General features: G+C 49.9%; 109 protein-coding genes and 10 pseudogenes (2 of these 119 running past the window's edge). 87 read left to right on the forward strand and 32 right to left on the reverse strand.

The annotated features are described in order from the left end of the window. The 11 genes from Q7F15_RS07510 to rnc all read left to right on the forward strand — a co-directional run. Positions 1 to 1010, forward strand: partial view of a SepM family pheromone-processing serine protease gene (locus Q7F15_RS07510; RefSeq protein ID WP_304415329.1) — the 3' portion only. The gene continues 67 nt to the left of window position 1, outside the view; the window shows 1010 of its 1077 coding nt (coding positions 68-1077); the start codon falls outside the window, past its left edge; it ends in the stop codon at positions 1008 to 1010. A gap of 76 nt (positions 1011 to 1086) precedes the next feature. Beyond that, positions 1087 to 1602, forward strand: coding sequence for a YceD family protein (locus Q7F15_RS07515; RefSeq protein WP_304415330.1), 516 nt, complete (start codon positions 1087 to 1089; stop codon positions 1600 to 1602). A gap of 139 nt (positions 1603 to 1741) precedes the next feature. Beyond that, a complete protein-coding gene (rpmF, locus tag Q7F15_RS07520; RefSeq protein WP_171566938.1) occupies positions 1742 to 1912 on the forward strand; it encodes a 50S ribosomal protein L32 in 171 nt (56 codons plus the stop codon). Positions 1913 to 2169: 257 nt separating this feature from the next. Next, a complete protein-coding gene (gene fapR, locus Q7F15_RS07525) occupies positions 2170 to 2754 on the forward strand; it encodes a transcription factor FapR (protein WP_171566939.1) in 585 nt (194 codons plus the stop codon). Between the two features lie 22 nt (positions 2755 to 2776). After that, the gene (gene plsX / locus Q7F15_RS07530) at positions 2777 to 3784 is read left to right on the forward strand and encodes a phosphate acyltransferase PlsX (protein WP_171566940.1); all 1008 of its coding nucleotides are present in this window, start codon (positions 2777 to 2779) and stop codon (positions 3782 to 3784) included. A gap of 5 nt (positions 3785 to 3789) precedes the next feature. Next, positions 3790 to 4794, forward strand: coding sequence for a beta-ketoacyl-ACP synthase III (locus tag Q7F15_RS07535; RefSeq protein WP_171567013.1), 1005 nt, complete (start codon positions 3790 to 3792; stop codon positions 4792 to 4794). Between the two features lie 16 nt (positions 4795 to 4810). Beyond that, positions 4811 to 5761 carry an ACP S-malonyltransferase gene (gene fabD, locus Q7F15_RS07540; RefSeq protein ID WP_304415331.1) on the forward strand — a complete coding sequence of 317 codons (951 nt, stop codon included), beginning with the start codon at positions 4811 to 4813 and terminating at the stop codon, positions 5759 to 5761. Continuing rightward, positions 5755 to 6495, forward strand: coding sequence for a 3-oxoacyl-[acyl-carrier-protein] reductase (fabG, locus tag Q7F15_RS07545; protein WP_171566942.1), 741 nt, complete (start codon positions 5755 to 5757; stop codon positions 6493 to 6495). The genes fabD and fabG overlap by 7 nt, the downstream gene beginning before the upstream one ends. A gap of 88 nt (positions 6496 to 6583) precedes the next feature. Next, positions 6584 to 6817, forward strand: coding sequence for an acyl carrier protein (locus Q7F15_RS07550; RefSeq protein WP_171566943.1), 234 nt, complete (start codon positions 6584 to 6586; stop codon positions 6815 to 6817). A gap of 138 nt (positions 6818 to 6955) precedes the next feature. Further along, positions 6956 to 8191 (forward strand): beta-ketoacyl-ACP synthase II, encoded by a 1236-nt coding sequence (gene fabF / locus Q7F15_RS07555; RefSeq protein WP_171566944.1) that lies wholly within the window; start codon positions 6956 to 6958, stop codon positions 8189 to 8191. A 39-nt stretch (positions 8192 to 8230) separates the two neighbouring features. Then, entirely contained in the window at positions 8231 to 8932 is a 702-nt protein-coding gene (gene rnc / locus Q7F15_RS07560; RefSeq protein WP_171566945.1) for a ribonuclease III, read from the forward strand. Positions 8933 to 8991: 59 nt separating this feature from the next. Here the strand turns inward: rnc and Q7F15_RS07565 are convergent, their stop codons facing one another. Then, a complete protein-coding gene (locus Q7F15_RS07565; protein ID WP_212131909.1) occupies positions 8992 to 10776 on the reverse strand; it encodes a sigma 54-interacting transcriptional regulator in 1785 nt (594 codons plus the stop codon). A 269-nt stretch (positions 10777 to 11045) separates the two neighbouring features. On the opposite strand from Q7F15_RS07565, the gene Q7F15_RS07570 reads away from it, so the two are divergent. From Q7F15_RS07570 to Q7F15_RS07610, 9 genes and pseudogenes are all read left to right on the forward strand, one after another. Beyond that, positions 11046 to 12200 (forward strand): amidohydrolase family protein, encoded by a 1155-nt coding sequence (locus Q7F15_RS07570; RefSeq protein ID WP_304415332.1) that lies wholly within the window; start codon positions 11046 to 11048, stop codon positions 12198 to 12200. 11 nt (positions 12201 to 12211) lie between these two features. Next, a complete protein-coding gene (locus Q7F15_RS07575) occupies positions 12212 to 13540 on the forward strand; it encodes an APC family permease (protein WP_171566948.1) in 1329 nt (442 codons plus the stop codon). Positions 13541 to 13580: 40 nt separating this feature from the next. Beyond that, complete coding sequence (locus Q7F15_RS07580) at positions 13581 to 14930, forward strand: glutamine synthetase family protein (RefSeq protein WP_230077096.1); 1350 nt, start codon at positions 13581 to 13583, stop codon at positions 14928 to 14930. Between the two features lie 501 nt (positions 14931 to 15431). Further along, positions 15432 to 19005: pseudogene (gene smc / locus Q7F15_RS07585) on the forward strand (chromosome segregation protein SMC). A 12-nt stretch (positions 19006 to 19017) separates the two neighbouring features. Then, positions 19018 to 20022 (forward strand): signal recognition particle-docking protein FtsY, encoded by a 1005-nt coding sequence (ftsY, locus tag Q7F15_RS07590; RefSeq protein WP_171566950.1) that lies wholly within the window; start codon positions 19018 to 19020, stop codon positions 20020 to 20022. A 157-nt stretch (positions 20023 to 20179) separates the two neighbouring features. After that, positions 20180 to 21685, forward strand: a complete 1506-nt coding sequence (locus Q7F15_RS07595; protein WP_249178838.1) for a spore germination protein — start codon at positions 20180 to 20182, stop codon at positions 21683 to 21685. Then, positions 21682 to 22332 (forward strand): GerAB/ArcD/ProY family transporter, encoded by a 651-nt coding sequence (locus Q7F15_RS07600; protein ID WP_304415333.1) that lies wholly within the window; start codon positions 21682 to 21684, stop codon positions 22330 to 22332. The genes Q7F15_RS07595 and Q7F15_RS07600 overlap by 4 nt, the downstream gene beginning before the upstream one ends. Then, a complete protein-coding gene (locus Q7F15_RS07605; protein ID WP_304415334.1) occupies positions 22311 to 22814 on the forward strand; it encodes a GerAB/ArcD/ProY family transporter in 504 nt (167 codons plus the stop codon). Before Q7F15_RS07600 ends, Q7F15_RS07605 begins: the two co-directional genes overlap by 22 nt. Beyond that, complete coding sequence (locus Q7F15_RS07610) at positions 22798 to 23883, forward strand: Ger(x)C family spore germination protein (protein ID WP_212131912.1); 1086 nt, start codon at positions 22798 to 22800, stop codon at positions 23881 to 23883. The genes Q7F15_RS07605 and Q7F15_RS07610 overlap by 17 nt, the downstream gene beginning before the upstream one ends. Positions 23884 to 23930: 47 nt before the next feature. Here Q7F15_RS07610 and Q7F15_RS07615 read toward each other — a convergent pair whose 3' ends face one another. The 3 genes and pseudogenes from Q7F15_RS07615 to Q7F15_RS07625 form a co-directional block, all read right to left on the reverse strand. Then, on the reverse strand, positions 23931 to 24917 hold the full coding sequence (locus Q7F15_RS07615) for an ABC transporter permease (RefSeq protein ID WP_171566953.1): 987 nt from the start codon (positions 24915 to 24917) through the stop codon (positions 23931 to 23933). A 3-nt stretch (positions 24918 to 24920) separates the two neighbouring features. After that, positions 24921 to 25853 (reverse strand): annotated as a pseudogene (locus Q7F15_RS07620) (ABC transporter ATP-binding protein); the annotation flags it as partial. Between the two features lie 3 nt (positions 25854 to 25856). Next, positions 25857 to 27011, reverse strand: coding sequence for a COG1470 family protein (locus tag Q7F15_RS07625; protein WP_212131914.1), 1155 nt, complete (start codon positions 27009 to 27011; stop codon positions 25857 to 25859). A 204-nt stretch (positions 27012 to 27215) separates the two neighbouring features. On the opposite strand from Q7F15_RS07625, the gene Q7F15_RS07630 reads away from it, so the two are divergent. The 17 genes and pseudogenes from Q7F15_RS07630 (at position 27216) to Q7F15_RS07710 (ending at position 40311) form a co-directional block, all read left to right on the forward strand. Then, entirely contained in the window at positions 27216 to 27803 is a 588-nt protein-coding gene (locus Q7F15_RS07630) for a sigma-70 family RNA polymerase sigma factor (RefSeq protein WP_304415335.1), read from the forward strand. Next, a complete protein-coding gene (locus Q7F15_RS07635; RefSeq protein ID WP_171566956.1) occupies positions 27796 to 28557 on the forward strand; it encodes an anti-sigma factor in 762 nt (253 codons plus the stop codon). Before Q7F15_RS07630 ends, Q7F15_RS07635 begins: the two co-directional genes overlap by 8 nt. A gap of 119 nt (positions 28558 to 28676) precedes the next feature. Beyond that, the gene (locus Q7F15_RS07640) at positions 28677 to 29015 is read left to right on the forward strand and encodes a putative DNA-binding protein (RefSeq protein ID WP_171566957.1); all 339 of its coding nucleotides are present in this window, start codon (positions 28677 to 28679) and stop codon (positions 29013 to 29015) included. 10 nt (positions 29016 to 29025) lie between these two features. Beyond that, positions 29026 to 30434 (forward strand): annotated as a pseudogene (gene ffh, locus Q7F15_RS07645) (signal recognition particle protein). Positions 30435 to 30550: 116 nt separating this feature from the next. After that, on the forward strand, positions 30551 to 30823 hold the full coding sequence (gene rpsP / locus Q7F15_RS07650; RefSeq protein ID WP_171566959.1) for a 30S ribosomal protein S16: 273 nt from the start codon (positions 30551 to 30553) through the stop codon (positions 30821 to 30823). Between the two features lie 23 nt (positions 30824 to 30846). Then, complete coding sequence (locus Q7F15_RS07655) at positions 30847 to 31074, forward strand: KH domain-containing protein (RefSeq protein WP_171566960.1); 228 nt, start codon at positions 30847 to 30849, stop codon at positions 31072 to 31074. Positions 31075 to 31138: 64 nt separating this feature from the next. Further along, entirely contained in the window at positions 31139 to 31555 is a 417-nt protein-coding gene (locus tag Q7F15_RS07660; RefSeq protein ID WP_230077088.1) for a YlqD family protein, read from the forward strand. A 44-nt stretch (positions 31556 to 31599) separates the two neighbouring features. Beyond that, complete coding sequence (rimM, locus tag Q7F15_RS07665; protein ID WP_171566962.1) at positions 31600 to 32118, forward strand: ribosome maturation factor RimM; 519 nt, start codon at positions 31600 to 31602, stop codon at positions 32116 to 32118. 13 nt (positions 32119 to 32131) lie between these two features. Further along, positions 32132 to 32884 carry a tRNA (guanosine(37)-N1)-methyltransferase TrmD gene (gene trmD / locus Q7F15_RS07670; RefSeq protein ID WP_230077087.1) on the forward strand — a complete coding sequence of 251 codons (753 nt, stop codon included), beginning with the start codon at positions 32132 to 32134 and terminating at the stop codon, positions 32882 to 32884. A gap of 147 nt (positions 32885 to 33031) precedes the next feature. Next, a complete protein-coding gene (rplS, locus tag Q7F15_RS07675) occupies positions 33032 to 33379 on the forward strand; it encodes a 50S ribosomal protein L19 (protein ID WP_029100188.1) in 348 nt (115 codons plus the stop codon). A 129-nt stretch (positions 33380 to 33508) separates the two neighbouring features. After that, entirely contained in the window at positions 33509 to 34066 is a 558-nt protein-coding gene (gene lepB, locus Q7F15_RS07680; protein WP_171566964.1) for a signal peptidase I, read from the forward strand. Between the two features lie 39 nt (positions 34067 to 34105). Further along, a complete protein-coding gene (ylqF, locus tag Q7F15_RS07685; RefSeq protein WP_171566965.1) occupies positions 34106 to 34996 on the forward strand; it encodes a ribosome biogenesis GTPase YlqF in 891 nt (296 codons plus the stop codon). Between the two features lie 91 nt (positions 34997 to 35087). Continuing rightward, entirely contained in the window at positions 35088 to 35864 is a 777-nt protein-coding gene (gene rnhB, locus Q7F15_RS07690; RefSeq protein WP_171566966.1) for a ribonuclease HII, read from the forward strand. A gap of 40 nt (positions 35865 to 35904) precedes the next feature. Further along, the gene (locus Q7F15_RS07695) at positions 35905 to 37869 is read left to right on the forward strand and encodes a TP0910 N-terminal domain-containing protein (RefSeq protein WP_304415336.1); all 1965 of its coding nucleotides are present in this window, start codon (positions 35905 to 35907) and stop codon (positions 37867 to 37869) included. Further along, positions 37866 to 38159, forward strand: a complete 294-nt coding sequence (locus Q7F15_RS07700; RefSeq protein ID WP_171566968.1) for an EscU/YscU/HrcU family type III secretion system export apparatus switch protein — start codon at positions 37866 to 37868, stop codon at positions 38157 to 38159. The genes Q7F15_RS07695 and Q7F15_RS07700 overlap by 4 nt, the downstream gene beginning before the upstream one ends. Further along, positions 38156 to 38515 (forward strand): YraN family protein, encoded by a 360-nt coding sequence (locus Q7F15_RS07705; protein WP_212131920.1) that lies wholly within the window; start codon positions 38156 to 38158, stop codon positions 38513 to 38515. Before Q7F15_RS07700 ends, Q7F15_RS07705 begins: the two co-directional genes overlap by 4 nt. A gap of 254 nt (positions 38516 to 38769) precedes the next feature. Further along, positions 38770 to 40311: a YifB family Mg chelatase-like AAA ATPase gene (locus Q7F15_RS07710; protein ID WP_304415337.1), complete on the forward strand. Its 1542-nt coding sequence runs from the start codon at positions 38770 to 38772 to the stop codon at positions 40309 to 40311. A 507-nt stretch (positions 40312 to 40818) separates the two neighbouring features. On the opposite strand, the gene istB (Q7F15_RS07715) is transcribed toward Q7F15_RS07710, so the two are convergent. From istB (Q7F15_RS07715) to Q7F15_RS07725, 3 genes and pseudogenes are all read right to left on the reverse strand, one after another. Next, positions 40819 to 41556 carry an IS21-like element helper ATPase IstB gene (gene istB, locus Q7F15_RS07715; protein WP_212133733.1) on the reverse strand — a complete coding sequence of 246 codons (738 nt, stop codon included), beginning with the start codon at positions 41554 to 41556 and terminating at the stop codon, positions 40819 to 40821. Further along, positions 41553 to 43049, reverse strand: a complete 1497-nt coding sequence (gene istA / locus Q7F15_RS07720; RefSeq protein WP_212388566.1) for an IS21 family transposase — start codon at positions 43047 to 43049, stop codon at positions 41553 to 41555. The genes istB (Q7F15_RS07715) and istA (Q7F15_RS07720) overlap by 4 nt, the downstream gene beginning before the upstream one ends. A gap of 176 nt (positions 43050 to 43225) precedes the next feature. Next, positions 43226 to 44116: pseudogene (locus tag Q7F15_RS07725) on the reverse strand (aminotransferase-like domain-containing protein); the annotation flags it as partial. Between the two features lie 208 nt (positions 44117 to 44324). Between Q7F15_RS07725 and Q7F15_RS07730 the strand changes: the two are divergent. The 3 genes and pseudogenes from Q7F15_RS07730 to Q7F15_RS20560 all read left to right on the forward strand — a co-directional run. Then, positions 44325 to 44753 (forward strand): annotated as a pseudogene (locus tag Q7F15_RS07730) (EamA family transporter); the annotation flags it as partial. 697 nt (positions 44754 to 45450) lie between these two features. Then, positions 45451 to 46797 (forward strand): DUF3238 domain-containing protein, encoded by a 1347-nt coding sequence (locus Q7F15_RS07735; protein ID WP_029098737.1) that lies wholly within the window; start codon positions 45451 to 45453, stop codon positions 46795 to 46797. 2253 nt (positions 46798 to 49050) lie between these two features. Then, positions 49051 to 49374 carry a hypothetical protein gene (locus tag Q7F15_RS20560; protein WP_368509260.1) on the forward strand — a complete coding sequence of 108 codons (324 nt, stop codon included), beginning with the start codon at positions 49051 to 49053 and terminating at the stop codon, positions 49372 to 49374. Positions 49375 to 49422: 48 nt separating this feature from the next. On the opposite strand, the gene istB (Q7F15_RS07740) is transcribed toward Q7F15_RS20560, so the two are convergent. The 3 genes and pseudogenes from istB (Q7F15_RS07740) to Q7F15_RS07750 all read right to left on the reverse strand — a co-directional run. Continuing rightward, complete coding sequence (gene istB, locus Q7F15_RS07740; protein WP_008409491.1) at positions 49423 to 50190, reverse strand: IS21-like element helper ATPase IstB; 768 nt, start codon at positions 50188 to 50190, stop codon at positions 49423 to 49425. Next, the gene (gene istA / locus Q7F15_RS07745) at positions 50187 to 51410 is read right to left on the reverse strand and encodes an IS21 family transposase (protein ID WP_008409807.1); all 1224 of its coding nucleotides are present in this window, start codon (positions 51408 to 51410) and stop codon (positions 50187 to 50189) included. The genes istB (Q7F15_RS07740) and istA (Q7F15_RS07745) overlap by 4 nt, the downstream gene beginning before the upstream one ends. 184 nt (positions 51411 to 51594) lie before the next feature. Next, positions 51595 to 51758: pseudogene (locus Q7F15_RS07750) on the reverse strand (transposase); the annotation flags it as partial. A gap of 113 nt (positions 51759 to 51871) precedes the next feature. Here Q7F15_RS07750 and istA (Q7F15_RS07755) point away from each other — a divergent pair. The 3 genes from istA (Q7F15_RS07755) to yyaC all read left to right on the forward strand — a co-directional run bounded on the left by istA (Q7F15_RS07755) (position 51872) and on the right by yyaC (position 54933). Further along, on the forward strand, positions 51872 to 53089 hold the full coding sequence (gene istA / locus Q7F15_RS07755) for an IS21 family transposase (protein WP_230077399.1): 1218 nt from the start codon (positions 51872 to 51874) through the stop codon (positions 53087 to 53089). Then, positions 53086 to 53871, forward strand: a complete 786-nt coding sequence (gene istB, locus Q7F15_RS07760; protein WP_029099487.1) for an IS21-like element helper ATPase IstB — start codon at positions 53086 to 53088, stop codon at positions 53869 to 53871. Before istA (Q7F15_RS07755) ends, istB (Q7F15_RS07760) begins: the two co-directional genes overlap by 4 nt. Before the next feature lie 558 nt (positions 53872 to 54429). Next, the gene (yyaC, locus tag Q7F15_RS07765; RefSeq protein ID WP_035298231.1) at positions 54430 to 54933 is read left to right on the forward strand and encodes a spore protease YyaC; all 504 of its coding nucleotides are present in this window, start codon (positions 54430 to 54432) and stop codon (positions 54931 to 54933) included. An 80-nt stretch (positions 54934 to 55013) separates the two neighbouring features. Here yyaC and Q7F15_RS07770 read toward each other — a convergent pair whose 3' ends face one another. Further along, a complete protein-coding gene (locus Q7F15_RS07770; RefSeq protein ID WP_035298233.1) occupies positions 55014 to 56324 on the reverse strand; it encodes a CitMHS family transporter in 1311 nt (436 codons plus the stop codon). 174 nt (positions 56325 to 56498) lie between these two features. Further along, positions 56499 to 57361: pseudogene (locus Q7F15_RS07775) on the reverse strand (LysR family transcriptional regulator). A 136-nt stretch (positions 57362 to 57497) separates the two neighbouring features. Here Q7F15_RS07775 and Q7F15_RS07780 point away from each other — a divergent pair. Together Q7F15_RS07780 and Q7F15_RS07785 are read left to right on the forward strand one after the other, a co-directional pair. Then, positions 57498 to 58625: a 2-methylaconitate cis-trans isomerase PrpF family protein gene (locus Q7F15_RS07780; protein WP_044897897.1), complete on the forward strand. Its 1128-nt coding sequence runs from the start codon at positions 57498 to 57500 to the stop codon at positions 58623 to 58625. Between the two features lie 196 nt (positions 58626 to 58821). Further along, positions 58822 to 59329, forward strand: a pseudogene (locus Q7F15_RS07785) (SOS response-associated peptidase); the annotation flags it as partial. 267 nt (positions 59330 to 59596) lie between these two features. On the opposite strand, the gene Q7F15_RS07790 reads toward Q7F15_RS07785, so the two are convergent. Then, positions 59597 to 60004 (reverse strand): helix-turn-helix domain-containing protein, encoded by a 408-nt coding sequence (locus tag Q7F15_RS07790; RefSeq protein ID WP_083989760.1) that lies wholly within the window; start codon positions 60002 to 60004, stop codon positions 59597 to 59599. Positions 60005 to 60325: 321 nt separating this feature from the next. On the opposite strand from Q7F15_RS07790, the gene Q7F15_RS07795 reads away from it, so the two are divergent. The 6 genes from Q7F15_RS07795 (at position 60326) to Q7F15_RS07820 (ending at position 65519) form a co-directional block, all read left to right on the forward strand. After that, on the forward strand, positions 60326 to 60862 hold the full coding sequence (locus Q7F15_RS07795) for a hypothetical protein (protein ID WP_304415338.1): 537 nt from the start codon (positions 60326 to 60328) through the stop codon (positions 60860 to 60862). Between the two features lie 68 nt (positions 60863 to 60930). After that, positions 60931 to 62046, forward strand: coding sequence for a Mov34/MPN/PAD-1 family protein (locus Q7F15_RS07800; RefSeq protein ID WP_304415339.1), 1116 nt, complete (start codon positions 60931 to 60933; stop codon positions 62044 to 62046). Beyond that, positions 62033 to 62869, forward strand: coding sequence for a ThiF family adenylyltransferase (locus Q7F15_RS07805; RefSeq protein WP_304415340.1), 837 nt, complete (start codon positions 62033 to 62035; stop codon positions 62867 to 62869). Before Q7F15_RS07800 ends, Q7F15_RS07805 begins: the two co-directional genes overlap by 14 nt. Positions 62870 to 63147: 278 nt before the next feature. Next, the gene (locus Q7F15_RS07810) at positions 63148 to 63990 is read left to right on the forward strand and encodes a hypothetical protein (protein WP_304415341.1); all 843 of its coding nucleotides are present in this window, start codon (positions 63148 to 63150) and stop codon (positions 63988 to 63990) included. Positions 63991 to 64198: 208 nt separating this feature from the next. Further along, positions 64199 to 65116 (forward strand): hypothetical protein, encoded by a 918-nt coding sequence (locus Q7F15_RS07815; protein WP_304415342.1) that lies wholly within the window; start codon positions 64199 to 64201, stop codon positions 65114 to 65116. Positions 65117 to 65132: 16 nt separating this feature from the next. Next, complete coding sequence (locus tag Q7F15_RS07820) at positions 65133 to 65519, forward strand: hypothetical protein (protein WP_304415343.1); 387 nt, start codon at positions 65133 to 65135, stop codon at positions 65517 to 65519. Here Q7F15_RS07820 and Q7F15_RS07825 read toward each other — a convergent pair. The 3 genes from Q7F15_RS07825 to Q7F15_RS07835 all read right to left on the reverse strand — a co-directional run bounded on the left by Q7F15_RS07825 (position 65508) and on the right by Q7F15_RS07835 (position 67895). After that, on the reverse strand, positions 65508 to 66971 hold the full coding sequence (locus Q7F15_RS07825) for an IS1182 family transposase (protein WP_304415344.1): 1464 nt from the start codon (positions 66969 to 66971) through the stop codon (positions 65508 to 65510). The two genes, Q7F15_RS07820 and Q7F15_RS07825, sit on opposite strands and share 12 nt — an antisense overlap. 82 nt (positions 66972 to 67053) lie before the next feature. Further along, on the reverse strand, positions 67054 to 67431 hold the full coding sequence (locus Q7F15_RS07830; protein ID WP_304415345.1) for a DUF1878 domain-containing protein: 378 nt from the start codon (positions 67429 to 67431) through the stop codon (positions 67054 to 67056). A gap of 20 nt (positions 67432 to 67451) precedes the next feature. Then, on the reverse strand, positions 67452 to 67895 hold the full coding sequence (locus tag Q7F15_RS07835; RefSeq protein WP_304415346.1) for a YqxI family protein: 444 nt from the start codon (positions 67893 to 67895) through the stop codon (positions 67452 to 67454). Positions 67896 to 68673: 778 nt separating this feature from the next. On the opposite strand from Q7F15_RS07835, the gene Q7F15_RS07840 reads away from it, so the two are divergent. The 4 genes from Q7F15_RS07840 (at position 68674) to Q7F15_RS07855 (ending at position 71688) form a co-directional block, all read left to right on the forward strand. Continuing rightward, positions 68674 to 69516, forward strand: a complete 843-nt coding sequence (locus Q7F15_RS07840) for a hypothetical protein (protein WP_304415347.1) — start codon at positions 68674 to 68676, stop codon at positions 69514 to 69516. Between the two features lie 258 nt (positions 69517 to 69774). Further along, a complete protein-coding gene (locus Q7F15_RS07845; protein ID WP_304415348.1) occupies positions 69775 to 70686 on the forward strand; it encodes a hypothetical protein in 912 nt (303 codons plus the stop codon). Between the two features lie 16 nt (positions 70687 to 70702). Then, on the forward strand, positions 70703 to 71089 hold the full coding sequence (locus Q7F15_RS07850; RefSeq protein WP_304415349.1) for a hypothetical protein: 387 nt from the start codon (positions 70703 to 70705) through the stop codon (positions 71087 to 71089). A 113-nt stretch (positions 71090 to 71202) separates the two neighbouring features. After that, the gene (locus Q7F15_RS07855; RefSeq protein ID WP_304415350.1) at positions 71203 to 71688 is read left to right on the forward strand and encodes a Rok-like winged helix domain-containing protein; all 486 of its coding nucleotides are present in this window, start codon (positions 71203 to 71205) and stop codon (positions 71686 to 71688) included. 227 nt (positions 71689 to 71915) lie between these two features. Here the strand turns inward: Q7F15_RS07855 and Q7F15_RS07860 are convergent, their stop codons facing one another. Next, a complete protein-coding gene (locus tag Q7F15_RS07860; protein WP_304415351.1) occupies positions 71916 to 72335 on the reverse strand; it encodes a hypothetical protein in 420 nt (139 codons plus the stop codon). A 624-nt stretch (positions 72336 to 72959) separates the two neighbouring features. Here Q7F15_RS07860 and Q7F15_RS07865 point away from each other — a divergent pair. The 4 genes from Q7F15_RS07865 to istB (Q7F15_RS07880) all read left to right on the forward strand — a co-directional run bounded on the left by Q7F15_RS07865 (position 72960) and on the right by istB (Q7F15_RS07880) (position 75661). Then, positions 72960 to 73238, forward strand: a complete 279-nt coding sequence (locus Q7F15_RS07865; RefSeq protein WP_304415352.1) for a hypothetical protein — start codon at positions 72960 to 72962, stop codon at positions 73236 to 73238. 71 nt (positions 73239 to 73309) lie between these two features. Then, entirely contained in the window at positions 73310 to 73480 is a 171-nt protein-coding gene (locus tag Q7F15_RS07870) for a hypothetical protein (RefSeq protein WP_304415353.1), read from the forward strand. Between the two features lie 193 nt (positions 73481 to 73673). Continuing rightward, entirely contained in the window at positions 73674 to 74897 is a 1224-nt protein-coding gene (istA, locus tag Q7F15_RS07875; RefSeq protein WP_008409807.1) for an IS21 family transposase, read from the forward strand. Continuing rightward, on the forward strand, positions 74894 to 75661 hold the full coding sequence (gene istB / locus Q7F15_RS07880; protein WP_008409491.1) for an IS21-like element helper ATPase IstB: 768 nt from the start codon (positions 74894 to 74896) through the stop codon (positions 75659 to 75661). The genes istA (Q7F15_RS07875) and istB (Q7F15_RS07880) overlap by 4 nt, the downstream gene beginning before the upstream one ends. A 29-nt stretch (positions 75662 to 75690) precedes the next feature. Here the strand turns inward: istB (Q7F15_RS07880) and Q7F15_RS07885 are convergent, their stop codons facing one another. After that, entirely contained in the window at positions 75691 to 75981 is a 291-nt protein-coding gene (locus tag Q7F15_RS07885; RefSeq protein WP_304415354.1) for a hypothetical protein, read from the reverse strand. 197 nt (positions 75982 to 76178) lie between these two features. Between Q7F15_RS07885 and Q7F15_RS07890 the strand changes: the two genes are divergently transcribed. From Q7F15_RS07890 to Q7F15_RS07910, 6 genes are all read left to right on the forward strand, one after another. After that, positions 76179 to 76841, forward strand: a complete 663-nt coding sequence (locus tag Q7F15_RS07890; protein WP_304415355.1) for a hypothetical protein — start codon at positions 76179 to 76181, stop codon at positions 76839 to 76841. Between the two features lie 142 nt (positions 76842 to 76983). Continuing rightward, the gene (locus tag Q7F15_RS20565) at positions 76984 to 77181 is read left to right on the forward strand and encodes a transposase (RefSeq protein WP_368509261.1); all 198 of its coding nucleotides are present in this window, start codon (positions 76984 to 76986) and stop codon (positions 77179 to 77181) included. A 354-nt stretch (positions 77182 to 77535) separates the two neighbouring features. After that, entirely contained in the window at positions 77536 to 77976 is a 441-nt protein-coding gene (locus Q7F15_RS07895; protein ID WP_497197334.1) for a hypothetical protein, read from the forward strand. A gap of 168 nt (positions 77977 to 78144) precedes the next feature. Next, positions 78145 to 79641 carry an IS21 family transposase gene (gene istA / locus Q7F15_RS07900; RefSeq protein ID WP_212388566.1) on the forward strand — a complete coding sequence of 499 codons (1497 nt, stop codon included), beginning with the start codon at positions 78145 to 78147 and terminating at the stop codon, positions 79639 to 79641. Further along, entirely contained in the window at positions 79638 to 80375 is a 738-nt protein-coding gene (istB, locus tag Q7F15_RS07905; protein WP_212133733.1) for an IS21-like element helper ATPase IstB, read from the forward strand. The genes istA (Q7F15_RS07900) and istB (Q7F15_RS07905) overlap by 4 nt, the downstream gene beginning before the upstream one ends. 226 nt (positions 80376 to 80601) lie before the next feature. Beyond that, a complete protein-coding gene (locus tag Q7F15_RS07910; protein ID WP_304415357.1) occupies positions 80602 to 85833 on the forward strand; it encodes a hypothetical protein in 5232 nt (1743 codons plus the stop codon). A gap of 102 nt (positions 85834 to 85935) precedes the next feature. Here Q7F15_RS07910 and Q7F15_RS07915 read toward each other — a convergent pair whose 3' ends face one another. Beyond that, positions 85936 to 86142: an alpha/beta-type small acid-soluble spore protein gene (locus Q7F15_RS07915; RefSeq protein WP_304415358.1), complete on the reverse strand. Its 207-nt coding sequence runs from the start codon at positions 86140 to 86142 to the stop codon at positions 85936 to 85938. 337 nt (positions 86143 to 86479) lie between these two features. Here Q7F15_RS07915 and Q7F15_RS07920 point away from each other — a divergent pair, with 337 nt between their 5' ends. The 8 genes and pseudogenes from Q7F15_RS07920 (at position 86480) to Q7F15_RS07955 (ending at position 95897) form a co-directional block, all read left to right on the forward strand. Continuing rightward, on the forward strand, positions 86480 to 87004 hold the full coding sequence (locus tag Q7F15_RS07920) for a YqxI family protein (protein ID WP_304415359.1): 525 nt from the start codon (positions 86480 to 86482) through the stop codon (positions 87002 to 87004). Between the two features lie 73 nt (positions 87005 to 87077). Beyond that, positions 87078 to 87554 carry a hypothetical protein gene (locus Q7F15_RS07925; protein ID WP_304415360.1) on the forward strand — a complete coding sequence of 159 codons (477 nt, stop codon included), beginning with the start codon at positions 87078 to 87080 and terminating at the stop codon, positions 87552 to 87554. Positions 87555 to 87599: 45 nt separating this feature from the next. Continuing rightward, complete coding sequence (locus Q7F15_RS07930; RefSeq protein ID WP_304415361.1) at positions 87600 to 87728, forward strand: hypothetical protein; 129 nt, start codon at positions 87600 to 87602, stop codon at positions 87726 to 87728. Between the two features lie 735 nt (positions 87729 to 88463). After that, positions 88464 to 89087 (forward strand): annotated as a pseudogene (locus Q7F15_RS07935) (SOS response-associated peptidase). A 794-nt stretch (positions 89088 to 89881) separates the two neighbouring features. Then, positions 89882 to 92683, forward strand: a complete 2802-nt coding sequence (locus tag Q7F15_RS07940) for a hypothetical protein (protein WP_304415362.1) — start codon at positions 89882 to 89884, stop codon at positions 92681 to 92683. Between the two features lie 69 nt (positions 92684 to 92752). After that, positions 92753 to 93973: an IS256 family transposase gene (locus Q7F15_RS07945; RefSeq protein ID WP_230076618.1), complete on the forward strand. Its 1221-nt coding sequence runs from the start codon at positions 92753 to 92755 to the stop codon at positions 93971 to 93973. Positions 93974 to 94055: 82 nt separating this feature from the next. Then, on the forward strand, positions 94056 to 94553 hold the full coding sequence (locus Q7F15_RS07950; protein ID WP_304415363.1) for a hypothetical protein: 498 nt from the start codon (positions 94056 to 94058) through the stop codon (positions 94551 to 94553). A 51-nt stretch (positions 94554 to 94604) separates the two neighbouring features. Then, entirely contained in the window at positions 94605 to 95897 is a 1293-nt protein-coding gene (locus Q7F15_RS07955; RefSeq protein WP_304415364.1) for a hypothetical protein, read from the forward strand. 143 nt (positions 95898 to 96040) lie between these two features. On the opposite strand, the gene Q7F15_RS07960 is transcribed toward Q7F15_RS07955, so the two are convergent. Then, a complete protein-coding gene (locus tag Q7F15_RS07960) occupies positions 96041 to 96469 on the reverse strand; it encodes a helix-turn-helix domain-containing protein (protein ID WP_304415365.1) in 429 nt (142 codons plus the stop codon). Between Q7F15_RS07960 and Q7F15_RS07965 the strand changes: the two genes are divergently transcribed. Then, a complete protein-coding gene (locus tag Q7F15_RS07965; RefSeq protein ID WP_304415366.1) occupies positions 96418 to 96981 on the forward strand; it encodes a magnesium chelatase subunit ChlI family protein in 564 nt (187 codons plus the stop codon). The two genes, Q7F15_RS07960 and Q7F15_RS07965, sit on opposite strands and share 52 nt — an antisense overlap. A gap of 679 nt (positions 96982 to 97660) precedes the next feature. Beyond that, positions 97661 to 97972, forward strand: coding sequence for a cupin domain-containing protein (locus Q7F15_RS07970; protein WP_230077084.1), 312 nt, complete (start codon positions 97661 to 97663; stop codon positions 97970 to 97972). A gap of 22 nt (positions 97973 to 97994) precedes the next feature. On the opposite strand, the gene Q7F15_RS07975 is transcribed toward Q7F15_RS07970, so the two are convergent. Continuing rightward, positions 97995 to 98375: a DUF488 domain-containing protein gene (locus tag Q7F15_RS07975; protein WP_311837937.1), complete on the reverse strand. Its 381-nt coding sequence runs from the start codon at positions 98373 to 98375 to the stop codon at positions 97995 to 97997. 306 nt (positions 98376 to 98681) lie between these two features. On the opposite strand from Q7F15_RS07975, the gene Q7F15_RS07980 reads away from it, so the two are divergent. Beyond that, entirely contained in the window at positions 98682 to 99776 is a 1095-nt protein-coding gene (locus Q7F15_RS07980; protein WP_230077083.1) for a hypothetical protein, read from the forward strand. Between the two features lie 27 nt (positions 99777 to 99803). On the opposite strand, the gene Q7F15_RS07985 is transcribed toward Q7F15_RS07980, so the two are convergent. Next, positions 99804 to 100475, reverse strand: a complete 672-nt coding sequence (locus Q7F15_RS07985; protein WP_230077082.1) for a Crp/Fnr family transcriptional regulator — start codon at positions 100473 to 100475, stop codon at positions 99804 to 99806. 214 nt (positions 100476 to 100689) lie between these two features. Further along, positions 100690 to 100932, reverse strand: coding sequence for a hypothetical protein (locus Q7F15_RS07990; protein WP_304415367.1), 243 nt, complete (start codon positions 100930 to 100932; stop codon positions 100690 to 100692). Here Q7F15_RS07990 and Q7F15_RS07995 point away from each other — a divergent pair. Next, the gene (locus Q7F15_RS07995) at positions 100922 to 101155 is read left to right on the forward strand and encodes a hypothetical protein (protein ID WP_304415368.1); all 234 of its coding nucleotides are present in this window, start codon (positions 100922 to 100924) and stop codon (positions 101153 to 101155) included. The genes Q7F15_RS07990 and Q7F15_RS07995 overlap by 11 nt on opposite strands. A gap of 185 nt (positions 101156 to 101340) precedes the next feature. On the opposite strand, the gene Q7F15_RS08000 is transcribed toward Q7F15_RS07995, so the two are convergent. Genes Q7F15_RS08000 through Q7F15_RS08025 form a run of 6 tightly spaced genes read right to left on the reverse strand, consistent with a single transcriptional unit; the run spans position 101341 to position 104082 of the window. Further along, on the reverse strand, positions 101341 to 101637 hold the full coding sequence (locus tag Q7F15_RS08000; protein WP_171566975.1) for a metal-sulfur cluster assembly factor: 297 nt from the start codon (positions 101635 to 101637) through the stop codon (positions 101341 to 101343). A 52-nt stretch (positions 101638 to 101689) separates the two neighbouring features. Further along, positions 101690 to 102004, reverse strand: coding sequence for a hypothetical protein (locus Q7F15_RS08005; protein ID WP_304415369.1), 315 nt, complete (start codon positions 102002 to 102004; stop codon positions 101690 to 101692). Further along, on the reverse strand, positions 102001 to 102921 hold the full coding sequence (locus tag Q7F15_RS08010) for a heme-copper oxidase family protein (RefSeq protein ID WP_304415370.1): 921 nt from the start codon (positions 102919 to 102921) through the stop codon (positions 102001 to 102003). The genes Q7F15_RS08005 and Q7F15_RS08010 overlap by 4 nt, the downstream gene beginning before the upstream one ends. Before the next feature lie 13 nt (positions 102922 to 102934). Beyond that, positions 102935 to 103471, reverse strand: a complete 537-nt coding sequence (locus tag Q7F15_RS08015) for a DUF2249 domain-containing protein (protein ID WP_311837934.1) — start codon at positions 103469 to 103471, stop codon at positions 102935 to 102937. 33 nt (positions 103472 to 103504) lie between these two features. Further along, positions 103505 to 103834, reverse strand: coding sequence for a hypothetical protein (locus tag Q7F15_RS08020; protein WP_304415371.1), 330 nt, complete (start codon positions 103832 to 103834; stop codon positions 103505 to 103507). Between the two features lie 14 nt (positions 103835 to 103848). After that, positions 103849 to 104082, reverse strand: coding sequence for a DUF2249 domain-containing protein (locus Q7F15_RS08025; RefSeq protein WP_171567021.1), 234 nt, complete (start codon positions 104080 to 104082; stop codon positions 103849 to 103851). A gap of 82 nt (positions 104083 to 104164) precedes the next feature. Here Q7F15_RS08025 and Q7F15_RS08030 point away from each other — a divergent pair. From Q7F15_RS08030 to Q7F15_RS08060, 7 genes and pseudogenes are all read left to right on the forward strand, one after another. Beyond that, a pseudogene (locus Q7F15_RS08030) lies at positions 104165 to 104284 on the forward strand (GntR family transcriptional regulator); the annotation flags it as partial. Between the two features lie 466 nt (positions 104285 to 104750). After that, positions 104751 to 105533 carry a sulfite exporter TauE/SafE family protein gene (locus Q7F15_RS08035; RefSeq protein ID WP_304415372.1) on the forward strand — a complete coding sequence of 261 codons (783 nt, stop codon included), beginning with the start codon at positions 104751 to 104753 and terminating at the stop codon, positions 105531 to 105533. 114 nt (positions 105534 to 105647) lie between these two features. Further along, complete coding sequence (locus tag Q7F15_RS08040; RefSeq protein ID WP_304415373.1) at positions 105648 to 106226, forward strand: sulfurtransferase TusA family protein; 579 nt, start codon at positions 105648 to 105650, stop codon at positions 106224 to 106226. Positions 106227 to 106363: 137 nt separating this feature from the next. After that, positions 106364 to 107503 (forward strand): MBL fold metallo-hydrolase, encoded by a 1140-nt coding sequence (locus Q7F15_RS08045; protein WP_304415374.1) that lies wholly within the window; start codon positions 106364 to 106366, stop codon positions 107501 to 107503. A gap of 20 nt (positions 107504 to 107523) precedes the next feature. After that, entirely contained in the window at positions 107524 to 107748 is a 225-nt protein-coding gene (locus Q7F15_RS08050) for a sulfurtransferase TusA family protein (protein WP_171566984.1), read from the forward strand. Between the two features lie 106 nt (positions 107749 to 107854). Further along, on the forward strand, positions 107855 to 108334 hold the full coding sequence (locus Q7F15_RS08055) for a DsrE/DsrF/DrsH-like family protein (protein ID WP_171566986.1): 480 nt from the start codon (positions 107855 to 107857) through the stop codon (positions 108332 to 108334). 70 nt (positions 108335 to 108404) lie between these two features. Continuing rightward, positions 108405 to 108665 carry a metal-sensitive transcriptional regulator gene (locus Q7F15_RS08060; protein ID WP_171566988.1) on the forward strand — a complete coding sequence of 87 codons (261 nt, stop codon included), beginning with the start codon at positions 108405 to 108407 and terminating at the stop codon, positions 108663 to 108665. 278 nt (positions 108666 to 108943) lie between these two features. Here Q7F15_RS08060 and Q7F15_RS08065 read toward each other — a convergent pair whose 3' ends face one another. After that, complete coding sequence (locus tag Q7F15_RS08065) at positions 108944 to 110077, reverse strand: aminotransferase (RefSeq protein ID WP_304415375.1); 1134 nt, start codon at positions 110075 to 110077, stop codon at positions 108944 to 108946. 15 nt (positions 110078 to 110092) lie between these two features. Then, positions 110093 to 111151 (reverse strand): ornithine cyclodeaminase family protein, encoded by a 1059-nt coding sequence (locus Q7F15_RS08070; protein ID WP_171566992.1) that lies wholly within the window; start codon positions 111149 to 111151, stop codon positions 110093 to 110095. Between the two features lie 128 nt (positions 111152 to 111279). Between Q7F15_RS08070 and Q7F15_RS08075 the strand changes: the two genes are divergently transcribed. Further along, on the forward strand, positions 111280 to 112161 hold the full coding sequence (locus Q7F15_RS08075) for a LysR family transcriptional regulator (RefSeq protein ID WP_171566993.1): 882 nt from the start codon (positions 111280 to 111282) through the stop codon (positions 112159 to 112161). Between the two features lie 63 nt (positions 112162 to 112224). Here Q7F15_RS08075 and Q7F15_RS08080 read toward each other — a convergent pair whose 3' ends face one another. Beyond that, positions 112225 to 112764 carry a flavodoxin family protein gene (locus tag Q7F15_RS08080; protein WP_304415376.1) on the reverse strand — a complete coding sequence of 180 codons (540 nt, stop codon included), beginning with the start codon at positions 112762 to 112764 and terminating at the stop codon, positions 112225 to 112227. A 138-nt stretch (positions 112765 to 112902) separates the two neighbouring features. Here Q7F15_RS08080 and Q7F15_RS08085 point away from each other — a divergent pair, with 138 nt between their 5' ends. Together Q7F15_RS08085 and Q7F15_RS08090 are read left to right on the forward strand one after the other, a co-directional pair. Continuing rightward, a complete protein-coding gene (locus Q7F15_RS08085; RefSeq protein ID WP_212133302.1) occupies positions 112903 to 113787 on the forward strand; it encodes a LysR family transcriptional regulator in 885 nt (294 codons plus the stop codon). Positions 113788 to 114198: 411 nt separating this feature from the next. After that, a protein-coding gene (locus Q7F15_RS08090) for an acyltransferase family protein (RefSeq protein ID WP_304415377.1) crosses the window boundary here: on the forward strand, positions 114199 to 115343 show its 5' portion. 4 nt of this gene lie beyond the right edge of the window; only the first 1145 of its 1149 coding nucleotides appear in the window; its start codon is at positions 114199 to 114201; the stop codon falls past the right edge of the window.

Consider the following 115343-nt stretch of genomic DNA (forward strand, 5'->3'; position numbering starts at 1 on the left):
TTGTGTTGGCCGTCGTCCTGTTGGGCACGGTGTTTTTCGTGCCGACGCCGTACTATGTGACGCGGCCCGGTTCCGCCATTGAACTGGCCCCGATGATTGACGTCGAGGGTGGGAAAAAGGACGAATCAGGGGCGTTCATGTTGACGACGGTCAGGATGGGGGAAGCCAATCTCGCCTGGTATCTCTACGCCCAGCTGTCTCCCAATGCGGAACTGATGAAAAAGGAACTGGTCGTGGGCAGCGGCGAGAGCAACGAAGATTTTACGAGACGGGAATTGGCCGTGATGGACAATTCCCAGAAAATCGCGGAAGCTGTTGCGTTCCGCCTGGCCGGATACGACGTAAAGATCGAGAACCAGGGCGTGTGGGTGATGGGCACGATCGAGGGCATGCCGGCAAAAAACGTGCTGCAGATCGGTGACGTGATCGTGGCGGTGGACGGCCGACCGACGCGCGAAGCCAAGGATCTGCTCCAATACCTGTCGACCAAAAAGCAGGGCGATCAGGTGGAAGTGACGCTGATCCGTGACGGCAGGGAGGAAAAGCGCACGTTGACCCTGGCACCGCTGCCGGATTCCAAAACGCCCGGACTTGGCATCCGTCCCGACAACAAACAGGAAATCATCGTCCCCAAGCAGGTCAGCATCTCTAGCCAAGGCATTGGCGGTCCGTCGGCGGGGCTGATGATGACGCTGGAGATTTACGACCAGTTAAACCAGGAGATTGACTTGACGCGGGGATACAAGGTTGCCGGGACGGGTACAATCTCGCCGGACGGTTCAGTTGGCCGCATCGGCGGCATCAACCACAAGGTCGTGGCTGCGGACGAGGCGGGCGCTGACATCTTCCTGGCGCCGGACGATGCCGAGGGGCCGGTGTCCAATTACCAGGAGGCGCTGGAGACGGCCAAGCGGATCGGATCCCGGATGCGGGTGGTCCCGGTCAAAACCGTGGACGACGCGCTGGCTTTCCTCAAGGCGCAAAAACCAAAGAGCTCGTATAGCGAATGAGCTGTCAAGGAAAAATGGTTGACAAAGCAAAGGGCAAAGGCTATAATCATCCTTGTTGTGCTTGAGGTGAAAAGGTGTGAACATCAAAGTAAGCGATTTGGACCATCTAAAAGGCGAGCCGCTGCCGTTTCGGCTGACGTTGGACGCTGACGAACTGAAGCGCCGCCATCAGGAGATTCGCGGGCTCACCCCTGTCGAAGTGAGCGGCGAGGCAGCCAAACTGGGCAATCTCTATTACGTGAAAGGCGAGTTGAAGTCAGACGTTGACTTTGTCTGCGCGCGATGCCTGAAGCCTTTTACCCGGCACACGGCCGTGCCTTTTGCGGAAACCTTCGCCCCCGCTGAATCAGCGGAGGATGAAGACCAAGACAGCGACATTTTGCCGCTGGAAGGCGACGAGATCGAGTTGAATCCGCTGCTGCAGGAAGATTTCCTGCTCGCCATCCCTGCTTTTCCCCTCTGCGAGGAGGAATGCAAAGGATTGTGTCCCGAGTGCGGAGTAAACCGGAACGAGCAGGCGTGCGAGTGCAAACATGAGCGGATCGATCCGCGGTTGGCCGGACTGGCTGATTTCTTCAAGGACAGCAAGTAATTGCGTGTGTTTTCAAGATGGGATTGCCGATCCCTCGATCGAGCGTCTCATTTTTGAAGGATGGCGGAAGCGTTCGCGCCTGTACCATCCACCTAATAGAGCTTCTTAGCATGTGCCAATTGAAGGAGGTGTAAGGAAGATGGCAGTACCTTTTCGGAGAACTTCCAAAACCCGTAAAAGAATGCGTCGTACGCACTTCAAATTAGAGATTCCTGGCATGATCAAATGCGATAACTGTGGCGAATACAAGCTTGCGCATCGCGTTTGCCCGAGCTGCGGACACTATAAAGGTGTAAAAGTAGCGAAGTAAGAAAAGGCAGGGTGAGAAATCACCTTGCTTTTTTCATGACGAAGTGTCCAGGAGGGAAGCGCTGCTTTCCATCCGCATGAGAGAGCCGAGCGTCGAATCGCTCATCATGCACATCGGTGGTCGGGGGACATCTGTCCCGATTTAGCCGACTGCGGCGATCTTTGCTTGTCATTCCGCCGCTTCTCCCTTATACTTGATTAGGACCTGGTATTAAAAACTACTCGCAAGTTATGCGATTGAATACGGATGCCGAGGGGGTGTTACCCATCGCCCGCTTGCCAAAAAAAGACCGCCAGACTCGTTTGGTGCAGACGCTTCAGGAAAATCCCTTCGCCACTGACGAGGATCTGGCAGAGTTGTTTCAAGTCAGCATACAAACAATACGGTTGGACCGTTTGGAGCTGGGCATCCCGGAACTGCGGGAGCGAATCAAGTCGGTGGCGGAAAGAAGCCTGGACCCGGTCAAATCACTGGGGATTGACGAAGTGATCGGGGAGATTGTCGACTTGCAGCTCGACGTTCAGGCCATCTCCGTGTTGGAAATCAAAGAAGAACACGTTTTTGCACGGACGCAAATCGCCCGTGGACACTACATATTCGCCCAGGCCAACTCGCTGGCGGTGGCGGTCATCGACGCCGACGTGGCGCTGACCGCTTCTGCCCGCATCCGCTTTATCCGTCCGGTACGGCTGGGGGAAAAGCTGGTGGCTAAGGCCGTTGTGCGCAGCCGAAACGGGGACGAATGCAAAGTGCGGGTGGAGACCAAGGTGCAGGGAGAACTGGTCTTTACCGCTACGTTCCGTGTCGTCGGCATGTCCGATGTCGCAAAGCGAAATGGATGAGAGCATTAAGGAGGAGTCACGGTTGCGAATTGCATTGGATGCGATGGGAGGCGACAACGCGCCGCGCAGCACGGTGCTGGGCGCTTTGCAGGCGGTCAGGGAGAATTCGTCACTTGAGATCGTGCTGGTCGGCGACGAGCAGGCGATCCGGCGCGAACTTCCGGGAGAGCTTCCTGCGGGATTGGAAATCCACCCGGCGTCGGAAGTCATTGAACCTGACGACGAACCAGTACGGGCTGTCCGGCGCAAAAAAGGGGCGTCGCTCGTGGTGGCCGTCGAACTGGCCCGGGAAGGAAAAGTGGACGCTGCCATTTCGGCGGGCAATACGGGAGCGTTGATGACGGCCGGCCTGTTGTACGCCGGACGTATGGAAGGAATCGAGCGGCCGGCGCTGGCGGCATTCATCCCCAATATCAAGGGGAGGGCAACGCTGACGCTTGACGTGGGAGCCAACATGGACGCCAAGCCCCATCATCTCTTCCAGTACGCCGTGATGGGCAGCCTGTACGCGGAAAAAGTGCTCGGCTTCGAACGACCGACGGTCGGTCTCTTGAACGTCGGAACAGAAGAGGGCAAAGGAAACGAACTGACCAAGGCCGTCTTTCCGTTGCTGGCGCGGACCGACCTGCACTTCGTCGGCAACGTGGAGGCGCGCGACGTGATGCAGGGAGCATGCGATGTGTTGGTTTGCGACGGCTTTGTCGGCAATGTGCTGTTGAAAGCGATGGAAGGTACCGCTTCTACCATCTTTTCCTTGCTCAAGCAGGAATTTACTTCCAGCCTGATTAATAAAGTAGGTGCGGCCATGTTGAAACCGAGCCTGGTCCGCTTCAAGCAGCGGATGGATTACGCCGAATACGGTGGCGCTCCGCTGCTGGGACTGCGCCGGCCTGTGATCAAGGCGCACGGATCGTCTGACGAGCGTGCGATCAAAAACGCGATAGCCAGTGCTGTCCGTTTTGTTGCTGAGGATGTGAACGGTTTTATCCAGGACGCACTACAGAAAAACCAATCGGGAGAAAGCGAGTGAAACCAATGAAGGAATTGCGCCCCGTAGGGATTTTGGCGACAGGTTCCTACACGCCGGAGAGAGTGCTGACCAATTTTGATCTGGAAAAAATGGTGGAAACGTCTGATGAGTGGATCGTCACTCGCACCGGGATTCGCGAGCGCCGCATCAGCGCACCGGATCAGGCGTCCTCCGATCTGGCGTACGAAGCAGCCAAAAATGCGCTGGCGAAAGCTGGGATCAGTCCGGAAGAGCTGGACATGATCATCGTAGCCACCGTTACACCCGACATGATGTTCCCGTCGACGGCCTGCATCCTGCAGGAGAAACTGGGCGCTTCCCGCGCAGCCGCGCTGGACGTTTCGGCGGCCTGCACCGGGTTCCTTTACGGGATCGCCACGGGCAGCCAGTTCATTGCCAACGGACTGTACCGCTACGTTCTCGTCGTCGGGGTGGAAACCCTGTCCAAAATCACAAACTACAAGGACCGCAACACCTGCGTTCTGTTTGGCGACGGTGCCGGTGCGGCCCTGCTCGGACCGGTGGGCGAGGGCTTCGGATTCCAGGCGTTTGAGCTGGGCGCTGACGGTTCCGGCGGACCGCTCCTGTGTATGCCTGCGGGCGGGTCGCGGATTCCGGCCTCCAGCGAATCGGTGGAAAAAAACCTGCACTACATCTCGATGACCGGCAGTGAAGTGTTCAAATTCGCCGTCCGCGTCATGAATTCGGCGACGGAAGCGGTGCTGGAGAAGTCGGGGACACCGAAAGAAGCGATCGACCTGCTGGTTCCCCACCAGGCCAACAAACGGATTATCGACGCAGCCATCCAGCGCTTCGGCTTGTCGGAGGACAAAGTGGCGATCAACCTGGACCGCTACGGCAACATGTCGTCCGCGTCCATTCCCGTCGCGCTGGACGAAGCGGTGGCAGAGGGGCGCCTGAAAGAAGGCGACAACGTCGTCCTCGTCGGCTTCGGCGGAGGACTGACATGGGGTGCAGCCCTGTTGAAGTGGTCCACCACACCGGCTTAAAGGAGGAAATCGTGCAATGAGCAAAGTGGCTTTTGTCTTCCCGGGACAGGGGTCCCAGTTCGTCGGAATGGGTCGGTCGCTTGCCGAACAGTCCGCAGCTGCCCGCGAAGTGTTTGAACGTGCAGACGAAGCGCTCGGCTTTTCGCTGTCGTCGCTCTGCTTTGAAGGACCGGAAGAAGAGCTGCGGCTGACGGTCAACACGCAGCCGGCAATCCTGACGACCAGCGTCGCGGTTCTGGCCGCGCTTCGCGAGCAACGACCGGACGTGGTGCCCGATTACGTGGCCGGACACAGCCTGGGCGAGTATTCGGCGCTGGTGGCCGCCGAGTCGATGGAATTCGCCGACGCAGTGAAAGTGGTCCGCGCCCGCGGTCAATTCATGGAGGAGGCTGTGCCAGCCGGTCAGGGAGCGATGGCAGCCGTGCTCGGCATGGACCGGCAGGCCCTGCAGGACGTCTGCGAAACGGTGACTGCATCAGGTCACCCCGTCCAGCCCGCCAATATGAACGGCCCCGGACAGATCGTGATCTCCGGTACGGCGGAGGGTGTGCGGCTGGCCGGTGAGCAGGCGAAAGCGGCCGGCGCCAAACGCGTTCTGCCGCTCAACGTCAGCGGCCCGTTCCACTCCAGTCTGATGCAGCCAGCGGCGGAGCGGCTTAAGGGCGTGCTGGCCAACATTGACGTGAAAGACGCTCGGGTGCCGGTGGTGGCAAACGTATCGGCCCGTCCGGAGACGGCAGCGGCGGCAATTGTCGACAACCTCGTGAAGCAGGTGGCCGCTCCGGTACTGTGGGAGGATTCCGTCCGCTGGATGGCGGAACAGGGCGTTACCACCTTTGTGGAGATCGGCCCGGGCAAAGTGCTGGCTGGCCTGATCAAAAAGATTGCGCCGACGGGGACGACGATCGTTTCCGTTCAGGATATGGAATCGTTACATGAACTGTTGAACGGAGGGGTATTATGCTAGCAGGCAAAACCGCGCTGGTCACCGGCGCTTCCCGCGGAATCGGCCGCGCGATTGCACTGCGGCTGGCGGAAGCGGGAGCCAACGTCGTGGTCAACTACGCCGGCAGTGAGGCGGCGGCTGCGGAAACAGTGGCCAAGGTAAAGGAACTGGGGCGCGAGGCGATCATGATTCGTGCCAACGTGGCCAATGCCGAAGAAGTAAACGAGATGTTCAAAGAGGCGCTGGAGCGCTTCGGTACGATTGACATTCTCGTCAACAACGCTGGCATCACGCGCGACAATCTGCTGATGCGGATGAAAGAGGAAGAGTGGGACGAGGTGATCTCCACCAACCTGAAAGGCGTCTTCAACTGCCTGAAAGCGGCCACCCGTCCCATGATGAAACAGCGTTCCGGCAAGATCATCAATATCACTTCTGTCGTCGGCGTGCTGGGCAATCCCGGCCAAGCCAACTACGTGGCAGCCAAGGCCGGCGTAATCGGATTGACGAAGACGGCCGCGCGTGAGCTGGCATCCCGCGGCATTACCGTAAACGCGGTCGCCCCCGGTTTTATCGACACGGACATGACTGCGAACCTGCCCGAGGACGTCAAGGCGTCCATGCTGGGCCAGATTCCGTTGGGCCGACTCGGCCAGGCGGACGACATCGCCGGGGTGGTTCTGTTCCTCGCCTCGGACGCGGCCAACTACATGACCGGCCAAACCCTGCACGTCGACGGCGGCATGTACATGTAAGGCGCACGCGTACAAGCAGCAAGAGCCTGACTCAACTGGTGTTTTGCAGGCTCATCCACTATAATACGGGGAGAGGGGGTGAAGCAAAATGGCAGACACGTTGGAACGTGTGAAGAAAATCATCGTCGATCGTCTGGGTGTAGAGGAATCCAAGGTAACTTTGGAAGCTTCTTTCAAAGATGACTTGGGTGCCGACTCCCTGGATGTAGTGGAACTCGTAATGGAACTGGAAGACGAGTTCGATATGGAAATCTCTGACGAAGACGCTGAAAAAATCACTACTGTTGGTGAGGTTGTAGCTTACATAGAATCTCACAAGTAGTCTGTTCAGTGGAAGTCCCGTGTCACGCGGGACTTCTCCCTTCACACACCCGGCTCGATTTTGCCGCAGAGCTTTCCAACCGTAACCAGGCGAAGAACAAGGAAGCGGAGAGCTGACTTACACATAGAGGTGATCGTAATGAAACGACGAGTGGTGATTACCGGTGTCGGCGTCATCTCCCCCGTGGGTAATGACGCGAAGACCTTCTGGAACAGCTTGCTGGAAGGAAAATCGGGAATCGGGCGCATCACGGCATTTGACGCCTCCGACTACCCTACGCAGATTGCGGGGGAAGTAAAGGATTTCAATCCCGAGGCGTACCTGGACAAGAGGGAAATCCGACGTACAGACCGATTCGTTCAGTTTGCGTTGGCTGCCACCAAAATGGCGATGGAAGACGCCAAGTTGGAGATTACGGCTGAGAATGCGGAACGCGTGGGTGTATACATCGGATCAGGTATCGGCGGTCTGACTACCTGGGAAGAGCAGCACCTGGTGCTGTTGGAAAAGGGACCGCGCCGTGTCAGCCCGTTTTTTATCCCGATGATGATCGCCAACATGGCATCCGGAGCCGTCTCCATCCAGTACGGAGCAAAAGGGCCGACGTCCAGCGCAATTACCGCGTGCGCGACGGGGACGAACGCAATCGGAGATGCCTTCCGGCTGATCCAGCACGGTCACGCCGACGCGATGATCACCGGCGGTGCGGAAGCGACGATCCGGCCGATGGCGTTTGCCGGTTTCTGTTCCGCCAAAGCGATGTCCACCCGCAACGACGAGCCGGAAAAGGCGAGCCGTCCGTTTGACATCGACCGCGACGGGTTCGTCATGGGCGAAGGAGCGGGCGTGCTCATTCTCGAAGAGCTGGAGCACGCGAAAAAGCGGGGAGCAACCATTTTGGCGGAAGTGATCGGCTACGGCATGAGTGCGGACGCCTACCACATCACCGCCCCGTCACCGGAGGGGCAGGCCCGCTGCATGAGAAACGCGCTGCGTGACGCCGGTATTGAACCGACGGATGTGGATTATATTAATGCACACGGCACCTCTACGGATCAAGGTGACATTTCCGAAACGCAGGCGATCAAGAGCGTGTTTGGCGACCATGCCTACAAGCTGGCGGTCAGCTCGACCAAGTCGATGACCGGTCACATGCTCGGGGCGACCGGAGGTGTGGAAGCGATTGCGTCGGCGTTGGCGCTGCGCGATCAGATTCTCCCGCCGACGATCAACCTGGAGAACCCCGATCCTGAGTGCGACCTCGACTACGTACCCAATCAAGCGCGCAAGGCGGACGTGAAGGTAGCCATGTCCAACTCGTTTGGGTTTGGCGGTCACAATGCCACGATCGTCTTGAAGCGGTTTGAGGCATAAATGGTTCCTGCCGGAAAGAAGCGCAGGAAGTCTTCAAGAATGGTGGTGAGCGTCATGAACTTCTCGGAGCTGCAAGAAACCATCGGTATTCGATTTCGCGACGAGAACGTATTGCGGCAAGCCTTCACCCATTCTTCCTATGTCAATGAGCAGCGCGGCAAGCGCATCCAGGACAACGAGCGGCTGGAGTTTCTCGGCGATGCCGTCCTGGAACTGACCGTTTCGCAATTTCTCTACAAGACCTTCCCCAAAATGAGCGAAGGAGAAATGACGAAACTGCGGGCAGCGATTGTCTGCGAGCCGTCATTGGTCAAATTTGCCGAACTGCTAAACTTTGGCGATCTCGTTCTGCTGGGAAAAGGGGAAGAACTGACAGGCGGCCGGCAGCGGCCCGCGCTACTGGCGGACGTGTTTGAGGCGTTTATTGGCGCGCTTTACCTTGATCAGGGACTGGACGCAGTCTTTCACTTCATGGAAAAGTACGTCTATCCGCGAGTGGACAAGGGCGAGTTTGCCCAGGTCACCGACTTCAAGAGTCAGCTTCAGGAGTTCGTCCAGCAGGATAACCTGGGGGAAATTCAGTACCGCATCGTGGAGGAAAAGGGGCCGGCGCACAACCGGGAGTTTGTGTCCGAAGTGCTCCTGAACAACCGTCCGCTCGGCATGGGCAGCGGGCGATCCAAAAAAGAGGCGGAACAGCAGGCGGCTGCCCGGGCGTTGATCAAACTGGGAGCGAAGTAGATCGCCCGCTGATTCGTGAGAAAACCCGTTCTCCCCATGAGGGAAAACGGGTTTTTTTGTTAGGCTTGCTTTTTGGTCATGCCGTACTTTTTTAGCTTGTAGTTGAGATGTTGGCGGGAAATTCCCAGCCGCTCCCCCGCCTTGGTGATGTTTCCGTTGGTTTCGCGCAGGGCCTGGCGGATCAGCTCCTGCTCCAGCCGAGCGACTTGTTGCTCCAGACTGCCGGAGAGGCGAATCGGCGCGGTAACTGCCTGCGGCGCATCCGGAAAAGCGTCAGGGAGCTGCCGGATGATCATCTCGCGAAACGCGTACGGCAGGTGTTCGAACCGGATCGGGCCGTCGTCGTACATGAGATTGAGGCAGCCCTCGATCACGTGCTCCAACTGGCGGACATTGCCCGGCCAGGCGAACGCCAGCAGGTGGCTGTAAACGTCCGGATCGATGCCGGTCACCTTCACGTCAAGCGCTCTGCCATGCTTGGCCAGAAACGCGTCGATCAGGGCCGGAATGTCCTCCCTTCGCTTGCGCAGCGGCGGGATGTACAGGTTGACCACGCTCAGACGGTAAAACAAATCTTCACGAAGCCGCCCATGCCGGATGGCCTCCAGCGGATCTTCATTGATCGTGGCGATAATCCGCACATCCACGTCCACGACCTTGGCCGATCCCAGCCTTTGACATTTTTTCTCCTGCAAGACGCGCAAAAGCTTTGCCTGCAGATTGGGGCTCATCGCATTCAGTTCGTCCAGCAGCAGCGTGCCGCCGTTGGCCTGCTCAAACAGGCCCGGCCTGTCCACCGCCCCCGTAAAACTGCCCGGAGCGGTCCCAAAGAGCAGACCTTCCAGCAAACCTTCCGGCAGGGCCGCGCAGTTTTGCGCGATAAACGGTGCCGATCGCCGCGGACTTTCGTTGTGAATGCTCTGTGCAAATAACTCCTTTCCCGTGCCCGTCTCGCCGATGATCAGCACGGAGGAAGAAGAGCGTGCCGCCCGTCTCGCCTGTTCTACAATGTGTCCCATCTCGCGGCTGACGTAGACGATGTCCGTGAAACGGAAACGCGTCTGGTTCTGCCTGGGGAGCGGCCGGGGGGAGGCGGGCTTCGTCTCGTCCGCCTTGCGGAGCTGTTGGATGGATTCGGCCAGCTGCTTTTGCTCCGTGATGTCCCGCAAGACCTGAATCGCGCCCCGTTTCTGCTCGCCCACAAACAGGGGAGTGGTGCGGGAGAGCGTGGTCACTGCCCGGCCGTTCGGGGTAAAGTGCGTCTCCCGATGGTGCAGCGTTTTGGACAGTTTCATCGCCACCAATAGCGGGTTGGACTGCTCGTCGAGCGCGGGCCACACGTCAAACATGCGCCTGCCCCTGACTGACGCCGGCTCGCGAAGGTCGATCTCCCCCATCTTCCGGTTGTAAAAGAGGACCCGCCCCTCCGTGTTGACCACACAGACCCCTTCCTCCAGTTCGTCCAGCACGGCGTCGTACAGGAGCTTGACTTCGTTCATGGCTTGCAGCTGGTATTTCAACTGCTGCTGCTGAGTCATGTTCTTAAGGATGATCACATATCGCGTCTGCTCCAGGTCGCGATAGAGCGGGACCACGTTGGCAATCAACTCCTGGGTGCCGATGCAGACGGAGATGCCGGTCGTTTCCTTGTCCGCCTTGAGATACCGGCCAAATGACCTGTCACCCAGCAATTCGCAGAGGGAGACACCGGCGAAATCCCCGGGGCCGAGCGAAAACAAGCGCATGGCCGAACGGTTGAGGTCCAGCACGCTGCCTTCCTCATCGACGATCACCATGCACTCAAAGCAGGCGTTCCACACGTCGTTGAGCGCAATCACAGTCATGGTGAAAAAAGCCCCCTCTGGCGCAAAATGTTTGTCGTTTTGCCGGAAACGCCGTTTCAAAACAGCAGCATTCCTGACTTCACTATAGCTTCACTATAGGATCGTTTATCCAAATATTCAATAGATTCAAAAATATTTTGCGCAAAATTTTTTTCGGCGCTCTTTTTTTGTCGCTTTACTCCCTTGCAAAAACGCCTAAATGCCGAAGGAGCAGCTGGCATGCAGATTGCTTCCCGTAACGTGTGACAGCCCCTGAAAGGAGGATCATGATGACACTGGATCTGCGTCCCATCAAGGCGGTGGACGTCCACTGCCACCCGTATCTGCAGCAGGCATCCCCGCTGTCGCCTGCAGAATTTGTTCGCAAGCTGTCCTTATCCGTTGTTCCCGGCATGTTCCAAACCGTGGAACGCGGCCACCCCAAGCAGCCCGTTCCCGGAACCAACATGTACACGCAGATCACCATTCAGCGCTTGGCAGCGTATTACGGCTGTGATCCGGTGCTGGAAGAGGTGGTGGCCTGTCGCAATCGGCTGGCGAGCGATCCGCGGGAGTATACCCGGGCCTTGTTCCGTGACGCCAACATCGCCGGACTGCTGCTGGATTTCGGCTATCCGCAGCCGCGCCTGTCCGAGGAGGCATACGCCGACATGACGGGCGTGCCGTATTGGGAAGTGTACCGCATCGAGCCGGTCATGGTCAGGCTGCGGGAGGAGTGCAGGGAGTTTGGTTCGTTTGCCGAGCGGTATCGGGCCGATCTGCGCGAGGCGTTGAAAGGGGAGCGCATTCTCGGTTTGAAAACGATCATCGCCTACCGCAGCGGTCTGGAGATCGGCCCGATGGACGAGCGGGCGGCAGCGGAGGAGTACGCGGCATTCTGCTCTGATCCGCGGGCGACCGTAAAGGCGTTGCGCGATTACTGTCTGCACGTCGCCCTGGAAGAATGTACGGCCGCCGACAAGGCGATGCATATCCATACCGGCGTGGGCGACGGCGAGGTCGTGCTGACCAAGGCGAACCCCGCCAGGCTTATGAATCTTCTGCGCGACAAGAAGTACATCGACACAAAGGTGCACCTTGTCCACGGCGGTTATCCGTGGGTGGAGGAGGCAGCCTTTATCGCCAGTGTACTGCCCCGTGTCTATCTGGACATTTCCCTGCAGAATCCGTTTATCGGCCACGGGGTGGAGCGGATTCTCTCGCACGTCTTTGAATTTGCGCCGTTTTCCAAGGTGATGTACGGTTCAGACGCGTTTACCCTGCCGGAGATGAATTGGCTGGGCGTGCACTTGTTCAAGGAGTGCTTCACGCGCGTGCTGGAAGGGTGGATTGCGCGTGACTACATGGATGCCGAAGTGGCCCTGCACATTGCCGAAGGGGTGCTGTACCGCAATTTTACCGAGGTGTACGAGATTGCCTGGTGAGGTGGGCTAGCATGATTGAGCAATTCGGTTACAAGCAGGAGTTGAAAAGAGCGCTCAGCTTTTGGGATCTGCTCGTGTACGGCTTGATCTTCATGGTGCCGATTGCGCCATTCGGCGTGTACGGCTACGTTGCCGATGCCTCGAAAGGGATGGTGGCGCTGGCATACCTGATCGGCATGGCCGGGATGATTTTTACGGCGTTGAGCTATGCGCGCATGTCTGAGGCGTTTCCCGTCGCTGGTTCGGTCTACGCGTACGCGCAGCGCGGCATCCACGAAACCGTGGGCTTCTTTTCCGGCTGGGCAATCCTGCTGGACTACATCCTCATCCCTTCCCTCTGTTACGTGGTGAGCGCCAACGCGCTGACTTCCCTGGTTCCGACGATTCCCGCCTGGGTCTGGATCGTGCTGTTTCTCGCCGTCAACACGGTCATCAACGTGCGCGGCGTGGAGTTCACGGCGAGAGCCAACAAGATCATGCTGATCATCCTGTTCGCCGTGCTGGTGTTGTTTTTAATCGCCGGCGTCACTGCGCTGCTGGGGAGCGGCGGTTTTACCGTCAAGCCGATCTATGACGCGGAACATTTTGACCTGAATCTGGTGATGAGTGCAGTCTCCATCGCAGTTCTCTCCTTTCTCGGGTTTGACGCGATATCCACGCTCTCCGAAGAGGTCAAAGGGGGCAGCAAGGCGGTCGGGCGGGCAAGCGTGACAGCACTCTTCACCGTCGGTTTTCTGTTTATCGCGCAGACCTGGGTGGCGAGCGATCTGGGGCGAGGCATGCAGTTTGACAGTCTCGATACGGCTTTCTACGAAATCGCCGGTGCCGCCGGAGGAGTGTGGCTGAAGACGGTGTCCATCCTCGCCACTGTTTTGTCGTGGGGCATCTCTGCGGCGCTGGTGGCGCAGGCGGCCATATCCCGCATTCTGTTTTCGATGGGGCGCGACCGCAAACTTCCCGCTGTTTTGGCCAAGGTCCATCCCCGGTACCAAACGCCCTACGTGAGCACCGTGCTCGTCGCGGTGGTGTCGCTGATCGTCAGTCTCGGCTTTCAAGACCACATGCCGCTGCTCACCAATCTGGTCAACTTCGGGGCGCTCACCAGTTTTGTGGTGCTCCATCTGTCCGTCATTGTCCATTTCACCATTCGCCAAAAATCCCGGCAGGTTGTCGCTCATTTGCTCTGTCCACTGATCGGTATGAGCGTAATCGCCTACGTGCTGACCTCCATGGATCCGCTGGCGATCAAGGCGGGAATCGCCTGGCTGGCGCTGGGGGCAGTGTACCTCTTCATCCGCAGCCGCGTGTTCAAGGACAAGTCAACGACGCTGGAATTGTAAGCCGTTTCGCATGCAGCACCTTACAGGAAAGGAGAGACGCATGATGTACACAGCAGACGATGTCATGAAGATTGTAAAGGAACAGGAGATTGAATTCATTCGCGTGGAGTTTCTGGACTACGCCGGGTTGATCCGAGGCAGAACGATTCGCCCGGACAATTTGCGGGATGCGATGGAGAGAGGCATCAACTTCAGCACGGCCATCATGAGTTTCGACAGCTTCGACGAGTACATTCCCAACCCGATGTACGGGGCCGGGGACGGTGATTTCTTCGCCGTTCCGGATCCAGCTACCTTTGTCATCCTGCCCTACCGCAGAAAAACCGCCCGCATGCTTTGCGACCTGGTGGACGAAAACGGCGACCCCTGGCCGGGCTGTCCCCGCCATGCGCTGAAGCGGCTGCTGAAGGAAGTGGAGTCGGTCATGGGCGGCAGGATGTACATGGCTTACGAGCAGGAGGCCTACCTGTTACGAGAGGAAAACGGCCGGCTCGTCCCCGCCGACGACAGCCACTGTTTTTCTCCTGACGGCGTCGATATCCAGGAGGATTTCGTGCAATCGTTCGTCCATGCGCTGGAGGCGATGGGCGTGAGGACTGAACAGATTTCCAGCGAATACGGACCGGGTCAACTGGAAGTCAACCTGCGCTACACGCATGCTTTACAGGCGACGGATGACCAGGTGACGTTCAAGCAGGTGTTCAAGCAGATCGCGCGCGACAAGGGACTGATCGGCACACTGATGCCCAAGCCGTTCGAGCACCTGGCCGGCAGTGGCCTGCACGTGCACATCAGCCTGTACAACGACGCGGGAGAGAACCTGTTCGCCGACAACACTGACCCGCGCGGACTGGATTTGTCGGAAAAGGCGTACCATTTTATCGGCGGCCTGCTCAAACACGGCCGCTCCCTGATCGCCATCGGAGCGCCGAGCATCAATTCGTACAAGCGGATGCGGCCGGGCACGTGGGCGCCGGCCCACATCTGCTACGGCGCAGGCAATCGCTCCGTCCTGGTGCGCATCCCGGAGAAGCGGCGTACTCGCCGGTTTGAATTCCGCGGGGGAGATGGCACCTGCAATCCATACCTGCTGTCAGCCTGTCTCGTGGCCGCCGGTCTCGACGGCATTCACAACCGCATTCATCCCGGCGAGCCGGCGAGCGATGACGTCAGCTGGCTCACTGAGGCGCAGATGCAGGAACGGGGGATTGCCCGCCTGCCGCGGACGCTGGAAGAGGCGGTGGACAGCCTGAGCCAGGACACCATATTGGCCCAGGCGATCGGCCGCGAGATCTGGGAAGAGTATATCAAGATAAAGCGTACGGAATGGGAGAAATACACCCGGCACGTAAGCGACTGGGAACGCCGGCTGTTTGCGCAGCGGTTTTGACCACAAAGGCATACAGGTGAACGAAACAGGGCTCTTCTTCGGCGGGATGCCGGAGAGGAGCTTCTTTGTTCTCGACAAACGGCCGTTCTGTGATAAACTATTACAGTTGCAGGCAAGCCTTAAAAACGCTGCCTGCTTCGCGATCGTCTTTTGGCCATTGACATGCTTCTGTTCCGCAGGCGGGACAAGCGGTGCCAGGGAAGACGGACGACAAGAACCATGCGCTAGGCGAAGACTGTTTTTTTCCGTCCGCCAAAAAACGGGCAGCATCGGGTTTGTCTATGTGCCTGGTGGGGAAAGGTCTTCGTTCGGCTGTTATTCTATGGTACACTAATCTCACATTGGGTTTTATGCAGATGACTTGCTCCTGTTTCCCAGCAGGGGCTTTCTTTCAGGGCCCCCGCCCGGCGGCGACACGGGCCCGCTCGGCAGGCGACAGCGCCGGACGCAGCGGGTGTGTGATCGCATGCGCCGGACGGGTTTTTAAGGAGGACCATCAGTATGTATTTGAAACGCCTGGAACTGGTTGGGTTCAAATCGTTTGCCGACCGGACCGAGTTGGAATTCGTGCCCGGAGTAACGGCTGTCGTCGGGCCGAACGGAAGCGGCAAGAGCAACGTCTCCGACTCGATCCGCTGGGTGCTTGGCGAACAGAGCGCCAAATCGCTGCGCGGGGCAAAGATGGAAGACATTATCTTTGCCGGAAGCGATACGCGCAAGCCGCTCAACTTCGCAGAAGTGACGTTGACGCTGGACAATACCGACCGTTCTCTCGACGTCGAATATACGGAAGTCTCTGTCACCCGCCGGGTCTACCGTTCCGGTGAGAGTGAATACTACATAAACAACCGGGCCTGCCGGCTCAAGGACATCATGGAGCTGTTTATGGACACGGGTCTCGGCAAAGAGGCCTACTCCATCATCGGACAGGGAAAAATCGAGGAGATCTTAAGCACCAAGGCAGAGGATCGCCGCGGCATTTTTGAGGAAGCGGCCGGCATCGTCAAGTACAAGACCCGCAAGCGGGAAGCGGAGAAGAAGCTGGACGAGACGGAACAAAACCTCGTGCGGATTCACGACATCGTCAGCGAAATCAACGAACAGATCGGTCCGCTGAAGGAACAGGCGGACACTGCGCGCAAATACAACGAACTGCGCCAGACGCTGATGGAACACGAGGTGGCGCTCTACGTCCAGCAGATCGAGGCGGCGCACGCCAAATGGGAGGAAGCAAGCCGCCGCGTGCAGGAGCTTCAAGAGCAGTTGGCCTTACAGACGACCCAGGCCTCGAAGCGGGAAGCCGACCTGGAGCAGGCCCGCTTTCACGTCAGCCAAATCGACCAATCCATCGAGGAATTGCAGCAAGTGCTGCTGTCCGTGAGCGAAGAGACGGAGAAAGTGGAAGGTCAGCGGGAAGTGCTCAAGGAACGGCTGCGCAATCTGGCCGCCAACCGGCAGCAGACGATGGAACAGATGCACCGCATCACGGAAAAGCGGCATGCCGTCGAGGCCGAGCTGGCGGAAGGAGAGCAGCTGGTCGAGGAAACCAAGCAGCGCATGGATGATGCCCAGGCGTCGCTGAAGGAGGCGGAAGATCAGTTTGCCGCCATGCTCCAGTCGCTCAGCGACGACGTCGAGCGATTGAAAGGAGACTACTTTGAAAAACTGAATGAGATGGCCAATCTGCGCAACGAAATCCGCCACCAGCAGCAGTTGAGCCAGACCAGCCAGGCCCGGGCGGAGCGGCTGGAGCTGGAAAAAGAGCGGCTCAATCAGGAAGAGGCGGCCCGCCAGACCAAGCTGGCCGAGCTGAACGTACAGCTTCAGGAGATTGACCTGTCGATTCAAGAGACACTGACGCGTTACAAGGAAACGATCGAGCAGATCCGCGAGGGACAAGCCCGTCTGGAGGCGTCCCGCCGGGAACTGCGTCAGTGGGAGCAGAAGCGGGAAGCGGCCAAATCGCGGCGCGACCTGCTGCGGGAGATGCAGGCGGAATTTGCCGGTTTCCAGCAAGGGGTCAAGGAAATCCTCAAGGCTCGCGAGCGCGGCTTCGCAGGGATTCACGGAGCCGTCGCCGAACTGGTCACGGTGCCGGAAGAGTACGAGACTGCCGTAGAGGTGGCGTTGGGCGGCGCCCTGCAGAACGTGGTCGTCGAGGACGAAGCGGCCGGCCGGGCGGCCATCGCCTACCTGAAACAGCACAATGCAGGACGGGCTACCTTCCTGCCGCTTGACGTGATTCGGCCGCGCAGCCTGCAGGCGGACGAAAAACGGCTGTTGAGCAGAACAGGACGGCGTGGTCGGCATCGCCAGCGAATTGGTCTCGTTTCAGGAGACGTACCGTCCCATTGTCGAATCCCTGTTGGGCAATGTGATTGTTACAGAAACATTGGAGCAGGCCAACCGCGTGGCGCGGGCGCTGAACTACCGCTGCCGCGTCGTCACGCTGGAAGGGGACATCGTCAACGCCGGCGGTTCCATGACCGGGGGCGCGCTGAAAAAGAATACGACCAATCTGCTGGGCCGCAGCCGTCAGGCGGAAGAGCTGGAGGCGCAGATGGCCGAGATCGAAGAGGCCATTGCCGGGCATACTACGCGTATGGAACAACTGGCCGAAGAACTCAAGCGGATCGAGCAGGAGCAGGAGCGGCTTCGCACACAGGGTGAATCGCTGCGGCTGAAGGAACAGGAAGTAAAGGGGCTGCTGCAGCAAACGGAAGCGGAAGGCCGCTCGCTGGCGGAACGGGCCATGCTCGTCGACCAGGACGTGGCCAGCTACCGCCGCGAGATGGAGGAAGCGGGACGGAAACTGGCAGAACTGGAGGCGGCCTTGGCCGTCATGGAAAAAGAAGAAAAGCAGCTGTCCGAACAGATTACCGCAGCCGAAGCAAAGCGGCAGGAACAGCTCGAATCCAAGGAAGAGATGAATCAGAAGATCACCAGCCTGAAGGTGCTGAACGCTCAGGTGAAGCAGGAACACCAGTCCCGCGTGGAGCACTTGGAGCGGCTCGCGGAACAGCGCGCGTCGCTTCTGCGGGAGTGGGAGGAATTGAACCAAACGCTGGCTTCGCTGGACGAGCTGGAGCGGACCAACGAGTCCTCCAGCGGCGAACTGGAGCAAAAGATCACCGAACTGCGGCAGGACAAGGAGCGCGTCGCAGGGCTGATCCAGGAGCGGCGCAGCGAGAGAGCCACCCTCTACCATCAGCAGGAGCAGGTGGAGCAAGAGGTCAGGGAAATCCGCAAGCAGGTGAAGGCGCTCGAGGAAGGACTGCATCAGGAAGAGGTGAAGGCCAACCGCTTCGAAGTGGAACTGGATCATCTCCTGAACAAACTCTCCGAAGAATACGAAATCAGCTACGACCTGGCCAGACAAAAGTACCCGCCCCGCGGCGACATGGCGGAGGAGCACCAGATTGTCAACCGCCTGAAAAAAGAGATTGCCGCGCTGGGGACGGTCAACCTGGGCGCCATCGAAGAGTACGAGCGGCTCAGTGAGCGCCATCAGTTCCTGAGCGCGCAGGAGGCCGATCTGAACGAGGCCAAGACGATGCTCTATCAAGTGATCGAAGAGATGGACACCGAGATGTCCCGCCGTTTCAAAGAGACGTTTGACGCCATCCGGGAACAGTTCCGTGATGTGTTTGTACAGCTGTTCGGCGGAGGCCGCGCCGACCTGATGCTGTCCAATCCGGACAATCTGCTGGAGACAGGGATTGACATTGTCGCACAGCCGCCCGGCAAAAAGCTGCAAAACCTGGCGCTTCTGTCCGGCGGTGAACGGGCGCTGACCGCGATGGCTCTCCTGTTTGCCATTCTTCGGGTCAAGCCGGTGCCGTTTTGCGTGCTGGACGAGGTGGAGGCGGCGCTGGACGAAGCCAACGTCAACCGGTTTGCCGAGTACATGCACCAGTTCAGCAGCCAGACGCAGTTCATCTGCGTCACCCACCGCAAGGGGACGATGGAGAGCGCCGATGTGCTGTACGGGGTGACGATGCAGGAAGGCGGCGTGTCCAAAATCGTCTCGGTCAAGCTGGAAGATACCAAAACATTTATCGAATCCGCTTCGTAAAGGGAGATGACCATGAGTTTTTTCAAACGCCTGCGTGACGCCATCGTGCAAAAGTCGGAGGCAGTTACGCAAAAATTTACCGAAGGCCTGGCCAAAACCAGGGACCTGCTGGTGGAAAAGGTGGAAGACCTGGTTCGCCGGTACAAGAAAATCGACGACGATTTCTTTGACGAGCTGGAAGAGATCCTGATCACGGCCGATGTCGGCGTCAACACCGTGATGGAGCTGATTGACGAACTGCGCGACGAGGTGCGCAAGCAAAAAATCGAGAACGCCATGGATCTGCAGCCGATTCTGTCGGAAAAGCTGGTCGCCCTGCTGAAAAACGACCAGGGCCAGGATGCCGGCCTGAACGTGCAGGACGGGCGGCTGAACGTCATCCTGTTCGTCGGCGTCAACGGCGTGGGCAAGACGACCACGATCGGCAAGATGGCGCACATGTTCAAACAGCAGGGGAAAAAGGTGCTGCTGGCGGCAGGGGACACGTTCCGGGCGGCTGCGATCGAACAACTTGAGGTGTGGGGCGAACGCGTCGGCGTGGATGTGATCAAGCACCAGCAGGGAGCAGACCCCGCAGCGGTCATCTACGACGCCGTACAGGCGGCCAAATCGCGCGGCGTGGACGTGCTTTTGTGCGATACCGCGGGACGCCTGCAAAACAAGGTGAACCTGATGGAAGAGCTGAGCAAGGTGCACCGCGTCGTGCAGCGGGAACTGCCGGGCGCTCCGCATGAAGTGCTGCTCGTGCTGGACGCGACGACGGGGCAAAACGCGCTCTCCCAGGCCAAGACGTTCGGCCAGGCGGCCGGTGTGACGGGCATTGTGTTGACCAAGCTGGACGGGACGGCCAAAGGCGGGATTGTCATCGCCATCCGCAACGAGCTGAACATCCCCGTCAAATACGTCGGCCTCGGGGAAAAGGTGGACGACCTGCAGCCGTTTGACCCTGAGCAGTTTGTGCACGCGCTGTTTGCCGGGTTGATCGCGCAGGAGACTGCGGCGGAAGAGCAGCAGTAACAAGGTGCAGATAGGGACAGGAAACCTGTATTGCTTTCACGGCGATACAGGTTTTTTTCGTATGGGATGAACCGGAAGTGCCCCCATCCGTTTGTATGCCTGTCACCCTCGTAGGAAATACTCCCTATTTAGGGTGCACGAAAAGGCGGTGTGTCACATGAACATTCTTCGAAGGCTGTTCCCTGCCATGTTTTCGGCGTTTCATGCCAAAGACGAACCTGCACACGGGGACGAACAGCCCCCGACCGATTCGTCCCTGACGGTTGAAGAGCTGCAGAAACGGTTCTGTCACGTTCATGATGCCTGTGTGAAAGATTTGCAGGTAAATGCCCAGACAGTCACGCTGTTTTATATTCGCTCCCTGATCGATGCGGACCAGTTGCGAGAGGGGATTCTGCTCCCGTTGGTACACGGGGATTACAACTGCGCTAGCCGCGCCATCATTTCCGATCAGGTCAAGCCGGTTCCCAATCTGGAAAAGGCGATTGAACAAGCCCTGCAGGGCGCCGTTATCGTGTTTGGCGAAGGACGGGTATTTGCCGTGCATATTCCCAGCACCATCAGCCGTTCCATTGAAAGCTCGGAGCAGGAAGCCATCGTCTACGGACCAAAGGACAGCCTGAGCGAGCAGTTGGATCACAATCTGACCATGATCCGCAGGCGTTTGCCCGTGCCGGAACTGAAGTACTGTTTGTTTACCCTGGGAACGTTGAGCAAAACAAACGTCGCGCTGCTATACATCGAGGGAATTGCCAATCCGGAAAACATCCGGCTCGCATTTGAAAAGACATCCAACATTGATTTCGATGTATTTTTTGATTCGTCGCATGTCAGTGCGTTTTTGGAGGATCACATGGGCAGCGTTTTTCCGCAGTTTCAGCAGACGGACAGACCGGACGCGGTAGCCGCCGCACTGGCCAGCGGAAAAATTGTCTGGCTGGTCGCCAATACGCCGTTCGCGCTGATTGCCCCCGTTACGTTTTTTGATCTGTTTCAGTCTCCCGAAGATTACATCCACCGCTGGATGGTCAGCAGCTTCTTGCGGTCCCTTCGCTTCTTTGCCTTTTTGTTTGCCATCGTCCTGACACCGGTGTATGTGGCGCTGACCACGCACCATTACTATTCGATGCCGCTGGAATTGCTGTACCTGCTTATGGAGTCGAGGAGCGAGATTCCCTTTACTCCGATTTGGGAGGCCATGTTCATGCTGCTCACCCTCGAGATTCTGAAGGAGGCCAGCTTGCGGATGCCCACCAAGTCCGGCCAGACGCTCGGGATTGTCGGGGGAATTGTCGTCGGTCAGGCTGCCGTCGAAGCGAATGTCGCGAGCAATATTTTGATCATCCACATTGCCGTCTCCGCCATCGCGTCGTTTCTGGTGCCGAATTACCTGATGACGAATTCCAGCAAATTGATCCAGTTCGCCCTGCTGATCCTTGCCGCCTGGCTGGGGATGTGGGGAATCATTTTCGGAATGGTGTTGGTGCTTATCCATTTAACCGGGCTCACGTCCTTGAAGCAGCCGTATTTTGCTCCCCTTACCCCAATGTATTGGCGAGATTGGAAGGATACGATCGTTCGGCTGCCGTTGAAGTTGATGAAACAGCGGCCTGAGCACCTGCGACCGGTGGCGAAATCGAGAATGAAAAAGGAGATCCGATGAAGAGCAGTTCGTTGTTTGACCATGACAAGCCGCTTCAGCCATGGATGTGGGCTGTTTTGGTGAACAGGATGCAAGTCGGCTACTTCATGCTGATCCTGCCGAACGTGCTGGTTCAACCGTATATGGTCTGGATCATTTTGCTTGCAGGATGTTTGGCTCTTCTCAACATGTGGGTAATCGGAAAGGGCCTGGAAGTCAGTTACCAGCAGCATGAAACGGAAGGATGGCAGCCGTTTATGGGGAGCGTGTGGATGCGCTTGTTGATGGTCCCCTGCCTGGTCATCATGCTGTTGAAATTGATAATTGTCGTGATAGGGTATGTAAGCATCGTGCACCAGATCCTGTTTCCCTCCGTCAATACCGGGACATTCGTCGTCTTGATGATGTTCGCCGGATATTATTTGGCGAAACACGGGATGTTGACGGTGCTTCGTTTTGGCGTGATCGCCTTTCTGATGTCCGCCTGGATTCTCGTCCTGTACGGGTATTATTTGTTGCCCCAGGAAGCGAACTATACCCATCTGTATCCGATCATCCCGCTGCAGTGGCCCTCCCACTGGTTCGAATCTCTGCTGTTCGTATGGGCGGCGTTAGCCGGGCCGGAATATTTCGTTGTGTTGGGGCCGTGGACGGGGGGAAGCGGCTGACCAAATACATCCTGACAGGGAACGTTGCGTCACTCTTCGAATACGTGTATTTCTTTTTCGTTTCGCTGCTGTTTTTCGGTTCTTCCTATCTGAAATCCATTGATATTGCGCTGGTTCAACTGGTGCGTTACATCCAACTTCCTTTTTTTGAACGCGTTGATATGATCGTGGTGCCTGCATACATGGCCCCCATTGTCCTGGTGATCGCGCTGCTGATGCTTTACGTATACGGAGCCCTTCGCATTCTGCTGAAGCAAATCCACAAGCCGCCGCATGCAAGAGGGTTTTTCATGGTGTCATTGGCGGTGGTGGGGTATCTGCTGATTGTCGATCACTGGCTGTGGACATCGGAAACCCAAAGACGCATGTGGGAACAACTGCAGATGGTTGTCGGCGGTGCATCCTTTGCATTGACTCCCGCCCTGTTTCTTGTGCTGCATGCCGTGCAATCAAGGAGGCGAAAAAGTGAAAAAGCGCAGTAACAGCCTGATATTCGTCACGATGCTGCTGATGCTGTCCGGCTGCGGCTCATGGTCGGTGAAAAACAACATCATTGAGGAAATCTCGCCGACAATCCTGCTGTATGTCGGCCGGGGAGCGGACAAACACCTGGAGCAGGCAACCTTGATCCCGCCTCTGGTCGAGGAAAAGAAACGGGTGATCACGGCAAACGTCAGGCTGATGAAGGAAGGACGAATCCAACTGAACCAGAAGTACTACCGCGAGATGAAAAGCGGGCAGCTGCGCATGCTCTTTATTTCCAAAAGTCTCGCCCGGGAAGACATCCTGCCCATTGTCAACACCATGATGATTGATCCCGAAATCTCCGACCGCCTGTATCTGATCGTCGTGGAAGGAGATTTTCTCGCGTACTTGAACAAGCAGGTAGTAAAACAGCAGGAAATGATCGAATTTTATCTGTACAAGATGCTGGCTCACTATGAGCAGCAGGGGGAAATCACGGTGACCAATCTGCACCGTTTTATGGAAGCGTATTTTTCCCCTTATGCAGATCCGAAGATACCGCTGTTCACCACGAACGGAACCGATTTGATCTATAAAGGAACGGCGCTGTTTCACGACGGCAAAATGGTGGGCGAAATCACGACACTTGACGATCCCCTGTTCCAAATTCTCAACCGACCGACGCGATTTCAAAAGTTGCTGTCCCTGCCGGAACAAAGAGTTACGCTGGGGTCGCTGCACACGGAAACAAAGGTGACGGTACAACCTACAGGCGATGTGAAGATTTACATCGAAGGAACCGGAAGGGTGGAAGAATACCAGGGCGAGCGGGACCTGAACCAACCGGAAGCAGCGCAGCAGTTGACGAGGGAGTTGGAAGCGGTTCTGGAACAGAAGGCCGCCCTTCTTGTAAAAAAGCTGCAGCAGTTGAGGATTGACCCGCTGCGGATCGGAGAACGCACCCTGGGCCCCTTTTCTCAGCCGTACACAGAGGAAACATGGAAAGCAGCGTGGCCCACCATGCGAGTCCATGTGGACGTGCATTTGCAGCTGGAAAGTCTGGGATTGCTGAAGATGAAAAAATGACGAAGCCCTTGCATGGCCCGTCGGGAGCAGCAAGGGCTTCTTATCTGTCAATTGCGGCTGCGAATCTCCTGCCGCATGAACAACACGTAGGACGCGGCAAAACACACGGCGGCAGCCGCAAGCAGTCCCGTCACCTGCGGCCAGACCAGCAGCAGGCTTTGCCCAAACGGCAGCGGACTGGGAATCGCGCCGTATATCTGTTCCATCGTCAGCGGCCCCAGGCTGCGGACGGATGGCGTCAGCATCGTCGTGGTGGCCTCGCTGAACAACTGGCTCGGCGACAAGCGGGAGAGGTATAAAATGAACTGCTGATGGGACAGCACGTTCTCCGGCGTCTGCACAGCCGGTGCCGTGGCACTGGCCGTCAGGTTGACCAGCAGCGGAAAAAAGACGCTGAAGAACAGCCAGACGGCAATGCCGGCCAGCGCGGACGTGGCCGCCTGGCGAAAGCGGGTGGAAAACAGGATGCTCACGCTCAGCCAAAAGGCCACGTACAGCACGCTCAGCGCCAGGAAAAAGACCATGCGGGCCAATTCCTCCGGTGTAGGCGGAATGCCGATGGCGATCAGTCCCAGCCCCATGACGAGGAATCCCAGAGCAAACAGCAGGACGGTGATGACGATGAGCGCTGCGACAAATTTGGCGTTGATGACGGTGTCACGGTGCAGCGGTTGGGACAACAGCCGGCTCAGCGTGCCCTTGTTTCGCTCCGAACTGATCGCGTCAAAGCCCATCCCGATCCCCAGCAGCGGGCCGAGAAAGCTGACAAAGGTAATAAACGGCGGCAGCGTGCCGTCTGAGATCGTAAACAGCTTCAAGAACAGAAAGGATGATCCGCCGTCCTGTTTGGGCACCGCCTCCCGGATCGTCGACAGGGCGGTGTACAGCGATCCGATGCAGGTCAGGACCAGGATCGACACCAGGATAACAAAACGCCAGCTGCGCAGGTGGTCGGCCATTTCCTTTTGCACCATCACCCAAAACGGGTGGAGAGATTCCGCGCGGGGACGAACAAACCGGTCAAACACGGACATCCCCCCTTCAAAATAGCGGTGATAGATCTCGTCCAGCCCGTACGCTTTTGTGTTCAGGCGGTGCAGAGAAGCTCCGGATTGGACAGCCAGCCGGGCGATCTCGGGAGCAGCGTCGGTCCGGCAGGAGAGGAGCAGACTCCCGTCATCCCTGCGTTCGACGCGGCTCACCGGTTCCAGACTGACCAACCGATCGACCAGTTCGTCGCTGACCGGCCGCACATCGACTTCGATCAAGATCGGCTCATCGGCAAACAGTTGGGCTGACAGCTGGGCCAGGGTGCCTTCCGCCAGCAGTCTGCCCGCCACGAACAGCCCGACGCGGTCGCAGATTTGCTGCACCTGGTGCAGATGGTGGGAGGAGAGCAGGACGGTAATTCCCTCGTCTCTGCTCAGCCGCTGGATCAACTGGAGAAAGTCGCGGACGCCCTCCGGGTCAAGCCCCAGCGTCGGCTCGTCGAGGATGATCACTTCGGGCTGTTTCATCAAGACGTCGGCCAGCCCCAGCCGCTGCCGCATCCCCCGGGAAAACGTTCCCGCCCGTTTGTGGCCGTGTTCGCTCAAGCCGACGCGCTCCAGCAGCCGGATCGCCCGTTCTCTTCCCGTCTCATCGGGTATGCCGTTCAGCCGCGCCGTGAAGAGCAGGTTTTCCAGCCCGCTCATGTCGTCGTAGAAGCCCACGTCGTCCGGCAGGTACCCCACTTTTCGCTTGACGGCCAGCGGATCGCGCGTCGGGTCGTGGCCGGCCACCCGGACGATGCCCGACGTGGGTTCCGTCAATCCCAGCATCATCAGGATCGTCGTCGATTTTCCCGCGCCGTTTGGCCCCAGCAGGCCGAAGATTTCGCCGCGGCGGATGGTCAGGGTCAAGTTGTCCACCGCTTTGAAACTGCCGTACTCTTTCGTCAGGGCAGACAGCGTAATGACGTCTTCCGTCATGTGTTACCGCCTCCCGTAGGTGCGGAACAGGTAGACGACACCACCCGCGACGGCGAGAATGACCAAAACGCCCAACCATCCCCACAGCACCGAGGTTTCGACAGCGACGCGAAACTCCGCATCCGCAGCGGCCTCCGGCGCGGTGGCGCTGACATCGACGACGTAGTCACCGGCGATTGCCTTGCTGTCTGCCTTGATCGTGGCGGTCACGTCCGCCTTTTGTCCCGCTGCCAGTTTGTCGATTCGCTTCGGTTCAAAGGTCACCTCCCAGTTGACGGGCGTGCTCGCGGAGAGTTCCACGTTGCGCAGATCGGCCGTCCCGGTGTTGCTCACCTGCAGCTGGAGCGTCCGCGTGCCGCCGGCGGTCACGTCTGTGCTCAGCAAGCCGGTCGGAGTGCCGACCTCCAGGCCATATGTGCCGGTAATCACTGCTTCCAGCTCCATCTGGGCAAAAGTGGAGGAGGTGGCCGCCTTCACCGGAAATTTGTACGATCCCGATTTCACTTTTTTCGGCGGACGGATTTCGACGACGATGTCCTTTGAGCCGTTCGCGTCCACCTGCACGGACGTGACTGCTTTTCCGTCCGCCTTAAACTGCACGTCCCATCCTTCCGGTGCTTGCGCGGTCAGGGAGTAGAGCTGCTTTTGCGCAGTCCGGTTGCGCAGGGTGGCGCTGTATTGAAATTGCGAGTCGGCGGGTCCCTCCATGTTTGGCTGCTCGCTTATCAGTTCCGTCTTGAACGAGCCCTGCTGCGAGACGTTGACGGTGAGCGGCAGGACCGCTTTCCCTTTGGCGCTCAGCTCGAAGCGATAGGTCCCCTTGTTCACGTCGAGCGGGACGTCCACCTGCAGGGTGACGGAGCGGGAATCATTGGGCTTGACGGAGATCGTCTGTACGCTCCACCCGTCGGCGGTGATTTCCGCTTCCCACTTGGCCGGCAGGTGTTCCACCTCAAGCTCCGCGCTTTCGATGGCGCTTCCGTTGTTGATCACATCGATGCTGTACTGGATTGACTCACCCGGCGTCACCGTGATGGCAGGATACGGCGTGTACAGGCTCAACGATCCTGCGGCGTCGGCCCGGGCAGAGGCAGCGGCGGCGAGGCCGAGGGCAAGTGCCAGTGCCAGCGCCCACTGCCGGTTCCACTTGCATTTCATGATGACAATTCCCCCTTTTACCGTCGATAGTTGCTTTCACCCCGTATACGCGGAAACATGTGCACGCGGATTTGTCGGCTGGCAAAATTTTTGCTTTCGGCTGGGCCCGGTCAGGGCAATCGCTGCTGCACCCAATTGCGCATGGGCGCCTTTTTTGTTACAAGAAAATTGGGAAAGAGGCATCGGCTAAGGGGGAGGAAGGGCGTGTCGAAACAACACCTGGAAGGGGAGCGCCTGCTCATGGAAATGGGACGCGGCTCACGGGCGGCGTTGGAAGCCTTTTACGAACGGTACGCCGCTTTCGTCTACCGCATCGCTTTGCGGATGCTGCACGATCCCATGGAGGCGGAGGACTTGTGTCACGACATTTTTCTCGAAGCCTACCGGACAGCGGCGCAGTACGACCGGCAGCGGGGCAGTGTCGAGGCGTGGCTCGCGGTAAAAACCAGGTCGCGCTGCATGGACCGCCTGCGCAGGATTCAGGCCAGCCAGCAGCGGGAACAGACGGCGGCCACCCACCAGCTGCAGGATGACTCGGTGGAAGAATCGGTCTTGGCAAAGCTGGAACGAGAAACGGTGCGAAACGTGCTGAACCGCATTCCCGAAGCGCAGCGGCAGGCGGTTTACGGGGCCTATTTTCAGGCGAAAACCCATCGGGAGCTGGCTGAAATCATGGCCCGGCCGATTGGAACGATCAAGTCGCTGATACGCTACGGCTTGCACAACCTGCGAAAGCAGTTGGCGGAGACGGGATGGCACGGAAGCGGCAAGGGAGGCGATAAGCGTGGCTGACAAGCATTGCGGCGTGTACGAGGAAGACGTGATCGACCTGGTGCTCGGCAAACACTCCGCTGAGCGCAGCGAGGAACTGGCGCGGCATCTGCAACACTGTTCCCGCTGTGCCGCACTGCATCGCGAGTGGGCGGTAATTCTGGACAGTAGCGGTGAAGTCGGAGCACCCGCTGAACGCCTTCAGCCAGCGCAGGAAACGAAACCCTCGCCCCGGCTGAAAACGCGGCTGCTTCGCTCCGTCGACATGAACAACAGGCTGCCGCGCCGGCGTGCAGCGGCCCTGTCCTCAGCGGCGGCCTGCGTTCTGCTGGCGGCCATGGCTTTCGTCCCGCTGCGAGGAGACGAGATGGAGCGGGCAGAGCCGTCACCGGTTTTTATCAGTGAACCTGCCACCTCCCTGTTCCTTACGCAAAACCGGATCGTCAACGACCCGAAAACAGTGCTGCATCAGGCGGTGCCCGTGATGCGGACCAACGTCAGGGGATATGTCTGGATCAACGACATGTCCAACGAACTGCTGATCCTGGCGGAAGGACTGGACCCGCTGGAAGAGAAGGATTATCAGGTCTGGTTTATCATCGGAGACAGCAGGGCAAACGCAGGTGTGTTACAATGGAAGGGACGGATGGCACACCTGTATGTCCACGACGGCGATATCCGCCGGGTCACGAACATCGCCGTCAGCATCGAACCGAAAGGGGGCAGTTTTTCCCCAACCGGTCCGGAGGCGATGATTGTGAACATTCGTCCGTAATCTGTGTCAATAAAAAACCTTGACAGTGCATGGAGAATTGGGTAGTATAGTTATCGTGCTGTAAAGGAGAATCACTTTACAGGACATAATCGAGTACCTCTCAGCAAAGGATTGGTTTCATGCTGGAGAAGACCAATCAGGTAAATCTCTTGTTCGACTTTTACGCGCCGCTCTTGAAAGGCAAGCAGCGTGAATATCTGGAGCTGTACTATCTGGATGATTTGTCGCTGGGAGAAATCGCCGAGATGCACGAAGTGAGCAGACAGGCGGTGTACGATCACATCAAGCGGGCGGAGCGGCAGTTGTTTGAGTACGAGGAAAAACTGCTGTTGGCCGCCAAGCACGAACAGCGCCAGGCTCTTCTGGAACGCATCCGGCGGATTGTGGAAGAGCTCGCGGACGGCGAGGCAAGAGAGGAACTGCAAGCTTTGCTCCACCAACTGTCGGAGATGGATTAGGAGGGCTCGCATGGCATTTGAAAACTTGACCAGTCGGCTGCAGAACGCATTTGACAAACTGCGCGGCAGAGGCAAGATTGACGAAACCGTCGTCAATGAAGCGATGCGCGAAGTTCGTCTGGCCCTGCTGGAAGCCGACGTCAACTTTAAAGTCGTCAAAGACTTTATCGCGCGCGTCAAGGAGCGCGCTGTCGGGCAAGAGGTGCTGAAAAGCCTGACGCCCGGCCAGATGGTCATCAAAATCGTCAACGAAGAGCTGATCGAACTGATGGGCGGACAAGTCGCCCAGCTGGCCGTCGCCAACCGGCCGCCGACCGTCGTGATGATGGCGGGGCTGCAGGGTGCCGGTAAGACGACCACGACCGGAAAACTGGCCAAGTATCTGCAAAAGCAGAACCGCAAACCGCTCCTGGTGGCGGCGGACATTTACCGTCCGGCGGCGATCAAGCAGCTGCAGGTGCTGGGCGAACAGTTGAACGTTCCGGTGTTCTCCCTCGGCGACCAGGTCAGTCCGGTGGAGATTGCCAGACAGGCGATCGAGCACGCCAAAGAGAACCATCTCGACTACGTGCTGATCGACACCGCCGGCCGGCTCCACATCGACGAAGCGCTGATGGAGGAGTTAAAGCAGGTTCGCGACGTGGCCAAGCCGGATGAAATTCTGCTCGTCGTCGACGCGATGACCGGTCAGGACGCCGTCAACGTGGCAGAAAGCTTCAACAGCCAGCTCGAACTGACTGGCGTGGTGCTCACCAAGCTGGACGGCGACACGCGCGGCGGTGCAGCATTGTCCGTCAAGGCCGTCACCGGCAAGCCGATCAAGTTTGCGGCGATGGGCGAAAAGCTGGACGCGCTGGAACCCTTCCACCCGGATCGGATGGCATCGCGGATTCTCGGGATGGGCGACGTGCTCAGCCTGATCGAAAAGGCGCAGGCGGCAGTTGACGAGGAAAAGGCGCGGGAAATGGAGAAGCAGATGCGTCAAGGGGAGTTCACCTTTGACATGTTTCTCGAATCCATGCAGCAGCTGCGCAACCTGGGCCCGTTCGAAGACATTCTCGGCATGCTGCCGGGCATGAACAAGCTGAAGGGCCAGCTCAAGGTGGATGAAAAGCAGATTGCCCGCATCGAAGCGATCGTCAAGTCGATGACGAAAGCGGAGAGGGCCAACCCCGAGCTGCTGAACGCCAGCCGACGCAAGCGGATTGCGGCCGGAAGCGGCACGTCGATCCAGGAAGTGAACCGGTTCATCAAGCAGTTCGAAGAAATGAAGAAGATGATGAAACAGTTCACCGGCGTGGCCGACAAGATGAAAAAGAAGGCGAAGAAAAAGGCTTTGGCCTTCCGTTTCTGGGCAAGGGCGGCGGCAATCCGGGAGGCATGAACTTCCCGTTCAACTTCAAGCCCCCGTTCAAGTGATGTTGTATGATCTCTTCGCGCCCTGCTTTAAGCAGGTGACGCGATGGTTCAGATAAATAGTGACGCCAACGCGACAAGTTGACCGTTGCGTTGATTCATACAGGAGGTGAAACAGCATGGCAGTAAAAATCCGTCTGAAGCGCATGGGTTCCAAGAAAGCCCCGTTCTACCGCGTGGTAGTGGCTGACTCCCGTTCTCCGCGCGACGGCCGTTTCATCGAGGAAATCGGTTACTACAACCCGGTTGCACAACCGGCTGTGGTGAACATCGATACCGAAAAAGCGGTGAAATGGATCCTGAACGGTGCAGCTCCGACTGACACGGTTCGCAACCTGCTGTCCAAAGCAGGCGTTCTGGCGAAAGTACACGAAAGCAAATTCGGCAAGTAAGCCGGTCATCCGGAGGTCCGATGATGAAAGCACTGGTCGAAACGATCGCAAAGGCTCTCGTCGATCACCCTGATGACGTTCGTGTAAACGCTGTGGAAAAAGAGCGCACAATCGTCTACGAACTGTCGGTGCACCCCGATGACATGGGGAAGATCATTGGCAGACAGGGACGAATTGCCAAGGCGCTGCGCTCCGTCGTGATCGCCGCCTCCGTCAATACGGATAAGCGGGTCACGGTTGAGATTGTCTGAGAAAAAGGCTGGGAGCTGTCCCAGTCTTTTTTGATGCTGGCAGCCTTCGAAAGGAGTGTCGGACGTGCTTACCATTTTGCGTACGGTTCAGGTGAAGGTGATCATGACGGAAGCATCCCGCGCCGCATTGGTGGAACAGTACCGCCAACAGATCCGGCGGCGGCAGGAAGAGTGGGAGCAGTGGCAGTTTCAGGCCAAAAAACTGCTCGCGGACGCCCGCAAGCGATCCCCCGAGGCACTTGAGTTTGTGCAGGAGCGGATCGCCCGGGAGGAACGGCAGCGCAAGGAAAAGTTGGAGCAGCTCCAGTTCCAGCTGCGGCAGGCGGAAAGCCTGCCGGAGGGCAGCGAGATTGAATATGCGACTGTGCAAAGTCCCGTCCAGATTCGCGTCGGAGATGTGTGGGATGAAATCATGTCTGGAACGGAAATCATGGTAAAAGACGGACGGATTTGCGAGATTCGTCAATCGGCCCATCAATAGTTGATGCGCCCGCACATCATCCCCACGAAAGGAGGAGAAGGAGCGTGAGCCAAACGCGTTACTACACCGTGGGAAAAGTGGTCAACACTCACGGGCTGCGGGGAGAGGTCAAGGTGATTTCCACCACTGACTTCCCCGACGTGCGCTTCCGCAAAGGGAGCGAACTGTATCTGTTTCATCCGTCGCTGGCGGAGCCGTTGAAGCTGACGGTGGCCTCCCGCCGTTCCCACAAGGGGACCGAACTCATCAGCTTCCAGGGCTATCCGTCAATCAACGACGTGGAAAAGTTCAAGGGCGGCGAACTGAAGATTCCCGAAGAGGCGCTCCTGGAACTGGAAGAGGACGAGTATTACATCCACCAGCTGGTCGGCTGCCAGGTATTCACCGACGAAGGGGAAGAACTGGGCAGGATCGTGGACGTGCTGCAGCCGGGCGCAAATGATGTGTGGGTGGTAAAAGGAAAGCGCGGCGAAATTTTGCTGCCGTTTATCGACGACTGTATCAAGGAAGTGGACATCGCCGGCAAGCGGGTCGTCTGCCACCTGATGGAAGGCCTGCTGTGAAGGGGGACGGATGGTGAAGATCGACATTTTGACGCTCTTCCCGGAGATGTTTGACGGCGTCCTCAACAGCAGTATCCTGGGGAAAGCGCAGGAGAAGGGGATCGTCCAATTCCAGGTGATCAACTTTCGCGATTACTCCGAAAGCAAGCACGGCACCGTTGACGACACGCCCTACGGCGGGGGAGGCGGCATGGTGCTGAAGCCGGAACCGATCTTTCGCGCCGTGGAGGCCGTGGCTGGCGACGCGAAGCCGCGGGTCATCCTGATGTGCCCCCAGGGCCGGCCGTACGACCAAAAGATGGCAGAGGAGCTGGCCGGGGAGGAGCACCTTGTTTTCATCTGCGGCCACTATGAAGGTTACGATGAACGCATCCGGCAATACCTGGTCACGGACGAAATTTCGATCGGCGACTACGTGCTGACGGGCGGAGAGCTTGCGGCAATGGTGGTGATCGACAGCGTCGTCCGGCTGCAGCCGGGGGCGCTGGGCAATCAGTCGTCGGCGGAGAAGGATTCGTTTACCACCGGCTTGCTGGAGTATCCGCACTACACCCGTCCGGCGGAGTTTCGCGGGTGGAAGGTGCCGGACATCCTGCTCTCCGGCCACCACGCCAATATCGAGCGCTGGCGGCTGAAGGAATCGCTGCGCAGGACCAGAGAACGCAGGCCCGATCTGCTGGAAAAGGGCGAGCTGCCCGATGAGTGGAAAGCACTTCTGGCCGAGCTTGAGGAAGAGGAAAAAAATTCGGGTTCCGAATCGGAATAGCACTTGTGGATTCATGTCCAGTGTGATAATATACTTCTTGTGGCAATTTTGCCCGCTGACTAAGGCGGTCCGCTACCCGGATTTCAGCGTAATGCTGGGTTTTGTGAGGACGGGTATGAACGTCTGAGCGGAAGGAGGGAATTGAGGATGAACCAAGTGATCCGTGAATTGGAAAAAGAACAAATGAAACAGGACATTCCTGCGTTCCGGCCTGGTGACACGGTACGTGTTCACGTAAAGGTTATCGAGGGTCAGCGCGAGCGTATTCAGCTGTTTGAAGGCGTTGTGATCCGTCGTCGCGGCACGGGTGTGAGCGAAACGTTCACCGTTCGTAAGGTTTCTTACGGTGTTGGTGTTGAGCGTACGTTCCCGCTGCACACGCCGAAGATCGACAAGATTGAGGTTGTACGCCGCGGTAAAGTTCGTCGCGCGAAGCTGTACTATCTGCGCGATCGCGTGGGCAAAGCTGCTCGCATCAAGGAAATTCGCAAATAATCGCATGTTATGCATACAAAGGGGGTCTGGTTTGCTTGCCAGCCCTCTTTTTCCCATTATTCCATGCATACACGGACGCATTCCCTGAATCGGGCGTCCGCCAAGGCAAAATGCGGGAGGATCGGACCCATGAGCGAAGAAGTTACCTCCAGCCGCGCCAAAAACGAGACGTGGGAATGGATCAAGGCGCTCGGCATAGCCATCGCATTAGCGTTTCTCATCCGTACCTTCCTGTTCGCCCCGTTCATCGTCGAAGGCGAATCCATGGAATCGACGTTACATAACAACGAAAAACTGGTGGTCAACAAGGCGATCTACCACCTGACGCAACCGAAGCGCGGCGACATCATCGTGTTTCACGCGGAAGAAAGCCGCGATTACATCAAACGGGTTATCGCAGTCGCGGGAGACACGGTGGAGGTGCGCAACGACCAACTCCTGGTCAACGGAAAACCGGTGGACGAGCCGTACCTGGCCAAAAACCGGGAAGAGGCGGCAAAACTGGGCGTTCCGCTGACCAATGACTTTGGACCGATCCAAGTGGGAGAAGGCGAGATTTTCGTGCTTGGGGACAACCGTCTGAACAGCCATGACAGCCGGGCGATCGGCCCGATCAAACTGGACAAGGTCGTGGGACGGGCGGAATTCGTTTTCTGGCCGCTCTCCCAGTTCCGGCTGGCCCGCTGACGACTCCCTTTATCACACACCCGAGGCAGGTGAGACATCATGACGATTCAGTGGTTCCCTGGCCACATGGCAAAGGCCCGCAGACAAGTTACGGAGAGACTGAAGCAGATAGACGTGGTAATCGAACTGCTGGACGCCCGTCTCCCGCTTTCCAGCCGCAATCCGATGATTGACGAGATCATCAGCGGAAAACCCCGACTGATCCTGCTCAACAAGGCCGATCTGGCCGACAGCAAGGTAACGGAAGAGTGGATCAGCTACTTTCGCGAGCAGGGCATCCGCACCCTGCCCATTGACGCCCTGAGCGGAAAAGGCGTGGGCAAGCTGCCGGAGATGTGCCGGGAACTGGCGGGAGAAATGCTGGCCAAGCGGGCGGAGAAGGGCATGCAGGCACGGGCTGTACGGATCATGATCCTCGGCATTCCCAACGTCGGCAAGTCGTCCCTGATCAACCGGCTGGCGAAGCGCTCCGTGGCGCAGACCGGAGACCGTCCCGCAGTGACGAAAGCCCAACAGTGGGTGAAAATGGGCGACACGCTCGAGTTGTTGGATACCCCTGGCATCCTCTGGCCCAAGTTTGAAGATCAAATGGTGGGACTGCGGCTGGCGGCGAGCGGGGCGATCAAGGACGAGCTGATCGATTTTACCGACGTGGCCCTGTTCGCCATCAGCTACATGATGCACTACTACCCGGAGCGGCTGAAGGAGCGCTTCAAACTGCAAACGCTCCCGAACGACCGGGTGGAGATGCTGGAGGAGATCGGGAAAAAGCGGGGGTGCCTGGCATCCCGCGGAGAGATTGACTACGACAAGGCGGCCGAGCTGTTTCTGCGCGACCTGCGCTCGGGCAAACTGGGACCCGTTTCTCTGGAACGCCCCGCCGATTGGGAAATGGAGGAGCCGATCGGAAAGCCGCCCTCTTTGTCCTGAAGGAGCTCGGAAAACCTGTCTATCCACAGCGGATAGGCGGGTTTTTCCTTTCAAACGGACACATTTTGGATACATAAGGAGAAAGCCGTCAATGAATCTCGCGGAACTGTCGATAAAGGAAATACGGGAGCTTATCGAAAAAATGGACGAGCCCCGCAAAGATTTTTTAGAATGGTTGCGTCAGGACAGCCGAAAAGGCGTACAGGATTTGGCGCGCAAGCTGGAAGAGAAAATGGCCCGGCAGGCCAGACTGGCGAAACAGTGGGAAGAGATGACGCAGGTGGAGCGAGCCCTGCGGGAGGAAGGTCACGTGCACCTCTTCGGCATTGACGAAGTGGGTCGCGGCCCGCTGGCAGGGCCGGTCGTCGCCTGTGCCGTCTGCCTGCCGGCTGATTTTTACCTGCCGGGGCTGAACGATTCAAAGAAATTGCCCCCATCCGTACGGGAAGGATTTGCTGACGTAATCAGACGGGACGCATTGGCAGTCGGCATCGGAATCGTGTCTGCCGAGCGGATTGACGAGATCAACATTCTGGAAGCGACGCGTGAAGCAATGCGCTTGGCGATCCAGGATGCGGCGATAAAACCGGACGTATGCCTGATCGATGCCGTACAGCTACCCGGTCTGCCCTATAAACAACTGCCGATCATCGGCGGGGACAGCAAAAGTGTGTCCATCGCCGCCGCCTCCGTCGTCGCCAAGGTGACGCGCGACCGGCTGATGGCGGAATACGCCGAGCAGTACCCCCAATACGGTTTTGACAAAAATGCCGGCTACGGAACGGCGGAACATCTGGCTGCCCTTCAGCAGTACGGGCCGTCGCCGATTCACCGGCGCACGTTTACAGGGGTGAAGGAGCGGGCTTGAGAGGCGTTCCCGTCCGGGTAACAAAGGAGGAAGTTTGCCCATGTTTTCCCCCTCGCAAATGATACAGTCGCTTGTTCAACGCGCTCAGGTCTCCGCGCCCAAACCGATCGAGCTCACACCGGGTCAAGTCTTTATCGGCACTGTGCAACGAACCTACCCCGACAACATGGCGCTGGTCCAGATCGGCGGCATGCAGGTCCAGGCCAGACTGGAGGCCAATCTGGAAGCAGGACAGAGAGCGTGGCTGCAGGTGCAGCCGTCAGCCGGAGTGGTCACGTTGAAAGTGCTGGGAACGACACGGGACGGAGGAGCAGCGGACGCATCGCTGGAAGGGCTGATCCGCTCATTGGGTCTCAACGACACGAAGGAGACTCGGGCGATCGTGCAGGAGCTGGTGCGGGCCAAACTGCCGGTCACCCGCGAGACGGTGCAGGCGTTCACAGCCGTCGCGCAGCGCCTGGGCATGCACAAGGAGACTGTGGACGCTTTTCTTCTCGCGGTAAAACGCAGCTTGCCGCTGACGCCTGATGTTGTAGCCGGACTGCGTGCCTTTTTGTCGAAACAGCCGATCAGTCAGGCGATTCAGGCATTTGTAGCGCAGGCAGAGCAATTTTTACAGACGCACGGGGAGCGTGCGGGAGGACAGGCGGGCAAGCATGGATCGGCCGCGGCGTCTTTCGCTCCGTCCTCGTCAGCTGCTGCTCCGCTCCTTACCCTGGTCAGCCAGTTAAAACAGGCGGTGGCCGGTTTGGCGGTGCTGCTGCCCGATCACCAGGGGGCGGACGAACTGATGGTCCAGCGTGAAACCGCACAGCCTTCGGCGGGGACAGCGAATGCGGCCGGGACAAACGGAAAGGGGCAGGCACCGCTTCCAACCATTGCTGCGGGTAGTACCGTTCAGCCAGCCCCCCATACAAATACTGCCATCACCGGCACAAGCACGACAATCGGAAAGGAAGCTCTTCGACAGGGGAGTGTTTCAGACGGTTCTTTGACCGGGTCTGCCACTTTGGGTGGCGAGACCGCGAAGTTGGGAGAGGCGCTGGCGCAAAACGGACGTCAGCAAGGCGCTCAGCTGGCTAGCGGCAGCGGTCTGCCCGCGAAAGGAACCGCTGCTGATACAGCGTTACCCCGCAGCGGAGAGCAGACGTCTTCGGCAGCGACGTCAGCTCCGCACGGTGTGGGAGCGCCGAACACCGCTGCAGCGTCGACGGTCAACGGGGCAACGCGAATGGCACATCCGGCTTTGGTCAATCAGGCAGCGGGGAGCAGCCAATCGTCTGTGTCGTCTGCGGCAAGCAGTGGTACAAACGGGACGAATGCAGCCGCTCCTGCTCAGACAGTTTCGGCGCATGGCCATCCGATTCAGGAGCTGTTTCAGCGCCTGGGGCTTGGGCACGAGCGTGATTTGATGGGTCGTGCGCTGGCTCACGGAATGGATGCCGCAGCCCAGCGGCAGTTGGACAGCGTGAAAGCGATGCTGCTGCAGCTTACTCAAGAGGCGGCCAACGCTGTACCCGCCGCGCTTCGCGACACGGCGGACGCACTGCTTCAGCACATCACCGGCCAGCAGTTGATGCTGGTGCAGCCCTCCAACCAGACACTGTCGCAGGTGGTCATGCAGATTCCCATTCGGACGCAGCACGGGGATGAGACGGCGTATGTGCAGATTGAAGCCAAGAAGCGCGGAGGAGGTGAGCTGGACCCGGAGAACTGCCGCCTGTTTTTCCATCTGGAACTAAATCAGCTCGGAACGACGATGCTTGACGTGGCTATTGTCAACCGAATTGTCAGCATCCAGCTTTTCAACAACACGTCGTGGGTGGAAGCACTGGCTCAGGACATGAAAGAGGACTTTGCCCGCCAACTTCATGAAATGGGATACCACTTGTCCGGACTCCGGGTTCAGGTCATTCCTGACAGCAAGCCCCAGGCGGCAGCTGCCGTTGCCGGAGGCAGAACCGGGTTTCTGACCGATTACAAGGGAGTGGACATTCGCGTATGAACGACGCCTCCGATGCGAAAGTGAAGCGCAAACAGGCGGTGGCGCTCCGCTACCAGGCCAAAACGATGGAAGCGCCCGTCGTCGTGGCCAAGGGAAAAGGCTATGTAGCGGACAACATTCTGAAAACTGCAAAGGAACACGGCATCCCTGTTCAGGAAGACCCCTCGCTGGTGGAAGTGTTGGGCAAATTGGACCTCAACCAGCAGATACCGCCCGAACTGTACCAGGTGGTGGCGGAAGTGCTCGCGTTTGTCTACCGCCTCGACAAGGGAGGGCGAAGCGGGCGATGAGCCACAGACGGCGTGCTCTCGGCCAGCGCGGCGAACAAATCGCTGCACTGTTTTTGCAGCAAAAAGGGTACCGCGTTATCGAACGGAATGTGCGCACACGGCAGGGGGAAATCGACCTGATCGCCTGGGATGGAGATGTTCTCGTATTCGTGGAGGTGCGTACGCGGACGAGCACGGCCTACGGCACGGCGGCTGAGTCGGTTACATGGCGAAAGCAGCGAAAATTGCGTGAACTGGCCCTCGCGTACCTGCAGCATTACGAAAAGTCGGTGCCGCGTTTTCGCTTTGACGTTGTGGCGATCTGCTGCCGCCCGGACCAATCGCCGGAGATCGAACACATCACTCACGCCTTTTGAATCAAAACGGGCGCGAAATCGGCAGGGCACTGGGGATACGTCTACAGCAGATGCCTGTTAAGTCGCGTAGAATGTAGCATACTCGACGCGATGAAACTCCTCCAAGCACCATCACTTGGCCTTCCGGCTTACGCTGGAAGGCGCTTTTTTTGTGTGCACAGCCCGGTGTGAGTGTCCAATTTTCTTGCAGCGGGATGCTGTCTTTTCGTACGGTGAAGCTGAAGCAATGGGAGATGTAGTCGGGGGGATGTCAGATGTATGCACGCAGTTTTGCCGGTACTGTCTACGGTATTGACGGGATGCTCGTGGCGGTGGAAACAGACATCGCCAACGGATTGCCCCAGTTTGATCTGGTCGGGCTGGGCGGCTCCGCTGTGAAGGAAGCGCGCGACCGGGTGAGAGCGGCGCTGCGCAACGGCGGGTTTGATTATCCGATGCAGCGGATAACGGTCAATCTGGCACCTGCCGATCTGCGCAAGGAGGGATCAGGATTTGACCTGGCCATCGCGATCGGCATTTTGCAGGCTTCCAAACAAATCCCGCCGCGCCCGGAAGCCGTGCTGGTGCTTGGCGAACTGGCGCTGGACGGAACGCTGCGCCCGGTTTCCGGCGTGCTACCCATCTTGCTGGAAGCCAGAAAACAGGGCTTTACCCATGTGATCCTGCCGGAGGAAAACGCCGAGGAAGCGCGCCTGGTGGACATCTGCGTGCTTCCCGCCGCCAATCTGGCTGCTGCCATCGGATACTGGACGGGGGGACTGGAGCCGCCCGCGGCCGAATCGCGCCCCGCTCCTCAAAAACGCGCCGTGCATTCGCAGGCCAACCATTCAGACTTTGCCGATGTCTGCGGGCAGACGTTTGTCAAACGAGGCTTGGAAGTGGCGGCCGCCGGTTTTCACAACGTGCTGCTCGTCGGCCCTCCCGGTTCCGGCAAAACGATGCTCGCCACCTGTCTGCCCTCCATCATGCCGGACATGACCACGGACGAGTCGTACGACGTGACCAAGATTTACAGCATCGCCGGTCAGTTGACGCGAAACAGCGGTCTGATCCGCGAGCGGCCGTTCCGTTCGCCGCACCATACGATCACGGCAGCCGCCCTGATCGGGGGAGGCGGACAGATTCCGCGGCCCGGCGAGTGCAGTCTGGCTCACGGCGGCATTTTGTTTCTGGACGAGCTCCCGGAATTCTCCCGCCACGTCCTGGAGGTGCTCAGACAGCCGTTGGAAGCGGGCGTGGTGACGATCGGGCGTTCGAGACAGGTGTTTACATTCCCGGCCCGCTTTCTTCTTGTATCTTCGATGAATCCGTGCCCCTGCGGCTTCTACGGCTCCCGCGACCAGCGCGAATGCACCTGCACGCCGCAGCAGATCCAAAAGTATCGGTCGAAATTGTCCGGCCCGCTGCTTGACCGGATCGACCTGCATTTGGAAGTTCCCCGGGTGCCGGTAACGCTGCTGCAGGAGCGGCCGCAGGCGGAATCGTCCGAAGAGATCCGCTGCAGAGTAGAAGCGGCGAGGGCCATTCAATGCGAGCGTTACCGGCACCGCCCCGGCGCTCCTTTCAACAGCGCGATGAACGGAGAGGAGCTGCGCCGGTATGCCGGCCTGAACAGAGAGGGGCAGAAGCTGCTGCAGCTCGCTTTTGAAACGCTCGGCCTGAGCGCCCGCGCCTACAACCGGATCGTCAAGGTGGCCCGCACCATCGCCGACCTGGCGGGAGCGGAGCAGATAGAGGCCGCCCATGTGGCGGAAGCGATCCGGTATCGGGCGCTGGATCGCGGGGTGGTGGGATGAGGATGGTTATCGATTTTGGCGATAGGGGATGCAGAAGCGGGGCATGATCATGACAGCTACTTACGGGGGAACAAGCATGCCGACCATGAGAAAGAGTAGGTGGAGGAGCGGCCGTTCCACGCGAATACTGGATGTACAGGATAAGGAGTAGCCGGATTGAGATTGAATGGAAATGGAAAAAAGGTTCTGAATCCGGTGGCGGCCGCTGACATTATTGGTCTGAAAGGAAAATGCCAACCGACAACAAGGATAACTGTTACGATCAGGGACATATAACAAGTTGCTCATCCTATGAAATGGAGTGAAGTGATTGAGGAGAAATGAAAGGTAAGCAAATTCGACATGAAGAAAGCCGATTTTTCCTACGCCAAGGAATCATCGGCTTTTATTTTATCGGTTTGGGATAACCTGCAAGTAAACGCTGAACCGTAACGGTTTACATGGTTCTCTTCCCGAAAGAGTGTGTTTGGCAAGTAGAAAATGCTCAATTTGGCAGCCATTTTGTGCCTAACCTTGCCACGCGTTTTCAGGTCCCGAAAGCGCATGTCGCAATCGGTAACTCTCGCCAGTAAACGCTAGAATGTGAGCATGGTGTACGAGGCGATCCACCAAGGCCGCCGTTAGGCGGCTATCTCCGAACACCCGAGTCCACTGCCCAAACTCCAGATTTGAAGTCACAATAATGCTGTTTCGTTCGTAACAATCTGCAATCAAGTGAAACAATAATTCGGCCCCATCCTGGTGAAACGGAACAAATCCTAACTCGTCTAGGATCAACAAGTCGCATCGTTCCATGTCCTTCTTGAAACGTGCAAGTGTCCCGGTGTGGTGACGTTGCTGTAACTGCGCCACCAAATCTGCTACCCGGAAGAACCGCACGTTGTATCCTTCCCGGCACGCTGCTACCCCCAGTGCCGTCGCTAGATGCGTTTTCCCTGTACCGACTCCTCCTAACATCAAAATGTTTTGTCGCTTGTGTACGAATTCAAGCGAACACAACGCGTGCTGTGTCAGGCTGGGTGGAAATGTGATCGATTCAAATGTGTAATTCTCCAGTGTCTTGATCTGATGAAATCGTGCTTTTTTCAACAGACGACGCACCTTGGCCAGCTCTCGTTGTTCTTTTTCGGCCCGCAAGACCGCCAACAAAAATTGTTCCCGGCTCTCAAATGGCTGTGAGGCATAGTGATCCATCACATAACCTAGCCGTAAGGCTTTGCATAGTCGACGAAGTTCCTCTTTCACGGTGTCATCACCGCCCGTTTCAGTTGGTCATATCGGGAGATATCGGGCTCCTGCTGTAACAACACCGTTGGTGTGTAAGGATCAGTAATGACCTCAAACGAACGGTCTGGATGCTGCATCCGATATAACCGATGTTCCATTACCGTCCAATCGGGGGTTGGGACTGCTAATACGTGATCGAGTTGTTCTAAAGTTGCTCCACTTTTGAGCTGGCGAATCAACCAGGAAAGCCTGCGGCGTTTCTCATCAACCGTTTCTGCTGACGTTAACCATTTTTGTATCGCCATCGGCAGGTTGCCGAACAACGAAGCGTACGGGAGAGCACGTGGTTTGGCCTGAAAAGCTCGCAACACGGTGACCCAGTCAATGGGTTGCCCCTGCTGCATGTAAGGGCGGGCTATGGTCGTTATGACGCGCTGCTGAGCATCCAACACGTCGACTGTGTCCCATCGAATTTTGAGCAACACGGTTTGACCTGGCTGTGTGCCCGTAAGGGGAATAGGTGTACCATCCAGTTTGATTTCCCCGTAATTGTTCACACGTGCTGGCCCCAAACGAACCGCCTCAAAGGGCATCATCGGCAATTGAAGCAATTTCCTTTGGTCATGCTCCCACAATTTGCGAATCGACTCTCCCTTGGCGTAGTGGAGTCGATTTAAGTCTTGTTCTGCGCGTTGATCCAGTTGGATTTGCAGTTCCTCAAGACTGGATCCGCTCGGTGTTGGCACACACCAATTGCGTCGTGTATATCCGACTTTGTTCTCGACATGTCCTTTCTCATGACCGCTTGCCGGATTACAAAAAACGGGTTCGAATCGATAATGTAATACAAATCGCTCGAATGTGTCTGTCAGGTGCCGCTGTCCTTCCGGACCTACAGATACAACGGCAGCTGATAGATTATCGAACCATAGTCGTGTTGGAACCCCGCCGATGCGCTCAAATATGCGCCGCAGTCCCTCTAAGAAACATTCTGTGTTTTCAGCTGGCAACAACATGGCAAACGCGGCGTTGCTGTACGGGAAGGATATCGTCAGTTGCTTCATGGTTTGCTCTCGACCATTGAGGATGACCTGGACTGTGCCGAAATCCACTTGAGCCTCGCCGCCAGGATGCTCCAACCGCAGGTAGGCCATTTTGTCTTGTTGTCTCAATTCCTTGCGACGTTTGGCCACGTAGTACCTTACGGTACGGTCGCTGCCAGTAAAGCCGTGTTCGGCAACCAGCCGGTCATAAATTCGTTTCGCTGTATGCCGCTGTTTCCGTGGGCGTGTCCCATCCTCCAGAAGCCATGCATCGACAATATCGAGATAGGGCTCCAACACTCGATAGCGGCGTGACACCGACTTCATTGGTTGATTCCAGTCGTCGCAATCTGCGTATTTTTTCGCAGTTCGCCAATGAATCCCCAATTTCTTTGCAATTTGATTTATAGAGAGCGCTTCTTTCTCTCTCAAATGTTTGATAAACTGAACATAAGCCATTGCTAGCATTCCTTTCATCCTCTCCTGTCTGATGTCGCCAAACAAGAGAGTAGAGTGATGAGGGAACGCTGGCAAGGTTTTTTTACTTTCTATGGCATGCTCATCAATTGGGCATTTTCACATTTCCGAATTCGGCACATTTAGTTTGCCAAATACACCGAAAGAGACATGGTTGAGGAGTTTCATTAACTTTTTGCCAGTTCTCGAATGATTCGACTAATCCGGTAGATTCCCTGCTTCAAATCTTCTAATGGAGCATAGCCATAAGAGAGGCGAAGATAACGGTTGGACTCTTGGCCATAAATATTCCCCGGGTTAAGCAGAATGCCTTCAGATAAAGCCTTTACGTAAAGCTCCCTCATCGATAGTTTTGGTAGTATTTTTAACCAAATAAAAAACCCGCCCTGCGGTACATTCCATGTCGCTATATCATGTAAATACGTTTCTAAAGCATCCAAAACGATTGTCCGCCGTGTTCTAAGCTGTTCCCGTACAAACACAAGGTGCTGCTCATATAACCCGCTTGTTAACCATTCAGCAGCGACTCTTTGAGATAACGAACTAGAACCATAGTCGATTTGCATTTTAATATCGGATAATCGATCAATGACAGGTTCAGGACCAACAATCCAACCGATCCTTAAACCTGGGCTTAACGTTTTGGACAAACTGCCCAGATACAATACGTGTCCATGTTTATCCATCGCCTTTAAAGGGGGAGGAGGTGGTTCATCGATCCATAACTCCCGGTAAACGTCATCTTCAATCATAGGAAGTTGTTCCATGTTACATACTTGAATGAGCTCTTGACGTCGTTTTTCTGACAGTAAAATCCCCGTTGGATTATGAAAACAAGGGATGGAGTATAAAATCACTCTGCCTCGCTGTTTTTTTGATACGGAAACGGCGTTGGGCAATAGGCCATGTTCATCTATCGGGAGACCGGTAAGCTTCATCCCTGCTGATTGAAACACCTGCAGAGAATAAAGATAGGAAGGGTTTTCAAGTAAAACGGTTGATCCTCTGTGCAGCAGCCCAACTGAAATCAAATGTAAAGCCTGTAACGACCCAGAAATTTTTTCAGCTATTTTAGCCGTTTGGTTTCTTCGTGAACGATTTGGATTATCAAGGTGGATTGGATCTATTACAAGCTTTTTTAGTCGTTTGGAACTGAGGGAGATGTTGAGTATACCAGTGGAATTTTGTTCATTCTATTAGCGTCATTTTCAGAAAGTTTATATTTCGTTTTTCAAACCCGTTATGTAAAAAAAATATGGCTTTCTTGCATGTACTACCTATACGATTTGGGCGGGTACGTTTTTCATGTTCTTCTTTCTCCCAGGATTATCAAGTGAAATGACGAAACTTTCTATAGCATCAACACTTAGCATCTTGTACTTAGGTCTCTTCCCTACGGTTATTCCTTATCTTGCATTAGCCTATGTAACATCACGTGTAGGGGCTTCGGAGGCAACAAGTTCCCTTTACGTAACGCCAGCTCTTGCATTTGTACTTGCATGGATGTGGCTTGGAGAGAAACCACCCCTTCTCTCTGTGATAGGAGGGGTAATCACTCTATCTGGAGTTATGTTCATTCATTTGAATGTAGACAAATTTTCACAAATGTGCGCTACTTTTGTGACATATAGGATGGGGCTATTAGCTACTTTTTTCAACAAAAATATGATTTGTCACAGTTTGAAACAGGATTAATCGTATCAGTAATCAATATCAGGCCGATTTTTTTATGCTTATTTTTGGGAGTCTGATGGATAAGTATGGAGAAAAATGGGTTGTATGTTTAGACTCGAGCCGAGCAAGGGTCTAAATGGCAGCCCCTTATTACACATATTGGAATAGGGGTACTATCCGCTGTATCCTTTCTCTTTCGTGATTGTTTCGTCCTTATGATCCATTTTGATGACGTTGCATCTTAAAAAAGGTAATTTCCTCCGAGATTTATTTAATGTGTATTGAGAAAAACAGGATCCTAGGTGAAAAAACGGTCGAGCGAATCAAAAGAGAAGCGGACGGGATTCAGAAGCTTGAGAAAGTAAGCGGAAAATAGAAGAAGTCTACCACGGCTGAACAAAGTTCGCTTCGCTTAGTAAGGTGTCATTAATGTACTGTATTGGTTGTCGTTTAGAGAATGCTCTGCAAACAGTGCAGATTATATTACGAGAATGAATATGTGTGTTGCATCCTTGTTATTTATATTCATACAAAGCGCAGTCCAAAATTACTGAACGAGTATCAAGACATCTTCCTCGCGTTAAGAGGCTATAAAAATTCAAGTGTTAAAATCAAGAGGAAATGAAATAAACTTCGAAAAATTACCAAAAATGGCAGACAAATATGGAAGATGTTGTTATAATGCAATCATGTAAAAATAAGATTGAGGAGTGAAAGAATGAAAAAAGCATTATTATCATCATTAGTCGTAATGTCAACACTTTTTGCTCCAGTTAACGTTTTTGCTTATGAAAATTTTAATTACGAGGAGTTTATTAATGATGTAAAAATCGAGACTGAAGAGAGAAAAATAACTATCTCGTGGAGCGAAATACCGGGTGCAGTGGAGTATAAAATTTATCAAGGAGAGTCTGAAGTTTACAGCGGTACAAAAGTTAATTTCACACACGATAATTTAGAACCTGGTAAACCATATAAATATAATTTAATAGCAGTAGATTCAGAAGGTGAGAGCATAGCTAATATCATTTTGAAAACAAAAACTAATGAATCAGAAGGTTTAATCGCTAATTCTAGCAGTAGATTCCCAATTAAGGAAGTTAACGTGTCGACAATTTCAAATGGTGAATACATCAAATTTGACTGGAACGATATTTCTCAAATAGAAGAGTACGATGTAATAAAAAATGGGGAATTAATTGAGAGCATAAATGAAAGTGTATTTAATGACAAGTTGGATGGTAAAAAAGAAAGGATAGTCTATGAATTTCTTGGAAAGATACCAGTAGATGAACAAGAAAAGAAAATTAGACTATCACAAATCGAAGAGAATTTAGGTGAAATTGGTTCTGATAACAAAAACACGGAAGATCTTTTGTACGATTATGTCTCAATTATTAAAATAATTGATAAGAAGAAGTATGAGACTGACTCTGTTAGCATTAATGCAGATGATGGTGGAGACAGTGTAGACAATGTTAAAATAAGATATACAACATTTATCGCGGATCGCTACGTGGAGAATCCAGTTCCTTATGCTCTTCGTTTAACTGGAGACGATTGGGAGGAGGAAGTCGAGTATTTTGGTGGAGACAACAGGGATTTTGCTGTAGTCCATTCTAGATACAGAACACAAATAAATATAGAAGCAGATTTTACAGATGAAGATATTGATTTAGATAAAGATGTGGGTACAAGTAAGTTTTATGACGAGAATAAAAATCTAATACAAACTGCAAAGGCTAGCGCAAGCGGTATTAAAATGATATCAGACGACATAACTCAAGATGAGGCGTATTTTAGAATAGATCATGAAGTTGGAATTCCGTACTTAGAGGATTCGGATGAGTTTACCCCGCCTGCTATTGATTATGAGTTTACGGCTTATCTTTATAGAGAAGACGGGGAATTTGAAATTGATGGTTGGCACGATGGTGCACCAAGCCATGAGATGTACATTTCTTTTGATGATTATGCATATGATGAACTATTTACTCATGATCTTTACGATTTCTGGTATTTGTTTTCAGTAACTCCCAAATATTATTTTGACATCTCAAACTAAAAATTAAATAGCTAAAAACTGGGAGATGCTGTACTCCCAGTTAATTTTTTCTGTGAAAATCCCTTGTGTCTTAGTATCGAAGTAAGGGGGTGCCGGGACAAACCCTAGCCCATGAAACTAAATGGGCGGCAGTTGGGAATTGGCTCATATCTGGTCCCATTTCGGCGAAAAAAGAGTCGCAGCCGTTAGTTTTTCCACTCCAGGTGCGGATTGAAGGCGTTGTACGTTTTCTTTTGTAAGGTTGCCAAGTATTTTTTAATCTTTTGGTTAAGTGTCTGAATGACTCCTTTACAAACATAATGGGATTCCAAGACTGGCAGATGAAGATCTGATGGTGAGTGATGGTTCCAGACAGAGAGTCCGAATGGGCTTTGACTTTATTTTTCACCTTTCCTTTCATACAATCCAAGATTACGCTTTTCTCTACAAACCCTTGTACTAGAAGACGAGTAAGTAGATTGCGACCAGGGACGCCGAAGATATCAGAGTTAACTGCACCTAACTTTACGTTAGGGCTTCTAATCCCTTATGAGTTCGATTCTTTTCGGAAGTTAGAGTATCAATCAGACGAGTATGTCGCGTAATTCTCGAATATCAGCTAAGGGTACAAAACTTCTCAATTTAGCCTTGTCGTAAGAGTTTTGCGATCCATTCGGCATTGGAGCTGTCCATAATCCGTTGCGCGTTCACCAAAGTAATGTCGAAGTATCCCTCAAGAACGTTATATACGTGCTTCCAAAATACACTCCAGTGCTTTCCATCGTGACATGGGTAACTCCTTTTTCTTAGAGCCATCGTAGCATCTCAAACAAGTCACAGGTTATGGTTGGGAAGGAGCGAGTTTCACAAAAAGGAATCTCGTCTTCTTTCCCAATCAGGACGCTGACGACAATGGTTTATTGATGAACATCCACCCCTGCGCTGTGGATAAGGATCACATCCATGATTATTCGCTCCTCAACATAGAAAAATCCTTGGGTGATGGATAAGCTGTAGAAAAAATCTTTCTGTTCGTAGTCACGGCTCAACTCGTATGGCTATACCGACAGTGGGGTGCGCTCAATGCTGTTCCATACAGTTTTTTTACAGGGTCAAAACACCATTAAAACCCACGTACTCGTTCACCCAAGATTATTCACTAGCTTGGGAAGAAACGAAGTCGAACCATTTTCATGTTGGGGTGTGGCTCAAGGAAACAAGGATGTTTTGTTTCATGATTTATCGTTCTTTTTCATAAATTAAACAATATGACGGGGATTAGGGGGAGGAAAATGTTAAATAAACTCTTGTCTGCTTCATTAACATCATTTTTTTTATGCATACTACTTGCTTTTATGGAATACACGCCTATTAACGAGCGTGATGAACTAACATATTATTTCACATTCTTTAGTTTAGTAATTATTTATTTAATATATGCATTTCCAATTACAATTGTTGTAGGGATTCCACTTTCCTTATTAATTGAATCAATTGATAAAAAAATATTAATACACTCCAAGGTTAAGAGGTATTTAGTAAATGTTAGCTTGTTTACTTTGGCTGGTATAACAGTGGCATTGTTTTTCTCTTTGATTAATGGCGGGAATTTTCTGAATAGGTTGTTCGATTTATATAGTTACATTATATTTATATTCCCATCACTTCTTTTCTATCACATTTCCATTTTAATTAGATTAATAATTAAAGGTTCTGGACAAAATCATTAAACCCTTGTTTTGCCATTCGAGAGCCCGCTCTAAGTGGAAGAATCTGTTCTAGCACGATGAACCCCTACATTACCACTTGGGAAACTGGACGGGTTTCTTTTTATACTATAGGAAATCTGTTCCTGATGTCGAAGTAACATGGATACGTGAGTACATTGACCTCCCTGTAAATCTGTGTCATCTTGGGATTACGGTTCAAAGGGAAAACCGATCGGGTGAGCATCCCTACTTGTACCCGCTTCATGGGGATACCAAACCTAGTATGTATGCCAACAGGGAAAAAGGCATCTGGTACTTTTTTTCTGCTCCATTTCTGGCGATGCTGCGGAATGGTCCGACTCATGTATGGGATGCGCTTTGGAGACGCGGTACGTAAGGTGCTAAAGGACGTCCGACGACTATTGCTAAAAGGAGATACCCGAGTCCTCTTAGCAAAACCAGGGGAGGCTTATCGCGCTTGGATTGATTGGGGAAATCCAGGAGAACCCGTAGTTAAACATTGCACAAGCGGGAGATGACCATCGTTTCAAACAAACTCCTCAAAATGCAACGACGGGAACAGGCCCATAAGTATGCTTTCGATCTTTGTCTCTCCCATGATACTCAGAACTATCTAAGAAAAAGGGGATTGGATGCCAATACTATCCGAACGTATGGCATTGGATGGGATCAGCAGACCAACAGTATCGTATTCCCCAACCGAGACGCAGTAACAGGAGATGTGCTTGGGTTTACGTACCGGTCCATTGTCCCCACTTCAAAAAAACGATACCGTAATACTCCTGACGACAGTCTCTTTCAAAAAGGGGCTGTTTTATTTGGTCTTTATGAAGTGATGGAAGAGGTGTCAACGCCGACTTTATTTTGACCCACCATCGCCGGTTTAGAATTGACCCACCCGGCGATTTTTTGTTGGTTAGGTGGTAGAGGGGGAGCCGTAGGCTCCAGTCCTCATCTTCTCACGAAGTCGGTAACTATTCCCCCTAATATTGACGATGTGGGAATGGTGTAAGAGCCGATCCAGGATAGCCGTAGCAAGTATCGGATCGCCCATCAGTTCCCCCCATTCACCGAAACTCTTGTTGCTGGTCAACAGAATACTCCCTCTCTCGTATCTTGCACTTACTACCTGGAAAAAGAGGTTAGCTGCCAAACTGTCAAACGGTAAGTAACCAATTTCGTCAATAATCAGGAGCTTTGGTCGAATATAGATGCGTAGGCGTTTATCCAGCCTGTTTTCCGTGTAAGCTTTTCGCAGATCTTCGATGAGTTGCGAGAGACTGACAAAGTAAACGGATATCCCTTGCGAGATGGCTTCTACAGCCAACGCCACCGCCAGATGACTTTTTCCTACTCCGGGAGGCCCTAAGAACAAGACATTCTCGTGTCGGGTTACAAAAGTCATCGTGGCCAGCTCTCGAATCAACCGTTCGTCAATGCTGGGTTGGAAAGCAAAATCGAACTCCTCCAGCGTTTTTCGGTAAGGCAAGTGTGCGAGTTTGGTGCGTACCTCCATATTCCGTTTTTGACGTTCCGCTATCTCTGCATCTAGAAGCATGTTGAGAAAGGACAGATAGGTGGGCTGTCCATGACTTGCCGCTTCCAAATGGGCATCCAAGAGTAGAGCCGCTTGCTGAAGCCCAAGTTCCTCAAGACGTAGCCGTGCCTGTTCCAGTTCAATCATGCTCCCACCCCCGTCAGCTGCTCATAGACATCCAGCGAACGCACTTCCACTTGCTGCGATGAAATCTGTCGGGCTTGCGGACGTGGATAGGCATATCCTTGAGCAGTCGTAAGACCTGCATACTGGTTTTCACAAAAAACAGTTGCACGGGATCGATAGACCTTTTGGTGTCGAGCAATACATGTGCCGTCGGCCCAGATTTCCACCCACCCATTCACTTCTCGCACGGTACCCTCACGTCCACTGTACCTCCATGGAACCCCATATCGTACACCATCGTAGCTAACAAATCCGTCTCGGCTGACCTGTCTCGGTTCATGCAAGTATTTTTCCCATCGTTCAGCTGAAGGGATAGGCGACAGATTTTCCTCACGGAGTCGGTCGATGGGACGTTCGCCGGTTGTTCCATGAATACGGCGGTTAATCCGCTCGCACCAGTGTAGGGCTTGTTGATTGAGATCCTGTAAATCAACGAAGCGTTTGCCAGGAAGAAAGTTGTTTTTTACGTATTGAACGCCTCGTTCCACTTTTCCCTTTGTTTCGGGGCGTCGAACTTTGCATACTTTTGGAACAAGCCCAATCGCTGCAGCAAAGTCGGCAAAAAGCGGATGCCAGCGAGGTTTTCGATCATCTCCCATGCCCAGTACGACGGTTTTCATCTGGTCGGTCAGCATTACCTTTGGGATGCCCCCAAAATATTCAAAAGCATGAATCAAGCAACGAAGAAAGCTGTGAATGTCACAACGCTTAGTGAACTCTATATAGGTGGAACGAGAGTACCCCAATACCATGACAAATACCGGCACTTTTCGGACTGTACCGTCCAAATCTACGTAATCACACAGTCCCCAGTCGACCTGTGCATATTCACCAGGTTTCGTCTCGTAACGAAGAACAGCGGGAACTTGTTTGGGAGGACGGAAGTCCTTCACATAGTCTTTCAAGATGGTACGTCCCCCGGTATACCCCTTTTCTCGTAGAAGATCGAATAAAACCTCGCAGTTATAGATACCTTCTTGAAGACGTTCCTGCAGGAACGGTTTATACGGATCAAGCTTGGAACCACGAGATTTACGGGTTCCCTTTTCGGGGGAGAATTCACCCCGGAGATATCGGCGAACTGTATTTCGAGAATGCCCCGTTAGACGGGCAATTTCACGAATACTCTTGCCTTCTGCCCTCATGGTATGTAACGATATCACTATCCCACTCCTTAGCATGTGTCTCCCTCCGAAGATTAACTTGGCCGTTAATTACGAAGGGGATATATTCGCTATGGGTGGGTCATTTTCTTTCCGGCGAACCTGGGTCAATTATATCCCGGCGGTGACAATTCCTCTCGGTTAGAGAAGTAAATTAGCCAATCCGAGTCAATATAGACTCCTAAGTTGTTGCCTGCGGTTCTCACCATTCCGCATACTCTCCCATATTGTGATACTTTTTGCTGCTTACCCTTTTTTGTTAATCTCCATCAGTAAAGCTTCGATGAGGCGAATAATCGATTCTCGGGTAGGAAACATGCGAATGACACGTTCTCGTAGGCGAATTTCTTCGTTGAGTCGCTCCATTGTGAAGATCAGCGATAAAATCCCCAATAGAATCGGTTGAAAATTCCCCATTTTCATCGCAGACTCTCTCCTTGGAGGAGAGAGAAATTATGGTAAAGAATGGGGAGTTTTACATGATTCACGAGATGAGGAAACGTGGCATGAGTATTACTCGGATCGCGCAGGAAATGGGGAGGGATCGAAAAACCATTCGTAAGTGGCTAAACAAGAAGGAACCTGAATCCTATCAGCGAAAGGTCACTCGTCTCGGCAAGCTGGATCCGTTCAAGGATTACGTTCGCCGCCGAATGGAGGAAGGTTGCCTGAATGCGAGAGTTATCCTGGAAGAAATCAAGGCAAAAGGGTATACCGGTGGGATTACCACTCTGCGAGTCTTCATGAAACCGTTCCGGCCCACCGTCATCAGCAAAACCACCGTCCGATTTGAAACAGATCCCGGATACCAAGCCCAAGTCGATTGGGGACGGTTTACGGTGGACTGGCACGGCAAACCAAAACGGCTCTATGCGTTTGTCATGGTCCTCAGCTATTCTCGCATGATGTATCTGGAGTTCACTGAAGATGAGAAGTTGGATACGCTCATCAGTTGTCACCATCGGGCTTTTGAGTATTTTGGAGGGGGTACGGAGGTGATGCTGTACGACAACATGAAGACCGTTGTGAAAGACAGAGATGAACAGGGCCATCCCGTCTGGAATGAGCGTTTTTCCCGATTTGCCAGCCACCACGGCTTCCTTCTTACGAGCTGCCGGCCCTATCGCGCTCGCACTAAAGGAAAGGTCGAAAACGGAATTGGCTATGTTCGCAAGAACTTTTGGCCGCGAGTTCGGGAATTCAAGGGAGTAGACGATCTGAATCGTCAAGCTCGTGAGTGGCTAAATCAAGTGGCCAACGTGAGGATTCATGGAACCACGCACGTCAGGCCGGTTGACCGCTGGCATGAGGAAAAGCTGAAACCCATGAACCCAACGCCGTTTGCGGTCGTCGACCGTCATGCTCGGAAGGTATCAGCCGACTGCCTGGTATCGTTTGAGGCCAACCGTTACTCCGTTCCCTTCCGTTTTATGGGGCAAATCGTGCATGTCCAGGACGACAAGAACGGACGCATCCGGATTTACAGTGGAGACACACTCATCGCTGAACATCCCAAGGCCGTCCAAAAAGGGCAGCTGGTCATCAACAAAAAGCACTTCGAAGGACTGCGCCCAACCGGTCAACATCGAGTTCCTGCCCCAATGCCCAAACTTGTTGACCGACCAGCCCCTGAAGTGCTGGAACGAAACTTATCCGTGTATGAACAATTCCTCGACGAGGCGGTGAGGCTCCAATGATTGGGCTGCAAGAACGTCTTGAGGATGCCTTCCACCAATTCGGATGGACTCGCATTCCCGAGGTGCTTCACCACCACGCCGAAGAAGCTTCCAAACACAATATATCGTATCTGGAATTTCTGGACAAGCTGCTGCAGGAGGAGTTGGCGGCAAAATGGGATCGGTATATCCGGACCCGGACACGTCTAGCCAACTTGCCCTTTCACAAGACCCTGGATCAATTCGACTTTCGTTTCCAACCATCCATCGATGAACGGCGAATCCGGGATCTGGCGACCCTTCGGTTTATCGAGCACCAGGAGAATCTCATTTTCCTCGGCCCGCCCGGTGTGGGGAAAACACATTTGGCCGTTGCACTGGCTTTGGAGGCGATTAAGCAGCGGTATACGGTGTATTTTACAACCGCCCATGATCTCGTGCAAACGCTTCAGCAGGCCGATCAGAACCATACGATCAAACAAAAAATTCGCATGTACACCAAGCCGCGTCTGTTGATCATCGATGAGATCGGCTATCGCAAGATGGACGAACCGGCAGCCCATTTCTTCTTCCAAATCATCTCCGAACGATACGAGACCGGCTCTATCATCCTGACTTCCAACAAGTCGTATGGTTCATGGGGAGAAATCTTTGGAGACTCTATACTGGCCACAGCCATCCTGGATCGTTTGCTGCATCATTCCACCACAATCAATATCAAGGGGGAAAGTTACCGCATCAAAGAAAAGAAAAAGGCGGGTTTCTTCCGACCAGAAGGGCATGAAGAACACCCAAAGGAGTAGTCCTTGTTTCCGCCCCCTAAGGGGCGTATAAAATAACTCTTACTGGGGAATTTTCGATTGATTTTTTTGAGGAGCTTTCTTTTGATCTTGACACATGCCATTCGGACTCATTCGTGGCAACTGTGTCAGACTCATTTTGTGCGGATTATCCTAGATGCCACGCCCAACAACTGCAGAAGGAATTGTATACCCGCGTTCGTGCGATATTGGATGCTCCTGATCTTGAGACGGCACAATTGTTGTAGCAACAAACAGTGGAAAGGTAAGAGGACAAAGCTGCAAAGGCGATTTCCGTTTGGAGAATGGTATATATGATGCCACAGCCGTTCTTCTACTCCCTGAAAAGTACTGCAAACGACTTCGAAATTCGAGGTATAGCTCGCAAAAATTATTTCCATATCCCGAAACCTCCCTTCGTTTATAATAAATGCTATGGAAGCACCGAAGCCAAGGGGGAAAAGCATGGGTTTTTTCGGCAGAAAAGAACCAGAGGTAAAACAAAAAGTGCTCTGTTGGGTGCATGACAATGAACGGACCTACCATCAGGAAATAGATGTCATGTCTTCAATTTTGTCCGATCTGATTCAGCGGGCCACAAGGGAAAACAAGGAGATCGTGTTTTTATGTGTTGGCTCGGATCGCTCAATTGGCGACGCATTGGGGCCGTTGGTCGGGACGATGCTGAAAGAAAACGGGATTGCGTACCAGGTGTACGGTACGCTGGAGGAGCCGGTTCATGCCTTTAACCTGGAACATACATTGAAGACGATCCAGCGGCAGTTCCGGCAGCCGTTCATCATCAGCATCGATGCCGGGCTGGGGGAAAGGGAGCAGGTTGGAGCTGTTTTGTTGAAAGAGGGACCGCTGCTTCCGGGGCGGGCCCTGCAAAAAGTGCTTCCGGCAGTGGGCGATTATCACCTGACCGGGGTTGTCAATTATCTCGATCCGCTGCCAGCAGCGCAGTTTTTAAATGATACCCGTCTATTTACAGTGATGAAGCTGGCCAGAACGATTGTTCAAGCAATTACAAACGTTACAAACAACCAGGGCTGCGCGAGGTAAGCAGCAACCCTGGTTTATGGATGGCGCCATGAAGATGGCGGGATAAAGGATCGGCAGTTATCTCCATCTTACCCGATTTGTTAGATAATCGCTCCAGTCAGTACAGCCAACACGATGATAACGAGGGAACAGAGGAGTGCCCATTTGATCGCGTATCGCTGAAATTCGCCCAGATCGGTTTTGACCATGCCGACCAACAGTAGAGTGGAAGCGACGAGAGGGCTGAGAAAATGGACTGGCTGCCCGAGCACAGAGGCCCGCGCTACTTCGACAGGATCGATACCATATGCGGAAGCGGCTTCAGCCAAAATCGGCAGGACACCGAAATAGTAGGCGTCGTTGGATAAGACGAAAGTAAATGGCATGCTCGTCAGTGCGACAACGAGCGGGAAGAAGTTACCCAATGATTCCGGAATGATGGCAACGAGTGAATTGGCGATGGCGTCTACCATCTTCGTTCCTTCAAAAATGCCTGTGAAAATACCGGCGGCAAACACAAGTGTAACGACGGTGAGAGCGTTTCCGGCATGGGACAGCACGCGCTCCTTCTGCTCATCCAGATTGGGGTAATTGATCATCGATGCCAGCACAAACCCGATTAAGAACAAAACAGGTACCGGAAGAAGGCTGGACACGAGAATTACCATAACCGAAAGCACCAACAGCAAATTGACCCATACCAGCTTGGGGCGCTTGATATCTTCCTGCAACGCGTAGGTAGCGGCAGCTTCGGAAAGGAAAGATTCATTCCGCCCGTCGAGTTCGATATCAATGACACCGATACGTTCACGCTCTTTTTTGCCAAGTAGATACGCGATGCTGATCACACAGATAATTCCGCCAAACATGGTTGGCAGGAGCGGGATGAAAAATTCTCCGGCGTCCAGTCCCAGTGCGGTGATCGCTCTCGTAGCGGGACCGCCCCAGGGTGTCATTCCGCTCATAATGCTCAACGAAAGCAGGGAAATCGTAGCCAGCACTAGCGGTCTCATCCCCAAACGCTTGTAAAGCGGAAACATCGCAGAGATCGTAATCATATGAGTGGTTGTGCCATCTCCATCCAGTGCAACGGTGAGGGCCAATACCGCTGTACCGATGGCGATCTTGACCGGATCTCCTTTTGCAATCTTCAATATTTTCCGAATCAATGGGTCAAACAATCCCGCATCGATGAGGACACCAAAGAACAAAATGGCAAACAGGAGCAGCGCTGCAGACGGTGCAACCGTTTTTAATCCTGCCAGCATCATGTCTCCAAGCTGCGAACCGAAGCCGCCGATCACCGCAAAGAGAATCGGGACTACTGTGAGAGCGGTGACAGGAGACAACCGTTTGGCCATAATAAGATACGTAAAGACGACCACCATGGATATACCGAGTAACGTAAGAATATGAACCCCTCCTCCAACAAGCAATCGCTTACAAATCTGCTTGTTGAAATTTGTGTGCTGTTACCATCTAGGGTAGTGCAAACGAAAAAATAAAGGAAATACATATTTTTTTGCAGTTTTCGAAAAAAAAACTTATAACTAAAACGCAAACTTTTGTCCTGCGTTTACAGCCGGTTAAATGCTCGTCTCTTTGTTTAGGAAGTCGACAAAATGTTTGACGGTGGACAAGCGAAGGACATCCGGGTTGTACATCAGCCATGTATCTCTAAGTACAGGCTCCCCATTTTTATAAGACAGGCCATACGTGTGCAAATTGTCTGAAGGCTGCAGACAGATTTCCGGCAGTATGGAGACGCCAAGTCCGTGTTTTACCATTTCTTTGCACGTTTCCTGGCGGTCGTTTTCCATGGTTACCATCGGCGGATCGGAGAAGCGGTCATGCCACCAGCCGTTGATCAGATTTTTTAGCGAGCTGTCGGTTTTGTAGTTGATAAACGGAAGCTGCGGCAAATTGTCCAAGTCGACCTCATCCTTCGAAATGAGAAAAAGACGTTCTCTGTGCAAAAGCGTTTTGATCCCGTACCATTCATAATTGCCCCGCAAGATCCCCACCTGAACGCTGGATGAGTTCAACAGATGCATGATTTCTGTGCTCCATCCCGTGTTTACGCTGAACTGGACGTGAGGAAACTGATCGGAAAACTTTTTAAAATTTTCGGCAGCTTGTACTGAGCGAAGTTGCTGGAAACCCCGAGACGCAAAGTGCCTCTTACTTCTTTCTGCATGTTTAGTATGTAATCTTTTGTCTTCTGTAGCTTTTTGATCATTTCCTCGGCATAATCCGCCAGGTAAATTCCTTCCGATGTAAATTCAATCCCGTTTTTGATTTTGAAAAACAGGCGTGTGCCAAATTCCTTCTCCAGGTTTTTCAGACGGTATGTCAGGGCTGGCTGCGAGATGTACAAACGCTCGGCAGCGCGGCTTATATTTTTCTCTTCATACAACACGCGAATGGCGATCCAGTCTTTTTCGTCCATTCTTCCAACACCTCAGCTCCTGATTATAAATTTTTTTTGTCAGAATCCAAATAAAATATGTATTTCACTTATGATTCCGTTTATTTTACGATACGTTTACCGAATTCGCAATCAGAAAGGGTAGGAGGGAATGCCGATGAAAGTGCCAGTCGTGATCATGAGAGGCGGTACAAGCAAGGCTGTTTTTTTGAACTATGAGCATATGCCGAAAAACAAGTTGCTGTGGGAGGAATTCCTACTCGACATCATGGGCAGCCCGGATCATCGCCAGATAGACGGTCTGGGCGGAGCCAATTCGCTGACAAGCAAGGCGGCGATCATCAAAAAGGCGGAATCACCTGAATTTGATGTGGAATACACATTTGCACAAGTAAGCATCGATCATCAAATGGTTGATTTCAAGGGAAACTGCGGGAATATATCATCCGCGGTCGGTCCGTATGCGATCGAGCAGGGGATGGTTCCGATCAAAGAGCCGGTCACGACTGTACGAATATTCAACACCAATACGAAAAAGCTGATCATCGCCGAAGTAGAGGTCGAAAACGGCCGTGTAAAAGTGGATGGAAGTTGCTCGATTCCGGGCGTTCCCGGTACAGGCTCTCCGATTTACCTCTCGTTTACGCAGGCTGAGGGAGCGGTTACGGGAAAGCTCTTTCCGACGGGAAACCCGGTGGATATGATCAAAACAAAAAATCGTCTCATTCCGGTCTCCATCGTTGATGTTGCTAACCCACTTGTATTCGTTCGGGCGGCCGACATCGGACTGAAAGGGACGGAACTCCCCGACGAGTATACACCTGAAAAACTGAAAGAGCTGGAAGAGATTCGCTCGATCGCAGCTGAAATGTGCAGGTTTGCCGACCGGAAAGAGGCGACTGCAAAATCTCCGGCAGTGCCGAAAATGACCATCGTCGCATCGCCGGCGGATTACACGGACGTTACCGGGAGCGAAAGAAAAGCTGCTGACATGGACATTGTAATTCGCATGATGTCCATGCAAAAACCGCATCAGGCGTTGGCGATCACCGGAGCGATCTGCACAACTGCGGCCGCTTTTCTGCCGGACACGATTCTATCCGAACTGGTCGAGATCAAGCAGGAAGTGTTTCGACTGGCTCACCCGGCAGGAATTATGGAGACGAAAGTGGATTTCGTAGCAGGTCACATCAGCGCCATCAAAGTCGTGCGTACAGCGAGAACGATATTGGAAGGCTACGTATATACGAAAAGGAATTATTTACAGTCCTATCATTTCGCGTAAATCGGGTTAGAAAATCTGTTACTATTTGGCGGAGGATTCGTAACTGGGCCCAGAAAGAAGAATCATGCGAATCACCCTTTGCGCACATGCAACTCGATAGGGGGACGATGTGAAGGGCTATGATCCGTTTTTTCTGGGAGAAAGGCATGGAGTTTCTCTACCTGAGTTGCAAGTTACGGGCATCAGGAATTGCCTGTTGCTTTGGGGCCTGGTTCCTTCTTGGGCACAAAATCGGCTACAAGATGATCAATGCGCGCGCCGAAACACTGCGGGAGAAGCCGGCATTTCGGCGGCTGTTTGAACGCAAGCGCTGTATGATCCCTGCCGACGGCTTCTACGAGTGGAAGCAGATGGACCGGGGAAAACAGCTGATGAGAATTACCATGCGGGACGGAGAACCCTTTGCCTTCGCCGGCCTCTTTGACACCTGGACTTCGCCCAACGGCCAGAAACTTCACACCTGCACGATCATTACCACCCAGCCCAACGAGGTTGTAGCAGACATCCACGACCGGATGCCGGTGATTCTACGGCGGGAGGATGAAAGCATTTGGCTCGACCGGGAAAAGTACGATGCCGATCTGCTGCAGTCGCTGCTCGTGCCATATGATGCCGGTCAGATGCGAGCGTATCCAGTATCAATGATTGTTGGAAGCCCGAAAAATGATTTCCCTGAATGCATTGTGGAGGTTGCTTGGCAGTAGCCACAACCTCCTGTCTTTTCGTCTAAGGATTCGACACTCAGAGTGCCGAAATGAAGGTATGGAGTGATGTCAAGATCATCCACTCGGGACGGTTTGCGCGCGACGAAGGTAGAGAACGAGAATCAGACGAAGTATGTCTACCTAAACGGAAAAGTAATTGAGGAACTGGACGGGTCCCCTGTATCGAGGCAATGCAGGATTTAGACCAGGATTGAATCGCGTACGAGTAATGAATCAAGCTCTTCTCGTCCGAGGGGGGCTTTGATGTTAATGCAAAATAGCTAAGAATGTATCAAGACGCTTCATATATTTTTCGGAAGGCCGGTACTCATCTTTTTCCCATCCTAATATCATACGCGGGCTCAACCCAAGAATTTCTCCAAATTCTCTCTTGGTATATCCATGATACAGTCGAGCCTTTTTGATCCGCTGGCCTAGTGTATGTTCCGGAAGGTTCTCAAAACAACCGAGGTAAGCGATTGACATCCCCAATGCCTCAGACAACTTTCTGAGGCTAGGTGGGCTTACTGTTAACTTGTTCTGTTCGGCCAGACGAAGAGATCGGACACTAAGACCGGTTGCAGCAGCAAGCTCGACAAGTAACATGTTTTTCTCTAATCGTGTACGTCTGATACGTCCTCCGGGTGTGTCATCTTCCGGCAATGCAGGAGACATTGAAGTCTTCCTGTGAATCGAAATTTCTAGGTTGTTATCTTCACGCTTGGTTATTGGTGTATGCCCAATACCTGAAAGGAAACAGAGGTGCGAGGTATGCTGCATTTTACTGTGAAGTTTAGTGATGATTTTACGCAGCACACACCATACTGTACTGTCCAGGTAACCTCATCGGAGGGTGTAAAGGTAGACGAATACGTGATGAGTTTTGATGACTTTGTCGAGTCCATTCGAAATTCTGAATCGGAGAATGTAAGACCAATGAGAATCCTCGGGGTTCAGAAACGGAAACGACTACGAAAAATCATCGGAAGGAAACGGATGAAAAATCCAGCAATACGTGTCGAGACTCCTACCTTACCCGTCAACTGTGTCAAACACATTTGGATTAATCGAGCGCAGAAGATCCAGATGGTATTTATCGAGGTGCCGAAAGGAAAATGGGACATCGCCTATTACAACACCGCTTTTGAACAAGTGGGATTCCCGCGAATGTTGTTTGGGTACCGAATTCGGGATGGTCGCATTCAACAGCTGCACATCTTAGCCGTAAAGGACAAGGGAAGGATTCGCGAGGACACCGAACTATACAAGTTTCCTTACGCGAATGTATCGAATGGTGTGGTTTGTATGGGGGGAAATCCGTTGCCGGTTATCAAAGACTTGGCTCAACTTGCTACTCTGCACCAGGTCTTTTTTGCGGCTCCCAGTTCTACCTGCTATTACAACACAAACCGGAACGAATCCGGGATCAGTGATTTACGGGAGCTATACAATCGCATGCAGGGACAGGATTTTCCAGAGGAATGGTTAACATCCAAGCAACAAACGTTTGGACAATACTGCCAAGAACTGTAGATCAAAGACTTTGGCGAAAGCTACAGTCTTTTTTTTATGAATTGAATGCATGAGGAGGCATGGAAAACATGACTGACAAACTGTATCAAGAAACTTTGTTCAGCTTTTTAGGAGAAGAGGAACCGGAGGCCATCCAGGACACAGGAAAAGGCAAAAGGACGACGGCAGCCACTAAATCACGGGTAGCTTCCAAGGACCAAAAGAAAACGGCTGCATCTGTCACGAAAAGTGAACCGGAAACATGGGAACTAAACACCGAGACGATCATCCGGTATGGCGGGGAGAACATTCCTCTGACCGATTACTTTACGCCGGAAGAAATCATAAATGGTCTTCCAGAGAGCTCCTCAACGGATGAACAATCTACAGAAGACAACGCAGCACTGAAAATGAGGAACATTACGGGTGAAGACGTGAGGAAACGGATGGAGAACGACTTTGGCGAACTAACTGAAGAGTTAACAACGATGACATTCATTAAGGAAAAGAATATGATTATCCCTGTTCTAACCGCTCGTAAGAAAGGAAGCGGCATGATCTTGGATCGCCGACATGGTGTTTATCTGAAGTTGGAGGATGCTGTGGCAAACCGCCGGTCCAACATGTACCTTCCCGGAGCTGATGGTCATATGTACCATATCCGCGAAACAGAAGCGTTAACGATCTGCAAAAAAGCCCGGAAGGTTCCAAATGTTCCGGCGTTGGTAGAAGGTGTGCGTCTAAAATTCCCCAGGATTCCCTGGGGGATTCTGACGCAGTTTTTGGTTGTCGCTCGCCACTTCGCCAGGACATATGGCGCTGAGGTTCATGGCGAGATTTACTGGGGAGAAGAAGGGTACCAACTGGTGATTCCGGCACAGATTGTGAGCAGAGACATGTGTGAACCAACTGAGCAAGTAGCTTACGTGGAAAACGTTGTGAAAGTGATGGAAATCCACTCTCACCATACGATGGAAGCCTACTTTTCTTCCCAAGATGATCGATCTGAGCAGGCGCCGATCCTCTATGCGGTTGTGGGAAGGGTGCTGGATTTCTTCCCGCAAATTCTGGTGAGGACGTGTCTGGACGGGGAGTATCTGATCATCAATCCCCATATCGTCTTTGAATCACCGTTGGAGTCTCCGACGACCCTGGAGTTTCCTCAAGTGACCGTGAAAGGAGCGGGAGACGATGTTACGGTTTAACGAACGGAAGAAGATCTTTTACTATATCGTTCAGATCGGTGCAGGCGCAAATGGCGGATATATTCTGCAGCAATGCGCTCAAATGATGAATATATTCAAGGTACAGGGGTTTTACCTGGTGGCCGATCCGGATACGGTAGAACAAAAGAATTTGGCCAATCAACTCTTTATACCAAAGGATGTCGGACAGAAGAAAGCTGCGGTACTGGCTAACCGGTACCGCAGCCATTATCAAGTGCCGATCGCAGCGTTCGATGAACGGTACGTTGAGGATGAGAGAACGTTAAACCGGTTGTTTCAGTTCACGGATTATCGCGGGTGTTACAGTTGGGACACGTTTTTTCTCCCAATTCTGATCGGCGCAGTGGATAACAACTACACACGCCAGGTCATGCACAGTTACTTTCTCAGTCAAGAGAAGTTGCTCTACATCGATGTGGGAGTGGAAGCTGCCTGGGTTCCTCGTGACGGCCGGCCACGTGAAGAGTGGACGGAGGAGGAGCAGCAGCGCCACGCGAATACCGGATGGACCGGACAAGTAGTAGCCGGATTGAGATTGAACGGAAAAACGGTTCTGGAACCGGTGGCTAGCCGCTTTCCAGGCATATTGGAGGATGAGGACGAGATCGAGATCGCTCCTTCTGTAATGGCCTGCTCACAGGTGATCGCGTCAGAGCCGCAGCGGTTAATTACCAACAGGTTCGCGGCGCAAGCGGTGGCAGGTTATTTGAACGAATTGTTTGGAGAGAGAACCTTGTCTACACACGTGACGTTCTTCCACGCGAAGAAAATGTACATGCGTGGAGAAAGGATTAGCTCATAGTATGAATGAGGGCATGAATGGTACTGTCGCCTTTGCATAAGCAGAGGCGCTTTTTTTATGTTTTTTGAAAAGAACACGAGGAATTAGGCAAGATAGATGTTTTGCCACAATTTTTTAAAAAATATTCACAAAATGATTTATTTACATACAGATCCAAAATTTGTATAGTATGGATGGGTGGGAAACCTCCAAAATCTGGATAAAGAGGGTGAGATTATGTAACTGTGTCACTTTGTCCACATGATTACTAATTTCTTTTGTGTAGGGAGGTAATGCAAGTGAAATCAAGCCTTGTTAATCGAGTACTTTGTCTATTTTTTGCAATAGCATTACTGTTTACTTCGGTTAACATCCCTGTAAATGCAGCTACTCAACCTAACCAAAAGAATATCGATAGAATTGCAGAATTGACAATCCAATCTGATGATGGAAAAGAAACAACAATTACAATGTTCCTTACAAAAGGAACTAAACTTGACGAGACTATTTTTCAAGGTATTAATAACGGAATAAAAGTCACGGACATTAATATCAAGCCTGTTAATGATAAGGATTTAAGGAACTTTCAAGCCCTGTCTTCAGATGGAGAAATAAAACCGCTTTTTGTAGATACCATTTTTGATGTCGGAAACTTCACTATATCTCTTGTGGAGTTCATTACAGAACCGACTTTCTGGAATGGGTTCTATGTTGTAATGGATGGTGCCGCTGTAATTTTTCCCGGGATACCAGCCATAAGTGGCGTAAAAAGAATGATAAAAAATAGTGACACACTTAAAGAGTCACTAAAACTTGGAGTTAAAACATATGATGAACTTAAAGATGGTAGACCATATGGTTGGCATCGACATCATATATTTGAGAAACGCTTTGCATCTAGATTGGGAACCCATGAAGACGATATGTTATGTATTGCAATACCTAAGGAGTACCACGATCCAATAACAAGCGCAATGAGAAAAGAGATTCCTTACGGCTCTAACTATAACAAGTATACTCCTGATGAGATAATGGATGCTCATATTAAAGTGTATCGCAATCTATGGAAAGAAACTGATGATGAAGTTTACGAATTTTTGTTTAAATTTGCTAGTGAGAAACAACATAGTGTCCGCCGTTAAGTATATCCGTTAAGTATATATAGAATCTCATTAAAAACTCTTATCCCTCTTTACAAGAAGGCAATACGAAACGGAACTTCTGGTAAAGAGGGGGTTTTATTTGATGTAGAATAAAGTAACAGGACTTCGTTTTATCAAGAATCTCCAATGGTTCCAGAAGTTATGATATAATCTTGATCATCCTAGTTAGAACATGAGGTGTAGATGCATGAAGATAAACGTTTATTTTACCTTTCAAGTATATGATCTAAAAATTAAATTTAAAGTCGATCAAATTCTTCATAGTCTAATCCAAGATTTTGAAATACCAGAAGCAGATATCATAAGAGATGATGTTTTTGCCCAATATAAATTTGAAGTAGCATACGATACTGAGTTAATTACAGCAATAGTTGAAAATCTAAATGCGATTTATGAAAAAACAAAAGGACGTAAACTGATGTCACCTACTTTTCGAGGATTTAGATATATATATAAATATACTGACGACGAGATAAAAAACGCTAAATTATTTAACATCACCTCAATAGGTAACAAACCACAATTATATCTTTCCAATAAATCAAAAGATGAAGTTGCATCATTTTGTACAAGATGTTTAAGAAATAAAAAAGTTAACAATAATGAATTAGCATTTAATACTTCAGTTATGAAAAAATATCCGATCGTATTCGTTGATGAACATTTGGTTATTTCCCAGGAACTTGCGGATAAGTTTAGTGAGTGGAATTTATCTGGGTATGAATTACGAGAGGTAATTCATAAGGGAAAAACAACAGGGGAAAAAGCCTTTCAGATTATTCCCACAAATATTTTGCCGCCCCAAACTGTAATCGAACAATTACGTAATGATCCTCACATCAAACAGCAAACATGCCCTGAATGTGGTGTTGTAGAGCACTTACAGGTACCCTATTGTTATGATGAGAATATAAGTCAATTTATGCATGATTTTAATTTTACCTATGAATATTATCCTATCAACAATAAAACAGTTATTCGGGATATGTTAGTTAGCAAGAAAGTTATCACGTTATTAGTTGAACATGGTATTGCTAAACTTGAGACCTTATCTGATGAGAGCAAATGGACGCTAGTTCCCGTGCTGACAAACAACACTGTATAAGCATTGGAGGTCAGAAATGAAGACAATGTTAAAAATAGTAGCCGGTAGTTTGTTTTGTGGTTGGTTTATGCTTCTTTGGAGTTATGAAATGCTGCTCTCAAGTGATATTCCAGTAAGGATTTCATTTGATGAAATGAGGAGTACACTGCTTACCATTATAGTTTCCACCCTGATCATGCTTCTCTATATCAGAATAGTAAAGAAGAGTTTGCTATGGTGTTTTTTTCTTTTTCCCTCACTTTTTTGGGCAGGATCTATGCTGATGGCGATCAAATATCAGTATCATGATTACGATACAACACTCAGTGTGGCAGGGTTTGTAGGATGCTTATGTATCATCTTGTATTCCCTTCCCTTTGAAGAAATTAAGAAAATCGTAAAAAGACCTACCTCACGATTGTGATGTAGGTCTCAGATTGCAGACAAACTCCCTCGTTACCATTGGCAGTAGAGGGAGTTTGTCCTGTATGTATTTGAAGGTGAAGCGGAAATGAAGGGCATTTTGCCTCCCTTTGCCTGACTTCCATAGCCAATTGGCCAGTTTTTTTAAATTCATACAAGCAAAGACAAGCATCGCTTGCATTGTCACTTTTTTCAGTCCTCGTAAAGTGGTCCAACGCAAGCCATGCTTCTCCTTTAAATCCGCAAATACACACTCAATGGTTTCTTTTCTACGTGTGTACAGGCGTTTATTTAATTCGGTATGTCGCAGATGCTTCACTTCGTCCAGGTAATCGGCCCAAATATGACGACTGACTCGCCTCACAGCCTCCCGGCTCTGTGTACACTGGTAGCGGAATGGGCAATGGTTGCAGTCGCCTGGAGTGGAACGGTACATACGGTAGCCGTCACGCGTGGTGGTTTCGTAAGTAAGAACTTGTCCGGCAGGACAGATATAGCAATCAAAGTATTCATCATACACGTATTCATGCTTGCGAAAAAACCCTTCCTTCGTATGAGGACGGGTGTAAGGCATCACGGGGCGAATTCCTTCTTCCAACAGATACTTGCTAATGTAAGGAGTTTTATATCCGGCATCTACTGCCATTGCGTCCGGTTTTCCTACGCGTCCCACGGCATGTTCGAAAACATCCGAAAAGACCTGACTGTCATGAACGTTAGCCGCCGTCACCACGGCACTGACGACAAACCCATGTTGGTCACTTGCTGCATGAAACGAATACGCAAACGTTTGCTCCTTTTCGTTTTTGACAAACCAGCCACTATCGGGGTCGGTACAGCTTTGTTTCACCTCCTTCCAGGCTGTTTCAGTCTTTTTTGGCAATGGCTTCTTTCCATGCTCCACGCGGTCCTGGTTCAATTCTTCTTCAAAAAGTTCCTGATACTTCTTCTGCTCTTCCCGTACAAGTTGTTTCATGTATTTGTTTTTGTTCACACTGGCTTTTACATGGGTGGAATCAATATACAAGACTGAGGGATCGACAAATCCGTGATGGCAAGCCTCTTCGAGAATATGAGAAAAAATCTTTTCAAACAGATTGGTTCCTTGAAATCGCCGTACATAGTTTTTCCCGAATGTCGTGAAGTGGGGAATCGGTTTAAAGTCGTAACCAAGGAACACCCGATAAGCAATGTTCGGTTCGATCTCTTTGATGGTTTGACGCATGGAACGGATTCTAAACAGGTACTGGATGAGCACCATTTTGATGAGGACGACAGGGTCAATGATAGGTCGTCCGTTGTCGAGAGAGTACCGATCTTTCACCAAGTCGTAGATAAAAGAAAAGTCGATGGCATTTTCGATTTTTCGAACAAGATGATCTTGCGGAACAAAATCATCTAACGAGACTACGGAAATCTGGTAACGGCCTTCGGCCTGTTGCTTATTCAGCATGCTTCTACCTCTACACAGCATTGAATGTCATGTTTATTCTTATAAAAAATGCAGAGCGGGTAAAAAGCCCGCTCTTCCACTGCTAATCCCCCTCATTAAGAGATGTACCTTGATCCAAATAATACTTTTTCAAATATGGGTAACCTAAATTACATGCGCATCGGAGCATTTGCATAACTACATCTTTATTTACTGGGTTAGGACACGGTTTCATTAGCGGTATTATCTCATTGCAAAATTGGCCAAAACTCGGAATTTCTTCGCCATTTTGCTCTGCAAGCTTGATTTTTCGATTAAAGGTAAATAAGGCTTTCTGGATTTTTCTAATCTGCTCCGGTGCTAATCGCTGTGAAATGAACCAGTTATTCAGCAGAAACGTGTGTTGATCGACAGCAAAGTCTCTGAGTAGGTCGATGTAACACTCCAAACGTTCTACTTTTTGCTCTAGAGTTTCTTCCAATCAAATCCCTCCCTGTGGACTTATAATAATACTTGACAGACGGCATAAGCAATGTGTCTAGAAATAGAGTAAGGCACCCCTGAAGCGTGCAATGCGCCTGTTAATTGATCTTCTACCCATTTTTCGGCAACTTCAGTAAACTCTGCCATTTCTCTGAGTTTTTTGGCCACAGGGTCGATGTTTTTATAAAATGCATCTACCGTGTCCTTATCTGTAAAGTATTCAACAATATCGTAGATCACGGAATTTCTATTTTCAAGCTTCCTGGCAGCAGCTAGCAACGTCTTACGCGTAACTTTGCCTTTCCATTGTGGCTCGATTGCTTTCTGTTCAATTTGGCTTGCTATGGATGATTGACTCGTGGCAGCGGTGTTGCTGGGGGAAGCAGAGGCCGCAGCCGGGATTGCTAGGGCAGTTACAAAGATTGTAGCGGAAAGTAATACAGAAAGTGACCTTTTCAACATGGTAAAACTCCTCTCAAATTCGTATTTTCATCACAACAAGATTCTAACAATAGGAAAATTAAGCAGTAAATTGGACTATTTTACTATTTTTGTTAAATGTTATGTCGAGTCCTCAATTATGGCGATAGGGGATACATAGCAGGGTATGGCGATGCTTAGGGAACAATCATGCTGACCATGAGATAAAGTTATGAAGAGGAGCAGCAGCGTCACACGAATACCGGCTGGACCGGTCAAGTCGTAGCCGGATTGAGAATGAACGGAAAAACCGTTCAGGAAGCGGTGCGGACATATTGGAGGATACGGACGAGATTGCTCCTTCTCGTCTGGCATGTTCCCAAGTGATTGCATCCGAGCCGCAGCGGTTGATAACCAACCGGTTTGCAGCGCAGGCAGTGGCCGGTTACTTGAATGAATTATTTGGGGAGAGAACGTTGTCCACACGTGACGTTCTTCCACGCGAAGAAAATGTACATGTGTGGGGAAAGGATTAGTTCATAGTGTGAATGAGCACATAGTGGTACTGTCGCCTTTGCGTAAGCAGAGGCGCTTTTTTTATGTTTTTTGAAAAGAACACGAGGAATTAGGCAAGATAGATGTTTTGCCACAATTTTTTAAAAAATATTCACAAAATGATTTATTTACATACAGATCCAAAATTTGTATAGTATGGATGGGTGGGAAACCTCCAAAATCTGGATAAAGAGGGTGAGATTATGTAACTGTGTCACTTTGTCCACATGATTACTAATTTCTTTTGTGTAGGGAGGTAATGCAAGTGAAATCAAGCCTTGTTAATCGAGTACTTTGTCTATTTTTTGCAATAGCATTACTGTTTACTTCGGTTAACATCCCTGTAAATGCAGCTACTCAACCTAACCAAAAGAATATCGATAGAATTGCAGAATTGACAATCCAATCTGATGATGGAAAAGAAACAACAATTACAATGTTCCTTACAAAAGGAACTAAACTTGACGAGACTATTTTTCAAGGTATTAATAACGGAATAAAAGTCACGGACATTAATATCAAGCCTGTTAATGATAAGGATTTAAGGAACTTTCAAGCCCTGTCTTCAGATGGAGAAATAAAACCGCTTTTTGTAGATACCATTTTTGATGTCGGAAACTTCACTATATCTCTTGTGGAGTTCATTACAGAACCGACTTTCTGGAATGGGTTCTATGTTGTAATGGATGGTGCCGCTGTAATTTTTCCCGGGATACCAGCCATAAGTGGCGTAAAAAGAATGATAAAAAATAGTGACACACTTAAAGAGTCACTAAAACTTGGAGTTAAAACATATGATGAACTTAAAGATGGTAGACCATATGGTTGGCATCGACATCATATATTTGAGAAACGCTTTGCATCTAGATTGGGAACCCATGAAGACGATATGTTATGTATTGCAATACCTAAGGAGTACCACGATCCAATAACTAGTGCGATGAGAAAAAAGATTCCTTACGGTGAAGACTATAATAAGTATACTCGCAACCAAATATTAGAGGCTCATATTGATGTATATCGAAAACTATGGAAAGATACTAATGATGAAGTTTACGAATTCTTGTATGAATTTTCTAAAACTAAACAACACAGTGTTCGTCGTTAAATATTTATTTATATATAAAACATGACTAGGGTTTTCTATGCCTCTTTACTCAAAATCAGTTTTGAGTAAAGAGGGTGTTTTTTATATTAAAACAAAAAGCCAGTAGAATAGCTTGGTATAGATGAGATGATTTTGAGAAGAATTGACTAAAATCCAAAAGCATTCCTAGAAGCAACCACGCTCAGTTATTATCAAAACTATCCAAATTATTCTAGAGAGTATGATATAATCTTAATATCATAAAAATGAGGTGTAGCTATGAAGATAAACGTTTATTTCACTTTTCAAGTATATGATCTTAAAATTAAGTATAAGGTCGATCAAATTCTTCATAGTCTAATACAAGATTTTGTAATACCAGAAGCAGATATTATACGAGATGATGTTTTTGTCCAATACAATTTCGAAATTGCATATGACACTAAGCTAATAACAACAATAGTCAAGAATCTCAACGCAATCTATGAAAAAGCAAATGGAAATATGACGCCAACTTTTCGTGAATTTCGATATGAATATACGTATACTGATGACGAGATGAAAAACGCCGAATTATTTAGAATCACCTCAATAGGCAACAGACCGGAATTATATCACTCCAGTAAGTCAATAGTTGAGTTTGTGCCATTTTGCGCAAGATGTTCTAGAAATGAGAAAGTTACAAAAAACAATTTAATAATTAATACTTCAGTCATGAAAAAGTTCCCGATCATATTTGTTGATAAATATTTGGTTATTTCTCAAGAACTTGCGAATAAGTTTAATGAGTGGAATTTGTCCGGGTATCAATTACGAGAGGTGATTCATAAAGGGAAAACAACTGGAGAGAAAGCCTTTCAGGTTATTCCCACAAATATCTTGCCACCCCAAACTGTAATCGACCAATTGCGTAATGATCCTCATATCAAACAGCAAACATGCCCTGAATGTGGTGTTGTAGAGTATTTACAATTTCCCTATTGTTATGATGAAAAGATTAGTCAATTTATGCAGGATTTTAATTTTACCTATGAATATTACCCTATCAATGAAGAAACAGTTGTTCGGCAAATGTTAGTGAGTAAGAAGGTTATCACGTTATTAATTGAACATGGAATTGCCAAACTTGAGACATTATCTGATGGGAGCAAATGGACGGTAGTTCCCGTGCTGACAAACAACACTGTATAAGCGTTGGTGGTCAGAAATGAAGACAACATTAAAAGTAGTAGCTGGTACTTTATTTAGTGGTTGGTTTATGCTTCTTTGGAGTTATAAAATGCTGCTCTCAAGTAATATCCCAGTAAGGATTTCATTTGATGAAATGAGGAGTACACTGCTTACCATTATAGTTTCCACCCTGATCATGCTTCTCTATATCAGAATAGTAAAGAAGAGTTTGTTATGGTGTTTTTTTCTTTTCCCCTCACTTTTTTGGGCAGGATCTATGGTGATGGCGATCAAATATCAGTATCATGATTACGATACAACACTCAGTGTGGCAGGGTTTGTAGGATGCTTATGTATTATCTTGTATTCCCTTCCTCTCGAAGAAATTAAAAAAATCGTAAAAAGACCTGCCTCACGGTTGTGATGTAGGTCTTTTGGGAATTAGAAGTTTATTGTGATTGTGATAAAATTGGGAAAAATGTTGAGAAAATCGAATTATCGAAAAAAATATAAATGAAAATTTATAAGGAGTCGATTATGTCTACCACAAATAACGAGCGTCAGGCACTACAGATGACATTACAATTTCTGCTTGAGCAACGAGTATCTATAAGAAAAGAATATCTACAACGGGACAAAGAACTGGCGGAGGAGATCAAGCAGCTATTACATCGAATCCGTCAGTTGGATGAGCAGTTTGGTGTACCTTCTGGCATGGATGATCAACAAGGTGGAACAACAATTGGAACGGCTGTTCCTGTTGAGATGTCTGCAAAGCGAGCAGGGAGAGTCCGAAGGCCATATCAGCATCATGATTATCCCAGGATCGCTCGGGAAGTGGAAGCCATTTTAGAGGAGGCGACAGCACCACTGACACTGACACAACTGTATGGGGAGCTGCAAAAACATCAGGGATTTGAATGGCCGCATCCGTACATCATTATCCAAAAGGCACTGAAGTACTCAGAAAGGGTTCAAGTACAGAAGGAGGGCAGAAAGCTAATGTTTTCGATTGTGAAATGATGAGTGTTACGCAGTTTTGTAACCAGTTGCAACTTTGAATTAGAAAGAGCAATGGTCAGGAGTGTGGCAGTTTGGGCGGGCAGGGGGGATCAATCGGTAGGGTTGGGGTAAGGAAAGATCTGTCAAGTTACTGCAAGATTGCAGACAAACTTCTTCGCCTCCATTGGCTGTAGAGGGAGTTTGTCTGCAATCGCTAAAGGAGTTGTTTATCGTATCAACAGGCAAGTTTATGCAAAATACAGGAAAAACGATAATGCTGTAAGTGGTCCGAGGAATGATAACACGATTGAGATATGTCTATTGGTAATAAGTTGAGCAAGATAGTAAACAAGAGATCCTGCTATTGTAATAAAGTAAAATTTGTAATTCAATTCAAATATATAATCTAAAGTCATAGAAAATGCTAATCCTAATAATATAAAAATAACAGCAGATCCAGGTATACTTTTGATACGTATTCTAGTTAATGCAGCATGAACGAGAAAGCCAAGTGCACATCCTAAATAATTAAACAAGGCAATAAATAAAATCCCAACATCATAAGATGTAATTACACCAGGAGGAGTTTCGAACTCCACGACTGTAGTAAGATACAAAATAGTTGCAACTAATAACGAACACCCTGCTCCTTTCAAGTATGTCAACACGTTTGCATCCCCCTCTTTATACCATTTACGCCTTTATTTTACTTCTCATCATTCCAATAATAAACATACTCACTGCACGGTTTCTATTTCTAACAAATGACAGCGAATTGATACTCTATATCTAAATAAGGGCATTGTGGGAAGTGATACAGAGAGATGAAAATCCAAGGCTATTGTCAAGACCACAATTTGTAGACATGTAGAAAAGCCGTTACGTCACAAGCTGATGCTGTCTTCGACTAGCGTTGGCTTTATTGGATCTGCGACCCACCAAAGTTTCCATCAAGGTTAAAGAGGAAATGGCCAAGGTATTGCTTCTTGAAACGCCAAAGACCAAGTGAACAGGTGCAGGCAACTTTGGGTTTACCAAAGTTTTTCTTTTTTTAGAGTGCTATATAAAATTCGTTCTTGAACATTGTCGAGGATCTTTTGTACATGTACTAATTGAGAAAATAGTGGAAACATATGTAACGATTGTAAAGCGAAATCGTCATACGTATTGATGGGGCAGTAAATTCTAGGAATCCGGGATTCTTATGGGGCGTTGGAAGATCGGCAAAAAACACTGCAGGTGGTAGTTCAAGCGAATTTTCTTATGCTTAAAATAGTGTGGGGTGTCTGTTTGTGAAAAAGCGTACATGGATGGTTGTCGGCATGTTTGCAGTTGCAGCAATTGCTGGAGGGAGCTTCTACGGAGCAGAAGACGCAAATGCATCGAAGATGACAGCAGACGTAAAGCAAGCAGACAAAATGAAAATACACCGCTCCAAAGAAACAAATCCAAAGAAACAAATGAAAAGATTGAGAAGGCCTGGAAGAGTGCCAAAGAGACTTTTACGTTTGATGATCGTGGTTGGACGCAGTATGACTATGCTGATCGCTCCCATTTTACAGCGACAATGAGTGAACAGGAAAAGAGCAGTTTTTACGAAGCATTGCTCTCGGCGATGTCTGAGCATCAAAAGGTTGGAGATATGATGCCAGTCTTGCTGGTAAATAGCGATAAGACCAAGGCGGTCATCCTGTTCAAGCGAGATGAAGGGAAAGGTGCGTCCGTGAAAATCGAATTGACGTTAGCAGAAGGAACGACGAAAAGTGACAAAGCGCCTAAAGTGTGGAAAGTGGACAGCGTAGAGGAAAAGTGACAGGAGCATCGGGGGATGCAGCAGCGTCCTCCTCCTTTATGTGCTCTGTTGCCCACTCGTGTAGATGGAACAGGAGGATGGTGTCACCGCCGGGATATAATTGACCCAGGTTCGCCGGAAAGAAAATGACCCACCCATAGCGAATATATCCCCTTCGTAATTAACGGCCAAGTTAATCTTCGGAGGGAGACACATGCTAAGGAGTGGGATAGTGATATCGTTACATACCATGAGGGCAGAAGGCAAGAGTATTCGTGAAATTGCCCGTCTAACGGGGCATTCTCGAAATACAGTTCGCCGATATCTCCGGGGTGAATTCTCCCCCGAAAAGGGAACCCGTAAATCTCGTGGTTCCAAGCTTGATCCGTATAAACCGTTCCTGCAGGAACGTCTTCAAGAAGGTATCTATAACTGCGAGGTTTTATTCGATCTTCTACGAGAAAAGGGGTATACCGGGGGACGTACCATCTTGAAAGACTATGTGAAGGACTTCCGTCCTCCCAAACAAGTTCCCGCTGTTCTTCGTTACGAGACGAAACCTGGTGAATATGCACAGGTCGACTGGGGACTGTGTGATTACGTAGATTTGGACGGTACAGTCCGAAAAGTGCCGGTATTTGTCATGGTATTGGGGTACTCTCGTTCCACCTATATAGAGTTCACTAAGCGTTGTGACATTCACAGCTTTCTTCGTTGCTTGATTCATGCTTTTGAATATTTTGGGGGCATCCCAAAGGTAATGCTGACCGACCAGATGAAAACCGTCGTACTGGGCATGGGAGATGATCGAAAACCTCGCTGGCATCCGCTTTTTGCCGACTTTGCTGCAGCGATTGGGCTTGTTCCAAAAGTATGCAAAGTTCGACGCCCCGAAACAAAGGGAAAAGTGGAACGAGGCGTTCAATACGTAAAAAACAACTTTCTTCCTGGCAAACGCTTCGTTGATTTACAGGATCTCAATCAACAAGCCCTACACTGGTGCGAGCGGATTAACCGCCGTATTCATGGAACAACCGGCGAACGTCCCATCGACCGACTCCGTGAGGAAAATCTGTCGCCTATCCCTTCAGCTGAACGATGGGAAAAATACTTGCATGAACCGAGACAGGTCAGCCGAGACGGATTTGTTAGCTACGATGGTGTACGATATGGGGTTCCATGGAGGTACAGTGGACGTGAGGGTACCGTGCGAGAAGTGAATGGGTGGGTGGAAATCTGGGCCGACGGCACATGTATTGCTCGACACCAAAAGGTCTATCGATCCCGTGCAACTGTTTTTTGTGAAAACCAGTATGCAGGTCTTACGACTGCTCAAGGATATGCCTATCCACGTCCGCAAGCCCGACAGATTTCATCGCAGCAAGTGGAAGTGCGTTCGCTGGATGTCTATGAGCAGCTGACGGGGGTGGGAGCATGATTGAACTGGAACAGGCACGGCTACGTCTTGAGGAACTTGGGCTTCAGCAAGCGGCTCTACTCTTGGATGCCCATTTGGAAGCGGCAAGTCATGGACAGCCCACCTATCTGTCCTTTCTCAACATGCTTCTAGATGCAGAGATAGCGGAACGTCAAAAACGGAATATGGAGGTACGCACCAAACTCGCACACTTGCCTTACCGAAAAACGCTGGAGGAGTTCGATTTTGCTTTCCAACCCAGCATTGACGAACGGTTGATTCGAGAGCTGGCCACGATGACTTTTGTAACCCGACACGAGAATGTCTTGTTCTTAGGGCCTCCCGGAGTAGGAAAAAGTCATCTGGCGGTGGCGTTGGCTGTAGAAGCCATCTCGCAAGGGATATCCGTTTACTTTGTCAGTCTCTCGCAACTCATCGAAGATCTGCGAAAAGCTTACACGGAAAACAGGCTGGATAAACGCCTACGCATCTATATTCGACCAAAGCTCCTGATTATTGACGAAATTGGTTACTTACCGTTTGACAGTTTGGCAGCTAACCTCTTTTTCCAGGTAGTAAGTGCAAGATACGAGAGAGGGAGTATTCTGTTGACCAGCAACAAGAGTTTCGGTGAATGGGGGGAACTGATGGGCGATCCGATACTTGCTACGGCTATCCTGGATCGGCTCTTACACCATTCCCACATCGTCAATATTAGGGGGAATAGTTACCGACTTCGTGAGAAGATGAGGACTGGAGCCTACGGCTCCCCCTCTACCACCTAACCAACAAAAAATCGCCGGGTGGGTCAATTCTAAACCGGCGATGGTGGGTCAAAATAAAGTCGGCGTTGACACTTGCTGGCCTTTGGATTTGGAGTTAATAGGAATTGATTTGGGATGATTGGTAAGTCATTAAGGTCCCAATTTTTATATCTTTCATTGTAAACTTCTGGTTCAGCTAGACCCAATAAATGGCCAACTGCAAATGTAATCAGGTAGCCATTCCCCTCAAAGTAACCATCTTTTTTTGTATACTTTCCAATAATCGCTTGAGCAATTTTTACCGCCACATCAGGTTTCTCTGCAATGACCAAAGTAGCCAAACATGTTCACACTCCTTATGTGGTTTACAATGTAACATTTTGTATTTCAAAACGTCCAAAAAATTAGAGTGAATATATTGTATATATGCAGTAATATTGTACCAGAGATAAATTATAATGTGTATCATGGTTTACATAAATTAGTTTTGTAGTATCATTAAATTGTCTAAGAAAATAATGAAAGAGAAGAGAATGCTATGACAGAATACAAAGAGTATATTTTTAAAAATAGGGCATTTGAAAAAAAGGTGAAGAAAATAGCAAGTCTGCAAAGTTTCGTGGTTTCGTATTTGTATAAGTACATGGATAAAGAGAAGATGTTTAAGCATATGGATGATTTGACGAAAAGAAGAAAATTACGTTTAATGTGGACCCAATTATTGATCTTGAATAAGATGTATGCAATTGCTGTGGCTGATTTAACAACAGATATCTACACCAATAGGAGATACATCGAAAGATTGCGAGATAAAAAGAAGGATCAGTCATTATTAGCAAGTGAATATTCCTGGACGTTGGAAATGCTTGAAACGTTAGAAACAATCGGTTGGCTAACCGGTGAAGCGGTTTTGAAAATCGCATATACCTTGAGGGAATTGAATATCAGACTTACCTCCAAAGAGTTGAAAACTGCGTTATCTATTTCTGACCAGGCATGGTCCAACCACGTTAATGATTGTAGAAAACGAAAGACACATGAAAGGGATTTGATTAATATCTTAATCGTCTCGCAAGTAGGTCCAAAAGAGTTGATTCATCAATCCATGGTAGCTGCATCCCAGATGATGCTATCCAACCCGAAAAACCTGTTGAAAGCAAAAATTAAGGCTGAACAGATGTTCCCATCGCTGTTTACTTGAAACGATTTCCTTTGAATGTCTTTATTTATAGAACCCCGCCGAGCCCCGCCTTCAGGAATGGGGATGAGAGGCGGGGTTTTGTATGTTATGATCGATAAAATATAGCTGCAATAGGAGCGATGTGAAGAGTAAAATCCACGTGGTGTTTGAGTGCCGATACCATGTGTTGTTTTGGACGAAATATCGGCGTAAAGCAATTACTCCGCCCATTAATGTTCGTGTCAAGGAGATCAGCCATGCCGAAGTCACCAAACTCAGAGGAGAGGTAATCGAACTGGAGGTAATGCCCGACAATGTGCATCTGCTTCTCTCTTGCAACCACAACTCGGTATCCATCTGAAGGTCAAGCACATTAAGAGGGGGAATGCCCCATGAAAAATCCCTTCTCTGAATCGTTGAATTCTGTCGCTCTGGACGAATTGCTTCTGCTACGGAACAGTCTAACCAGTCTGCTATGAAATAGTGAAAAGTACATTCAAGATGAAAATCCTGCATATATTGAACCATCAGCAATGAGAGGAGCTGATCTCTAAGATGAATTGAGAAACCTCCGCCTTCTCCGCCTTTTAGGCGTTAGGAGTCGTTACGGAATCATTTCCTGAAGCCCCTGTTGAAACTGGTCATTTCTCTCAGAAACGTAGCATATCCTTGGTAAAGAGAAGCGATACAGGGGAAGGTGGAAATAGTGGATAAAATGATTATTGTATGGAATGGTTCAGAAGAAGAAGTTGCAAGAACAAAATATAGTGAACTCATAAGCAGATATAAAGGATGCCCCGCTGAAATGCTAAAGAAAAAGGCTAGAGATTTTATGGGCTCTAAAAATGGATTGATAGGTGAAGTGACAGTTTATGTAGGTGAATGTGAGGAAAGCGTAAGAAGATTTCACGGACCTGGAGTTTTTTTATTTTCAAAAACTCCTCACAACTTGGAGGAATTTTTAGTTTCGTTTGTTTGCACATTAACTTTGTTGCCTACCTTCTTGGATAGGTTTGCTTTCCTTATACACAGTTGTAAAGGGTTATGGTTCATTAACAAGGATTTTGCAAAAAAATTCGCAAAGATATTTGGTTTTTCAGAGTGCAATAAAACAGTCAGAGTTAACCTTATAGATCTCGATGATGTAGCGATGTAAAAAGTGTTTTACTTTGAATGTGTATTTGGCAAACTAAATGTGCCGAATTCGGAAATGTGAAAATGCCCAATTGATGAGCATGCCATAGAAAGTAAAAAAACCTTGCCAGCGTTCCCTCATCACTCTACTCTCTTGTTTGGCGACATCAGACAGGAGAGGATGAAAGGAATGCTAGCAATGGCTTATGTTCAGTTTATCAAACATTTGAGAGAGAAAGAAGCGCTCTCTATAAATCAAATTGCAAAGAAATTGGGGATTCATTGGCGAACTGCGAAAAAATACGCAGATTGCGACGACTGGAATCAACCAATGAAGTCGGTGTCACGCCGCTATCGAGTGTTGGAGCCCTATCTCGATATTGTCGATGCATGGCTTCTGGAGGATGGGACACGCCCACGGAAACAGCGGCATACAGCGAAACGAATTTATGACCGGCTGGTTGCCGAACACGGCTTTACTGGCAGCGACCGTACCGTAAGGTACTACGTGGCCAAACGTCGCAAGGAATTGAGACAACAAGACAAAATGGCCTACCTGCGGTTGGAGCATCCTGGCGGCGAGGCTCAAGTGGATTTCGGCACAGTCCAGGTCATCCTCAATGGTCGAGAGCAAACCATGAAGCAACTGACGATATCCTTCCCGTACAGCAACGCCGCGTTTGCCATGTTGTTGCCAGCTGAAAACACAGAATGTTTCTTAGAGGGACTGCGGCGCATATTTGAGCGCATCGGCGGGGTTCCAACACGACTATGGTTCGATAATCTATCAGCTGCCGTTGTATCTGTAGGTCCGGAAGGACAGCGGCACCTGACAGACACATTCGAGCGATTTGTATTACATTATCGATTCGAACCCGTTTTTTGTAATCCGGCAAGCGGTCATGAGAAAGGACATGTCGAGAACAAAGTCGGATATACACGACGCAATTGGTGTGTGCCAACACCGAGCGGATCCAGTCTTGAGGAACTGCAAATCCAACTGGATCAACGCGCAGAACAAGACTTAAATCGACTCCACTACGCCAAGGGAGAGTCGATTCGCAAATTGTGGGAGCATGACCAAAGGAAATTGCTTCAATTGCCGATGATGCCCTTTGAGGCGGTTCGTTTGGGGCCAGCACGTGTGAACAATTACGGGGAAATCAAACTGGATGGTACACCTATTCCCCTTACGGGCACACAGCCAGGTCAAACCGTGTTGCTCAAAATTCGATGGGACACAGTCGACGTGTTGGATGCTCAGCAGCGCGTCATAACGACCATAGCCCGCCCTTACATGCAGCAGGGGCAACCCATTGACTGGGTCACCGTGTTGCGAGCTTTTCAGGCCAAACCACGTGCTCTCCCGTACGCTTCGTTGTTCGGCAACCTGCCGATGGCGATACAAAAATGGTTAACGTCAGCAGAAACGGTTGATGAGAAACGCCGCAGGCTTTCCTGGTTGATTCGCCAGCTCAAAAGTGGAGCAACTTTAGAACAACTCGATCACGTATTAGCAGTCCCAACCCCCGATTGGACGGTAATGGAACATCGGTTATATCGGATGCAGCATCCAGACCGTTCGTTTGAGGTCATTACTGATCCTTACACACCAACGGTGTTGTTACAGCAGGAGCCCGATATCTCCCGATATGACCAACTGAAACGGGCGGTGATGACACCGTGAAAGAGGAACTTCGTCGACTATGCAAAGCCTTACGGCTAGGTTATGTGATGGATCACTATGCCTCACAGCCATTTGAGAGCCGGGAACAATTTTTGTTGGCGGTCTTGCGGGCCGAAAAAGAACAACGAGAGCTGGCCAAGGTGCGTCGTCTGTTGAAAAAAGCACGATTTCATCAGATCAAGACACTGGAGAATTACACATTTGAATCGATCACATTTCCACCCAGCCTGACACAGCACGCGTTGTGTTCGCTTGAATTCGTACACAAGCGACAAAACATTTTGATGTTAGGAGGAGTCGGTACAGGGAAAACGCATCTAGCGACGGCACTGGGGGTAGCAGCGTGCCGGGAAGGATACAACGTGCGGTTCTTCCGGGTAGCAGATTTGGTGGCGCAGTTACAGCAACGTCACCACACCGGGACACTTGCACGTTTCAAGAAGGACATGGAACGATGCGACTTGTTGATCCTAGACGAGTTAGGATTTGTTCCGTTTCACCAGGATGGGGCCGAATTATTGTTTCACTTGATTGCAGATTGTTACGAACGAAACAGCATTATTGTGACTTCAAATCTGGAGTTTGGGCAGTGGACTCGGGTGTTCGGAGATAGCCGCCTAACGGCGGCCTTGGTGGATCGCCTCGTACACCATGCTCACATTCTAGCGTTTACTGGCGAGAGTTACCGATTGCGACATGCGCTTTCGGGACCTGAAAACGCGTGGCAAGGTTAGGCACAAAATGGCTGCCAAATTGAGCATTTTCTACTTGCCAAACACATGAATGATACCCTTTCACTTAATAGCTTTCTAAAAGACGGCATCCGCCGTCTATTTTTTATGTAGATATTAAGTAGCCAAATGGCCCATAAAAAGTAGCCAAACGGCCCATAAAAAGTAGCCAAGTGGCTATGGGGTAATTTGTTACGATTTAAATTAGATGAACTAAGGGGTGAAGATAATGAAAGGTAAATCAACATTAAAAAGAAAAATGGTGGTGATGTCACTACTCTCTGGCCTAGTTAGTATGGGGGGAATTCCATCGGGAGTCGTTCCTTATAGTGTACTATCACCCGTTCTCATTAATAAAGCATTTGCTGCCCAAGGAAGTTTTGATACAAACTACGGTTTGGATGAAACAGTAAGATCTATTTATAGCGGCGGATATGATTCCGGTGGTTATGCTTCTGGAGCAGACATTCCGAACAATAAAAGTTGGTCTCAGATTTCCAAATATTCATTGTCGCCAAATACTTATCATAACTCATTTAGCTGGAAGCTCACTGGGAATAACGAAAAAGCAGTTGCCAAAAACGGTAGTACACTTTATGTGTTAGGTAAAGATTTAAGGGCTGTTGATGCTGTATCTGGTAAAGTTCTTTGGAGTGTTCCTTCTCTTTGGGGGGAGCAAATTGCTATTGGCTCCTCGGGCGACCTTTACGTAGGTTCCTCTAGTAAGTTTTATTGTTTTGATTCCAATGGGAATAAAAAGTGGGAACGAGCCGGTAATATCTCCGATTTTGCGGTGTCTCATGATGGGACCATAATCGGGGTAGGATCTTCGAATATAATTGCGCTTAATCCAGATGGAACGGTTAAATGGAATAAAAGTATCCAATTTGATAAGATTGTTCCCGTAGGTTGGTCCATTATTTCCAAAAGTGAGATAAATCTTACTGTCGGTAACGATGATACTATTTACCTTAGTTTCGGAGTAACAGGTAATAATACATCGTCAGACAGTTATTACGCTGTCGTTCAGGCATATAGAAAAAGTGATGGTAATTATCTATGGACGGGAAAAGTGTTGGCATCTCAGATTCCTAATGTTTCAGAAGTGGTAATTGGGGCGGATAAAACTCTTTATGTACAGGCTTCATACCATGTAACGGGTAATCACCCTAACATAAATTATCGCACGGTAAGATCAGAAGTAAGTTTGATTTCGTTTAATCCAGACGGATCACTTAAAAACAATCAGCAGTTGTCTTACCAATATAATCCAGCAACAATGTATTATGACGGTTACGAAACTCTCTCCAAACCGATTGTTGCTAAAGATGGTTCTGTTTATGTATTGGGATTTGAGTTCATTCCAAAATATCAGTACAAAAACAACTGTGTACCAACACTGTTCAAGGTGAAAGGAACGACTGTTTCCAAATTATCTTTGGACGAAATCTTAACTAATGGCCTAAAAAATGAAATGGTTCTGGATGAATCTACGAAATCTTTATACGTTCCTGGTCCGAAAGGTGTGTACATCGTAGATACAGAATCATTCACGATTCGTACACGATCTACTATTCAAGAGCTGAGAAGTGGATTATATATTGCGAATGACAATAGTATGTATGCGATAGCATCTGATGCACTATATAAATTGGGAGAGGTCCTTCTTCCGCCGAACCAATCTAGCTTGGCTGACCATACGATGAAACTCGTTCTTGATCAGGGAGATAAGGCAGTAGTTGCATTCAATAATAATTACCCCGATGACATCGTGGATTATGGGGTAACCACAGGTAATATGCTACGTTGGCAAGTAGCAACGGACGGATTAAACTTCCAAGATACTTCCGTATCATTTGGAGGACAACCTGGAACAGCTATTTTGAGTGGTCTTGATCCATCTAAAGCCTACTATATACGAACACTTTACAAAAACAATCAAGGTCGAGTAATGGTATACCAACGAATGATTTTGCGACCAGAGAAGTACAGTGGTGTACCTATGCCTACTGAGAACCAAGTGAAAACATTAACGGCAGGTCCAAGCATTTCTTTGGGTAGTCCAGTTATCGTTGAAGATGCTTCAAATGATGGGTCCATTTCTGCAAAGCAATTAGTAACGGTAACAGGTGGTACATTAGCTCAAGACCTTTCTTCCGGTATCACGGTGAATAACTTGCCGGCGGGATTGACTACAACTGTTAATCGTCTGAGCGACACTCAATTTGAGATTGTGTTCAATGGCAAGGCAACAAACCACGCCAACATTAATGATGTGTTGAATGCAAGTGTTACCTTAACTCAAGACAAAATTACCGGTGCAACTGGTCCGGTAACCTCTGGAACCTTTACGTTTGATTTTAATGATCCGGTGCCGAAGATTTCAATTGAAACTGCAACAATCAAGGAAGCAGATGCAAACGATGGTTCCATTACGCAAAAGCAAGTCGTGAACCTGACCGACGGTGTTTTCACATCTGATGTTGCATCCGGTGTAACTGTCACGAATCTGCCGGCTGGCCTGACCGCCAGCGTCACTCGGGTAAGCGATACCCAATTGGAGATCTCCTTCCTGGGGAAGGCTGCCAACCATGCCAACGCGAACGATGTGTCAAACGTGCAAGTTACCATTGATAAATCGAAAGTGTTGAACGCAACGGCCAACTTGGTTGCGACCTTCGGGATCGACTTCCAAGATGCGTTCCAGGTGAGCAATTTGCAAGCGGCGATTGTGAACGAACACGTGAATCTCTCGTGGAACAATCTGCAAGGCGCAGACAGCTATCTGGTGGAGCGCTTCGTGAATGGTGTAAAAGAGAAAAGTGTCACGGTTACCAACTCAATTTTCCAGGACGATTCCGTTGTGGCCAACACGACCTACGAATATCGTGTCACGCCGAAGCAGGGGGTTCAGTTGGGGACAATGAAGTCTGTGACCATCACCACTCCGGCTGACTTGCAAAATCCTGGTCCTTCCTATGGGAAACCGGAAGTGACCGACAGTACCTCAATTCGTATTCCGCTGAACATTCCGGGAGCGGTTCGATACGAAGTGTTCCGTAACGGCACGGAAGTATACGATGGTCCAGGTCCGGAATATGTGGATCGGAACCTCCCGACTGGTCAAACATACCAGTACAAAGTGGTGGGATACGATGCACAAGGAAACCCGATTGATACCATCACGAGCGAGATCTCATTGCCAGCCGTTCCAGTGCAGATGACGGTAGGGAAGGCAACACTGGTAGAAGCACCTGCCAATGACGGTTCGATTACCGACAAGCAAACCATTACCATCACGGGCGGAACATTCGCTTCTGATGTAGAAAGCGGAGTTACGGTATCCAACGTACCGGTTGGCCTGACGGCCAATGTTGTGCGTGTGAGCGATACCCAACTGGAGATTTCCTTCTCGGGTAAAGCGGCTGCTCATGAGAACACGAATGACGTATCGAATGTACAAGTGACTATCGATAAAAGCAAAGTGATGAATGCCAGCGAAAATCTGGTAGCTACCTTCGGGATCGATTTCCAAGATGCGCAAGTGCCGTTCGAGGTAAGCAATCTGCAAGCGGCCATCGTAAATGACACGGTAAACCTGTCCTGGGATGCCGTACAAGGTGCGGACAGTTATATCGTGGAGCGCTATGCGGAAGGTATCAAGGAAAAATCTCGCACCGTAACCGATACGGTTTTCGTTGATGACACTGCGATCTCCGGAATGACGTATGAATACCGCGTCACTCCGAAGAAAGGCACGGAAGTCGGGAATCCGAAGTCGGTCACGATTGATACGCCTTTGGATTTCGAAGACGGTGGACAAACCGATCCGACCTATGGAAATGAGCCGCAAGTAGAGGACAGCACCTCGATCCGCATTCCTCTGAACATTCAAGGGGCCGTTCGCTACGAGGTATATCGCAACGACACCAAAGTCTATGATGGTCCGGGACCGGAGTATGTGGATCGGAACCTGCAAGCTGGCGTGTCGTATCGCTACAAAGTAATCGGTTTCGATGCGCAGGGGAACCCGGTTGACACCAAGAACAGCGATGTGAAGATTGAGAACCAAACGGTTCAGAATCTGAAAGCAACGGACGTACAAAAGGATCGGGTGGTTCTGACGTTTGATCCGATCAGCGGTGCATCTGACTATATCGTGGAGCGGTACAAGAACGGTCAGTTGGAGAAGCGCAGCTCTACAGCAACCCATACCTTTACGGATTTGACGGTTGCCGCCAATACCACGTACACCTACAAGGTGAAAGCCGTCATTAACGGCAACCAGACCATTCCGGCCTCCGTAACCGTGAAGACCCTTGAGGATGTACAAGATCCCGTGGTGAACAATGTAACCGTCAGCACGTCCGATGTAACCCACAAATCCGTGAAGATCTCCTGGACAGCCGAACTTCGATACAACAAAGCGGTGGTGAAACGTGACGGTCAAGTGATTTATACGGGAGCACCTGCATCGAACGGGTACTTCACCGACACGAACCTGGATGCACAAACCACCTACGAATACACTGTTGAAGTATATGACTCCAAAAACAATGTAACCGGAAGTGACACGATTACGGTGACCACCCAGCAAGAACCGCCAGCGGAAACAGGGGACGAGAACTTCTACGCATCCGATGTACAGTTCAACCGTGTGACGTTGACATGGAAACCGATTGATGGGGCCACCTACTATATGCTGTATCGCTTCAACGGAACGAAACAAGAGTTCGCGAAGGTTGTCTATGCACCGAAGATTTCCTTTACCGATACGACTGTAGACGGTGGTACAACCTATAAGTACAAGCTGGTACCGAAGGTGGGAACCAAATTCACGGAACCACTTGAGCTCACAGTAACAACCAAATCAGCAGAGATGCCGGTAGCACCGACTTTGAACAGTGTGACCGTAAGTAATAACGGTGTGATTAAAGTAAAAGCGACCAACAACGATGCCTCTGCAAGCCTGTACGCGGTATTCTACGATGCAAATGGCACGTTGAAATCACGCACGGCCATCAGCTCTGGAGTGGAGAAGGAATTCAAAGGGTTTGCAGCCGGCACGTATACGGTAAAAATCGAAGCCTACAACCGTAGTTACCGGACTTCCAGCTATTCCGATCCGCAGACCGTAACTCTGACACCTGAGATGGTGAACCCACCAGTACCACAAAATCTGGCTGTAACGGTTACGCCACTGGATGCAACCTACACACTGATTACATCCACGGTGGATGCGATCAATGATCCGGAAGTGAGTGTCTACTTCTACCTCTATGCAGCAGACGGTAAGTTGATAAGCAATGCGCTCGGTAAAAAGACAGCAGATGGAAAAATCGGTTGGGACTATCGAGTGATCAAAGCAAACCTGGCTCCGGGTCAATACAAAGTGGTTTCCAAAGCAATGAAGTTTAACAAATACAGCGAGCTGGTAGAGAAACCATTTACAATTGAATAAAGGAAAAAGCAGAGGATAATTCCTCTGCTTTTTTATTTTATTCCTAATTCAATTACCAACCCGGGTAAATCCATGCCAGTTGATACACGGCATTTGCGTTTATTAACTGCGTTGTACAAGTTGAGATTCGGCAAGAGCTACAAGCCGTTTTGTCATTTCACCTCCTACAGAACCGTTATTTCTTGATGAAGTGTCGGGGCCAAGTATCACTCCGAATTCAGTAGCAATTTCATACTTCAATTGGTCCAATGTCCTATTGGCTTGTGGGACAAGTAAATTGTTTGATCGATTTCGTGTCACCTGAATCATTCCCTCCTTTCATTGAAGTACGTATATTACTGTAGTGTTTTGTTTTATTTTGTTTCCTTGATCAAAGGACTACATGCTATACGCCTAAGTCTTTAATAAATCGTGCATGCACTCCTTTTTACTAGGTATTTTGGAGGACATAGTCCTCACGGGAGGTGTCGCAGGGAGATTGCGAAGCATTCTCTCGAGAATAACTTTTCATGTTTTCATTTTACGCTTGCATTGCTAGAGGAAAACAGGCCCTTTTTCCTAAAAAAATAGTTCCATTGGTGTATTCCCAATTACTACCATGTTCAATAATATCATAAATGTAAAAATTTTGGAAAGGAGCTAGGAAATGAAAAAGTTGGTTTTGGGTTCTCTTGCTTTAGTATGCACAATTTCTCTTACATCATCTGCTCTCGCTGCAAGTAGTAGCAAAATTTCTACATCTCAGACTATCACTAACAAAAGCATTTATGAAAAAAAACTGATAGAGCTGCAAGAAAAGAAGGCAGAGTATAAGAAACAAGTTGACTCAAAGGTTAGTAAAGACAACATTACGATTCAAGGAAAATTGGGCTATTTGGTAAAATTGGCTCTTGAAGTAATCGAAGCTGCAATTAAATATGGTGGCGACGAAGTAGCACATATCTTGAAATGGCTTGATGCTGATACTGCGAAAGTGTTTAAAGAAAATAGCTCAAAAATTGCCAAAGCCGTTGGAAAAGTCGCTGATAAGCTTGATGAACTCGAAGAAGTTACTCAATCCTACATCAAAAAGGAACTTTACAAAGCTTTGACGGCTGCCGGAATCTCTGGCACGTATGCTTTGCCAATTGCCGATGCTATCGCTCGCACAGTTACATTTCTTTTGACGTAATGCAAATTGTATAATCTAAAAGGGGCTTTTTATAGCCCCTTTCGTTATATGAGATTAGAAAGGAGCAATTGAGATGGACAATCAACTTGAAGAATTAAAATTGAAAGTACAAGACCAAGACAAGATTATTAAAGGGTTGCGTGAAAAAGTAGAGGAATTACATGATTTTATTTTAACATTAGCCATTTGCAAACAAGCAGATCCTAAATTTCCGTACTATAATTTCATAGTGGAATATCAAATTTCACCCGACAAAAAAACAGCCATTGAGCTATTGTTCATGGCTCTATCTCAAAAGCTAGAAGGGAAAAATTTAGATCACATTCGAGGAAAAGATGTTGGTATTTCTTCTGAAATATTGTTTAGTGATACTCCTCTCCAATATAAAGATGTGGAGGGGGCTATCACGAAGATTCTTGAAGTCGAAAGTAATCTCGTTGCATATAGACTCATTCAAGCAATGAAAGATCAAGGTATGCAAACCTCGCTTTGTGAGTACTTACTCTCACAGGTAAATCCACATGATTACGACTCAGAAATAAAGCTTTAGAAAGTCCAGACGGAGTCAATTTTATAAAGAAGGGAAATGTTGAACATGGATAAGAACAAAGCAAAAGAATTATTAGAGCTTTTTAAAAAAATTGAAGATGCTCCACCTGAAGTTATCGATAAGATAAAAGAATTACTCAACGAGTATAAGGAAAAGAAAGACGAGAGTCTATAAAATATTTTGTATATCCTCTCAACCTACTAATTGGGTCTGTCAACAATTTTGTGTAAACTCAATCAACCAGTATATGAGAAGGTTTCATCCCCTAATCGGAACGTCTTTCTCGGAACCAACAGGGTCAAGGGCGTCAGGCGAAGCGAACCCTTGACGTGTTGATGGAGAGAAAGAAAATCTCTTTGGGGATGAAGCCTTTCCTTTCTTAACGGATATATGGCTGAACCCGTTCCTCGAAGTAAACCGATAACTGCAAAAGAATTTGTTGTATATGATTGGTACTTATCACGGATATGGCGAGTATTTGTTTATTGATTCAGAACGAGTGAAACAAGGAAACAGGGACTATCTTGTTATCGTGGAAGAGGGTGATATTCAACGAATACCACTCAATTTTGAAGAATGGCTTGATCGCTTTATCGTTTGCCAAGGAGAGCATTTTTGGAGTTGGAATCGAGAAATATAGCAGTTTGTTTGAAAGTAACATGGATAAGAAGGCTGACTCATGGAATAATAAATCGGCGAGTGGCGATAGTGGTCAGACTGCAATGATTCGAATCTACGAGGCAATGCTATAGGTCGAGGTGCAATAGAAAATCGACGAGCTGATTGATGGTTATGTTTACGAAAGAATGATAATAATGACAGAGGATACCCTCTTTCATCGTTCTCTCGCTACTGCGGGGGATTATTTTTTATCTGTTGAGGTATGATGGTGGCAGGAGGGGATTGCACATGTGTGGACGGTTTACACTAGTCACATACCCTGAAAAACTGATGAGTCGATTCCATCTGCAGGAGATCCCGTTTGATCTGAGGCCACGGTACAACATCGCCCTCGGTCAGCAGATCCCGGCCATTCTTGCCGACGGTGGGCGACACAGAATTGGCCAATTGCGTTGGGGGCTGGTTCCATCTTGGGCACAGGACGATAAAATCGGCTACAAGATGATCAATGCGCGCGCCGAAACGCTGCAGGAGAAGCCGGCTTTTCGGAGGCTGTTTGAGCGCAAGCGCTGTATGATCCCTGCGGACGGATTTTTCGAGTGGAAGCAGATGGACGGTCGAAAACAGCCGATGCGTTTAACCATGCGGAGCGGGGAATTGTTTGCCTTTGCCGGCCTGTTTGACACGTGGACGGCGCCTGACGGCCAGAAACTTCACACCTGCACGATCATTACCACCCGGCCCAATTAAGTCGTCGCTGACATCCACGATCGGATGCCGGTGATTCTGCGGCCGGAGGATGAAGACATCTGGCTGGACCGGGAGAAATATGATCCCGACTTGTTACAGCCGATACACGTGCCATATGATGCCACTCAAATGCGAGCGCATCCAGAATCTGTGATTGTTTGAAACTCGAAACATGATTTCCCTGAATATATTGAGTAGGTTGCTTGGCAGTAGCCGCAACCTCCTTTTACTTGTCTAAGAATGAGTTAGCCAACATATCCATGATACAATCGGCCCTTTTTGATCAGCTGGACATAATGCGGGCTTACTTTTGTGGTGTTTTGTTCGCCAAGATGAAGAGGTCAGCATCAAAGGGGAGGGAGGGTGATTCAATGCTATCGATATCAGACCGCTTGCCCTTAAACGCTCGCTGTGCCTACAACCGGATCGTCAAGGTGGGCTCGCACCATTGCCGACCTGGCCGATTCAAGCAGATCGAGGCCTCCCATGTGGCAGAAGCCATCCGATATCGTGCATTGGATGGAATAACTGTGGTAAAGGTACAATTATGAAATTGAACGTTTTTACAGCCACCTAACTTTCTAAGCTAGGTGGTTTTTTTTAAAACTCCATTTCTCTATTTAAAGAATTCGATAGGTCAATGCCTCTGTGCAGGCAAATCCGTAAAGCCATTAAACCATTGAACAGGTCTAATCCTTCCTTGGATTTGGGATTTGTTTGCTAAAGACAACTACTTTGTTTTTTAGGAGACTCGGCTACGTGGCAAGGTATAAGCAGTAATGGGAAACTTCGGAGTCCAGTACAAGCTTGTAAAGTGAAATGTAGATTAGTTGCATTTAGTGCTAAAGCACTATTTTCAACCATAGAATATTTATAGTAAATTTTTGATCGTGTACTAAAAAAAGGTTCTTTTTGGTACAAGTAGTAATCAATTGAAAAAAAGGGGAGTGCTTATTGTGATTGCGAAACGCTTTGGGATTCTGGTCCTTATGTTTTCACTAATCTTACAGCTAATAAGCCCTTATGTTGGTAAGGCAAATGCCGCTTCAATTCTAAAAAATACAAATAATTATGATCATTTTACTAATGATTTGGGTAAGAATATAGATACCTATCAAGAACAGGGGAATGAAGATATTACTTATGTCAATGAATCAAATGTAGATGAGTTAAATGAAAATCAAAGCCAAAATGAAGAAAGTCAAGGTCAAGAAGAAGATCAAAGCCAAGATCGGGTAGATGAAGTAGATGCTATAGAGGGAGAAGACAACGATAATGAAGTACAAAATGATATAGAGAAGAATGTAAGTCTAAGGGCTACGAAAGAAACAATCACCATAAATAAAGGGGAGAGCTATTGGTTTATTGAATCGACTACAAGTGCAGCCAATATTAGAAATGATGCTTCTAAAAAGGACGGTAAATACTTTGATTACATAACTTATGATAGAAACGGAAAAATTAAACGACAAGGACTGAATACTGATGATGAACCATATATCACGTTGGGTGAACGGGTACGTATTACAGTTACTTCAGAATTGCCGGTTACTTTCACATATTATCCTGCTAAAACATCTGTTGAACCAAGTACGAACCCTGCCCTCGTAAAAGCTTCTTCAAGTTCTGGGCAAAGCTTAATTTTTATTAATGAGGGTGACATTGAAGGTATCTTAGAAAATGATGCATCTTCGACTAAAAAATATGATTTTTCGGTATATGATAAGAATGGTGATTTGATTGAATACGCTGCGGATTCATTTGCGAAGCCAGTAGTACCCCCTGGTGGGAAAATTGTCGTTACCAACAGGTCTGACCAAACGATTACGTTTGGAGGAGGTTATGAACTCTTTAATGTAAACGATTCGGACGAGGAAGCATTAATAAGGCAAGAGATTGTTAGCGGACAAAGTTACAGTTTTATAAATACGAGTACTACGTCTAAAGTACTTATAAATGATGCTTCTTCGTCAGAAAATAAAATGTTTGATTATGCTTTATACAATAGTGATGGCACAGCTAAAAATGAAGGCATAGATAACACATCCGATCCGTCTATACCTACAGGGGGAAAAATTGTTGTAACGGTAGAAGATGGTAACCCAGTTACTTTTGTTTATCATCCAATGGTATTTAAATGTGATGTAAGCGAAGATCCTGCATTACTAAAAATAACCTTAAATAAAAATGAAAGCTATTCTTTTACAAACATAGGAGACACAGTTATTTATCTTGAAAATAACGCAGACGCTACGAAAAGGTTTGATTATACATTATATGATCGAGATGGGGTTATTATAAAGCAAGCATCAAATGCAAACGCAAGACCCTCGATTCCAGCGGGTGGTAGAATTGTAGTAACGACAGTTTCTGATCAACCAATAACGTATTATGGCTATTATAAACTTTTATATGGGGATACCTCCACAGAACCAGCATTACGTAGAGTCACTGTAAATAAAGGAGAAAGTTATGTTTTTACAAACATTACGACCACATCCAAACAAATTAAAAACGATGGGGTTGCTCCTTCCAGGACGTTTGACTATGCGATCTACCTTAGTGATGGCACAGGATATAAATTAGAAGACAATTCTGTGACAGAATATTATATTCCCTCAGGTGCAAAAATAGTAGTCACGACCGTAAGTGATGAACCAGTCACTTTTATTTATAGTCAGGAATCCTTTAAATCTGAAAAATCGTTTAGTCCAGCGTTATTAAAAAAGACAATAAATAATGGTGAAACGCTATCGCTTTATAACCACAGTGGGAAAGAAGCACAAGTTAAAAACAACGCATCTACTACAAATAAATATGATTACACTTTATTTGACGAGAAAGGTAATGTCATTAAAGAAGTGAAAGATACTACAGAAAAACCATTTGTTCCGTCTAAGGGTAGGATAACAGTAACCCCCAAAAATGCTCCTGTGACATTCTATACATTCTACGACCTATTTACAGAAATTAATAATGATGATATGGATGGTGATGGAATAAGAGATGATATCGAGCGAAATGGGATTCGAATTGGTTACCAGGGGCACTATATTAGGACAATTACTACTGATCCAACCCAATGGGATACTGACGGGGATGGAATAAATGATGGTGCGGAATTATTAGAACTCAAATACTACAACAGCGATGGTAACTTTTACGAAGCAATAGACGACCCTACTTCATCTGTGAATGGTTCATTAGTACAGGGAGTACTCTTCGAAATCCCTATTCTTTACGATTATCAGACTGATGACATTGAAACAATAAAGTCCATCCTACTGCAAATAGAAAATTATAAAGACAAGTTGAAGCAATATCATAAAGATATAATTGGGTATGCGAACTCTGATTCCTTAAGCAGTTTGGGAAAAGATCAAGTTCTTGATTATGTGTTTAAAATTGACAATGCTGCCGTCTCATTCTATACACTAACTGAAACGTTGGCTACAAAAATAATATCAACAGGAAACATATTGGATTGGAATTGGCTCATTGAAAATGATATCGAATATATGACGACTTATGGAGACGATAATACTCCATCAGCGAGAAAGAGTGGTGCCAGCAACTGGCTTGCTGTATTTGGTACTGAGGTTCATCAGCAAGTTTTTCAGAAATTTAAGAATGACCCGCGTATTCGCCCGCATGGCTTTACTAATTTTCAAATTGGAGAAACAAAATTAAGGCCTGACATGGTTTATGATACTGGTTTATACGGTAATATGAACTATGCAGAAATATTGAGTCTATAAACTATTTTGTGTAAACTCCTAACCTTCAAAATAGAGTACAATGAATTCTAAGAAAGGTTGGGAGAGCCCATGAGCCTGATGACCAAAGAGCAACTCAAGCAGTGGATCAAGGAAAAGAACATGCAATCGGTGGAAGACGTCCAATCGGCCCTGAAGGAGTTGTTTGCCGACACCCTTCAAGAGATGCTGGAAGCCGAACTGGAGACATCTCTTGGCTACGCCAAGCACGACACGAAAAACAAGAAAACCACCAACAGCCGGAACGGCTACAGCAAGAAAAAGGTGCGTTCCGAGTACGGCGATGTGGACATTCAGGTTCCGCGTGACCGGGCCGGTGAGTTTGAGCCGACCATCGTCAAAAAGAACCAAACGAACGTGACGGGTATCGAAGACCAAATCATTGCCATGTATGCCAAGGGTGTTTCTACCCGCGACATTCAGGATCACCTGCAGCAGCTCTACGGCATCGAGGTTTCTCCTACCCTCATCTCCAACGTGACCAACAAGATCGTCCCGCTGATCAAAGAATGGCAAAACCGTCCTTTGCAGGCGGTATATGCGGTCGTGTTCCTGGATGCCATTCACTTCAAGGTGAAACAAGACGGTGCCATCGTCAACAAAGCCGCCTACATGGCCATTGGCATTGACTTGGAAGGCCACAAAGATGTACTTGGCATCTGGATCGGGGAAAATGAATCGGCAAAGTTCTGGCTTCATGTCGTAAACGAGTTGAAAAACCGGGGCGTGCAAGACATCCTCATTACCTGTGTGGACAATCTTCGCGGCTTCTCCGAGGCCATTTCCGCTTGCTATCCCATCACGGAAATCCAGAAGTGCATCATCCACCAGATTCGCAACTCGATCAAATACGTTTCCTACAAAGACATCAAGAAGATCACGTCGGCCCTGCAGCCGATTTATAAAGCGGCCACGGAAGAGGCCGCCTTGGAAGAACTGAATCAATTCGAGCAGACGTGGGGACAAAAGTACCCCCTTATTGTCCGTTCCTGGCGTACGAACTGGGCGGAAATCTCCACCTTCTTCAAGTACTCACCCGAAATTCGCAAACTGATCTACACAACCAATGTCATTGAGAGCTACCATCGCCAACTGAGAAAAGTCACCAAAGGAAAAGCCATTTTCCCTACAGACGAAGCCCTGCTCAAAATGCTCTACCTGGCAACCATGGATGTGTTACGAAAGTGGACGGGGAGAGTTCAGAACTGGGGCCAAATTCTGTTACAACTGTCCGTTCAGTTTCCGGAGCGAGTTCAACCATATCTCCGCTGAGCCTAACGGCTATTGGAGTTTACACAAAATCATTGACAGACCCGAAATATTTGAGTTAAAACCGATAACCTGGAGTCTTTACGTGAACCCCAAAAATTACGCACTTGCTCAAGCTAAGTTAAATAAATATATCTCTGCCTATAAATATCATGATCCAGATAAGACAGTAGCTCCAGGTACAATAGCTACGTGGGATGTCATTTATCATATAGTAGACATACCAAAATATAAAACCGCAGTTGTCCTGTATCAATTCGATAACCAACCGGGCATGGTATATTATGCACAGTTTCGATCTGACCGTACTCACATAGACAAATATGTGGTAAAGATGAACCGAAAGAAATATACAACAACTATCAACGGCAAAAAAGTAGAGGTAGAAACAATTGCTAAGGATACGCGTACAGGAAAAGTGGCTGCCATTGCCATGATTGGAGGAGCGACCCTCATTGTCATCGGAACGATTGCGGAGGACATTTTCACAGCTGGAACAGGAATTGCGGATGATCCGGTATCATTTGCTGCGGCAGGGGGACTCCTGCAAAATGCGATTACAATTTTGCGTACGGCGCCATAAACGAAACCCGGCAAGCCCCCTCTTGCCGGGAATGTTTAGGAGGGAATTTTTTTGAGCGAATTCACGTTTGCCATTCTTGTCAAGGAAGCAAACAAAAGGAAGATAAGCAGCGCGGTCCGTAAATGGAAAGCACCGTCTTGCCTGTTTCCCGCCAACGAAACATGGTATGCGGTCGTCACGGAGAATGGAGCGGAAGCAGGATCGGAACAGGCGCGACAATTATCGGCTGCACTCAACACCCATTCGTTTTCCTTCGTCCATGCAGAGGATTACGGATGGCACTATGAACTGTATGAAAATGGCGAGCGAAAGGGAACGCTGGAGATCAACTACGAAACATACAATCACAGCAGCATTGAAGAAGCGAATGTTCCTCTTTTGAAGAAACTGGCTGTCGATGAAGCAGCACTAGCACGCCTGGAACGCGTCCTTTGCGCCCGGACTCCTCAGACGGAAGATCTGCTGCACAGCGTTGAGCATTTCAAGCAGGCGATGGGATTTGAAAAGATTTCCTGGATATCGTATGAGTACGTGTCCACGATGTCCAAACGCCAGCTTGACGAAATAGGGGCAAGCTTCAACAAACCAGCCACAAAGCGATTCTTGGCAGACAAAATTATTGTAGAAATGCTGAATGAATCGTTGCGTCACATGGGATATGCCTACGAAGAACGGCCAAAAATGGGCGACCGGCTGTACTTTGTCAAACGTGAAAACGGCTTTGATTACGGCTTGATCATCGATATGACGCAAAAGAATACCATCGAGCCCAGACTCTTTACGCCGCGCAACACTGGGGCAAACCTGTTCTACATCGCGATGCGAGGATTAAAAAGCTTCGAGTATGCGAATGAACATGAACTGCGCCAGCACCTTGAGGAAATCGTGCAGGTGTTTCAGCAAACAGGTGATCCGTGGCTGAAAAAGAACAGGATCGAGACCTTTGATGCCAACGCCCTTTATGCAGAGATGGCGGATCCATTCATGGCGGAATACTCGTTTCAACGCATACATATGGATGATCGTATTCTGTTTGGCGGCAAGGCGATCTACCAAGGCAATCGGATGCAGATTGAGTTTACACATTTTCCTCAGAAAGCCAGTATCGTTACGTATCTGGTCGAGGAGACAGGGAAAAGGTCCTTACAAGATTTTTGGTGGAACACAGAGACATATTGCCGTTCGATATCAGAACCATTCATTTCTTGTTTCAAAATCAGGATGAATTTATACAGGCGCTGGAGCGAACCTTTGATTTACTGCGTTTATATTTCAAACAGAAGCAGGAAGATTGACGGATATATCGTCAGGCAGCAGCTTGCCCGGGCAGTTGTAGAATGGTGAACCAAACAAACAACCCACGCGGGAATTGTAATGGGGGACGGCTGAAGGGATTTGCGGGAAACTCTATAACTTTCCCTGCAATTATTTAGCGTGAAGCGTCAACAGAGCATCAAGGCCCTTCTCGACCGAGGAGGGCCTTGATGCTAACGTAAAATAGCTAAGAATGTATCAAGACGCTTCATATATTTTTCGGAAGGCCGGTACTCATCTTTTTCCCATCCTAATATCATACTCGGACTCAACCCAAAAATCTCTCCAAATTCTCTTTTGTTATATCCATGATACAGACGAGCCTTCTTGATCCGCTGGCCTAGTGTATGTTCCGGAAGGTTCTCAAAACAACCAAGGTAAGCGATTGACACTCCCAATGCTTCAGATAATCTTCTAAGATTAGGCGGGCTTACTGATGACTTGTTCTGTTCGGCCAGACGAAGAGATCGGACGCTGAGACCGGTTGCAGCAGCAAGATCGACAAGCAACATGTTTTTCGCTAAGCGAGCACGTCTTATGCGTCCACCTGGTGAATCATCTTCTGGCAATGCAGGCGACGTTGAAGTTTCCCTGTAAATCACAAGTTCTAGGTTGTTATCTTCACGCGTGTCCGTGCGGCTTCTACGGCTCCCGCGACCAGCGCGAATGCACCTGCACGCCGCAGCAGATCCAAAAGTATCGGTCGAAATTGTCCGGCCCGCTGCTTGACCGGATCGACCTGCATTTGGAAGTTCCCCGGGTGCCGGTAACGCTGCTGCAGGAGCGGCCGCAGGCGGAATCGTCCGAAGAGATCCGCTGCAGAGTAGAAGCGGCGAGGGCCATTCAATGCGAGCGTTACCGGCACCGCCCCGGCGCTCCTTTCAACAGCGCGATGAACGGAGAGGAGCTGCGCCGGTATGCCGGCCTGAACAGAGAGGGGCAGAAGCTGCTGCAGCTCGCCTTTGAGACGCTCGGCCTGAGCGCCCGCGCCTACAACCGGATCGTCAAGGTGGCCCGTACCATTGCCGACCTGGCCGGTTCTGAGCAGATCGAGGCCGCCCATGTGGCGGAAGCCATCCGATATCGCGCATTGGATCGCGGGGTGCTGGGATGAGGAGTGTATCGATTTAGCCGGTAGAGGATACATAGCAGGGTATAGTTATGATAGATATTTGGGGGAACAGCCTACCGACCATGAGAAAGAGTGTGAGAGGAGCAACGATCGCCACACGAATACCGGCTGGACTGGACAAGTAGTAGCCGGTTACGCAAGTGAATTGTTTGCGGAGAAAATGTTGTCTACACACGTGACGTTCTTCCACGATGCGTGGGGAAAAGATTAGCTCATAATGTAAAGAAGCACATAAACAGTAATGTCGCCTTTTCGTAAGCAGAGGCGCATTCGGCGCGGTCGAGGTGGTGCCGCTCGTCCTGATTGGATTCGAGGCCTGTGAAAATTTGCGGAACAGCAAAGTAGTACGCGCGTTCCGCCGAATTTTTGCACCAGCCGCTGCTGCAAAATCTTGTCTGGAGTCGTGCAGCGGGTGACACGATTTTTGCCGCTGCGTGGTCGGTATTGCCATGTTCGTGATCGGTTTGGCAACGGGCCGTTCGTGTGAGAAATCGTCCGCCGCGACAGCCATGTGCAGCCTGATCAAGAGATGGCGTGAGGCTTTTGCCAGGTCTGATGCATACACTCACCCTCGCGTAATGTAAATAAACGATACTGCCATTGGTAATAGTAAGTGTGATTCGTCATCCGGATTGAAATTGACTGGCAGGAGTTGGGGAGAATGAAAGTATACCCACTGTCATTCGAGGAAACATTTATCCAGCCGGTGCTGGATAATGGTGTGTCCAAAGTCGTGAAGTTCTCGTTTCCAAAAGGAAAGGTATTACAGAAGCACAAGACGACCAGCGATATCCTGGTATTTGTGCTGCTAGGAAAAATCCGATTTGTCGCCCATGAAGAAGTGGAACTGGCTCAAGCCAGCATGATCTCCCTCGACAAGCAGGTGGAGCATGCCATCGAAGCATTGGAAGACAGTGTGGTTGTGCTGGTGCTGACACCCAGCCCGGAAGCTCATTCCGTGTTTAAACCGTAACGAAAGCGTTTCAGGCCCGTCGTTAGCGTTCTTCCCGTTCGGATCGGCGGGCCAGCCAACGTTGCAGCACGATGGCCTGGTTGTGGACGGAATCTTTTGCGGAATAGACCAGTGTGACGTTTTGTTCAGCGGTCATGCTGCAAATTCGGTCGGCCAGTTCGTTGCGGAGTGGATCTCCTTCCAGTTCCCGTTCGTAGCGAGCGCTGAATTCGTCAAACCGCTCCGGTTGGTGGCCGAACCACTTGCAAAGTTCGGTGCTCGGGGCAATCTCTTTCATCCACTCGTTGACCGCAGCCCGCTCTTTGGAAATGCCGCGCGGCCAAAGCCGGTCAACCAGAATGCGGACGCCGTCTTCAGGGGAGGGCGCGTCGTAAATGCGCTTCACCAAAATCTGATGCATCATAGGACAATCAGCCTTCTTTCGCAACATGCAGTGATTTGACTGCGGCCATTATATCACTCCGGAGCGAGGAAATGAACCAAGGCCCGATTTACAATACCGTCATGGTGAATCAGTGAGGTGGTGACCGTGAGAGAGCAAAAGCGTTCAGCCCTTCCTCCGCATCTGAATATGTTTCCGGTAACATTCACCTTTTTTGCCGCTGGAGCCTTGTTTTTTCTCGCGGCTCTTCTGTTTGGCTTGGGGAACATGCCCCATCTGGTAACAACATCGGCTTTGCATTCTCCCGAGGGAATCTTGTGGGCGCATATGCTGTTGCTCGGCTGGGCGACGATGATTGCGATGGGAGCCAGCTACCAGGTGACACAGGTGCTGTTGAGAACTTCCACCTATAGCCGGAACCTCGCTTGGCTCCATCTGATCGCTTACGTGACAGGCGTTATTCTCCTCTTGGTCGGCTTTTGGAACTGGAACCGCATCGGAATTGTCAGCGGCGGGGGGCTCATCGTGCTGGGCGTGGCGGTCTACACCTTCAACCTGGGAGCCACTTACGCTCGCGGCAAGCTGTGGACGCCGGTCACCGTTGGAGCTATCCTGAGCCTTCTTGACCTGGGTGTGACCGTTGTGCTCGGTACGACCCTGGGCATCGCCGCCTGGACGGGTTGGTCTCCGACACGATACGAGTTACTGTTTTATACGCATATGTGGTTCGGTCTGGCTGGCTGGTTGGGAGGTCTGATTGCGAGCTACAGCTTGAAGCTGCTTCCCATGTTTTATGTATCAAGGAAGACGGGGACGAAGTTGAACTACGCGATCGTCATCCTGTTCCAGGCGGGAGTATGGCTCGGGGGTGCAGGATGGTGGTCAGATTACCGGATGTTTTCGAGCGCCGGACTGCTGCTTGTTGTCGCGGCACTCGGAATGCTTGTCTGGTTCGTTCGCGATGTTCGGCAACAAAGCAGTGGCAAGCAGCCGATCGGCGCGGTAAAAGTGGCCGATGTACTGTTAACCATTACGTTTCTGGTTGCGTTGGTATGGGTAATCCTGCACGGATGGCATGGTGGCGCTGCCCGTTCCTACACGGTCGTTTCCACCCTGATTCTGTATGTGGTCCTTGGTTGGTTTTCCGCTTCCATCCTTGCGTACTTGTCCAAAATCATCCCGTTTTTATGGTGGGCTCACCGGTTTCGGACCAAAGAGCAGAAAAAGGGCGCCGTCCTGTTGGCAGAAATGGTCCGGCACGACAGGTTGACGTTGGAGCTGTGGGTCTTTCTCTTAGGATTGGGCCTGTTCATCATCGGGAATATGGGCATTCATTCTGCTGTTGCGACGGTCGGCTTGCTGATCATGGTGATCGGAGTCGTGATCTATCTGGCGGAGCTGTCAAGGGTATTTCGCCATTAACGTTGCCCATCGAGGCGGTGCTTCGCGTTAATTATGCTCTTTCCATCGTTTCAGCGCATCCCTGTCCAAAATGATGATTTCCGAACGGTGCGTATCAAGAATGCGTTGCTTTTTCAGTTGGTTTAACAGCCGGTTTACGGTTTCTCTGGTTGTTCCGATCGTATTGGCCAATTCCTGATTGGTCATCGGCAATTCGATGTGAATACGAGATCCTTTTACCTCTCCGTGTTTGTCAGCCAATTGCAACAAAAAGAAAATGATCCGGTCGTGCACGTCGTGGCCGGTAAACTGTTGAAGTTTTTGTTGAAGTTCGCGAATCTTGGCGCCCATGACATCGATGACTTTGATCGCAATGGACGGCATCGCCAAGATGAGCTGCTCAAACGCGCGGACGGGTATGGCCAAAACGTGAGTGTCCACGAGGGCTTCCGTCGTTGCCGGATAAGGCGATTGATTAAAGAAACCGGTATGGGGAAACATATCGCCAGTCTGCAAGAGCGACACGATCTGCTCATGCCCCTCCTCGTCGGTTTTGTATGCTTTGACCAGTCCGTCCTGAATGAAAAAGACCGCTTCTTTTTCGCTACCTTCCATAAAGATGATCGTTTTTTTCCGGATCAGGCGATGGATGGCGATCTGTTCGACGCGGTCCAGTTCCTGCGGGTTCAAATCCCGGAACAAAGGGACCTGCTGCAACATGTTCCGATTTCCCATAAAATAGATCCTTTCCGCTGGTTTTTATTTTGATGATATCAGATCAGAGCGGTCACTTGTAGCGAATACGAGAATGGCACCAGTCCCGTCCGGCGATCGATGCCCGACCAGCAATGCGAACAAAGAACAATGAGACATCCCTTAAAGCCAGGGGAGGGAACCCTGCTTTAGAGGATGTCTTGTTTAATCGTGTGTGTGCTTACGTTTTTTGCAGATTGTCATCCGCGTACGGCAATGGTTGATCCGTAAGCGACCATCCGGTCTTGAGTCCCAGGATGAACCAACCGAGCGCCAGCGCACCGACGGAGAAAATGGTATCACCGATGACGCGCAGCCAGACAAAGATGTGGATGATGTTCTGCGTCATGAACTCAGCAGAGCGGGCGTACCACATCCCATGCTGGACGCTTGCCCAGGTTTGCATCAGCCCGATGGGTAGCAAGCTCAATACCACCATCAACGCCAAACCGATGTTGATGGACCAAGTGTGGTCTCCTTTTGGCAAAATCCCAAAACACACGTTTTATTCTAACCAAATCGCGAGTGACACCCGTCTTCATGTTGATTATCGCCATGCAGTTGGCTGCCGCGATGCTGTTGAGCGCTGGATGCCAGGAACGGTGAAGCTGAAGATGACAGGAGATTGGAGCGTACCGTCACGATGACGCAAAAGCGAAAAAATGAACGGATTCGTGAAAAGGATCCATCTGGCCAAACAGATCCCCTTCATGATGCATGTAAATGACCATCAGTTTGCCGTCATTGGTCTTACGGACCCTTCCGTGATTGGGCTGAAGGTGGAAAACACCGTCCCCGAAACCGAGGACGGTGCTGCCATGTAAAGCTTTGCTCAACAGAAGCCGAGCCGCTCTTTCGCTTCCTCCGACATCATCTCGGGCGACCATGGCGGATCCCAGACGACATCCACCCTGACGGAGCGAATGCCCGGTTGGCGTTCCAGCAACCGTTCCACTCCCCCCGCGATGGTGTCGTGCATCGGACAGCCCGGGGTCGTCAGCGTCATGCGAACATAGACGTCCCCATCTTCGTTTTGGATCTCGTACACCAGCCCGAGATCGACGATATTGATGCCCAGTTCGGGGTCGTACACCTGTCTCAACAGCTCGCGAATCTCCGCCGTATCCATTCCAATCACCTCCTGTGTCCTGCCGGGTGATCTGCAAATCCTTTCCGATTAACTAACGGGTAAACACCCATCCGATCAAGCACGCGTAAAAGAGCGAGGACAGGGACAGCGCTGCGCCGCTCCAATGTATCAACACCGCGTCGTCCATCCCCAACCCGATGATCAGCATAACCAGACTTGCCGCGGTTAGAGCGAGCCCATAAGCGACGTAACGGTCTTCCAGCAAGTCGGCCATCGCTGGGATCTTTTCTTTGCCGACGCGAGGCCCGTACTTGTGTGTCCACCAAAGGAAGGGGATGATCTTCGACAAATACCCGAGAATGGTCAGAGCGACCCAGCCCCACAGATAAGCCCAACCGAAGATCACGACAGACCGTTCATCCGTGGACCGTTCGGGAGCGAACAGGGTGTATGCGAGCGCGGCGGTACAGACAACGGCCAGTGCCCGCGTGCTGTAGACGGCCGCCAGCACGCCTGCGCCAGGACTTTTTTGTGGCGCGCTTTGCGGATCTGGGTCGTGTGCACGTTGTAGGCGTACACCGCCAGGGTCAACAAACCGACGGCAGCTCCGACAGCAGGAAAGGGTGCGTCTGTCAGGAATGCGGCGGCTCCCGCAAGGACGGCGGCGTTCCACAACCAAAAAACGACGTATGCCATCCGGTTGGACACACCGTGGGCCAAGTAGAACATCGGCAGCATTTTGTGGCTGAAGCCGGTGATCAACAACCCGAACCATCCGATGGTCCCCAGCCACATATGGGTGTAAAACAGCCGTTCATGCCACTCCGGCCACAACCGGAATGCGAAATTGAACCCCATGAAAAGCCCGGCGAGTCCTGTCAGCACGAGGAACAAAATGGAGCCGGCGGTACTGAGCGTGATCGGGTTCCATTGGCCCGCCCGGATCAACGTCACCCCGATGTTTACGGCAAACAAGACGATGCCAATCCAGGCCAGAGCGGCAAACACGGCGATCCATTGCACACGTCCGGCGGAAAACCCGGCCAGCAAACCGACGGTTCCGACGGTATACAGCGCGTAGTGCACGTAACCCAGCTTCCGGCTGAACACGTCCTTTTGAAGCACCACGTTGAGAAGCTGATACACCGCGCCCATGGCGATCATCGTCGCCCACCCGAGTACGAGCAAATGAACATGAAACCATCCCACCGGAATGCGGGGCGGGTGCGCGATCCAGACGGCCGCCTGCGCGAGTGTTGAAAGAGAAAACAGGGCAAAACAGGCCAGCCCCGTGGCAATGAACAGAAAAGGAAGGAGAAACATCGAGGTCCCACCCTTACGTCTTTTGGATTGTAACCCGCGCCGATCCGTCCGGCTGTTCCTCCACTGTATAGGGATATCCCAGTGCCCTCAGCTCCTCAATCAGAAAGACAGGTACCCGGTCGTTGTGTATGACGACCCGGTCGCCAGTCCGGCAACCCTCCAGGGCCTTCAGGGTTCGAATCATCGGCTGCGGCGGTTCCAGTCCCCGGTTGTTCAGTTCAATCGTCTGCGGCGCCTCCGGCGAAGCAGTGGAGGGAGCTTCGCCCAAGCGGTTCTCGTCGTCCGGTTCGCTTCCTTCCAATTCGCCTTTGCGGGCCCTGGGAACAAACGTCACTTTCCAGTGATCATTCGCCAGCCGCTCGGTTTTATAGGCAAACCCTTTCGCTTTCATCAGGCCGAGCAGCGGAACGGGCTTGAAGGTGGTGTGCAACACAAACGTATCATCCGGACCAAGCGTCTTGACCGTTTCCATGATCAGTTGGAACGGTTCCAGTTTTTTGCGAAGGTGGGGTCGAACGTCCAATTCCACGATTTGCGGAGAGTCTCCCATTGGCATCATCTCCTTATGGAAGTGTGGCCGATCCTACGCGGAACGCAGTGCTGCCTTTGCCTGTTCGTACAGCGCTGCCATCCCGCCGTAAAGCGTGTAGAAAAACGAATCCGGCGCATCGAGCGAGAATGAGAGAGACTGTTTGGGATCGACGCCCAGCATGTGTTCAAACAGAGCTGAGCTGTCGTAGGCGTAAAAACAGAAGTGGACGAAGTGAAACTCCGGCATTTTCTCGTAGATGGTCGTGATGTCTTTGGCGTAGCGCTCCACATTCCGCTCGGCCTCGCGAATCATGGCGAGGGCGTCTTCGAGGTCCACCGCGATCCGGAGCGTCTTTTCGTCTACAACGGTAACCGTCGCCATGGCAAAGGCCTCCCTTACTTTTTCGCGATTTTGACCTGGAATAGGTCGGGGCCTTCCTCGAGGTACTCCCAGGTGAACCCTCCAGGATGCATCGATTCAAACTGGAACCGCAGCGGAATCGGATTGTGGTCGTTGATCAAAAGCAGGGCTTCTCCGGGCTTCAATCGTTCAAACGTCTCAAAGATCACCTTGTGTTTCAGATGCGGCGGGTATTCCGGCACCCGGATGGTGGCGACAAATTCGTTCATCATGATCTCCTCCTTGGGATAATTGGGGGGATATCTTTATTGTAAGCAGTTTGATCGTTTTCCATTGTGATACGCATCATAGTTGCAAAAACAGAAGGGAGAGGAGTGCCGCTTCCACCAACTGCAAAGATGGATTGTGGAAGGAACGCTCCAGCCGGGGGAAAAGCTGATGGATGCGGAGATCGCGGAGGAGTTGGGGATGATTGAGGATACGTAGCAGGGTATGGCCATGATACATGTATAGGCAACAAGCAGGCTGACTAGAGAAAGAGTGGGGAGAGGCTCCATTCGATAGAAGCCTGCTTTTATTATGGGATCGTACTCCCTTCGATACCATGCTGCTTGACAGCTACTTGTCGACGGGCAGGGACACCTCATGCCGACCAATCCGCTGACTCGCGCAAGATAACAGGTAGATCATGCTTACTTGACAAAAAGAAAGGAACGGTTTATTATACCCATACGGGTATATGTATATCAAAATGATCACAAAGGGGGGACATGTGTAAGGCAAAAAGAGACGGATGGGATCAGATCATCGGGAGTGTCGTGCTGGTGGTCTTCTGAGCTGCGTGGTGCGGACCTTGTCCGCATGATGGTTCCGATTTTGGATCATTTGGTTCAAGAAGTCGGCAAACATTGTAATCATGCAAATGAGAGGGGGTTTTATGGAACTGGATCTCGGGTGGATCATCACCTTATTCGCGATCGGCTTTGTCGGTTCCGTGATTTCCGGAATGGTCGGGATCGGCGGTTCCATCGTGAAATATCCGTTGCTGCTGTATATTCCCCCGCTGCTTGGGTTCGCGGCCCTTAGCGCGCAAGAGGTTTCCGCGGTCAGTGCGGTCCAGGTGTTTTTTGCCACACTGGCCGGAATGTTTGCTTACCGCAAAGGCGGGTTTATCAATAAGAAACTGGTTCTCGCCATGGGCATTCCCATCATAGCGGGGAGTTTTATCGGCGGCTTCGGCTCAAAATATTTACCCGATTCCGCGATTAACCTGACGTATGCTGTGATGGCGCTTGTTGCGGCGGTCATGATGTTTTTGCCCAAAAAAGAGGCGGTCAGAAGCGATTATTCCGACATTCGCTTCAACACAACCGTTGCGGTCATTGCCGCGGCAACGGTGGGCCTCCTGTCAGGAATCGTCGGTGCGGCTGGCGCTTTCATCACGGTTCCGATCATGCTGGTCGTATTGAAGATTCCAACCCGTATGGCCATCGCCTCGTCATTGGCGATCACGTTCATTTCCTCAATCGGTACCACGGTCGGGAAAGTGATGGGCGGCCACATGCTGCTGATTCCGTCCCTGGTGATGGTTGCGGCGAGTATTGTTGCTTCGCCGATGGGCGCACATCTCGGCCAAAAAATGAACGTGAAGGTGCTGCAATGGATCCTCGCTGCGCTCATCACGGCAACGGTCATCAAGATTTGGCTGGATATATTGTGACCACTGTACCCTGTGTGAGGAGTATCTGCCGTCCACGGATAAAAAGGGTTGCCAGTATAAACGGCGGCGTGATCGAATACGGAAAATCTACATGCGATCGTAGGGGGTAATGTTGTGAGAAGAGAAATTCACACGGATCATGTGCTTGAATGTGAACAATTGTCATGTCCGATGCCGGTGGTAAAAACCAAGAAAGCCATGGAAGAAATAATGCCGGGGGAAATTCTCGAAGTGCGGGCGACCGATAAGGGCTCTGTCGCGGATTTGCAGAACTGGGCCAGACGCACCGGCCATCAATATATCGGTCTTATCGAAGAGAACGGGGTTTTCCGCCATTTCTTGAGAAAAGCCTCACTCAACGAAACGAAAGCGGAAGTGAATTTCCCTCACACCATGAGCAACGAGGAATTAAATCAAAAACTGGCTTCCGGCGAAAGCATCATCGTGTTGGATGTGCGCGAACCTGCAGAATATGCCTTCGAGCACATTCCCGGCGCCATATCCGTACCTTTGGGACAACTGGAGGAAAAAATCCCTCAGTTGGACCCGGGGAAAGAGTATGCCGTGATTTGCCGTACGGGAAGCCGCAGCGACATGGCCTGCCAAATTCTTGCCGAGCACTGTTTTTCCAACGTGAAAAATGTGCTGCCGGGCATGTCTCAGTGGCAGGGAGCCACAGAAAGCGACGAATGAGAAACTTCGAAGAACGTAATGGAACACACAAAAGAGGACTTCGTCGGCGGCAGGGAATTTGGCGGTGCGGCGACATTTTGGAATATGCCTTTGTGGTCCAAGTAACATTGAACTTCTAACAGGAAAGGAGATTACGAATGGAACAAGTTCGATCGATTACGGCGGAAGAGCTTCATCGCAAAATGAGTTCCGGTGAAGATCTCGTGATTCTCGACGTGAGGAATGAAACGGATTACAACGATTGGAAAATTGAAGGCAAGAATCTGAGAACCATGAACATTCCGTATTTCCACTTTCTGGAGGAGGATGTGCAGGTGTATGCGGGACTGCCGAAGGATGCGGAAATCGTCATTGTTTGCGCAAAAGGCGGAGCATCCCATTATGTAGCGGAAATGTTGATGGAAAAAGGATACAATACCTGCTCGTTACAAGGCGGGATGCTTGCCTGGAGCCAGTTTTACCATCCCACCATCGTATATATGGACGATCAGTTGAAATTGATTCAAATCAACAGGTTGGCGAAAGGCTGTCTGTCTTATGCGGTTATTTCCGATGGAAAAGGCATGATCATCGATCCGAACAAAGAGATTGATGTGTACATCGAACTGGCCAAAACACACCAATTTGAGATCGAACATGTGGTGGATTCCCACATGCATGCCGATCATATCACCGGCGGTCCGCGGCTTGTCAAACAAGTCGGCGCGACATATTACATTTCTTCCGAAGAGGCGAAGGGGACGAATTTGAAGTTTGAACCGCTGGATCGTTACGACCGGATCAAGGTCGGCGATGTTCATGTGGAAGTGTTGTCGATCCCCACGCCGGGCCATACGCCGGGTTCCACCTCTTTCCTCATCGACAACCGATTTTTGCTGTCCGGGGATACCATCTTTGTCGGCGGTTTGGGAAGACCCGATCTCGGGGGCAAGGCGAAAGAATGGGCTGAGGATTTGTATCACACTGTGTTTTTCAAGCTGAAAGATCTCCCGGATGATTGCCTGGTTCTGCCGGCGCATTACGCCGATATTCAGGAAATCAACGACCGCGGCGTTGTCGGGGAGCTGCTTGGCAAGATTCGCGAAAATAACGAGATTATGCGCAACGTAGACAAAGCATCGTTTACGGAACAAGTGGCCAGCGCAGCTTCCATGGAGAAGCCCCCCAATTTTGAGGAAATCGTGGCCATCAACCGGGGCGAACTGCAGGTCGATCAGGAAAGGGCAATTGAGCTGGAAATCGGTCCCAATCGCTGCGCAGTACACCATCACGGTTAAAAAAAGGAGGAGGACTACGCATGGCGGACGTATTTGTCGACGCAAAGGGCCTGGCTTGCCCGCTGCCGATTGTGAAAGCAAAGAAAGCCATCGATACGCTGCAGTCAGGTCAAATCATGGAGGTGCACACAACCGACAAAGGCTCCATGAACGACTTCTCAGCGTGGATCAGACAGTCCAACCATGAATTGATCGAAGCAACAGAAGACAACGGTGTGTTTATCTTTATCGTGAAGAAAAAATAGGATGTGCTGAAGATTCCATTGCAGTCGATTCAAGGTCATGCGCCAAGTATGACTGATTTTACTCGCAAAAAATATACCCATACTCGTATATGTAAGGGGTGATTGTATGAGCCAAAAAGAAAAAACCACCATTATCCTGTTCAGCGGTGATCTGGACAAGGCGATCGCCGCCTTTATCATCGCGAACGGAGCGGCTGCATATGGTCATGAAGTGACGATCTTTTTCACCTTCTGGGGGTTGAATACGCTTCGCAAAGATCAGCCTGTTTCGGTTAGGAAAGGGTTTCTCGAGAAAATGTTTGGCAAAATGATGCCGCGCGGAGCGAATAAACTGGGACTTTCCAAAATGAATTTTGCCGGAATCGGTCCGAGATTGATCAAACATGTCATGAAGAAGCACAATGCATTGAGCCTGCCGCAATTGATAGAGCTTGCCCGGGAACAGGGAGTCAAGCTGGTCGCGTGCACGATGACCATGGATTTGCTGGGACTCGCAAAAGAAGAACTGATCGACGGGATCGATTATGCCGGTGTTGCAACCTATTTGGGGGATGCTGCAGAAGCGAAGGTGAACTTGTTTATCTAAGCCTGTTTCCCCGGATATAGGGTATAATATACCTATACACGTATAGTGAATAGGGGGAGATTCCGTACCGATGAAATATGACGAGGATGTGAAAAGAAGGCTGCGCCGCGTGGAAGGACAAGTCCGCGGGGTGCTGAAAATGATGGAGGAAGAGAAAACCTGCAAGGATGTGGTAAGTCAGCTTTCGGCTGTCCGCAACGCGGTTGACAAGGCCATTGCTTACATCGTGGCGGTCAATCTTGAACGGTGCATCTTGGAAGAGAAGGAGGCTGGCAACGATACCAGCAAATTGGTTCAGGAAGCTGTTGCATTATTGATCAAAAGCAGGTAGGGGAAGTAACCTGCGCAGGTGGTCCTAGACAGAGAGGGACAAAAGCTGCTGCAGCTCGCCTTTGGAATGTTCGGTCTGAACGTCAGGAATCGGCGGGCTTGTCGAAGGCGTTGTTGCGATGTCCGACAAACCCGCCTCGTTCCTTATGACGTTGACGACAAATGAGAGCATGCCAATTATATTCAGCAGGCATGTCCCTGTATTGCATGCTCAGAACGATGAGATTACTTCGTGACTATTCTGAACGCTTAGCGTCTGCTGTGGATGACTCCGTTCCTTCATCGATACAACTTCATTTTCCGTACATACTGTGAGACCTGTTCAAGTCCAGTTTGCAGAACGTCTGTACTGCAAGCATAACCAATACGAACATGTCCTTCCATATCAAAGCACGCACCAGGTGTCAAAAAGGCACCAGTATGAGCAAGCAGATCTGTACAAAACGTCACAGAAGGGACTGGAAAATCATATTTCAACATCGCTGTCGTTCCCGCGCGCGGTTTGACATAGGAAAAGGATTGTTCGTGTTTCACCCATTCATCCAGGAGGGCAAGGTTGTCCCGCAAAATTTTACGACTTCTGCTTACAATCTTGTCGTAGTTCTTCAGTGCATGGACAGCCAGTACATCGTCCAACATCCCGCAGCTGATCGTTGTGTAGTCCCGGTGCTTCATACATTCCGCAATGACGTCTTGTGGAGCGGCAATCCAACCAAAACGGAGGCCCGCAAGCGAGAGTACTTTTGAAACACTGGACGTGCTGATTCCCTTCTCATATAGATCAGCAATTGAAGGAACGTCGGCCTCAGCATCCTGGAGTAAGTCCTGATAGACTTCATCACAAAGTACATAAGCTCCACACGATCGTGCAATCTCCACAATTTGTTCCAGGATATCCCGTTCCATTAAGGCACCAGTTGGGTTATTCGGATTATTAATACAAATCATTTTCGTGTTCGGTCGAATCAGAGACTTCAGCTCGTCAAGATCGGGGAGAAAATGATGTTCAGGGCGCAGCTCCAAAAGGTCTACTGTCGCTCCAAATGATCGAGGAACTTCATAAAGCTGCTGATAGGTCGGATGCACCGCAATAACGTGATCGCCAGGTTCGATCAGAGAGTAATACACTAAAAAGTTGGCGCCGCTTGCCCCATTCATGACGAGAACTTGATGAGGCTCAATGGTTTCGTACAAGTTCGCAACCAGCTGCCTGAACTCGGGAGAACCCTCAATATGACCATAGGTTAGCTTCAGCGGATAGAGGGAGCGAAAAAATTCATCAGGATTTGTACCATCTATCGTAATAAGTTCCTTCAACGTGAGGGAGTCCACACATGTTTCCGCCATATTAATGGTTGCGTTCATTTCATGGGCATTCATCCATTCTTCTACCAGGAAAGCCTTCATTTTCATGGTTCATATCCTCCCTTACAGGTTCGCGACGATACCGATGCCTTTTGCTTCCGCTTGTTTTAAAATGTAATCAGCCGTGATCAAGTCTTGCAGGGCGATCCCTGTGCTGTCAAAGATCGTAATGTCGTCATCTGAAAGACGGCCAGCAGTTGTACCAAGCATCACACTGCCTATTTCCGCAACAATGTTATCTCGTTCTATGACTCCTGTTTTGATCGGTATCTCTGTTTCTCCTACCTGGACAGCCTGGTCAACATCATCGACGAATACTCGTGCAGAAGCGAAAATTCGCTCGTCGATTTCCTGTTTTCCCTCCAGATCTGCCCCAATGCAAGAGAAGTGTGTTCCCGGCCGAACCCATTCTTTTTGAATGATCGGTTGTCGCGAAGGAGTTGCGGTAATAATAATGTCTGCTTCTCCTGTTGCCTTCTGAATCTGGTCAGTTGCCGCAAATTCTACTTGTTCGATGCGAGAAGCGTATCTCTCAAATAACACCGGATTGTCCCGATACGGAGCCAGGAACTTTTCTTTTAATATTGCTGATATCGTAGAGCAAAATGATCTTGCTTTCTCCAATGAATGATGATTGTAAACTGTCACCTTTTTGATATGATCCATGAGCATCAGCGTGGACATAATCAGATAAGGAGCCAAGTGACCTGTTCCGACGATCAATAAATGCTCAGACTCTTTTCGTGCAAGATACTTGGCGCCAATCCCTCCTGCTGCTCCTGTCCGCATTAACGTGATTGCTTCTCCTCCCATCATCCCGATGGGGACGCCTGTTCTGCTGTCGAGCACCAGCACGAAACCAACGAGGGGAGGCAGCTGTTTGGCAGGATTATCCCCAAACCATGACACGAGCTTTAATCCGAAAATATCAGCACCCACCAGATGTCCTGATTTGATGTCCATGTCAGCTTTTCCTGGAGAAAATTCATGGAACACCATCGGGAATACCGCTGCCTCTTTTTGTGCCTTTAACAAATACGCACGCTCAACCAATTCGATTACCTGTTTCATATCCAATAGTTTCTCTACATTTGGTGGATCAATGACTCGAAATGAAAACAACCCTGCTCCTCCTCTGCATTGAAATCTTGTTGGTCATAATTTACCATAGAGTCTAAATCAAAGAACAATTGATGTATGTTATGGTTACGATTACAAATTTTTAGGTATGGATAAGGGGAAGGGGAAATATGGAACTTCGTACATTGAAAACCTTCCAGGTAGTTGCTACCCATCTTAATCAGACGAAAGCAGCCGAGATTCTTGGATATACGCAGCCGACGATCACAATGCATATACGAAATCTGGAACAGGAGATCGGTCACCCCTTATTTCATCGGGTTGGGAAGAAAACCTATTTGACTCCGGCTGGAAAAGTATTGAAGCAGCATGTAGACAGGATCATGGATTGTGTAGAGGAAATGAACAAAGCGTTAAACCGATTGCATGATCCCTACGGCACGTTGGTTATCGCTGCGCCAGAATACTATTGGACTCATTTTTTGACGATGCTTATCCATACCTTTGTGAAACTTCATCCGCAAGTAAAGTTAAAACTGGTCTCTTGTAACAGTGTAGACGTCATTCAAATGATCACCGCTCGTGAAGCGGATGTGGGGATTATTACCGGAAAAAATAAGAATGAAGATCTGGAGTTCGTTTCGCTTGATGAAGAAGAGCTGTTATTGGTCATCAGAAAAGACCTCCACCAAAATAGTGACCTTTCTGCCATTCTACAAACGTATCCCTTATTCTTTAAAAAATTTTCTTATCTTGATTGGCTGTTTGATCGTTGTATGGAAGAGATCCCCACGCCGATGGCTGTCATTGAAAGTGACAGTGAAGAAGCAATTAAGCAAGCAATTTTAAAAGGGACAGGTGTTGGCATAATCAGTGGTGATTTAATACACGAGGAAATACGAAAGGGAGAACTCATCCCTCTGCATCGCTTTACGCAGACGTTGGATACCTTCTTAATTACACGCAGGGATCGTTCTGATGAAATTACCATTCAGGCATTTGTCGAACTGGTAATGGAAGGGTGGGACGAAGCAGCTGAAGAATCCTTGTAAGCGGAATAGGTACCCGAAAAATATACAGGAGGTTGCATGGCAGTAGCCGCAACCTCCTGTCTTTTATTGCAATTTCTTTCTTAGCTGTTCCGCTGCAGACAGTGCATTCAGGTCCTGTAAAATATCACCTGGTCTGTTTCCTTTTCCAATAACATATCCTTCGAAGGTTGTCCCTACAAAGTCAAAGATATGTTGAAACTGCTGAATCATCGGCAACCCTGTGATGTATGGGTTATCTCCCCCCACCGCGATGACATATGCTTTTTTGGCTGCCATTTTTGATTTGAAATCAGGAAAATTCGGGTCTCGTAATGTTTGTGACCATCGATCAATAAAGTTCTTCATCGTTCCCGTCATGCTATACCAATAGATTGGTGTGGAAAAAATCAGGATATCATGCGGCAGGATACGTTTCATGATGGAATTATAATCATCATGAACATCCGGAAAACCTTCCTCTGCATGCCGCATATCGATAATCGGTTTAATGACATAATCCTTTAAATAGATTTCTTCTGCATCTATACCTTGGATGGCTAACTTCGTTAACGTTTCTGTGTTCCCGTTTGGACGGGTTCCACCATAAATAACCGCAATTGTCATATGGAATAACTCCTTTTCCTGGGGATCATCTGCATATTGTTCTCGGGATATTCCTATCTTATACTAAGCATCGAAATCGATACAGACGATTATCTTGATTGGATAAATCGAAAATAACGATTTTAAAGAGGTTGCATAATGGAAATTAAACAATTGATTACATTTAAACATGCTGCCGAAAACCTGAACTTTACCCAAACTGCGAAATTGTTGAATTTTGCTCAATCAAGTGTTACGGCTCAAATCAAAGCCCTTGAAGATGAGATTGGCAAACCCTTGTTTGAGCGTTTGGGCAAACGACTGATTTTAACTGAAGCGGGACGTACCTTTAAAACATATGCGGACAAAATCATTGCATTAAGCCAAGAAGCAGTAACAGCAGCGAATGGAGAAGAAGAAATCAGCGGCACGTTAACAATAGGAGCTCAGGAGAGTCAGTGTACGTATCGATTACCGCTGATTCTGAAAGAGTTCAAGAGTGCATTTCCGAAGGTAAAGCTGGTATTTAAACCTGCCCATTCTGATGAAATAGCGAGAAAACAGCTGATGGAAGGATTATTGGATGTTGCTTTTTTTATGGATGCGTGGAAACCTGAAGGATCGTTAAAGGTAGAGCGACTTGTCAAAGAAGAGTTATTGTTAGTCGCCGCGCCAAACCAATCGAAAGCCAATTTTTCAATCGACGATCTGAAGCATGAAACGCTTTTACTCACAGAAGCCGGATGTTCTTATCGAAACATGTTTGAAGAATCTCTAAAATCCCTTGGAATTTATTCATTACATAAAATTGAATTTGCCAGTATCGAGGCCATTAAACAATGTGTGATTGCAGGATTAGGAGTGGCACTGCTGCCTGAAATGGTCGTGAAAAAAGATATTGAAGCGGGGCGAATGAGGGAATTGCCGTGGAAGCCTTGCACACCTCCGCTTTATACTCAAATTGCTTGGCATAAAGATAAATGGATGACACCACCTTTAACTGAATTTATACATGTTACTCGCAAGATGCTCTTGTCAGTGTAAATGCTTGCGGGAAGAGCAACATGATTAACCTTTTTGAGAGTGTCCAGATATGGGCACTCTTTTTTTTCGGAAAACTGTTTTAAGTTCATGCTCATTCAGTCGGAAACTCAACGATACTGAATTCTCCACTCGTTGTAACCGAAATGAAATTGATTCCGCTCATATAAATCGTTACATTAGTGTTGCTGTCTGGATATTTGCAAGAAGGGAACCGCAGAATATAACATTCCGATTCTTATGATTACCGGGAGAGCAGACGTTTGTTTACGGAAAAACCTTTACTCGCCCGGAAAATGAGTGGATACAACTATTCGTTGACATCTTGTTTGCATCTTTATCAAACCTTCGTGACATCCAGGAGCTATATTCTTGCTGAGAATAAGCCAATAAACGGACAAGGATTGAACCAACATGAACAGGGAACATAACCAACCGTTGAAACGCTATATGCCTGGTTTAGACGGCTTGCGAGCAATTTCTGTCCTGGCTGTGATTGGTTACCACCTTGATTGGGAGTCGATGCAAGGTGGGCTGCTGGGAGTAGAGATGTTCTTTGTACTATCCGGCTACCTTATTACGGATCAGATCATATTGGAGTATAAAACAAACAATACGGTTTCTATCTGGAATTTCTGGATAAGAAGAATACGCAGACTGTTGCCTGCGATGATTTGCATGCTTCTGGTGGTGGCTTCATGGCTGAGTATGACCGATTTCTCCAGACTGCGGGCACTGCAGGGTGATTTTCTCTCCTCACTTTTTTACATGAACAATTGGTACCTCATATTTCATGACGTTTCCTATTTTGAGAGTTTTGGTCCAGCTTCTCCAATTGGACATCTGTGGTCGCTTTCCATTGAGGAACAGTTTTACCTCGTTTGGCCAATTCTTTTCTTGATCGGCATAAAACTTGTGCCGCGACGAGGAAAACTAATGCTGCTGATTCTTTTATTGGCCTCCCTATCCGCCAGTGCAATGGCACTCATGTATGAGCCGGGAACGGACCCAAGTCGAGTGTACTACGGGACGGACACCCGTGCATTCGCTATCCTGATTGGAGCAGCATTGGCAATCGTCTGGCCGAGCTGGAAGTTGAATGACAGGATTTCCCCTACTGCTCGAACGTTGCTAGATGTAAAAGGAGTGCTGGGGCTAATTGTTTTACTCGTCATGATCAATGCAGTAAATGAATACGATGATTGGCTGTATCAGGTCGGTTTTCTTATTGTGTCTTTTGTCACCGCAGGTGTCATTGCAGTATTGGCACATCCGGCCAGCCGACTGGGGAAAATCTTGGCGTGCCGACCCCTGACCTGGATTGGGAAACGTTCCTATAGTCTCTATATATGGCATTATCCGGTCATTGTTCTGTCGAGTCCGACAGTCAACACCGAGAAGCCTGGTTTCACACACATTTTGTTGCAATTGATCATGAGTGTAGCTCTGGCAGCTCTATCATACAAGTATGTCGAAGAGCCGATTCGCCGGGGAAATGTTCGTAATCTCGTTCGCAAGCGTTACACTGACAAAACGTTTGGCAGATTAGGACGACTCCT

This window comes from Brevibacillus aydinogluensis (genome assembly GCF_961514395.1).
GTDB lineage: Bacteria > Bacillota > Bacilli > Brevibacillales > Brevibacillaceae > Brevibacillus > Brevibacillus aydinogluensis.

Coding starts and splice junctions, on each gene's coding strand:
- rpmF (WP_171566938.1), top strand. CDS start 1,742: ATGGCAGTACCTTTTCGGAGAACTTCCAAAACCCGTAAAAGAATGCGT.
- Q7F15_RS07535 (WP_171567013.1), top strand. CDS start 3,790: ATGAAGGAATTGCGCCCCGTAGGGATTTTGGCGACAGGTTCCTACACG.
- fabD (WP_304415331.1), top strand. CDS start 4,811: ATGAGCAAAGTGGCTTTTGTCTTCCCGGGACAGGGGTCCCAGTTCGTC.
- fabG (WP_171566942.1), top strand. CDS start 5,755: ATGCTAGCAGGCAAAACCGCGCTGGTCACCGGCGCTTCCCGCGGAATC.
- Q7F15_RS07550 (WP_171566943.1), top strand. CDS start 6,584: ATGGCAGACACGTTGGAACGTGTGAAGAAAATCATCGTCGATCGTCTG.
- fabF (WP_171566944.1), top strand. CDS start 6,956: ATGAAACGACGAGTGGTGATTACCGGTGTCGGCGTCATCTCCCCCGTG.
- rnc (WP_171566945.1), top strand. CDS start 8,231: ATGGTGGTGAGCGTCATGAACTTCTCGGAGCTGCAAGAAACCATCGGT.
- Q7F15_RS07565 (WP_212131909.1), bottom strand. CDS start 10,776: ATGACTGTGATTGCGCTCAACGACGTGTGGAACGCCTGCTTTGAGTGC.
- Q7F15_RS07570 (WP_304415332.1), top strand. CDS start 11,046: ATGACACTGGATCTGCGTCCCATCAAGGCGGTGGACGTCCACTGCCAC.
- Q7F15_RS07575 (WP_171566948.1), top strand. CDS start 12,212: ATGATTGAGCAATTCGGTTACAAGCAGGAGTTGAAAAGAGCGCTCAGC.
- Q7F15_RS07580 (WP_230077096.1), top strand. CDS start 13,581: ATGATGTACACAGCAGACGATGTCATGAAGATTGTAAAGGAACAGGAG.
- ftsY (WP_171566950.1), top strand. CDS start 19,018: ATGAGTTTTTTCAAACGCCTGCGTGACGCCATCGTGCAAAAGTCGGAG.
- Q7F15_RS07595 (WP_249178838.1), top strand. CDS start 20,180: ATGAACATTCTTCGAAGGCTGTTCCCTGCCATGTTTTCGGCGTTTCAT.
- Q7F15_RS07600 (WP_304415333.1), top strand. CDS start 21,682: ATGAAGAGCAGTTCGTTGTTTGACCATGACAAGCCGCTTCAGCCATGG.
- Q7F15_RS07615 (WP_171566953.1), bottom strand. CDS start 24,917: ATGTCCGTGTTTGACCGGTTTGTTCGTCCCCGCGCGGAATCTCTCCAC.
- Q7F15_RS07625 (WP_212131914.1), bottom strand. CDS start 27,011: ATGAAATGCAAGTGGAACCGGCAGTGGGCGCTGGCACTGGCACTTGCC.
- Q7F15_RS07640 (WP_171566957.1), top strand. CDS start 28,677: ATGCTGGAGAAGACCAATCAGGTAAATCTCTTGTTCGACTTTTACGCG.
- rpsP (WP_171566959.1), top strand. CDS start 30,551: ATGGCAGTAAAAATCCGTCTGAAGCGCATGGGTTCCAAGAAAGCCCCG.
- Q7F15_RS07655 (WP_171566960.1), top strand. CDS start 30,847: ATGAAAGCACTGGTCGAAACGATCGCAAAGGCTCTCGTCGATCACCCT.
- rplS (WP_029100188.1), top strand. CDS start 33,032: ATGAACCAAGTGATCCGTGAATTGGAAAAAGAACAAATGAAACAGGAC.
- lepB (WP_171566964.1), top strand. CDS start 33,509: ATGAGCGAAGAAGTTACCTCCAGCCGCGCCAAAAACGAGACGTGGGAA.
- ylqF (WP_171566965.1), top strand. CDS start 34,106: ATGACGATTCAGTGGTTCCCTGGCCACATGGCAAAGGCCCGCAGACAA.
- rnhB (WP_171566966.1), top strand. CDS start 35,088: ATGAATCTCGCGGAACTGTCGATAAAGGAAATACGGGAGCTTATCGAA.
- Q7F15_RS07695 (WP_304415336.1), top strand. CDS start 35,905: ATGTTTTCCCCCTCGCAAATGATACAGTCGCTTGTTCAACGCGCTCAG.
- Q7F15_RS07700 (WP_171566968.1), top strand. CDS start 37,866: ATGAACGACGCCTCCGATGCGAAAGTGAAGCGCAAACAGGCGGTGGCG.
- Q7F15_RS07705 (WP_212131920.1), top strand. CDS start 38,156: ATGAGCCACAGACGGCGTGCTCTCGGCCAGCGCGGCGAACAAATCGCT.
- Q7F15_RS07710 (WP_304415337.1), top strand. CDS start 38,770: ATGTATGCACGCAGTTTTGCCGGTACTGTCTACGGTATTGACGGGATG.
- istA (WP_212388566.1), bottom strand. CDS start 43,049: ATGCTAGCAATGGCTTATGTTCAGTTTATCAAACATTTGAGAGAGAAA.
- Q7F15_RS07735 (WP_029098737.1), top strand. CDS start 45,451: ATGAAAAAAGCATTATTATCATCATTAGTCGTAATGTCAACACTTTTT.
- Q7F15_RS20560 (WP_368509260.1), top strand. CDS start 49,051: ATGCAACGACGGGAACAGGCCCATAAGTATGCTTTCGATCTTTGTCTC.
- istB (WP_008409491.1), bottom strand. CDS start 50,190: ATGATTGAACTGGAACAGGCACGGCTACGTCTTGAGGAACTTGGGCTT.
- istA (WP_008409807.1), bottom strand. CDS start 51,410: ATGCTAAGGAGTGGGATAGTGATATCGTTACATACCATGAGGGCAGAA.
- istA (WP_230077399.1), top strand. CDS start 51,872: ATGATTCACGAGATGAGGAAACGTGGCATGAGTATTACTCGGATCGCG.
- istB (WP_029099487.1), top strand. CDS start 53,086: ATGATTGGGCTGCAAGAACGTCTTGAGGATGCCTTCCACCAATTCGGA.
- yyaC (WP_035298231.1), top strand. CDS start 54,430: ATGTCTTCAATTTTGTCCGATCTGATTCAGCGGGCCACAAGGGAAAAC.
- Q7F15_RS07780 (WP_044897897.1), top strand. CDS start 57,498: ATGAAAGTGCCAGTCGTGATCATGAGAGGCGGTACAAGCAAGGCTGTT.
- Q7F15_RS07790 (WP_083989760.1), bottom strand. CDS start 60,004: ATGTCTCCTGCATTGCCGGAAGATGACACACCCGGAGGACGTATCAGA.
- Q7F15_RS07795 (WP_304415338.1), top strand. CDS start 60,326: ATGAAAAATCCAGCAATACGTGTCGAGACTCCTACCTTACCCGTCAAC.
- Q7F15_RS07800 (WP_304415339.1), top strand. CDS start 60,931: ATGACTGACAAACTGTATCAAGAAACTTTGTTCAGCTTTTTAGGAGAA.
- Q7F15_RS07805 (WP_304415340.1), top strand. CDS start 62,033: ATGTTACGGTTTAACGAACGGAAGAAGATCTTTTACTATATCGTTCAG.
- Q7F15_RS07815 (WP_304415342.1), top strand. CDS start 64,199: ATGAAGATAAACGTTTATTTTACCTTTCAAGTATATGATCTAAAAATT.
- Q7F15_RS07820 (WP_304415343.1), top strand. CDS start 65,133: ATGAAGACAATGTTAAAAATAGTAGCCGGTAGTTTGTTTTGTGGTTGG.
- Q7F15_RS07825 (WP_304415344.1), bottom strand. CDS start 66,971: ATGCTGAATAAGCAACAGGCCGAAGGCCGTTACCAGATTTCCGTAGTC.
- Q7F15_RS07835 (WP_304415346.1), bottom strand. CDS start 67,895: ATGTTGAAAAGGTCACTTTCTGTATTACTTTCCGCTACAATCTTTGTA.
- Q7F15_RS07845 (WP_304415348.1), top strand. CDS start 69,775: ATGAAGATAAACGTTTATTTCACTTTTCAAGTATATGATCTTAAAATT.
- Q7F15_RS07850 (WP_304415349.1), top strand. CDS start 70,703: ATGAAGACAACATTAAAAGTAGTAGCTGGTACTTTATTTAGTGGTTGG.
- Q7F15_RS07855 (WP_304415350.1), top strand. CDS start 71,203: ATGTCTACCACAAATAACGAGCGTCAGGCACTACAGATGACATTACAA.
- Q7F15_RS07870 (WP_304415353.1), top strand. CDS start 73,310: ATGATGCCAGTCTTGCTGGTAAATAGCGATAAGACCAAGGCGGTCATC.
- istA (WP_008409807.1), top strand. CDS start 73,674: ATGCTAAGGAGTGGGATAGTGATATCGTTACATACCATGAGGGCAGAA.
- istB (WP_008409491.1), top strand. CDS start 74,894: ATGATTGAACTGGAACAGGCACGGCTACGTCTTGAGGAACTTGGGCTT.
- Q7F15_RS07890 (WP_304415355.1), top strand. CDS start 76,179: ATGACAGAATACAAAGAGTATATTTTTAAAAATAGGGCATTTGAAAAA.
- Q7F15_RS07895 (WP_497197334.1), top strand. CDS start 77,536: ATGATTATTGTATGGAATGGTTCAGAAGAAGAAGTTGCAAGAACAAAA.
- istA (WP_212388566.1), top strand. CDS start 78,145: ATGCTAGCAATGGCTTATGTTCAGTTTATCAAACATTTGAGAGAGAAA.
- Q7F15_RS07910 (WP_304415357.1), top strand. CDS start 80,602: ATGAAAGGTAAATCAACATTAAAAAGAAAAATGGTGGTGATGTCACTA.
- Q7F15_RS07915 (WP_304415358.1), bottom strand. CDS start 86,142: ATGATTCAGGTGACACGAAATCGATCAAACAATTTACTTGTCCCACAA.
- Q7F15_RS07920 (WP_304415359.1), top strand. CDS start 86,480: ATGAAAAAGTTGGTTTTGGGTTCTCTTGCTTTAGTATGCACAATTTCT.
- Q7F15_RS07925 (WP_304415360.1), top strand. CDS start 87,078: ATGGACAATCAACTTGAAGAATTAAAATTGAAAGTACAAGACCAAGAC.
- Q7F15_RS07930 (WP_304415361.1), top strand. CDS start 87,600: ATGGATAAGAACAAAGCAAAAGAATTATTAGAGCTTTTTAAAAAAATT.
- Q7F15_RS07945 (WP_230076618.1), top strand. CDS start 92,753: ATGAGCCTGATGACCAAAGAGCAACTCAAGCAGTGGATCAAGGAAAAG.
- Q7F15_RS07970 (WP_230077084.1), top strand. CDS start 97,661: ATGAAAGTATACCCACTGTCATTCGAGGAAACATTTATCCAGCCGGTG.
- Q7F15_RS07975 (WP_311837937.1), bottom strand. CDS start 98,375: ATGATGCATCAGATTTTGGTGAAGCGCATTTACGACGCGCCCTCCCCT.
- Q7F15_RS07980 (WP_230077083.1), top strand. CDS start 98,682: ATGCTGTTGCTCGGCTGGGCGACGATGATTGCGATGGGAGCCAGCTAC.
- Q7F15_RS07985 (WP_230077082.1), bottom strand. CDS start 100,475: ATGTTGCAGCAGGTCCCTTTGTTCCGGGATTTGAACCCGCAGGAACTG.
- Q7F15_RS07995 (WP_304415368.1), top strand. CDS start 100,922: ATGGGTAGCAAGCTCAATACCACCATCAACGCCAAACCGATGTTGATG.
- Q7F15_RS08000 (WP_171566975.1), bottom strand. CDS start 101,637: ATGGATACGGCGGAGATTCGCGAGCTGTTGAGACAGGTGTACGACCCC.
- Q7F15_RS08010 (WP_304415370.1), bottom strand. CDS start 102,921: ATGTTTCTCCTTCCTTTTCTGTTCATTGCCACGGGGCTGGCCTGTTTT.
- Q7F15_RS08015 (WP_311837934.1), bottom strand. CDS start 103,471: ATGGGAGACTCTCCGCAAATCGTGGAATTGGACGTTCGACCCCACCTT.
- Q7F15_RS08020 (WP_304415371.1), bottom strand. CDS start 103,834: ATGGCGACGGTTACCGTTGTAGACGAAAAGACGCTCCGGATCGCGGTG.
- Q7F15_RS08025 (WP_171567021.1), bottom strand. CDS start 104,082: ATGAACGAATTTGTCGCCACCATCCGGGTGCCGGAATACCCGCCGCAT.
- Q7F15_RS08035 (WP_304415372.1), top strand. CDS start 104,751: ATGGAACTGGATCTCGGGTGGATCATCACCTTATTCGCGATCGGCTTT.
- Q7F15_RS08045 (WP_304415374.1), top strand. CDS start 106,364: ATGGAACAAGTTCGATCGATTACGGCGGAAGAGCTTCATCGCAAAATG.
- Q7F15_RS08050 (WP_171566984.1), top strand. CDS start 107,524: ATGGCGGACGTATTTGTCGACGCAAAGGGCCTGGCTTGCCCGCTGCCG.
- Q7F15_RS08055 (WP_171566986.1), top strand. CDS start 107,855: ATGAGCCAAAAAGAAAAAACCACCATTATCCTGTTCAGCGGTGATCTG.
- Q7F15_RS08060 (WP_171566988.1), top strand. CDS start 108,405: ATGAAATATGACGAGGATGTGAAAAGAAGGCTGCGCCGCGTGGAAGGA.
- Q7F15_RS08065 (WP_304415375.1), bottom strand. CDS start 110,077: ATGAAAATGAAGGCTTTCCTGGTAGAAGAATGGATGAATGCCCATGAA.
- Q7F15_RS08075 (WP_171566993.1), top strand. CDS start 111,280: ATGGAACTTCGTACATTGAAAACCTTCCAGGTAGTTGCTACCCATCTT.
- Q7F15_RS08080 (WP_304415376.1), bottom strand. CDS start 112,764: ATGACAATTGCGGTTATTTATGGTGGAACCCGTCCAAACGGGAACACA.
- Q7F15_RS08085 (WP_212133302.1), top strand. CDS start 112,903: ATGGAAATTAAACAATTGATTACATTTAAACATGCTGCCGAAAACCTG.